The sequence below is a fragment of the Polynucleobacter sp. HIN7 genome (assembly GCF_030297595.1).
In the GTDB taxonomy this organism is placed as follows: Bacteria; Pseudomonadota; Gammaproteobacteria; order Burkholderiales; family Burkholderiaceae; genus Polynucleobacter.
Map to the genome: position 1 here is coordinate 113,878 of NZ_AP028138.1, position 114,249 is coordinate 228,126.

The window sequence follows — 114,249 nt, forward strand, 5'->3', positions numbered from 1 at the left end:
GAAGCTAGCATTGAGCAAGCTCAAGCTGGCATGCAAGACTGGGTAAATACCTTGGCTGCAAATGCACCCGCTGGTTCGGATGTGTTTGTATCTGCATTCAAAACCTCGATGAACTCGGTGATGCAAGGTATTGAGCAGTTCCGTGAAGCCAGCAAGGATGCATTGGCTACTGTTGAGAAATCAGCTGACCAAGCATTTGAAGCATTCCAAGGCCAATTGGCTCAAGTGAAAAAAGCCGCCGCTCCTGCAAAGGCTCGTAAGGTTGCTTAATTAGCAATTCGTTGTTCTTGAAGACCCGCTCCGAGTGAGCGGGTTTTTATTTATGCTGAGTCATCATCTTGCGCGAGTAGATTGCTCGCAATCATTTTATTGGGCTTCACACCCAATTCTTTCACTTTCTCAGCAGCTTTAATCAAATTGCCTTTGCCCGTTTTCAGTTTATTGAAGGCATCGTGATAACTCGATTGCGCTTGGTCTAGGCGTTTGCCAATTTGCTCAAGGTCTTCCACAAAGCCTACAAACTTGTCATAGAGGTTGGCGCACTGACGGGCAATCTCCATGGCATTTTTGTTCTGTTGATCCTGCCTCCATAAGTGGGCGACACTTCGCAAGGTGGCCATGAGGGTGCTGGGGCATACCAAGACGATATTTTTACTAAGCGCCTCTTGGTAGAGATTGGGGGCAGACTTGAGAGCACTTAAAAAAGCCGGCTCAATGGGAATAAACATCAATACAAAATCCACACTGGCGATATCCGCAATCCCAGCATAGTTCTTCCCAGACAAACCTTGAATATGTTGCCGAATTGATTGAATGTGGGCGAGTAGTTCCTTATCGGCTTCATCTGGACTGGCTGCCTCAGTATGTCTGGCATAGGCCGTAATTGATACTTTACTATCGATTACGAGGTGGCGACCCTCAGGTAACTTAATAATCACATCAGGCTGTAAGCGACTGCCATCCGCCTGCATATGGCTATCCTGAACCAGATACTCTTCTCCTTTGCGTAAGCCCGAGGACTCCAGGATGGATTCCAGAACGAGCTCTCCCCAGTTTCCTTGGGCCTTAGAGTCGCCCTTTAGCGCATTGGTAAGCGAGCGTGCCTCATCCGACATCTTGAGGTTGAGATTGGCTAGACGCTCAATTTCGTGCTTAAGTGCAAAGCGTTCCCTAGATTCTTTTTCGTAAGAGTTGCTCACTTGTTCCTTGAATTCAGTGAGCTTGGTTTGTAGCGGCTTTAGCAAAATATCGAGCTGCTGGGCATTTTGCTCCGTGAACTTCTTGGTTTTATCTTCCAAAATCTCATTGGCGAGATTCTTAAACTGGTTGGTGAGCGCCTCCTTGGCCTCGTTTAATGAATCAATCCGATGTTGAACTTGCTTACGCTCTGAATCCAACTCAGCCTCTAGGCGAATGGCGCGCTGGAGGACTTGGTCACGCTCAACCCTAATTTGCTCTAACTGGGCAGTTACCTCAGTAATAGTAGCCTGTTGTTGATTCTGATTGGATCGAAGAATGGCAACATACATTCCAAGCCCGATGGAAATGCCAAGGGCAACAATGGTAATCAGGGTAGGAAGGTCTGTCATGGGCTTAGTCTACTGCAGACCAAGCCCACCGAGTGAGCTTTTGAGGAGGGGGCTTGCGATCAAAGACCGAGGAGTTTTTTGAGTTCGCCGCTTTGGTACATCTCGGTCATGATGTCTGAACCACCAATGAACTCGCCATTGACATAAAGCTGAGGAATGGTTGGCCAGTTTGCATACTCTTTAATACCTTGGCGAATGGCTTCATCATCAAAGACATTGACGGTATGCAAGGTCTCTAGGCCACAGGCACGCAAGATATTCACGGCATTACCCGAGAAGCCGCATTGTGGGAACTGTGCGGTACCCTTCATAAATAGAACCACGGGATGGCTGGTCACAATTTCTTTGATCTTGGCTTGGGTATCACTCATGGTGATGAAATCCTTTCATAAACGAACTGGGTTTGCTTCAATTTTTACTTGATAGCTATTTTATGACCGATTAAAAAGTAGGGTCTTATTTTCTGGCCTGCGTGACTCGTAAATGCCCCGCTAGATCAGTAATGGTAGCAATTTCATGAAATGCACGCTTCTCTAGGAGCGTAGCAACTGCAGCCGCCTGATCATAGCCATGCTCGACGGCAATCAGTCCGCCAGGCTTTAAGTAATGCTGGGCGTGATTCACAATCTCCCGAATGCACGACAGGCCATCGCCATCATCAGTGAGCGCTGCTCTGGGCTCAAAGCGTAGATCGCCATCTTGCAAATGGGGATCATCCTTTTGGATATAAGGGGGGTTGCTGACAATTACATCAAATGTGTTTAGGTATCGATCGGGTATTGCTGCATACCAATTACTTTGCAAAAACTCGACCATATGGTTAAGCCCCAAGGCTTTAGCATTCTCGCAAGCAAGTTCAATCGCAGCAGTCGATTGATCAATCCCCAGAATGCTTAGATTGATCGGCGTTTTGCTGATAGCGCATTCATGGGCAATAGCAAGAGCAATCGCTCCAGAGCCGGTTCCCAAATCCAGAATCTGAATGGTTTGATTGGGGTAGTTCGCATCAATCCGCTTTATTTCTTCTAGCGCAAGATCGACCAAGAGCTCGGTCTCTGGGCGTGGGATCAATACCGCTTCATTGACCTTCAGCTCAATTCCATGAAAACTTTTCATTCCTGTGAGATAAGCCACGGGCACCCCAGACTCGCGCTGGGCCTCTAGCGATTTCCAGGCCGTTATGAGTTCATGGGGAAGCGGTTCTTGATCTTTGGCGATTAGGGCCGATCGTGACCAACCCAGATGCTTTTCAAGTAGATCCCCCAATAAGACCTTGGCATCCGTTTTATTGAGTGGGGTACTCTCGAGGAGAGTAGCAATCGTGTTGGCCATGATGCGGATTACGCATCGCCCATGGCGGCTAAGAGTTCAGCTTGATGTTCTGCTGCCAGGGCATTTAATAGATCGCCAATATCGCCATCCATCATGGCATCAATTTTGTAGAGGGTTAGGTTGATACGGTGATCGGTGATTCGGCCCTGGGGAAAGTTGTAGGTACGAATCCGGTCACTGCGATCGCCACTACCCACTAAGGATTTACGGGTTTGGGCTTGTTCTTGCTGCTGCGCATATCGTTGGGCATCCATGATGCGTGAGACTAAGACCTTCATGGCTTGATCTTTATTGCGATGTTGGCTGCGATCGTCTTGGCACTCCACCACTATTCCAGTAGGAAGGTGAGTGATCCGCACTGCAGAGTCGGTTTTATTGATGTGTTGTCCACCAGCACCCGAGGCCCGAAAGGTGTCGATGCGGATCTCTGCTGGATTAATTTTGACGCTCTCGATTTCATCGACTTCGGGCATCACTGCAACCGTACAAGCCGATGTATGAATCCGTCCTTGAGTCTCAGTTTGCGGGACGCGCTGTACCCGATGACCACCAGACTCAAACTTCATCTTGGCATAGACGTCATTGCCCGCTAAGCGCACGATCACCTCTTTATAGCCCCCAAGATCCGACTCGGCTTGACTAACAATCTCGGTTTTCCAGCCCTGACGCTCGGCGTAGCGGGTATACATGCGAAGAAGATCCGCTGCAAACAAAGCGCTTTCATCACCGCCAGTGCCCGCTCGGATCTCTAAAAAGATATTGCGCCCATCGTCTGCATCTTTGGGTAGCAAAAGGGTTTGTAGGCTTTTCTCAAGATCGGCCATCCGTGCTTGTGCATCTTTTTCTTCTTCGTCGGCAAAGTCCTTCATTTCTGGGTCAAGGCGCATTTCGCTCGCAGCCTTTGCATCCGCCTCCGCTTTTTTGTAAAGCCCAAACTGCTCCACCACCGTTGAGATATCAGCATGCTCACGCGTGAGTTTACGATAGACATCCATATCCTTCGCGGAGTCTTCTTGCATCAAAATGGTATTGAGTTCAGCCAAACGGGCATCCAGATGCTCCAGCTTGGCACGCATGCTGGATTTCATCTAATGGCTATCGGAGGGACTATTTTTATCGCTTGAGTGAGTGGCAAATAACTTGGGTAGTAATTTCAGTAAAGCATCACGCTCCGAACCACTAGCGTGTTGTAGGGCGTGTAAGGAGCCATGCAAGAACTTATTAGTAAGACCCTGGGCCATGGCATTGAGAACCTCTTGCGGGTCCTCGCCGCGAACTAAGCGTTTAAGGGCGCGCTCTAGCTCAATTTGTCGTAGGCGATCACCTTGTAGTTGAAGATCTTGGATTAACGGTACGGCATTACGGCCTTGTAGCCAGTGCATGAAATTACTCACACGCTCTTCAATAATGATCTCGGCCTGGCTTACTGCGGCTTGACGTAAATTGGCGCCGGCTTGGGCCATAGTGCCTAAGTCATCCACTGTATAGAGATACACATCATTTAATCGGGCGATCTCGGGCTCAAAGTCTCGTGGCACTGCCAGATCAATCATCACCATGGGCTTGCGACGCCTGAGCTTTAGGGCACTTTCCACCATCCCCAAGCCAATGATAGGTAGCGGGCTAGCGGTCGACGAGACAATAATGTCAAACTCATGAAGACGTGTGGGAAGGTCATTGAGACGAAAGGACTCTGCTTCGATATTTTGGGCTGAGATTGAGTCCGCCAGTTCTTGCCCACGCTCTACAGTACGATTTGCAATCGCTGCACCGCGGGGTTTACGAGCCACGAAGTGGGTGGCGCATAAGGTAATCATTTCACCGGCGCCGATAAATAGAATTTTCTGTTCACCAATCGATGCAAAGATGCGTTCGGCTAAGCGAACCGATGCAGCAGCCATCGAAATGGAATGGGCACCGATTTCAGTTGAGCCACGAACCTCCTTCGCAACGGAAAAGGTTTTCTGAAAGAGTTGATTGAGATAGGTTCCTAGGGCACCAGCCTCATTGGCGGTGCGAACCGCATCTTTCATTTGACCCAGGATTTGGGTCTCACCAATCACCATTGAATCCAAACCACAAGCTACCCGAAATGCATGACGTACGGCATCGGATTGTGGCAGGGTATAGATATGGGGTTGTAAAACGCTGGGTGCCAAATTTTGGCTTTTGGCTAACCAGTCAAACGTTGCCTCATGAAACTCACCCTCAGAGGCGGGATCATTAGCCGCGCAATAGAGTTCGGTACGATTGCAGGTCGACAGAATGGTTGCCTCAGGCATGCCGCCACGATTAACGCCACCCAAATGGGAGCGTAGGTCGGATAATGCGTCAAGCAGACCCTCGGGATCAAAAGCCACTTTTTCCCGAACGGCAACTGGCGCTGTGTGATGGTTAATACCCAAAGTCAACAGCTTCATATTGATAATTATAGGTTTCTTGGGGCTAATAGGGGCGTTTTGAATGGGGTTTTTGGCTTATTTACTACTCGGAAGCTTGATGGGCTGGGCTGCTGCCCATTATTTTCCTGGGTTTTCCCCTAGAAATAAGGGTGCTAAACGACCCAAGCGAACCAAGGCTACTTACCTCTGGAGCATGTCCCTGGGGATTCTTGGGACTGCCTTTGCAAGTTTTGGAGGCCAAGCTGCGGGGCTATTTACTGCTGGGCAAATGCTCGAGTGGGGCAGTGCGATTGTGGGGGGATTTTTGTTCAGTTTAATGTATTTATTATTCAAAAAATGATAAAAATTTCATATAGAATAAAGGGTATTTAAGACTTTTATTGACAAAACTTGCCAAAAATTTAAAATGAAGACAATGACAACAATGAATATTTCCCTACCTAACTCAATGAAAATATTTGTTGATCAGCAGGTTAGTAGTCGAGGGTATGGAACAAGTAGTGAGTACTTGAGAGAACTTATTCGCAAGGAGCAAGAAAGAAACGTCTTAAGAGAATTGCTGCTTGCAGGGGCCTCATCGAAACCGGTTCAAGAGATTAATTCTGGATATTTTGATGGGTTAAGAAAAAAAGCAAAGAAATTAGCTTCTAGTTGATCTCAAAAAAATTAATACTTCTAGATTTTGCGAATAGAGATGCTGACAAGATTATCAAAGACACTGTCTGCGATTATGGCCTGGCTGCCTCATTGAAATTAATTGATGAACTTGAAAAATCTTTAAGACGAATAGGCCGTTATCCAAAATTAGGCTCCTTAAGAATTGGTCAGGAAATTAGTTTTGATAACTTAAGGTCGTATGCACTCAAAAAAGCGCCATATATTATTTTTTATTTAGAACATGAAGAATACATTGGTGTGATACGAATACTTCACCAAAAACAAGATATTCCCTTTTGGCTTGAGAATTTGGCCTGAGCGGTAAAGCTAAACCCAATCGATCGTCTCCATATTTATAGAAGTTAAATACGCATTTGCCTTCGTAAAGTGCCCAGAACTTTTTTGATCACCTGGGTAGATAAATGGTTGTTTTGTTTTATAGACTCCAAGGCCTGAGGGGTGGGAGGATTTTAGGATGAGGTGTTGGTTGGGATTGTGAATGTATTCCTCCATAGACTGCGCATGGCCACCCCAAAGCATCCAAACGAGATTGGGTTGTTGCGAGAGTTTTTGAATGATCTCAATCACGAAAGGTTTCCACCCTAATTGCGCATGCGAGTTTGCTTCACTGAGACGAACTGAGAGGGCGGTGTTTAATAACAATACCCCTTGCTTTGCCCAGTGAGTTAAATCACCATTGCTGAGAGATCCCAATCCCTCAAGCATTAATGCTTTATTGATATTGCGCAGTGAGCTAGGAAATTGTTTGGATTGCAGCTGAATATCTTTGGGGACTGAGAATGCCAAGCCTTGTGCCAGCCCCGGAGAGTGATAGGGGTCTTGACCTAAGATTATGACCTTCACCTGGTTTACCGGTGTGAGATGCAAAGCATTGAAGATCCGCTCTCGATCGGGACGAATCGCATCGCCATGTTCTTGGTATTCGATAGCAAACTTTTTAGATAGGGAGTACCAATTACTTGATTGCAGATAGTCATTTAATAGCAGCCGCCAATCATCAGGGATGAAGTGCTTTAGATCCATGCTGATGGAGCAATACTATTTTTTAGGCTGCTTGAGCTCATATTGAGCTGGACAGTCGAGCTTTAAGGCAACGCTAGTTTGATGCTCTTGATCTTGTCGGAAGTAATGGAAAGCGATTTTCTTGCTGTTCACAAGACTTCCGAGCACTTGATCCATTCTCGCGCTGATGATGCGTTGCTGATTAATGCTACCGATCAGATCGTTTGGGGCCAGCCCTGCCTGCTGGGCAATGCCACCATCAAGCACATGCGTTACCTTGATCCAGCCGTTGCTATCGGTATAGCGCATCCCAAGGGCTAGTTTGATGGATTCAGTAAAGTTCGCTTGCTTTTGTGCCACTTCGATATTAGCAATCTGAGGTAACCAAATCTGCAAGGGTAGATCTTCTGTGCCATCAATGTAGTCGCGCTTAAAGCGTTGCCAAGTTTTATTAAAGCCAATCCCAATCGTTGAGCTAATGGCTAGATCTAGGGCATATTGATTAATTCCAATCCCAGTTTTGCCATGTTCTTTCCATAAAAAGCGCATGACATTATCCAGTGAGTGTTGATGGATTGAGTGCTGCCGAATTAAAAGATCCAGACCTAGGGCAATGAGTGATCCTTTGGCGTAGTAACTCACTACTGAATTAGGCGTATTCTCATCCATCTGGTAATACTTGGTCCAAGCATCAAAGGAGCTATCGGCAACGCTTTGTTTGGTTCTGCCAGGATTTCGCAATACCCCGTTCCAATTGTTAGCCACTAGCTCCAAGTAGCGCTCCATGTTGACGCACCCACTACGTATGAGTTGGAGATCGTCGTAGTAACTGGTAAATCCTTCAAAGAGCCACAACAGTCGGGTGTGGTTGCGTTCATTTAAGCGATAGGGTTGAAAGGCTTTCGCCTGAATTCGTTTGACGAGCCAGGCATGAAAATACTCATGACTACAGAGTCCTAAAAACTCTTCATACGATTTTTTAGGCCTTTGAGTGCTGTGATCACCGTAAGGTAATTGATCGCGTTTACACAATAGCGCCGTGCTGTCGCGATGCTCGAGCCCACCATAGCCATCGAGAGCAGCATTAACAATAAATAGATATTGTTTAAATGGTGCCTTGGGCTTGCGAGGCTCAAATAAACGAATCGTGGCATCACAGATTCCTTGGAGATCATTTGCAAGTTGATTTCGATCGAGTAATTGTGATTGCTCGCTCGTTAATCCCTGAATGACCATGCGGTGAGGAGTGCCGAAGGATTGCCACTCAATCGTCTCAAACTGTCCGAGCGCGACCGGATGATCAATCAAATCTGCATAATCTTTGGCCATATAAAAGCCAAAACTGCTTGCATCGGTCTTCACCTGGCGAAGCGTCGTTTGTACTTGCCATTGCTTGTTAGTCTGATTATGTGACGGGGCAATAGCCAGTGAACAGGGTAAATGGGCCTGACCTTCGACGGCGAGACAGAGACTGGTGGGATTAAAGAAGCCACGATCCTGATCTAAATAAGCCGTGCGTACCGATTGATCAAAGGCATATACCGTAGTGACAATCTCGCAAGACCCAGTTCCTTTGGGGATACGCCAGCGATCATTATCGAGACGCTCTAGGGCAATCTTTTTCTTTACTTCGGTCTGATTTCTGGGGAGAGTAAAGGCGGCAATCGACTCAATATGCTTACTAAAGTCCCGAATTAAATAACTACCTGGAATCCATGCAGGCATATGCACAACTTGCCCTTGAGGATTTGGATGGTGAATCACGAGCGAAACGGTAAAGCGATGACCATGTAGATCATCAGGCCATACCGTGTACTGAATTGCAGGGGTGGAATCCAAAGCCATCATGAATTATTTCAAAGAGGCGAGCTTCTTCTCGATATCAGAGAGCTGTACAGCTCCTGGAAAGCGACTGCCATCGGTAAAGAAAATGGTGGGCGTGCCATTGATTCCATAGGTCTTGGCAATGGCCATATTTTTATCAATTGGATTGGTGCAATCCGATTTGCCACTTGGGGTAATGTTGCTAAGCATCCAATCGTTCCAGGCTTTTTGCTGATCAGCGGCGCACCAAATTTGTTTTGATTTGAGTGCCGAGTCCGCCGAGAGAATTGGAATCAAATAGTTGTAGATAGTGACATTATCGAGTTGTTGCAAGCTTCGCTCTAGCCGTTTGCAGTAACCACAGTTGGGATCCGAGAACACGGCAATTTGACGGCTACCATTACCACGTACGATTTTGATCGCGTTAGCCTGGGGAAGCTCTGACCATTTGATTCGATTGATATCCTCTTGACGCTTGGCGGTTAAGTTGGCGCCCGATGCGAGCTCAATCATTTCCCCCTGAATCAAATACTTGGCACTGCTATCGGTATAGAAAATCTCTTGATTGATCTGGACCTCAAATAAACCTGGAATTGGCGATGGCGTAATGTTACGAACGTTTGCTGAGGTGCCTAAGCGTTTTTGCAACTCGGCACGAACTTGTCTTTCTGACATGGCATCGACTGAGCCAAAAAAGCCGACCAAGACGATCACTAGACCTAAATGCTGAATCAATTTACCCATGCAACTGTTCTCCTAGTGCGCGCTCAATCAGTTGGCGCTTGATGATATGACTTCGATTAACCATTCCTAAGCCCCAGTTTCGTAATCCCTTTTCGATTGAGCTTTGTGCTGCAAACAGTTTCTTTAAGCGATCCGTCAGCCATAAAAGTGAGGTGGTATCTCCTTCGCGCTCGCGCTCATAGCGACGCAGCAAAATGCGATCATCCACTTCGCGATAGGACTCTTTGTGCTTCATGATGTGAAGCAGGCTTGCCACATCCCGTAAGCCTAGATTGAGGCCTTGACCAGCCAATGGGTGCATGACGTGTGCAGAATCACCAACCAAGATTAATTTAGGATCGTAGTCTGGGCCAATCAGGCGATGCGCTTTGATGCAACGCAGAGGAAAGCTTGCTGGCGTAGATTGCAGTTGCAGCTCACCGAGTTGATCATGAACTTCCACACCAAATTGGTTTGACCATGTCTGGCTATCCAGTTGTAATAAATAGTCGGCATGCTCATTTTGTGTTGACCATACCATTGAAACCTGTTGCTGGGGTAATGGCAGCATGGCTAAGATGTCGCCACTAGGCAAGAACCATTGGTAGGCGGTCTCGCGATGGGCAATCGAGCAGGTAAAGTTGGCAACCACTGCGTGCTGATCATAGGAGTGTTGATCGATTTCAATTCCAACTGACTGGCGTAGAGGGGAGTTCGCACCATCGGCTGCGATCACCAGTTTGGCTTGGATGGTTCGACCATTGCTCAATGAAAGCGTTGGAGAAGTATTGGGCTCAAACCGAACCTCGTCAACACTGGCCTCAATGCTTTGTAGATTCTTACTGAACCGCATCGCTTGGGTTAGCGTGGCTTCAATCAAATCAGATTCAGCAATCCAGGCAAGTTCCGGTCGACCGGCTTCAAAGGCCGAGAAATGCAGTTGATCATGCTTTTGCCCACGATCGCCATAGATTCGCATATCGCGCACTGCTTGAATGCGATTCTGATCTAAGCCATCCCAAATGTTTAGTTCGGATAAAAGATGTTTGGTACTCGGTGAGAGCGCATAGATTCGCTGCCCAAAGGAAGGCTCAAGCGCAATTGTCTGATGCAAATCGGGTGCAATTTGAATCACCGAGTAGCCCAGTTGCGCCATGGCAAGTGCACTTGCCTTACCCACAATACCACCCCCAACGACCGCAAAGTCGGATTGGGTATTGGTGTGTTGGGCAGAATTGGATGTACTTTGGGAATGCATACCAAGATGATAGCGAATCAAGCGCATTTACAATGGGGGCATGTCACTCAAATGCGGAATCGTTGGCCTGCCGAATGTAGGCAAATCCACCCTGTTTAATGCCCTCACCAAGGCAGGTATTGCAGCCGAAAATTATCCCTTTTGTACGATTGAGCCCAATGTGGGCATGGTCGAGGTCCCGGATCCTCGTTTGGCTGCCTTAGCGCAGATTGTGAGTCCTGAGCGAATCGTGCCCGCCACGGTCGAGTTTGTCGATATTGCTGGATTGGTAGCCGGCGCCTCCAAAGGGGAGGGTCTTGGAAATCAATTTTTGGCCAATATTCGGGAGACCGATGCGATTACCCACGTTGTGCGTTGCTTTGAGGATGCCAATGTGGTTCATGTGAGTGGCAAAGTCGACCCGATTGCAGACATTGGAGTGATTGATACCGAATTAGCTCTGGCAGATTTGGGTACGGTTGAGAAAGCCCTGCAGCGTTACTCGAAGGCAGCTAAATCGGGTAACGATAAAGAGGCCGCAGCCTTGGTTGCGGTACTCACCAAAGTTCAGGCGCAACTGGATCAAGCCTTGCCGGTAAGGGCCATGAGCCTTAGTAAGGAAGAGTTAGTTCTTCTTAAACCTTTTTGCTTAATTACAGCAAAACCGGCGATGTATGTCGCGAATGTGAAAGAAGATGGGTTTGAGAGCAATCCCCATCTTGAGGCGGTTAAGGAGCATGCTGCTAAAGAGAATGCGCCGGTCGTTGCGGTATGCGCAGCCATTGAAGCTGAGATTGCTGATTTAGAGGATGCTGACAAGGCCGAGTTCTTGGCTGATCTGGGGATGAGCGAACCAGGTCTTAATCGAGTAATTCGGGCGGGCTATAGCTTATTGGGTTTACAAACTTACTTCACAGCGGGCGTGAAAGAGGTGCGTGCTTGGACCATACATATTGGCGATACGGCGCCTCAGGCTGCTGGCGTGATTCATACGGATTTCGAACGCGGCTTTATTCGAGCACAAACGATTGCGTATGACGATTACATTCAATACAAAGGTGAGCAGGGCGCAAAGGAAGCGGGTAAGATGCGCGCCGAAGGTAAGGAATACATCGTCAAGGATGGCGATGTCTTGAACTTTTTATTTAACGTCTAAGTCAAGCAAATAATGCTGCAAGTGCCTTGCCTGGATGCTCAGCGCGCATAAAGGCTTCGCCAATTAAAAATGCATTAACCCCGGCCCCTTGCATCCGCTTGACATCGTTGGCATTGAGAATCCCCGACTCTGTAATGACGAGCTTTTCTTTAGGAATAGCTGGCAATAGATCGAGGGTGGTTTGTAAGCTGACCTCAAAGGTTTTGAGATTACGGTTATTGATGCCCAGTAGCGGCGTTTGCAGTTCAAGAGCCACTTCTAATTCCACCCCATCATGAACTTCGACTAATACATCAAGCTGGTTCTCGATCGCACATGCTTCAAGCTCTTGCATTTGCGATAACTCAAGTGCCGCGACAATTAAAAGGATTGCATCAGCACCCATCGCCCGCGCCTCATAGACCTGATAAGGGTCAATGATGAAGTCCTTGCGAATCACTGGCAAAGAGCATGCAGCTCGGGCTTCTTTGAGATATTGTGGTGAACCCATGAAGTAATCCCGATCGGTGAGGACCGATAAGCAGGTCGCGCCATGCGCGGCATAACTTTGGGCAATGTCATGTGGCATAAAGTGCTCACGCAGCACTCCTTTGCTCGGACTTGCTTTTTTGATTTCTGCAATGATGCCGGGTTTGTGATTACTGACGGAGTCTATCAGTACTTGAGCAAAGCCACGCACCTTTCTATTTGGATCAGAATTAGCACTCAATGCCTCTTTTAAGATTTCACCACTAGAGATCAATCGTTGCGCAGCCACAATCTCATGTCGCTTAGTCTCCAGAATACGATTCAGAATATCGCTCATGAGGCAAGACTTTGCGTTAACGCAACAAACGCTTCGAGTTTCTGTTTAGCCTTACCCGAAGCAATTGTGCTGTGAGCCAGCTCGATACCATCGGCAATCGATGGAGAGACATTAGCAGCATAGAGGGTGGCGCCTGCATTGAGGCACACAATATTGCGTGCAGGCCCTGATTGATTGTTCATGATATTCAAAATGATGGCTTTGGATTCTTGCGCATCAGCAACCTTTAGAGTGTCCATTGAAGCGTGAGGGATTCCAAAATCACTGGGCTTAATTTCATACTGATTGATTTGCCCCTTGCGCAGTTCAGCGACCATGGTGGGGCCCGAGAGCGTGATCTCATCTAAGCCGTCATTGCCATGAACCACTAAAGCGTGCTCGGCCCCCATTAGCTGTAAGACTTTTGCTTGAGTAGCCACTAGCTCTGGATGAAATACGCCCATCACAATATTGGGCGCTTTTGCGGGATTGGTGAGGGGTCCCAAAATATTAAAGATGGTGCGTACCCCTAGGTCCTTGCGGACCGGAACCACGTTTTTCATGGCGGGGTGATGATTGGGGGCGAACATAAAGCCAATACCAAGTTGCTCAATGCATTGACTTACTGCAGCGGCGCTCAGGTTTAGTTTGACCCCGAGCGCTTCCAAAACATCAGCGCTGCCTGACTTGCTACTAACACTTCGGTTGCCATGCTTCGCAATCTTGGCCCCTGCCGCGGACGCAACAAACATGGATGCTGTCGAAATATTAAAGGTATGGGCACCATCGCCACCGGTACCCACTACATCGACTAGATGGGTCTTATCCTTAACATCCACAGCAGTAGCAAAGTCCCGCATCACGGTCGCCGCCGCAGCAATTTCGGTGGGCGTTTCTTTTTTGCTACGAAGGGCAACCAAAAGGGCGGCCACCATCGGGCCTGGCAGTTCACCACCCATAATGGCGCGCATGATCTGTACCATTTCGGCTTCGGGTAACTCTTTGCCGTCAATCAAGTGTTGCAGGGTTTGGGATGGGGTCATGGCCGTTTCTTACTTCATCGCTAGAAAGTTTTTCAGGAGAGCGTGACCGTGCTCAGAGAGAATCGACTCTGGATGAAATTGGACACCCTCCACGCATAACTCTTTATGACGCACGCCCATGATTTCGCCATCGTCAGTTTGTGCGGTGATGGTTAAGCAACTGGGTAAGTTCTCTCGATTAATAGCGAGCGAGTGATAGCGCGTCACCCGAAATGATTTTGGGAGATGTTTAAATACGCCTTCGTCGGTATGGTTGATCTCATCAGTTTTGCCGTGCATCACTTTCTTAGCGCGGATCACCTCGCCTCCAAAAGCCTCACCAATCGCTTGATGCCCAAGGCAGACGCCCAGAATCGGAATCTTACCCGCATAGGTCTTGATGGTATCAACTGAGATCCCTGCTTCCTTTGGGCTGCAAGGTCCCGGGGAGATACAAATCCGATCCGGATTGATTTTGGCAATATCCGCAACGCTGATTTCATCATTACGGACAACTTTCACGTCTTCGCCAAGCTCTGCAAAGTATTGCACCAAGTTATAAGTAAAGGAGTCGTAGTTATCGATCATTAAGAGCATCGTTATGCTCCTTTAGAGGATTCGGTTAATTCAGCAGCTGCTAATACTGCTTTCGCTTTCACTTCGGTCTCTTTCCATTCGGAGGTGGGATCCGAATCGGCCACGACACCTGCGCCCGCTTGCGAGTGCAGCATGCCGTCTTTAATCACACCGGTGCGGATCACAATCGCCACATCCATATCGCCTGAGAACGAGAGATAACCGGCAGCACCGCCATAGATACCACGTTTGGTAATTTCCATTTCATCAATAATTTCCATCGCCCGAATTTTGGGGGCACCAGATAGGGTGCCGGCAGGGAAGGTGGCGCGTAAGACATCCATATTGCTCATATTGTCCTTAAGCTCACCTTCGACGGAGCTAACGATATGTTGCACGTGGGAATACTTTTCAATTACCATCGAATCGGTGACCTTGACACTTCCGGTCTTAGCGATGCGCCCAACATCATTACGGGCTAGATCAATCAACATTACATGCTCAGCAATTTCTTTGGGATCTGCCAACAACTCTTTCGCGAGTTGCGCATCTTCCTCAGGAGTCGCACCGCGGCGACGAGTTCCGGCTAAGGGCCGAATCGTGACCATTTTGCGTCCCTCACGTTTTTCTTGGCGCACCAAGATCTCGGGGGATGAGCCCACAATTTGCAAATCCCCAAAGTCATAGAAATACATGTAAGGGGAGGGGTTGAGTGAGCGTAATGCGCGGTAGAGTTGCAATGGTGGTTCAGTGAAGGTTCGGCTGATGCGCTGGCCAATGACCACCTGCATACAATCGCCTGCGAGGATATAGTCCTTGGTGCGACGCACTGCATCTTCAAAATCGCTCGCTCTAAATTTACGGATAAGCTCAGGGTACGGCTTGGATGCTTGTTCTTCGGGTATCTGGATCGGGACTGTAAGCATGGCTTGCAAGTTTTGCAGCCGTTTAGTGCCGCTCTCATAAGCGTTAGAGTCATTGGGATCTACATACACAATGAAATAGATCTTGCCTGCGACATTGTCAACCACAGCCAATTCCTCGGTGAGCATCAGCTGAATATCAGGCACACCGATTTCATCGGGTAAGGAGTGAACCGCAAGTCGCTTTTCAATATAACGAACCGTGTCGTAGGCGAAGTAACCGGCTAAGCCACCACAAAAACGCGGCAGATTTGCCTGAGGGGCGACCTTAAAGCGTTTGAGATAGTGATCAATAAAGTCAAGCGGGTTCTCGTGATTGCGCTCAATGACCGTATCGTCGTGCACGATCTCATTGGTTGGGTTACTAGGGGTGCCAACGGTTCTAAAAATAGTTCGTGCCGGTAGGCCAATAATGGAATAGCGCCCAAAGCGCTCGCCGCCATAAACGGATTCCAACAAAAAGGTATTTTTTTGGCCAGACTTTTGGGTCAGCTTCAAGTAGAGCGATAGGGGGGTCTCGAGATCGGCAAGTGACTCCGCAACCAGCGCCACACGGTTATACCCTTGCTTCGCAAATTTGTGTAAGTCAATTGTATTCATCATGCCCAGGTCGTCTTTAATGATTTAAGACCCAATCGCGTTACGCATGGCATGAATGACCTCAGCATAATTTGGCTTACCAAAAATCGCCGAGCCTGCTACAAAGGTATCGGCTCCAGCCTCGGCAACACTAGCAATATTGTCAATTTTGATTCCCCCATCGACCTCAAGGCGAATGGCTCGACCACTGGTTTCTTGATAGCGATCGAGCATCTTACGTACCTGTTCGATCTTAATAAGAGTGCTGGGAATAAAAGATTGACCTCCAAAGCCTGGGTTGACTGACATCAGAAGTACCAGATCAATTTGATCTAAGGCGTGGTCTAGGTGATGGATCGGGGTAGCGGGATTAAGGACTAGCCCAGCTTGGCAGCCATGATCTTTAATGAGTGAGAGGGTGCGATGCACATGCGCACTGGCCTCGGGGTGAAAGCTGATCAGATTGGCTCCTGCTTTGGCAAAGTCAGGGACAATCCGATCAACCGGCTCAATCATGAGGTGGACATCGATCATCGCCGGTTTACCGTTTTTGATGGCATGGGGACGTATTGCCTCACAAACCAAGGGCCCAACCGTTAAATTGGGCACATAGTGGTTATCCATTACGTCAAAGTGAATCCAATCGGCTCCGGCATTCAAGACAGCCTTCACCTCTTCGCCCAGTTTGGCGAAGTCGGCTGACAGAATCGAGGGGGCAATGATGGCGGAATTAGGGCTCATTTGAGTGGTTTTTGTCATATATACCTAGATTCTATCTTGCGAACGGGGTTGGGATAGCGCAGAATGCAGGTCATGAATCCACCCGAAATTACCGTAAACGTCCGCCCCCAGTACCTTCCCGAGCAATCGGATCCCGATAATCAGCAATACGCGTTTGCTTATACCGTGACCATTCGCAATACCGGAACGGCCAGTGTTCAGCTAATTGCCCGCCATTGGTTGATTACCGATGGCGAAGGGGAGGTTCAGGAGGTGAAGGGTTTGGGGGTAGTTGGTCAACAGCCACTTTTACGCTCCGGCGAGCATTTTGAGTACACCAGTTGGGCTACTTTGCCCACACCAGCCGGCACGATGCGCGGGGAGTATTTTTGCGTCACCGAGGATGCTCAGTTTTTTCAGGCAACAATTCCAGAGTTTGCCCTGGTGATGCCAAGAACCTTGCACTGAATAGGGCTATTCGGGAGTTTTGGTTAGGATTCTCGTTAAGATGGAAATGCATTCACTAAATTAAACCTATTAATCAAAGGATTCAATATGAAGCAACTTTCGTGGTCCAGCGCATTAGGCAGCATCACTTTGCTTGCCAGTAGTTTATTGATTTCACCATTAGCAATCGCTCAGCAAAGCACCCTCGATAAGATGAAGTCTACCGGTGTAGTAACTATGGGTGTGCGTGAGTCATCTGGCGCCCTCTCCTATACCTTGGGTGATGGTAAATACGCAGGCTTTCATGTGGAAATCTGCAATACCGTATTGCGTGATATTCAAAAACAATTGAATTTAAAGACATTGGATATCAAATACACCCCAGTCACTTCACAGAATCGCATTCCGTTGTTACAGAATGGAACGGTTGACATTGAGTGTGGCTCAACGACCAATAATGCAACCCGGCAAAAGGATGTGGCTTTTGCTGTAACAACGTATGTTGAGGAAATTCGGATTGCGGTGAAGGCCAATTCCGGAATTACCTCCTTAAATCAGCTCAATGGTAAAAAGGTAGCAACCACTACAGGCACTACCTCAGTGCAGCTCTTGCGTAAGCATGAGAAGGCTACCGGAGTGAACTTTGAAGAAGTATTCGGTAAAGACCATGCCGATAGTTTCCTGTTGTTGGAATCGGGGCGCGCTGATGCGTTTGTGATGGATGGCTCCATTTTGGCCGGCAATATCGCGAATGCAAAAAATCCTGGCGATTACCGCATTGTGGGTGAAGTCATCGCAGTTGAGCCGATTGCCATCATGATGCGTAAAGATGACCCTGGCTTTAAGAAAGCAGTGGACGATAACCTCAAGCGCATGATGAAAGATGGCACCCTCACCAAGCTCTGGGATAAGTGGTTCTTACAACCCATTCCCCCTAAGAATGCACGAGTTGGTTTGGCTTTGTCTGAAAGTACCAAACAAGCATGGGCCAATCCAAACGATAAGCCTGCAGAGGATTATCAGAAGAAGTAATTTAGGCCCTTTCAGTTTGATATGAACTTAGATTGGAGTGTCTTTTGTAAAGACACTTTGACTGGAGAAGTAGCCCCACGCTGCTTCTCCTTTTTATTTGGGATGGATCCTAACGCTGATCCTACCTATTTGGATTGGCTAATCTCTGCATGGGGTTGGACCATAGCTGTCGCTGGGCTTAGTCTAGTGTTAGCAATGGTGATGGGGGTCGTCATTGGTACGATGCGCACCTTACCGTCTAAGCATCTTGTCAATCGACTATGCATCGCAGGGGCAACGGCGTGGGTTGAGCTCTTCCGAAATATCCCATTACTCGTTCAAGTTTTTCTTTGGTATCACGTAGTGCCGGCGTTTTTCCCCATCATGAAAGACTTCCCATCCTATTTATTGGTGAGTATTGCCTTGGGTTTATTTACATCGGCGCGGATTGCGGAACAGGTCCGCGCAGGGATTCAGTCGCTACCATCAGGACAGCGAAATGCAGCGATTGCCTTGGGTATGACCACCACACAAAGTTATCGCTACGTGCTCTTACCGATGGGTATGCGAATCATCATTCCGCCACTTACATCAGAGTGTATGAATATCGTGAAGAACTCATCCGTTGCGTTTGCGGTATCCGTACCGGAGCTCACCTTATTTGCTTTACAGGCTCAGGAGGAAACCTCCCGTGGTATTGAAATTTATTTAGCCGTTACGGGGCTATATATGGTGAGCGCATTTACAGTCAATCGAATCATGGTGTGGATTGAGAAAAAAACGCGCGTTCCTGGTTTTATTGCGGCCAATCCATCCTCAGCGCATTAAGGTAAGCGATAAATCATGAACCTGGATCTGAGCTTTTATAACTGGGAGCTATTCACTAGTTATATTCAAAAGGGATTGATCTTTAGTGTTCAGTTAACCATTATTGCGACGATTGGCGGGATTCTGTTGGGGACGGTACTGGCTTTAATGCGTCTTTCAGGAAAACCGTGGCTTGCGTTACCTGCAACTGCGTATGTCAATACGATGCGTTCCATTCCGCTGGTCATGGTCATTTTGTGGTTTTTCTTATTGATTCCGCTGATCATTGGCAAACCAATTGGCGTTAATTTATCGGCCATCATTACCTTTATTGCATTTGAGGCGGCTTACTTTTCGGAGATTGTGCGAGCCGGAATTCAGTCGATTCCGAAGGGGCAGGTTTATGCGGCTCAAGCCTTAGGAATGACCTACTCCCAAAATATGCGTTTGGTGGTTTTACCGCAAGCCTTTCGAAATATGATCCCTGTTTTTATGACCCAAACGATTATCCTGTTCCAGGATACCTCTTTGGTCTATGCGATTGGTGCTTATGATCTTTTAAAGGGATTTGAGATTGCCGGTAAAAATTTTGGACGACCGATTGAGACCTATTTGTTAGCAGCCGTGACGTATTTTCTAATTTGTTTTACGCTATCCCGAATTGTTAAGCGCATTCAGGAAAAGGTTGCAATTGTTCGCTAAGAAATGAGATTGCCATGATCGAGCTTCGACATATTTCAAAATGGTATGGCCAGTTTCAAGTGCTCACCAATTGCTCGACGGTGATTCACAAGGGTGAGGTGGTGGTCATTTGTGGGCCGTCGGGGTCAGGAAAGTCGACGCTGATTAAGACAATCAATGCGCTAGAGCCCTTTCAAGAGGGTGAGTTGATGGTTGATGGAATTAACTTACATGATCCCAATACGAATTTGCCGCAGCTGCGTGCACGCGTTGGTATGGTATTTCAGCACTTTGAGCTATTTCCCCATTTATCGGTTATGGAGAATTTAACTATTGCTCAGGTGAAAGTACTCAATCGCAGTCTAGATGAGGCTAAACAACAAGGTCTTAAATATTTAGAGCGCGTGGGTTTATTAGAGCAACAAGATAAGTTCCCGGGCCAGCTATCTGGTGGTCAGCAGCAGCGTGTAGCGATTGCCCGTGCCTTATGTATGGACCCAATTGTGATGTTGTTCGATGAACCTACCTCCGCTCTTGACCCTGAAATGGTGGGCGAGGTTTTGGATGTGATGGTCAAATTAGCGCAGGAAGGGATGACCATGTGCGTGGTCACCCATGAAATGGGCTTTGCCAAGAAGGTGAGTGATCGTGTGATCTTTATGGATCGGGGAAAAATCGTGGAGGATTGCACGCGCAATGAGTTTTTCGCTAATCCCGATGCACGCTCACCTCGGGCCAAAGAATTTCTCTCGAAAATATTAGCTGACTAATTTTTCTAGTCTCTACGGCCTTTGCCGGTCCAAAATACAATTGCTAATAGAATAGCCAAGGCTAGGAATGCTTCTAGCACGAATAAGAGCATGGGATATTCATCAAATAACTGAGCGAGCATGATGATCTTCTGGAATTCGAGTAACCCCATTGTAGTTTGTAAGTCTGCATTCTGCGTCGTCATGGCCAGTCTCTTTCTTGCATCTTGTGCGGCACCGCCAACTAAACCAATTTCTCAGGCGCCTAAAGCAAGTAGTTCAAGTAACTTGCCTCGTACCCCAAGAGTTACCGAAACCGTTATTACGGATGACAGTAGCTCATCGGCCGCATTAACGCCTGTGGCATTCTCTGAGATACCCGGCTGGGATGAGGATAATTTGAGTGAGGCGTGGCAAGCGTGGTTGCAAAGTTGCAATACCTTACGAAAGCGTAAACCGGGACCTGTTAATTGGGCTGCAGTCTGCGATCGGGCTAATGCTCAAAAGCCAAGAGACGCGAAGGCATTTTTTGAGAACAACTTTAGGGCCTATGCAGTTCGCAATCAAATCACTGGAAAGTCGGAAGGTTTGGTCACCGGCTACTACGAACCCATTATTGCGGGTTCGCGGGTTCGTACTGATCGGTACACCGTGCCTCTGTATGCCTATCCAAAAGCATGGGTTCGTGCGAAACCATCGCCTGCGCCAACACGAGCTGAGCTGATGAACTCAAACCTGCTTAAGGGTTCAGAAATTGCCTGGGTTGAAGATCCGGTAGCGGCTGCATCGATGCAGATTCAGGGATCTGGAAAAATCCGTTTGGACAATGGCCAAATCATGCGATTGGGGTTTGCGGGATCGAATGATTTACCGTTTAAATCGAGTGCCCAGTGGTTATTGGATCGTAAAGAAATTACCCGTGCGCAGGCAACCATGCAGGGGATTTCGGAGTGGGCTAAGCGCAATCCCAGCAAAGTGCAAGAGATGCTTAATGCCAATCCACGCTTTGTGTTCTTTCGAGAACTACCAGCTTCAGCGAACCAGGATCTTGGGCCGATTGGTGCTCTCGGAGTTCCACTAACACCTGAGCGCAGTGTTGCGATTGATCCGCGGGCGATTCCGCTCGGTGCCCCCGTGTTTTTAGAAACCACACGACCGCTCAGTAATCAGCCGATTCGACGCTTGGTGATGGCCCAAGATACGGGTAAGGCAATTGTGGGCCCAGTCCGAGTTGACTATTTTTGGGGCACTGGGGACGAAGCTGGAGAATTGGCCGGCAGAATGAAGCAAAATGGCCGTGTTTGGTTAATGCTACCGAAGAGGGACTGAAATGTCATACAACACGATATTGACCCAGACCGAGGGAAAGGTTGCCCTTATTACCTTAAATCGTCCACAAGTACTTAATGCTTTAAATGACGAGTTAATGGATGAGTTAGGCGATGCATTACTACGCTTCGATGCCGATGATGCAATTGCATGCATTGTGATTACTGGAAGTGAAAAAGCATTTGCAGCGGGTGCGGATATCAGCAAGATGGCGCAGTATGATTTTCAGGATACGTATCGCAATAATTTCATTACGCGTAATTGGGAAACCATTTGTAAGGTTCGTAAACCCGTGATTGCTGCGGTATCAGGCTTTGCCTTGGGCGGTGGCTGTGAGCTCGCCATGATGTGTGACATGATCATTGCGGCCGATAACGCTAAATTTGCGCAACCTGAAATCAAGTTGGGAATTATTCCGGGCTCGGGTGGTACGCAGCGGCTAACGCGTGCAGTATCCAAGTCAAAAGCGATGGATTTATGTTTGACTGGCCGGATGATGGATGCGGCTGAAGCCGAACGAAGCGGATTAGTTGCCCGGGTTTATCCCGTCGCGCAATTAATGAGCGAAACGATGGCAATTGCACAGACGATTGCCGCTATGCCACTCCTTACTCTCATGATGGTGAAGGAAAGCGTGAATGCTGCTTATGAAACCACGCTCACTGAGGGCGTTCGTTTTGAGCGCCGTTTATTTCATGCCTGCTTTGGCACCGAGGATCAAAAAGAGGGAATGTCTGCTTTTTTAGAAAAGCGGCCCGCGCAGTTTAAGAATCGTTAACGCAGAAAAGTTTGGGCTAAACGGACCCAGTAGTTCACTCCAACTGGAATGATTTGATCATTGAAATCATAGGAGGGGTTATGCAAATGGCAAGGTCCCATGCCATGGCCAGTTGCGCGGTGATCGCCATCCCCGTTACCTAAAAATACATAGCAGCCCGGTTTTTTTAAGAGCATGAAGGCAAAGTCCTCAGCGCCCATGGTTGGATCGATTCGGGTGTTTACCCGTTCGTTACCCACGAGCTCTTTCATGACCTGAGCGGCAAACTCAGTTTGCTGTTCATCGTTAATCAGGGGTGGGTAATTGCGTTTGAAGGTCAGATTGGCTTTGCAATCAAAGGCGCTGGCCACTTGATTGGCAATCTCATGCATACGCTGTTCGATTAAATCTAAAACTTCTAATGTAAACGTCCGAACTGTTCCGCCCAGCATCGCAGTATCGGGAATGACGTTGCTAGTTTCTCCGGCATGAAATTGCGTAATTGAAATTACCGCCGCATCAACCGGGCGCTTATTGCGAGTAATAATGGTTTGGAGAGCTTGCGCGATCTGAACGCCTGCCATGATGGGATCCGCACTGTTGTGTGGCAGGGCCGCATGCCCACCTTTGCCCTGAATGTCGATTACGAACTCATTACTCGATGCCATCATGGGGCCGCTCACAACACCAAAATGACCCTCTTCCAAACCTGGCCAATTGTGCATCCCGAATACTGCATCGCAAGGGAATTGTTCAAACAGACCATCTTCAATCATTTCTTGGGCGCCAGCACCACCTTCCTCAGCAGGTTGGAAGATAAAAATCACACTTCCTTTGAAATCGCGATGATTAGCCAGATATTGCGCCGCACCCAAGAGCATTGCTGTGTGACCATCATGACCGCAAGCATGCATCTTGCCTGGATTTTGCGAGGCGTGAGCAAAAGTATTTTTTTCTTGTAGGGGCAGGGCGTCCATATCGGCGCGCAAGCCAATCATCTTTCCTGGGCCCAACTCACCGTCTAAGCGACCCACTACTCCCGTTTTGCCCAGGCCTTGATAGACCGCAATACCCCAACTGGATAGTGCTTGGGCAACCAGCTCAGCGGTACGCTTTTCTTCAAAGCGTAGCTCCGGGTGTGCATGTATATTGCGCCGGATTTCAGCGATGCTAGGAGTTGCTTCCAGGATCTCAGGGAGAATTCGCATAGGTCAATATTAGCCCAAAGCGATACACTTGGCGTGGAGACAATGTGCAGCTTTAAAAAAGTGTAATAAATACCAATGATTACAACTAAACCTTGGTTTTCATCCTACCCAAAAGGCGTTCCCCACTATCTGAGTTATGACCGGTATGGTTCACTCTTGGATTTACTCGATGAGTCATTTAAAACGCATCAGGAGCGACCCGCGTATTGGTGTATGGGCAAGCACTTTTCCTATGAAGCCATTGATATGGCTTCTAAGCAATTAGCCAGTTATTTACAAAGCCTTGGTCTATCCAAGGGTGCACGGGTTGCAATCATGCTGCCCAATATTCCGCAATATCCGATGGCTTTGTATGGCGTACTGCGAGCAGGTTTTATTGTGGTGAGTATCAATCCCTTGTACACCCCGCGTGAGTTAGCAGCCCAACTAAGCGATAGCGGGGCGGAGGCTATTTTGCTTTTGGAGCATTTTGGAAAAACCCTTGAAGATGCCTTTGCAATTGAGGGTCAAGCAATAGCAATAAAACACGCAGTGATCACGAGTATTGCGCAGATGCTGGGTTGGAAGGGCCCCTGGTTAGATCGTTTTATACGAACCTTTAAGCGCAAAGTCATTCCTTATTCCTTGCCAACGCAAGTTAGCACGATTCAATTTTCCGCTGCCTTAGAGTTGGGTGCGCAACGAGTGTATGAACGTCCACATCGTTCTCACGATGACATTGCACTATTGCAATATACCGGTGGAACCACAGGAATTTCCAAGGGCGCGATATTGACCCATCGCAATTTAATTGCCAATGTATTGCAAATCGAAGCCTGGTTAAAACCGATTGAACAACGCAAAACGATTACCGCATGGCATTTTCTGTGTGCACTTCCCATGTATCACATCTTTGCACTTACAGGCTGTGGACTATTGGGCATGCGCCTTGGCGCACGAATTCTGTTGGTTCCAAATGCGCGGGATTTACAAAACTTAATTAGGATTTTGAAAGAGTTTCCGGAGATTAATATGTTTCCGGGGGTAAATACTCTATTTGCTGCTCTTTTGAACAATCCCAAATTTGCTCAATTAGATTTTTCTCAGTGGGCACTCACGATTGGCGGCGGCATGGCAGTACAACGCTCCGTTGCACAACGCTGGCAAGAATTAACCGGTACGGTTATTACCGAGGGGTATGGCCTTTCTGAAACCTCCCCAGTTGCATCGTGCAATACCCCATTGGCCACCGAGTTCACTGGTTCAATTGGCTTACCCTTGCCCGATACTGAGATGTGCATTCGGGATGAAGAGGGTAAGGATTTGGCTATTGGTGAGATTGGAGAGATTTATATTCGGGGCCCACAGGTTATGCGCGGTTATTGGCAGCAAGAAGCTGAAACACAGAACGTGCTGGGTGCTGATGGATTCTTTCGAACGGGTGATATCGGCGTGATGGATGAGGCTGGTTATTTCCGAATTGTGGATCGCAAGAAAGACATGATTTTGGTAGCTGGTTTTAATGTCTTTCCAAATGAGGTCGAAGATGTCGTTGCTTCTATTCCTGGGATCCTTGAATGTGCAGTGGTTGGCATTCGTCAAGGCGCGATGGGTGAGGCGGTTAAGTTATTCGTGGTACGAGAAGACCCTTCGATTACCGAAGAACAAATTATGGAAGTTTGCAATCGCCAGTTGACGCACTACAAACGCCCAACGCAAATTGAGTTTCGAGAGAGCCTGCCGAAGAATAATGTGGGCAAGATTCTGCGTCGTGTCTTACGCGATGAAAGTCAATCAGGGTAGTGCGATTGTATTGGCAGCAAATTCAATTGCCTCGATTGAATAGGGCGCATTCGCTTTTTTCTGTAAGTTCGGGGGGAAATGCGCAATGCTTCCCAATAGAGGCGCCTTGATTCGATTCTGAAGCGTCGTAATGTTTTCGTTTAAGTAGAGCATCTTAGGATCGATGCAATTGGCGACCCAACCGGCCAGCTTGAGGCCGCGTTGCTCAATGGCTTCTACCGTCAGTAATGTGTGATTAATGCAACCCAAACGAATCCCCACAGTAAGAATCACTGGTACTTGAATGCGTACAGCAAATGTAGATAGATCATAGCGATCATCAATAGGGGTTAAAAATCCCCCCGCACCCTCAGCAATGACATGGGCGATTTGTGTTTGTAGTGTTTGATAAGCTTGCACCATGCGATCGAGTTCTAAGTGCTTACCATGTTTGGCAGCGACCAGATGAGGTGCGGCTGGAGTATCTAGTACATAAGGACAAATCACATTTTGGGGAATTGCCGGATCTTGCACTAGTGCATAGGTTTCTAAATCCTCATTGCAAAGCATGCCCTCACTATTGCGGTAAGTTCCTGCAACCACTGGCTTATAGGCGCACGCTGAACCTGAATTGAGCACATTTAATTTATAAACCAATGCAGCGGTAACTAAGGTTTTGCCAATTTCAGTATCTGTGCCGGTGACAAAGTAGGAGTGGCTCATCATTTTGGCAAAGAAGTTTCGAGATCCGATAGCACCTTGCAAAGCTCCAGAATTTGTTCTTTAGTATGTGCGGCCGATAAGGTCATCCGTAGGCGCGCCATGTCCTTGGGAACGGTGGGCTGACGAATTGCAGGTATCCAATACCCCAATTGATCTAGGGCTCTTGCAAGCTGTAAGGCAGTCGCGTTGCTACCAACCACAATGGGCTGAATCGCGGTATCTGATTTCAATCGGTTCCAACGGATAAAAGTAGAACCTTCTTTCCAAAGCGCGATATTGCTATGTAAGCGAGCTCGTAATTCTTGCCCAAGCTCTCCTTCGATTAGAGAAACACTGCGCAGCACAGCAAAGGCTAATGCAGGTGAGCTGGCTGTGCTGTAGATATAGGGCCTTGCTTTCTGAATGAGCCATGCGATGATTTTTTCATGGGCGCAAACAAAGGCACCATTGAGACCAGCGGCTTTGCCCAGCGTACCAATATAGATAATGCGGTCCGAGCAAATCATTTGGTCTTCCAGGATTCCATATCCATGCTTGCCGAGCACGCCAAATCCATGTGCATCATCAATCATGAGGAGTGCATCGTATTGATTGGCTAGACGTAAGAGCTCTTGAACTGGAGCGAGATCACCATCCATACTGAAGACCCCATCGGTCACGATGAGTTTGTTTGGGGCAGTGTCATGACTTAAGACCTCTTCAAGCTCTGCAAGGTGATGGTGATTAAAGACATGCACTTCGATCGATGTCTGTGCTTTTGCTAAGCGAATACCATCAATCAGAGATGCGTGATTAAGGGCAGCAGAATAAATACTCGTTTTTGACTTCCCAATCAGACTGAGGGCAGTAATGGCGCTTATATTAGCCAGGTAGCCGGTGGAGAAAAATAAAGCGCGGGCATTTGGAATGGCGCCGGCCTGAGTCGATGCTAATTTTGCTTCGAGCTCATCATGAATCGCATGATGACCGCTAATTAAATGCGAGGCACCACTGCCCGTGCCAAAACGCCTTGCCCCCTCGGAGAGAGCTGCAATCAATTTAGGGTGATTGGCAAGCCCTAAATAATCATTGCTACAAAATGCCAGCAATAGTTTTCCTCCAATTTGAATCTCAGTACCACATGGTGTATCGACTGAGCGAATCGAGCGACGCAGTAATTCACGATCGATTGTTGCTAGTTCTGCATCAATTTGATTAAGAGCAAAGGGCATGTGCAATATGAAATTAGGATTTTTGCAAAACAGTATGCAAGCTTCGTTCAATTGCACGACTCATCTGTTGGATTTCATCGGCAGAGAGAATGTAGGGTGGCATCACATAGACCGTGCGACCGATGGGTCGAATCAACACCCCCTCTTGTAGGCCCTGCTGAAACATTTCTTTGGAGAATGAACCTGGCTTTGAAATCGCAGATGCTTTGATATCAAACGCAAAGATCATTCCTTGTTGACGAATATGTTCAATCGATGCGTGATCACGGGTCCATGCGAATGCTTCTTGGATCGACTGACTACGCACTTTATTTTTTTCTAGCACGGTATCTTCTTGAAAAATATCCAAGCCTGCTAAGGCGGCTCGACACGCTAATGGGTTGCCAGTGTATGAGTGGGAATGCAAAAAAGTAGCTGACATGTCGTCACTATAAAAGGCAGAGTAAATCGTATCAGTACTCAAACAAATGGAAAGGGGTAAATAGCCTGCGCTGATTCCTTTCGATAAGGTCATGAGATCCGGCCAAATACCGGCTTGTTCACAAGCAAAGAATGTGCCTGTTCGACCACAACCAACTGCAATTTCATCAGCAATTAAATGAACGTCATACTGCTCGCACAGTTGCTTCGCACCTTTTACATACCGCGGCGCATACATTGCCATTTGGCCTGCACATTGCACCAGGGGCTCAATAATCAAGGCCGCAATGGTTTGATGGTGTTGAGCTAAACACTCTTCGAGATTCTTCAGCGCCAAATCAATGATTTCCTCGCTCGAGACCTGGTCGGTTGTAGCCCGTGAATCGGGTGACATGACGATATGAACGGGATTGAGGAGTGATCCATAGGCATCACGAAATACCGATACATCGGTGACGCCAAGAGCGCCCAAGGTTTCTCCATGGTAGCTATTCGCTAAACAAATAAACTCTTTTTTATTGGGTTTCCCCTGAATCTTCCAAAAGTGATGACTCATCTTGAGCGCAATTTCAACGGCAGATGCACCGTCACTGGCATAAAACGCATGGCCTAATTGACCATTTGTTAATGCACTTAAACGTTCTGATAGTTCTACCACTGGCTGATGTGTAAATCCAGCAAGCATGACATGCTCAATGCGCTTGAGTTGCTCAGAGATTGCTTGATTGATACGCGGATTGGCGTGACCAAATAAATTAGTCCACCACGAACTAATTGCATCAATGAAGCGCCGTCCTTGATCGTCTTGTAGCCAGGCCCCCTGTCCCGAGGTAATCGCAATTAAGGGATAGGCCTCGTGATCTTTCATTTGGGTGCAGGGGTGCCAAACCGAAGCAAGGCTCCGACTGACCCAGTCTAAGGAATGACCTGGTTTATTCATTGGCGCAGGTGTGGATTATTTCAAAATCAAGCAGCATATCTGGTATGTTATTGGTTTTAGAGTCTAATCCCGATAAAACCATGTCAGCATCACCAACGATCTCTCCATTGGTTCAGGTTAAGCCAAGTGCACCCAATGCCTATCCAATCTGGACACTGGAGCAGGTTGCGGCATTGTTTGAGCTCCCATTTCATGAGTTGATGTTTCGGGCTCAGGAAACCCATCGTCAATATTTTCCTGAGGGTGATGTGGAATTGGCCACCTTGTTATCCATTAAGACCGGGGGTTGTCCGGAGGATTGTGGGTATTGCCCCCAAGCGGCCCGCTATCACACCGATGTGAAGGCAACTAAACTCCTAGATTTAGATGAAGTACTAGAGGCTGCCAAAGCAGCCAAAGCAGCTGGCTCCAACCGTTTTTGTATGGGCGCTGCATGGCGAGAGCCCAAGGATCGTGATGTTGAAAAAGTAGCCGCTATGATTCGGGGTGTTAAGGAGTTAGGGCTTGAGACTTGCGCTACGCTTGGAATGCTAGAAGCCAATCAGGCTAAGGCTTTGCGGGATGCGGGCCTGGATTTTTATAACCATAATTTAGATACCAGCGAGGATTTTTATCCGAATGTGATTCAGACCCGCAACTATCAGGATCGTTTGGATACTTTGCAGCACGTTCGTGATGCTGGAATGTCGGTATGTTGCGGCGGGATTGTGGGGATGGGGGAGTCGAGGGAGCAGCGCGTCGCATTCATTGCACGCTTGGCGAATCTAAATCCTTACCCAGAATCCGTGCCGATCAATCATCTAGTGCCGGTTGCTGGCACCCCGTTGGCCGATCAGCCCAGATTAGACCCCTTGGAATTTGTGCGAACCATTGCTGTTGCCCGGATTACCATGCCTCAGGCCCGAGTTCGATTATCAGCGGGTCGTCAAGAGCTTGGAAAAGCTGTGCAAGCCATGTGTTTTCAGGCGGGCGCAAACTCCATCTTCTATGGCGACCAGTTGCTCACCACCGGCAATCCAGAGGCACTGGCCGATCGCCAATTGCTCGCAGAGCTTGGTCTAAAAACCAAGGAAAGCTGCAAGGCTGAAGTGCAAGTATGAGTCGTTCAAACCCCATCAATTTGAGCCCAATCGATCATTTGATTGGTGAGTTTGATACTGCATTGCGCGCTATTGCTGGCGGTGCCAATTATAGTCGGCCAGTCCCTAAGGCCAATATTCAAGAAGGATTAAATGAAGAGCAAGTGCTCACTTCAGATCTTGATTTAAGCCCGAAAGACCGCACCCATGTGGCTGGTTTAATGCGTGTCAATCATGTTGGTGAGGTGTGTGCCCAGGCGCTCTACCAATCTCAAAAATTACTAGCTAAGACACCTGAAACCCGCGCCTTATTGGATCAGGCAGCCAAAGAAGAGATGGATCACATGGCATGGTGCGAGGAGCGCCTCAAAGAGCTGGACTCTCGCCCCAGTCTCTTGAATCCATTGTGGTATGCGGGGGCATTTGGAATCGGGTTGGTCGCGGGGTTAGCAGGTGATCGCTGGAGTTTAGGATTTGTAGCAGAAACGGAGAAGCAGGTGGAGCGGCATTTGAATGATCACCTTGAGAAGCTCCCTGAAGTTGACCTTCGCTCTCGAGCCATTGTGGAGCAGATGCGGATTGATGAAATTGAGCATGGTGCAAGCGCAATCGCTGCTGGTGGGCAAGAATTACCCCAGCCCATTCAGACGCTCATGGCGGGTATTTCAAAAATCATGACAACGACCGCTTACAAAATCTAGTATTACTGTTCTTTTATACAGGCTTTTCAGGGCACTCCCCCTATATACCTAAAGACGTATCTTAGCTATAGATTACAAGTACTTGTTTTAGGTCATAATTTTAATTTACGATTATTTTGCAAAGCTTCTCTAAGTATTTGTAATCACTAGAGAATTTGCTAAAAATTTACCCAAAAATACTTGACCCTGTAGGAAGCTTCCTCTAAAGTGGGAGGAAGTGTGAAAAAGTGGGGTAAATTTTGTTTCAAGGCGCTTCAGCTCTCAATATCGATGCAAAAGGTCGCATGTCGGTGCCAGCAAGGCATCGCGATGCCTTATTGCTGCAGGGCGAGGGTCGCGTCACCCTAACCAAGCACCCCGACGGATGTTTGTTGCTATTTCCCAGGCCCGAATGGGAAGCATTTCGGGCTCGGGTTGCGCAATTGCCAATGGACGCGCATTGGTGGCGCCGAATCTTCTTAGGTAACGCCGCGGAAATTGATTTAGATGGCGCTGGGCGAGTTCTGATTACACCTGAGTTACGCACCGCTGCAAACATTGAACGTGAAATTATGTTGTTGGGAATGGGTTCGCATCTAGAGATCTGGGATGCAAACACGTATGCAGCAAAAGAGCAGGCAGCAATTGCGCAGGGCATGCCAGACGCATTAAAACAATTTACCTTTTGATGATCGGGCGCCATGAACAATATCCATCGCCCAGTATTACTGGCCGAGGCAGTCACCGCCATGATCAGCGGACCATCTTTTCAGCCCAACTCTGCCGTATTCATCGATGGAACTTTTGGTCGAGGGGGTCATACGCAAGCGCTCTTGGATGTGATTGGCCAGGAGAGCAAGCTTATCGCATTCGACAAGGATCCAGAAGCCATTGCCAAAGCCCAATCGCTTTGCGATCCACGTCTGCAAATCATTCATTCCAGTTTTGCCAACATCGAGCAGCATATTCAGGGGGCATCAGTCGATGCGGTGTTACTCGACTTAGGCATCAGCTCACCACAAATCGATACACCGGAACGGGGATTCTCATTTCGGTTCGAGGGCCCGCTTGATATGCGCATGGATACGACACGCGGAATCTCAGCGCGGGAATGGCTCGCCAGCGCAGCAGTCAAAGAGATTACTCAGGTGATTAAAACCTTTGGTGAGGAGCGATTCGCAACGTCCATCGCGCGTGCCATAGTAAAGCAACGTGAAGAGGGGCATTCTGTTCAAACCACTAAAGCCTTGGCAGATTTGATTGCAAGCGTAGTGAAAACGCGTGAGCCAGGACAGGATCCAGCAACTCGAACATTTCAGGCGATTCGGATTTTTATTAATCAAGAATTAACCGATCTTGAGAAGGGTCTAGCAGCTGCACTTAAAGTATTAAAAGCCGGCGGTCGATTGGTAGTAATTAGTTTTCATTCACTCGAGGACCGCATTGTGAAGCAGTTCATGCAAGCGCATGCGCAAGTGAACATCCCTCGAGAATTGCCGATACGAGCAAAAGATTTACCGCAGAGCGATTTAGAAATCATTGCTCGGGTTAAGCCAAGCGATAGTGAGATTAATGAAAATCCTCGGGCCCGTTCGGCGGTGATGCGCGTTGCGCAGAAAAGAGGTGCTCTCGTATGAATCGCGCCACGCTAAGCCTACTTGTATTACTACTAATTTGTGCATTGTCGTTGGTTACTTCTCAACAAAAAACGAGAAAGTTATTTGTGTCCTTGGAGCGCGCCCAAGCACAAGAGCGTCGACTCAATCAAGAATGGTTACGGTTGGAGTTTGAGCAGCGTAATCTATCCAAATCAGCTCGTATTCGTGATGTGGCTCGTAATCAATTGCGGATGAGCCCGATTACTCCAGATCGCACTCTCTACTTTAAGGAAGGTCTATGAAGCCGGTAGGTTTCTCGACCTCTCCAAATGTTGTGTTGCGACTGCCAATGTGGCGTTCGCGACTGATGCTGTTCCTCTTGTTTATCGCATTCGCAGCCTTGGTCATTCGTGCATTTTGGATTCAGGGCCCAGGCAATGGATTTTATGAAGCCAAAGCGGTCAAGGGTGTGCAGCGCGAGATTGAGATGCGCGCTACGCGTGGAAAAATTTTGGATCGCAATGGTCAGTTAATTGCAACAAGCCTTGAAGCAAAGGCTGTGATTGCTTACACGGATAATATTCCAGCCGATCTTGCGCCTGAGAAAATTACGCAGCTTGCCAAGCTCTTGGAGATGAGTGAGGCAGAGATAAAGAAGCGTTTTGCCGATGAGCGCAATCAAGTATTTTTAAAGCGTCAGGTTGATCCTGAGGTTGCTCAACAAATCCGTCGTTTAGAAATTCCAGGAATTGGATTGAATAATGAGTATCGTCGCCATTACCCAGAAGGGGAGGCGATGGCTCACGTGGTTGGCTTTACGAATGTGGAGGACCGCGGTCAAGAAGGAATTGAGCTGGCGCGCGATAAAGACTTGGCGGCTCAGCCAGGGAAACGACGGGTTGTAGTCGATCGCTTGGGCCGGATAGTGAATGACATTGCGATCTTGCAATTTCCACAAGATGGCCAAGATCTCCAACTCTCGATCGATAGCAAGATTCAGTACATTGCATATAACGCGTTAAAGAGTGCCGTTGAAAAGCATCGTGCCAAGGCCGGTGGCGCGGTAGTGCTGGATGTGCGCACCGGAGAAATTTTGGCATTGGCTAATTGGCCAAGCTATAACCCCAACTCGCGTAAAGCACTGACTGGTGAGCAGCTACGTAATCGAGTATTGACCGATACCTTTGAGCCAGGCTCCACGATGAAGCCTTTCCCCGTTGCGCTTGCGCTTGAGCAAGGTAAGGTACAGCCTGAAACCAATATGACCATTGGTCAAAAGTTATTAGTAGGCCCCAAACCGATTACAGATACGCATCCCTATGGAATGTTGACGGTATCCCAAGTGATTCAGAAATCGAGCAATATCGGCACTGCAAAATTAGCGCTGCAGCTCGAACCTCGTGAGATGTGGGATTTATTTGCGGCCGTTGGTTTTGGCCAGGCCCCGAACATTGGATTCCCTGGCGCAGTGGCAGGGCGCTTGCATCCATATCAAAAATGGGGCCAAAGTGATCAAGCTCGTATGTCCTTTGGATATGGAATATCCACATCATTATTTCAATTGGCACGCGCTTACACGATTTTTGCTCGCGATGGCGAGTTGGTACCTACCACCATTTTGCGTAGCCCAGATTACAAACCGGGCACTCGAGTGATTACGGCTAAGTCCGCGATTGAGATGCGCAATATGTTAGAAACCGTTACCGAGCAAGGCGGCACAGCATTGACTGCGCGCGCAGAGGGATTTCGGGTTGGTGGAAAAACCGGTACCTCACATAAGGTTGAAGGTAAAGGCTACGCTTCCAATAAGTATCGAGCATTCTTTGTTGGCTTGGCACCGATTAGCGCCCCGCGCATTGTGGTTGCGGTGATGGTTGATGAACCCACCGTTGGTGGTTATTACGGTGGCCAGGTTGCTGCACCCGTGTTCTCAACGATTGTGAGCGAGACTTTGCGTAGCTTGAACGTCACTCCCGATATGAATGAGCGCACGGTGGTACAGGCGCCGGATGCACAACCGGTAACTAGTGCGTTACAAAAAGTGGCGCTGAAGCAATGATGGCCAATACTCAAATGACCCATCGAGATATATTGCCTTATTTAAGGCAAAGCCTTGCGCCCAGCGCCAAATTAGTTGCCGATACTCGCCTAATTACAAAAGGGGATGTGTTTCTGGCTTACTCGGTTGGGCACGGGAAGGCCCTCCGAGATGGACGAATCTACATCGCTCAGGCCCTCTCCCAAGGTGCTGCTTACGTGTTGTATCAACCGCAGACCGATGAAGGCCAAAGTGTCGCTTGGGAAACGGATTTAGATGAGCGTTGTATTGCAGTTCCCGAGCTTGCTCAATATGCTGGGTGGTTAAGCTCAGAGTGGTATGGCAAACCCAGCGAAGTGATGCCGGTGATTGGCGTGACTGGCACGAATGGTAAGACCAGTGTGACCCAATGGCTTGCACAATGTTTATCCGATAGAGCTGCCGTGATCGGTACACTCGGTAGTGGCTTTCCAAACCAATTACAAGGGCTGGGGTACACCACCCCAGATGCGCCCCGCTTACAAATGGAGCTTGCTAGCTTAAAAGCAAAAGGGGCTGAATATATTGCGCTCGAGGTATCTTCACATGCCCTAGAGCAAGGACGTGTGAATGGCACTCACTTTGCTTGCTCCGTCTTTACGAATCTTAGCCGTGATCACTTGGATTATCACGGCAGCATGGCAGAGTATGGTGCCGCAAAAGCCCGACTTTTTCTTGATTTTCATCCGAAGAATGTCGTTATCAATATTGATGATTCTTTTGGACGCGAGCTACTAATGAGTATGGCCACGCGCGAGGGTGTGGAGATTTGGGCATACGGTATGTCTCAAAGCTCATTTCAGGGATTAGAAAAATTACAAAGCCGCTTCAAAGCTATATATTTTCAGGAGCACATCTTTGGAACGAATGCCTATCAATGTCAGTTGAGTATTGATGGAGTCAATCATTTAGCCACTATTCCCGTATTGGGCATATTTAATTTAAGTAATGCCTTGGCCGTGATTTCAACCTTGATGGTTTTTGGAATTTCAGATGCCCTAAAACGTCTCTCTAACCTAAAACCTGTTTTAGGTCGTATGGAAGTGATTCATAGTGATCGCGCAGACACCCCATTGATGGTAGTTGATTACGCCCATACCCCCGACGCATTGCAAAAAGTTTTAGAAACATTAAAACCAATTGCACAAGGGCGCGGAGGAAAACTGGTATGCGTATTTGGCTGTGGTGGAGACCGGGATCAAGAAAAGCGCCCCATGATGGGAGCAGTTGCGCAATCGATTGCTGATCATGTGATCGTTACGAGTGACAATCCACGCTCTGAAGATCCTCAAGCCATTATGGACATGATTGTGGCTGGGATGGGTGACCATCACACCTCATCTGTTGAGCTCATTACAGATCGTGCTGCAGCGATCATGACTGCCGTTAGACAAGCCCAAGCTCAAGATGTTGTTCTGGTTGCCGGTAAGGGCCATGAGACTACCCAAGAAATTCAGGGGAAACGCTTTGACTTTTCAGATCAAGCGCATTTGCGTTTAGTGAGCGGAGGGTCGGTTTGATGCAAGCCATTCCAACCATGACCAATCTTGCTCATATCCATGCCTTACTTCCAAATAGTCAATTGCACAACATTGGCATAGTTGAAGCACGTGATCAACTAATTAGTCAGGTCGGAACCGATAGTCGTAACCTTTCCGCTGGAGAACTCTTTGTGGCACTTAAAGGCGATCGCTTTGATGCGCACAACTTTTTAAGTGCTGTGGCCGAGCAGGGTGCTTCTGCTGCCTTGATTAGTGAGAAAACAACGTGCCCAACAAGTTTGCCAGCAGTTTATGTAGAAGATACCCGCAAGGGGCTTGGTGAGCTAGCCGCCGCATGGAGAGCCCAGTTTGGATTGCCTCTAGCGGTAGTGACCGGAAGTAATGGCAAAACAACCGTAAAGGAAATGATTGCAGCAATCTTTAGAGAAGCGGTTGATCCTACTGAATTGCTTGTGACCGAAGGTAATCTCAATAACGATATTGGTTTGCCACTTACATTATTGAAACTACGCCCTTCGCATCGGTTAGCCGTGATAGAACTAGGCATGAATCATCCAGGAGAGACCGCCGAGCTAGCAGCGATCGCTCGGCCAACCATTGCATTAATTAATAATGCGCAGCGGGAACATCAAGAGTTCATGGAAACCGTTGATGCTGTGGCGCGTGAACATGCAGATGCTTTACGCGCACTCCGGTCTGATGGCGTGGGCGTATTTCCGGCAGATACCCTATATAGCGGGCTTTGGAAAGATGCTTGCGCCTCCAAACGGTATGTAGAGTTTCGCTGGTTAGATCAGATACCTAATGCAAATTTAGTATCAGCTTCCGTGGTTGATGGTTATTTACTTGCGGATGGTCAGATCGAAGTGCGAACATCGACTGGCTCAATTCAGGTGAAACTTAATACGCTGGGCGAGCATAACTACCGTAATGCCATAGCCGCCAGCGCAGTAGCGATTGCCGCACAAATTCCGTTAGTACAAATTAAAGCGGGCTTAGAGAAATTCATGCCTGTATCGGGTCGGATGCAGCGCATCACGATTTCCCAGAATATCGAACTCATCAACGATACCTATAACGCCAATCCAGATTCGGTCGTAGCCGCCGTTAAGTCATTGGCCGCTCTTCGTGGTGAGCGTTATTTGGTTTTGGGTGATATGGGAGAAGTGGGTTCGCAGGGTCCCGCTTTTCATCAGGAACTTGGGAAGTACGCTGCGCAATGCGGTATTGAGCATTTCATGTCGATTGGTTCTCTAACGAAAGAAAGTCATGCAGCATATTTACGTGAGAGACCTACTGGGGATTCACGTCATTTTGATGACATTGATTTATTGAATCGCGAGTTGCTTCAGAATCTGCGGCAATCTGACCAACGTAATGTTTGTATCTTAGTTAAAGGATCCCGATTTATGCGGATGGAGCGGGTAGTGCAAGCTCTCATTGAGGGAGTGAAACCATGCTCTTGATTTTGGCCCAATGGTTACAAGACGATTATGGATTTTTCCGGGTCTTCTCTTACATCACCTTTCGTGCCGTGATGGCAACCATGACCGCACTTCTGATTGGTCTTGTCTTTGGCCCTTGGGTGATTCGGAAGTTGACTTCGATGAAAGTGGATCAAGCAGTTCGTACCAATGGACCCCAAACGCATTTAGCCAAAGTAGGCACCCCCACGATGGGTGGCGTATTGATCCTCATTGGTATTTTTATCTCCTGCGTGTTGTGGGCCGATTTGAGTAATCGCTTTATTTGGATCGTCATGCTAGTGACCTTTGGTTTTGGTGCGATTGGTTGGGTCGATGACTATCGCAAGGTAGTTCACAAGGATCCCAAGGGAATGTCTTCAAGAGAAAAATTCTTTTGGCAAACCTTGATTGGTTTATTTGCAGCGATTTATTTAGCGTTCTCGGTTTCAGAAGTCAATAACCTGAAGGTTCTACAGTTATTCATGAGTTGGGTCGAGAGCGGCTTCTCCTTAGATCTGCCAGCCAAGTCAAACTTAACCGTCCCCTTCATGAAAGAAGTGAGTTATCCCTTGGGGGTCATGGGCTTCATCATTTTGAGTTACTTGGTCATTGTTGGTAGTAGTAATGCCGTGAACTTAACGGATGGTCTAGATGGATTAGTCATCATGCCCGTGATTTTGGTGGGCGCTGCACTAGGAGCCTTTGCCTATGTTATGGGTAACTCAATCTACGCGAAGTATTTGCTATTTCCTCATATTCCGGGTGCCGGTGAGTTATTGATCTTTTGTGGTGCGATGGGTGGCGCAGGCCTAGCGTTTCTTTGGTACAACGCGCATCCCGCCCAAGTTTTTATGGGTGACGTAGGCGCTCTCGCTCTGGGTGGCGCCCTAGGAACCATCGCAGTCATTGTTCGTCAAGAGATTGTTCTCTTTGTGATGGGTGGAATATTTGTTGCTGAAACGGTCTCTGTAATGATGCAAGTTATATGGTTCAAGTTCACCAAAAAATATTATGGTGAAGGACGACGTATTTTCCGGATGGCGCCTTTGCATCATCATTTTGAACTTGGCGGATGGCGCGAGACGCAAGTAGTTGTGCGTTTTTGGATCATTACGATTTTGTTGGTACTCGTTGGCTTGTCAAGCCTTAAGTTACGGTGAGAAACGATTAATACGATGAACCAGCGCTTACTTTACCCATTTAGTTCCAGCCATGGCGATGAGTTCGCCAGACTAACTTCACCACAAATCCTAATTGTGGGTTTAGGTGAATCTGGTTACGCCATGGCGAAGTGGTGCTTAAGCCAGGGCGCACAAGTACAACTTGCTGATACACGCCCTCTCTCGAAGCTAAATTCACAACAACAAACTTGGCTTAGTGAGCTTAAGGATGGGGGACTCAAGTCCTTTACCCCTGAAGTAAGCGATTGGAAGGGATTGCTCGAGCAAGCTGATATTTTAGGAGTCAGCCCTGGCTTATCGCCACTGCAAGAGCCGGCTAATTCATTTTTAGCCATCTGCGAGGAGCGCAAGATCCCTGTTTGGAGCGAAATCGAATTTTTTGCACGTGCACTAGCAGCTTTGAATCGGATGGCTTTAGAGACTCACGCAAAGTATCAGCCTAACATTCTGGCGATTACTGGCACTAATGGCAAAACAACCACGAGCGCATTAACGGCTCAGATTTGTGAACGAGCAGGTCGCCGTGTTGCTTTGGCTGGGAATATCAGTCCGGCCGCTCTTGAAAAATTGAGTACCGTATTGAATGAGGCGGAGAGTTTTGCTGATTTGCCTCACATCTGGGTATTGGAGTTGTCAAGTTTTCAGTTGCACTTTACCCATACACTCAATCCAACCGCAGCAACCGTTCTCAATCTCTCGCAAGATCACTTAGATTGGCATGGCGATATGCAAGCGTATGCAGCTGCGAAGGCCCGGATTTTGGGAAGGGATTCAGTCTTGGTTCTCAATCGCGACGATTCCTTGGTAAATGAAATATTTAGTGATGTCGTCGATCATAAGATCATTTCGTTTGGAAGTGATGTGCCAAGGGAGAGTGACTCATTTGGCATTGAGCGTGACTTAAATGGCGGTGGAATCGATTGGTTGGTTTGGGCAGAGCCTGATGAAGCGACCCAAGCGCTGGAGCAGGAGGAAGCGCAAGAGGGATTCATTAAGCGTCGCCGTCGCAGGAAAAATAATGCGTATGAGGAAGCTGAAAGCTTACGACTCAAGCGACTAATTCCGGCAGATGCGCTCCGTATTCGTGGTCGGCATAACGCTCTGAATGCACTCGCTGCACTTGCACTTGCTCGTGCCGCAGGCTTAGGTATCGGCTTGCTCTTACATGGCTTACGTGAGTATCAGGGCGAACCGCATCGGGTTCAAACCGTCGCCGTGATTCGGGATGTGGAATACATTGACGATAGCAAGGGTACTAATGTGGGGGCAACCGTTGCTGCATTAATGGGTTTAGGGACTGCTTCTAGCCAAAAAAATATATGGCTCATTGCAGGCGGTGATGGAAAAGGCCAAGACTTTACCCCCTTATCTGAACCGATCGATCGATTTGTAAAAGGCCTCATCCTGATAGGCCGTGATGGCCCAGCGATTAAGGCAGTGTGCTCAAGCCCAATCAGCCAAGGTAGTTTACAAGTGATAGAAGCAAAGGACTTGGAGTCGGCTGTTCAGTCGGCTGCCCAACATGCAGCAGCTGGTGACCTTGTTTTGTTATCCCCGGCTTGTGCGAGCTTTGATATGTTTAAAAACTATCAACACCGAGCACAGGTTTTTGTGGATGCTGTTCATGAGCTCACGAATCAATGGAGCGATAGTCCCAATGAACATCTAGGGGCGTCGGTATGAATATTCGTCAGAACCGTTTTTGGAATATCTCGCGCGAGGGCTTTGATGGATTTCGTTCGGGGCTGCGCGATGCGGTATCCGGTGTTGAGCAAACGCGTTCGCGCATGATGGAGTATGACCAATTGCTGGTTTGGGCGGTGTTGTCTTTAAGCCTAATTGGCCTTGTGATGGTTTATTCAGCTTCGATTACCTTGGCTGATGGCCCCAAATATGCCAACTACAGCAGTAATCACTTTTTGATTCGGCATTTGATCTCGCTCGGGATCGCGGTATTTGTTGGGTTTTGGGTCTTTAAGATTCCAGTGAAAACGTGGGATAAGTTAGCTCCCTATATTTTTGCGTTCACGATTTTGCTCCTAATTGCTGTATTGATTCCTGGAATCGGTAAGGGCGTGAATGGCGCACGGCGTTGGATTTCCTTAGGAGTGATGAATTTCCAACCATCCGAGCTGATGAAATTCGCTGTGATTATCTTTGCAGCCAGTTACACCGTCAAACGCCAGGAGCATCTGCATTCCTTTGTGAAGGGCTTTGTCCCCATGGGGCTAGCAGTTGCCTTAGTTGGACTATTGCTGATGCTTGAGCCCGATATGGGAGCCTTCATGGTGATCGCCATCATTGCCATGGGTATTTTGTTCTTAGGCGGAATCAATGCCAAATTGTTTGCTGGCTTAACGATTGTGGGTGTAGTGATTGTGGCAACCGTCATCGCCTTATCCGAGTTTAGACGTCAGCGAATTTTTGCATTTTTAGATCCTTGGCAAGCCGAGCATGCTGCACGCAAGGGCTATCAATTAGTTCACTCCTTGATGGCCTTTGGACGTGGCGAGTGGTTTGGTGTTGGTTTAGGTGGGAGTGTCGAGAAATTGCATTACTTACCGGAAGCGCACACCGACTTCATCTTGGCGGTGATTGGTGAAGAACTTGGTTTTGTGGGTGTATTTGTAGTGATCCTACTTTTTTATTGGATCGTACGTCGTGCATTTCTCATTGGTCGTACTGCCTTGCAATTGGATCGAAGTTTTGCGGGACTCTGCGCCAAAGGCATCGGTATTTGGGTCGGCTGGCAAGCCTTTATCAATATGGGTGTGAACCTAGGTCTTCTGCCGACGAAGGGCTTGACTCTGCCGCTCGTGAGTTACGGCGGCTCAGCTATTTTGATGAATATGGTGGCTTTCGCGGTCTTATTAAAGATTGATTATGAGAACCGAATCTTGATGCGCGGAGGCAAGCTATGACCATGGCTGGGCGCTCTATCTTGGTCATGGCTGGCGGTACTGGCGGTCATATCTTCCCAGGCTTGGCCGTTGCAGAATGTCTGCGCAAACAGGGTTGGTCTGTATGGTGGATGGGAAATCCCAGCGGCATGGAATATCGCTTAGTGCCGGCAAAAGGATTTATTTTTGAGGACGTGCAATTTGGTGGCTTACGGGGCAAGGGAATACTGACAAAGTTACTAATGCCATTTCGGTTAGTTCGCGCCATGATGCAAAGCTGGAAAATTTTGCGTCGTTTGAAGCCAAGCGTGGTGTTAGGTATGGGAGGTTACATCACCTTCCCAGGGGGCTTAGTGAGCTACCTCATGGGCCGGCCTTTGGTGCTACATGAGGCGAACTCGGTTGCTGGAAGTGCTAATCGAGTATTGGCGCGTTTTGCGACGCGAGTCCTTACTGGATTTCCGCACACACTCGAACATGGCCAGTGGGTGGGTAATCCCATTCGTGAGAGCGTTGAGGGGCTGGGCGATTGCAAGACACGCTATGCAATGCGTCAGGGCCCGCTGCATTTACTGGTAGTTGGTGGAAGTTTGGGGGCTGCTGCACTCAATGCAGTGGTTCCAGAGGCTTTAGCTCTATTACCAGCCGATCAGCGCCCAAACGTGATGCATCAGACTGGTGAGCAGCATTTGGAGGCAGTGACAAAAAAATATCAACAATTGGACGTTCATGCTGAGCTAAAGCCATTCATTGAGGACATGGCTGCAGCGTATGCTCATGCTGATTTAGTGATTTGCCGTGCTGGAGCAATGACCGTGTCTGAGATCTCGGCCGCTGGGGTTGCTGCTTGTTTTGTGCCATTTCCATACGCAATTGATGATCACCAGACCGCTAATGCGCGTTTTCTGTCCGATGCAAAGGCTGCAATATTGATGCCTCAAGCGGAGTTGGATGCAGCTGCGTTGGCAAACTTAATTTTAGGATTGCGGCGCGAGGATTTAGCCGAAATCGCTGTGAAAGCGCAGGCGCTTGCAAAGTTTCGTGCGACCGAGGAAGTTGCCTCAATTTGTAAAGAGTGCGCGCGATGAAGCATATCGTACAGCACATTCATTTTGTAGGAATTGGTGGCGCCGGCATGTGCGGCATTGCTGAAGTACTCCTCAATTTAGGCTATCGCGTTTCGGGATCAGATTTAGCGGAGTCTGCAGTTACGAAGCGACTAGTAGCCTTAGGGGCACAAATTGCAATTGGGCACGATGCAAAGAATATCGGTGATGCCGAAGCAGTGGTAATTTCGTCGGCGGTCACTGGAAATAATCCGGAAGTACTTGCTGCCAGAGCCAATCGAATTCCAGTGATCCAGCGTGCCGTCATGCTTGGTGAGTTAATGCGCTTAAAGCAGGGAATCGCAATTGCTGGCACGCACGGCAAAACGACGACGACAAGTTTAGTTGCCTCCGTGCTTGCAGAGGGTGGTTTGGATCCAACCTTCGTGATTGGTGGAAAGCTCAATTCAGCCGGTGTGAATGCACGCTTAGGGCAAGGCGAATTTATTGTGGTTGAGGCTGACGAATCGGATGCTTCGTTCTTGCAGCTCTATCCGGCCATGGAAGTAATCACCAATATTGATGCGGATCACATGGATACCTATCAGCATGATATGGCCCGCTTAAAGCAAACCTTTGTGCAATTTACGCAGCGCATGCCATTCTATGGAATTGCGGTTCTTTGTATTGAAGATAGCAATGTTCGGGATATTCTGCCGTTTGTTTCGCAACCAATCTTACGCTACGGATTTTCTGAAGATGCTGAGATTCGCGCAACCGATATCAAAGCTGTTGGCACGCAAATGCACTTTACGGTTCATCGTCGCGCAATTCGCCGGCATGGTCCTAGACCTGGCCCATTAAAAATCATTCTTAATTTACCTGGTCAGCACAATGTACTCAATGCATTAGCAGCGATTGGGATTGCAACTGAACTGGGCGTGAGCGATGCGGCAATTACAAATGCCTTAGAGAAATTTAGTGGTGTCGGACGTCGTTTCCAACACTATGGCGATATTGCCTTAGCGGGTGGTGGAACATTTACCTTGATTGATGATTATGGTCATCATCCCGTTGAAATGAATGCAACCTTAGCGGCTGCACGTGGCGCGTATCCAGATCGGCGTTTGGTTTTGGCATTCCAGCCCCACCGATTTACGCGTACTCGCGATTGCTTTGGTGAATTTGTCAATGTATTGCGCCAGTTTGATGCCGTAGTCCTCACTAATGTTTATCCGGCCGGTGAGGCGCGCATTGCAGGCGCCGATAGTAAAAGCTTGATGAAGGCACTAGGTAAATCGACCCCAGTCCAAGTGGTTGAGGATCTTCAGGAGATCCCTACCGCATTAAGTGGACTTCTCCAAGACGGTGATGTCTTGATTACGATGGGCGCTGGCTCTATTTCCAAGTTACCCCAGATGCTCGTGGAGAATAGCCATGGCTAATCTCCAAACGATCCATCCTTGGGGTCAGCAGGTTGCTGCGCAACTCGCTCAGTTGAGCCCCAAACAATTTGGGCGCGTTGGTGTATTAATGGGTGGACGTTCTGCCGAACGTGAGATCTCACTCTTGTCGGGTCAAGGAGTGCTGAGTGCGCTTTTAGAAAAGGGTATTGATGCACACGCCTTTGATCCAGGCGTGCGCAGTCCAGTTGAGATTGCTAAGGAACAATTTGATCGTGTATTTATTACACTGCATGGCCGCTATGGTGAAGATGGAACGATCCAAGGTCTTCTTGAGTTACTTAATATTCCGTATACGGGTAGTGGTGTTTTGGCCTCGGCCTTATCGATTGATAAGGTGGTGACCAAGCAAGTCTGGCAGAGTCATCACTTATCAACACCACGCTATGAGGTCTTAACGGACGATAGCAATTGGGATCGTATTGCACATCATTTAGGACTGCCTTTGGTTGTGAAGCCAGCACATGAAGGATCCTCATTGGGTTTAAGTAAGGTGCGACGCCTTGAGGAACTTCCAGCCGCTTATAAGTTGGCAGCCAAATTAGATCGACGGGTTTTGGCAGAAGCCTGCATCGTTGGTCCAGAGCTCACCTGTCCGATTGTAGGTCAGGGCGCTACTGCCCAAGCACTGCCACTCATCCAAATCATTCCTCCAGAAGCTGGTTATGACTTTCATCACAAATACTTTTCAGATGAGACTCAATATCGCTGTCCTCCAGGACTTGATCCAGAGCTTGAGCGCCAGATTCAGGAGCTTGCAGTATCAGCCTATCGAGCGCTGGGTTGCCGAATGTGGGGTCGCGCAGACGTCATGCTCGATGCGGCCAATCAGAATAAGCCCTATTTACTGGAGATGAACACATCGCCAGGAATGACCTCGCATTCATTGGTACCAATGGCTGCTAAAGCAGCCGGCGTCCCCTATGCTGATCTGGTGATGTGGATCCTAAGCCAGACCTTGGAAGGTACGTTTTCTTCACCAGAGGTTCACCAGTCATGACAGCGATACAACGGATCTCGGACGCAATCAATTTTGTGATCGCACCGGTTTGGAATCATGCGCAGCGCATGCAAGAAATTACGCGTTGGTTGATGCGTTTTTTTATTTTGGCTGTTGTCCTATCCATCTTTATTTGGCTCAGTCATCAGCCGGTATTTACCTTAAAGCATTTACAGATTGAGTCTGCTGGTCATCAGGACTTAAGGCATGTGCATCTTCCTGCAGTTCGAGCTCAGGTTTTGGATAAAGTTCAGGGTAATTTTTTCAGTGTTCGTTTGCAAGATGTGAAGGATGCCTTCGAAGCACTACCTTGGGTGCGCCATGCGAGTGTGCGTCGCGCCTGGCCCAATGGATTGATTGTGAGCATTGAAGAGCAAAAACCCCTAGGAGTTTGGGGCAAGGCTGATCAACAAAAGTTACTCAATGTTTATGGCGAAGTATTTGATGGCTCAGTTGCGGAGCTTGATGAAAACAGCCCCCTGATTGAATTTAGTGGACCAGATGGATCAAGCAAAGAAGTACTACGTCTTTATCAAAAAGCCAGTACTTGGTTTAAACCGTGGGATGCTGAGGTTAAATCACTCACGCTATCGGATCGTTATGCGTGGCACATCAAGTTGAGCAATGGTGTGCGTATTGAGTTTGGGCGCGAAGAGGAGCAGGCCAAAGGCGCTCTAGATCAACGCGTTGCACAGCTTTTGCAATATTGGCCACAGGTTCAACAAAAATGGCCCAATCGGGTTGACGCAGTCGATCTGCGCTATCCCAATGGGTTTGCTGTGCATATTGTGGGAGCGCCAACTAAACCAAGTGCACCCGCTATCAAAGTTGAAATACCGAAGGCGTATCAAATCGCTATTTTGAGTCATGACGAGCAACGCATCGAGGAATGGAAATGAGTAAAGACAGCCGCGATTTATTGGTTGGATTAGATATTGGTACATCAAAAGTGGTGGCTTTGGTCGCAGAGCTCAGCCCCGATGGCCAATTTAATGTCTTGGGTTTAGGGCAAACCTCCTCGAAAGGTTTAAAGAAAGGCGTAGTAGTCAATATTGAAGCCACTGTCCAGTCGATTCAGAAGGCGCTCGAGGAAGCCGAGTTAATGTCGGATCGTCGCATCGCTCAGGTTTACACCGGTATCGCTGGTAATCATATTGTGAGTTTTAACTCGAGCGGTATGGTGGCGATTCGGGACAAAGAGGTTGGCGCCGGAGATGTTGAGCGTGTTTTAGAAACGGCTAAAGCAATCAATATTCCCACCGATCAACAAATTCTTCATATTTTGATTCAGGAATTCATCATCGATGGTCAAGAGGATGTGCGTGAGCCGATTGGGATGAGTGGTATTCGTTTAGAGGTCAAGGTGCATATCGTGACTGGAGCAGTAAGTGCGGCACAAAATATTGTGAAGTGTGTCCGACGCTGTGGGCTAGAAGTGAATGATTTAATTTTGCAACCACTCGCTTCAAGTCTAGCGGTTCTAACTGAAGACGAGAGGGAGTTAGGCATTGTATTAATTGATATTGGTGGCGGCACAACCGATATTGCCATTTATAGCCAAGGATCGATTCGTCATACCGCAGTGATTCCGATTGCTGGTGATCAGATCACCAATGACATCGCGATGGCCTTACGAACCCCAACAGTTGAGGCAGAGGATTTGAAGATTCATCATGGGGTTGCCAAACAGGATATGGCCGACCCCAATGCCATGATCGATGTTCCTGGCGTGGGGGATCGTGAGCCCCGCCCAATGTCCAAACAAGCGCTTGCGGCAGTGATTGAGCCACGGGTTGAGGAACTCTTTACTTTAGTTCGCAACATTGTCCGTGAGTCGGGCTATGAAGACATGGTCTCTTCTGGAATCGTGTTGACTGGTGGCACCGCCATGATGCCGGGCATGGTTGAGTTGGCAGAGCAGGTTTTCTTAAAGCCTGCGCGCATTGGCACGCCTGAGTATCGCGGTCACTTACATGAAGTATTGAGAAGTCCACGGTACTCCACCGGTCTTGGTTTGCTCATGGAAGGGCAGGCACAAATGATGCGTGGTCGCAGAGCAATTCAGGGCGGCAGTTTACAAGGCGTGGTTGCACGCATGAAGGAATGGTTTACAGGAAATTTTTGATTTTTTTCGTCGTCGTCAATCGGTGATCCATGGTGGAAAGCCGATCTTATTAAGGAGGGTGTTATGGAATTTGAAATGGTAGAACAAGAAACAGCTGGCAAGACCATCATTAAGGTGGTTGGTGTCGGAGGCGCTGGCGGCAATGCTGTCCAGCACATGATTCGTCGCAATGTCAACGGCGTGGAGTTTATTTGCATGAATACCGATGCAGGTGCCTTGCAGCGGTCGCAAGCAAGCTTAAACCTACAACTGGGCGAAACTGGCTTGGGCGCTGGCGCGAAGCCAGAGGTGGGCGCGGCATCTGCCGAGCAAGCTCGCTCGCGTATTGCTGATGCATTGCAAGGCGCACATATGGTGTTCATTACCGCGGGGATGGGCGGCGGTACCGGAACTGGGGCGGCCCCAGTGGTTGCTCAAGTTGCTAAAGAAATGGGCATCTTAACGGTTGGCGTGATTAGTAAGCCGTTTGACTTTGAGGGTGTGAAGCGCTTAAAAGTGGCAGAGATGGGTGCGCAAGAGTTGGAAAAGCATGTTGACTCATTAATCGTCGTTTTAAATGAAAAGCTCTTTGAGGTGATGGGTGAAGATGCAGAATTTGATAAAGCCTTTGCTTGTGCAGACGATGTATTGCATAACGCGGTATCTGGTATTGCCGAAATCATTAATGAGCAGGGCTTAATCAACGTCGACTTTGAAGATGTCAAGACTGTCATGAGTGAGCAGGGTAAAGCCATGATGGGAACGGCGACAGTTTCTGGAATGGATCGGGCGCGTTTGGCGGCAGAGGCAGCCGTTGCATCGCCACTGCTGGAGGGCGTTGATTTATCTGGCGCACGCGGTGTATTGGTCAATATCACTGCCAGTCGTTCATTGAAGTTATCCGAGACCCGTGAGGTGATGGCTGCGATTCGTGGGTATGCCGCTGAAGATGCTACGGTCATTTTTGGAACGGTGTATGACGATAGCTTGGGCGATGCCCTACGAGTAACCGTAGTGGCCACTGGACTCAATGGTTCCCAATCCCTGCAAAAGGATCAACCCCAGTTAATCTGGCGAGCTGCAACCGGTACGAATGATGCAAGTCCAACCATGACCACCTTGGGTGATTTTGCTCCAACCAGTCCAGCTGCTGCGATGAGCCGCAATGTGACCCAAGCATCGAGTGCTATGGGCTCAGCCACGGCTGCCCCAGTGAATCCTGCGGTCGATTATGGTCAGTTTGATGTTCCAAAGGTATTTCGTAATTCTCGAGAGTCTGTACCTCCAAGCCTTGGTGCCGATAGTTCGCCACAAGCGAAGGCCATGCTCGAGAAAGGGGCGGATTACTATGAGATACCTGCCTTTTTAAGGAAGCAAGCAGACTAATAAATAAACCATACAATAGTGGGTTCGAGGATTGCTAATTCAGTCGCCCCTCCGGACGACGAATCCAGCGCCTGCGTTAGCACCCCAAACCACTATTGATATGGAGATCACATGATTGCTGTAGGACAAAAATTACCAAACGCTACCCTCTACGAGTTTTTTGATGAAGAGCGCGATGGCTGTTCCTTGGGCCCAAATGCATTTGAAGTTGACAAATTAACCGCTGGCAAAAAAATTGTTATTTTTGCTTTGCCTGGCGCATTTACACCAACCTGCTCAGCCAAGCATGTTCCAGGATTTGTGGAGCATTTTGATGCGATTAAAGCAAAAGGTGTTGATGAGATTTGGTGTGTTTCTGTCAATGACCCATTTGTGATGGGCGCATGGGGCCGGGATTTAAAGGTTGGCAAGAAAGTACGTATGTTGGGTGACGGTAGTGCTGAGTTCACCAAAAAGTTAGGCATGGAATTTGATCTAACCGCGCGTGGTCTTGGTGTTCGCTCACAACGCTATGCCATGATCGTGGATAACGGCGTTGTGAAGCATTTAGCACTCGAGGCACCTGGTAAGTTTGAAGTCAGTGATGCCGCAAATACCTTAAAGCATCTTTAATTGATATTGTGTAGGCCATGGTGCTCAAGCAAAAAACTTTAGCGCAGCCGATCAAAACGGTCGGCATTGGCCTGCATTCTGGTCGTAAATCAACGCTAACCATTAAACCCGCACCGATTGATTTTGGTATTCAGTTCGTGCGGGTTGATATGCCTAACGCAGTTCCTATCCCAGCTCATGCATTGGCTGTCTGTGATACCCGCTTAGCCTCGGTGATACAGAGTCAAGGGGTCAAGGTTTCTACGGTTGAGCATTTACTATCAGCCTGTTCGGGTTTGGGATTGGATAATTTATTGATTGAGGTCGATGCGGAAGAAGTGCCGATCATGGACGGTAGTGCGGCCTCTTTTCTTTTTCTGATTGAGTCAGCTGGTACCGTTGAACAAGAGGCCCCACGCAAATTTATGGTGATTCAAAAAGCGGTGGAAGTGCGTGAAGGCAATAAATTAGCACGCCTAGAGCCACATTTTGGATTCAAGTTGGATTTCACGATTGACTTTAAGCACCCAGCAGTTGATAAAACGGGGCAGCGTTTTGTGGTCGATTTTGCTGAGCATGCTTATCGTAGTGAGATTGGTCGTGCTCGCACCTTTGGATTTGCGCATGAGGTGGAAGCCTTGCGTGAGATTGGTTTAGCTCGTGGTGGCAGTTTAGATAATGCGATTGTGCTTGATGAGCATCGCATCTTAAATAACGAAGAGTTACGTTATGACGATGAGTTTGTGCGTCATAAAATTTTGGACGCGATCGGAGATCTTTATTTGGCCGGTCACCCTATTGTCGGAGCGTACACCGCAGAAAAGTCAGGCCATGCACTTAATAACGCACTATTACGAAAGCTCTTAGACGACCCAAGTTCGTATTCGATCGAAACCTTTGATAGGGCTAGTGCCCCTGCGGCCTATCTGCAAACCCCCGAAAGCATCAACGCCTAGATTTTCTGTTTCTCAATAATCGTTCGATTGATTGCCGCAGAGATGACTGTGGAGATAGTTGTTGATAAAGCCCTTCCCAAGCACTTTGAGCTGCTGGGGTAAATTCAGGTGGATTTTCATTTACTCGATTACTTCTTACCGTTAATGGTTTCGGTTTTACCTTCACCCGAACTTGATGAATCACCCATTGATATTGCCCAAGTTCTTTGGCAATACTGGGAGCAATTTGTTGTAAGCGGGTGCCAATCGTGGCATTTGGTACCACTAAAACTAGCTCACTAGGGCGATCAGGACGCCATTCAACCTGTAGGGATTGGCCAATAGATGCAAAACCCAGAGAATCCACGGCGCTTTGAGCGGCATGGGTTAGGGCATCATGCTTTTTAGCCCGCTCCAGAAGCGGTTTGAAGCCTTGCTCATGGGCTAGGCAATCCTGCCATGGCTGGGCTAACTTAACTAGAGGCTTATTCATCAAAGAGGGGCTCGCGGGTGATAAACTCAATAGCTAAAATTTTTTCTAGATTCCTATGGTACTTGGTCTTATTAAAACACTGGTTGGTAGCAGCAATGACCGCCTTCTCAAGCAATACCGCAAGGTCGTTTCTAAGGTAAATGCCCTTGAGGCCAATCTCCAGGCTTTCGACGATTTTGCCTTACAAGCGAAAACTGCCGAATTTAAGCAACGGATTGCCGCCGGTGAGGCTTTGGATGACCTTGCCGCTGAAGCGTTTGCAGTGGTCCGTGAGGCCAGCGTACGGGTCATGAAAATGCGTCATTTTGACGTTCAAATCATGGGAGCCTTGGCCCTTCATCAGGGAAAAATCGCTGAAATGGGTACTGGTGAAGGTAAAACCCTAACCGCAACCTTGGCGGTTTACTTAAATGCACTCTCAGGTAAGGGTGTTCATGTGGTGACTGTGAATGATTACTTGGCAGAACGGGATGCCGAGTGGATGTCTAAGCTCTACACTTTTTTGGGACTGACCGTTGGTATTAATTTGTCGCAAATGAATCATGAGGCCAAGCAAAAAGCCTATGCCGCTGATATCACGTATGGAACTAATAATGAGTTTGGCTTTGATTATTTGCGTGACAACATGGTTCAGGATGTGGCCCAGCGGGTACAGCGCGGCCTCTCCTATGCAATTGTTGACGAGGTTGATTCGATTCTGATTGACGAAGCTCGGACCCCACTTATTATTTCGGGGCAGGCTGAAGACCATACTGATTTATATATCAAGATGAATGCGTTGCCTGCGCATCTTGATCCGCAGGTGGGAGAAGAAAAATCCGATGGTTCGGGCGTGATTAAACCAGGCGATTACTGGGTCGATGAGAAATCCCATCAGGTCTATTTGACTGAGCGTGGCCATGAAAAAGCAGAACAAATCCTGACCCAAATTGGTTTATTGAAAGAGGGCGACTCCCTTTATGCCCCGCAGAATATTAATTTGATGCATCACCTCTACGCAGCCTTACGCGCACACTCTTTGTATCACCGCGATCAACACTACGTGGTTCAGGGTGGTGAGGTCATCATCGTGGATGAGTTCACGGGCCGCTTAATGCAGGGTAGACGTTGGTCGGACGGCTTGCATCAAGCGGTTGAGGCGAAAGAAAAGGTGGGGATTCAGAACGAGAACCAAACGCTTGCCACCATTACCTTCCAGAACTACTTCCGGATGTATCAAAAATTGGCTGGCATGACCGGAACGGCAGATACCGAAGCCTACGAGTTCAAAGAGATCTACGGACTTGAAACGGTGGTGATTCCCCCCAATCGACCTAGCCGTCGACTGGATCGGCAAGATCAAATTTATAAGACCTCGCCCGAGCGCTACGCAGCAGTCACTAAAGACATTAAAGAATGTTATGAACGAGGTCAGCCAGTTCTAGTAGGCACTACTTCCATTGAGAACTCGGAGCTGATTTCTAAATTACTCGATAAAGAAAAGCTTTCTCATCAGGTTCTCAATGCAAAGCAACATGCGCGTGAGGCAGAAATTATTGCTCAAGCGGGTCGACCCAAGATGATTACCATTGCCACCAATATGGCTGGTCGTGGAACCGATATTGTTTTAGGTGGAAATGTCGAGCGGCAATCACTCCTCATTGAAGCCGATGAGTCTCTTGGTGATGCTGAAAAAGCAAAACGGATTCAGCAGTTAAAGGACGAATGGCAGGGACTGCATGATGCAGTCGTCAATGCTGGTGGTCTGCATATTATTGGTACTGAACGACATGAAAGTCGCCGCATCGATAATCAGCTGCGTGGACGTGCCGGACGTCAAGGCGATCCTGGTTCATCGCGTTTCTATCTCTCGTTAGACGATCCTTTATTGCGTATTTTTGCAGGTGATCGTTTACGTGCTGTAATGGATCGCTTAAAGATGCCCGAAGGCGAGCCGATTGAGGCGGGAATGGTAACGCGCTCAATTGAATCTGCTCAGCGAAAAGTAGAAGGACGTAACTTTGATATTCGTAAACAACTGCTCGAATACGATGATGTCGCTAACGATCAACGCAAAGAGACCTATCGACTTCGCAATCAGATTCTTGAAAGTAAAGATATTGGTGACCTGATTGCCAATTTATGCGAAGACGTTTTTACAGCAATTGTCCGCAATTACGTCCCAGTGGAATCGATGGAAGAGCAGTGGGATATCCCCGCTCTTGAGCACCTCTTGGCAAATGAATGGGGAATTACCGTTGATCTTCAAGGGTGGATTGCCAATGCTGATACGGTCGATGACGAAGAAATCGTAACCCGGGTGATTGAAGCGGCAAAGAAGAATTACAAGGCTAAAGAGGAGCTCACGGGCCGTGAGTCGTTTGCTAGCTTTGAGCGTTCGGTGATGCTATATAGCTTAGATATTCACTGGCGTGAGCATTTGGCTGCCTTAGATCGACTGCGCCAAGGAATTCATTTGCGCGGCTATGCCCAAAAAGATCCAAAGCAAGAGTATCGCCGTGAGGCATTTGAGCTCTACGCAGAACTTTTGGATGTGGTGAAAAATGATGTGATTAAGACCGTGTTTACGGTTCAGATTAAAAATGCCTCAGAGCTTGATGAAGCTGCAGAAACCATCGCTGATGATAGCCAAGTAAAAGAGATGCAATTTAAGCATAACCAGTTTGCTGAGGGGGAAAGTATCCCTGTTGAGCAGGTTGAGCATGCAATTGCACCAGCCCCAGTTCGTGATGGCCCAAAAATTGGTCGAAATGATCCTTGCCATTGCGGTAGTGGTAAGAAATACAAGCACTGCCACGGAAAAATTGCTTAATTTGAGGTTTGCCGTTCTAATTTAACGATGGCTGTTAATTTTCCAATCCTTGATCCCAAATCCCTAAGCCCTATTTCTGGGCTGGCCCTTGGGTTTGCGCAGGCTGGTATTAAGCGGGCAAATCGCAAAGATGTTTTGGTAATGCGCCTAGTTCCCGGTTCGGCAGTAGCAGGCGTATTTACCCAAAATCGGTTTTGTGCCGCTCCCGTACAGTTATGTAAACAGCATCTATTGGAGGCTAATCCAATTGAGGCATTGATCGTGAACACCGGTAATGCCAATGCAGGGACTGGTGAAGAGGGACTGCGTCGAGCCTTTCAGACCTGTGAGGTGCTAGCAAAGTCGTTTGGGCTGAGTCCAGAGCAAGTATTGCCCTTTTCAACAGGGGTGATCATGGAGCAACTGCCAGCTGACAAAATTGTGGCTGCGATACCTCAAGCCGTGGCGCAATTATCTGAAGATAATTGGTTTGCAGCAGCCCAAGCGATCATGACCACCGATACCCTGCCGAAGGCGGCTTCGCAGACGATCAATACCGAGCAGGGACCTATTGTTATCACGGGTATTTCAAAAGGGGCCGGCATGATTCAGCCAAATATGGCGACTATGCTGGGTTTTGTGGGGACGAATGTTCAAGTTGATCGAGGCTTACTGCAAGAGCTCACCGCAGAGGCTGCGAACCTGTCATTTAACGCAATCACGATTGATGGCGATACATCAACTAATGATTCTTTCATCGTGATGGCCACCGGCCAATCCCTAATCCGCATTCAGAGTCGCTCTGATCCGCTCTATAGTTTATTTCGAAAGGGTTTAATTGCTATCTCTCAACAGTTAGCGCAGCTGATTGTGCGCGATGGCGAGGGTGCCACTAAATTTATAACAATTTGTGTAAAAGGCGGCAAGAATAGCCTTGAGTGCAAGCAGGTAGCCAAAGCAATTGCACATTCGCCTTTGGTTAAAACTGCGTTTTTTGCAAGCGATCCCAATTTAGGTCGGATCTTGGCTGCGGTGGGCTATGCTGGAATCGATGATCTTGATAGTGGCAAGGTCCAACTCTGGTTGGATGATGTTTGGGTTGCAAAGGATGGTGGTCGACATCCAAACTATCAAGAAGAGCAAGGTCAAGCCGTGATGAAACAATCAGAAATAACCGTCACGGTTGATTTAGGAAGAGGCGATGCGATGGAGACGGTTTGGACCTGCGATTTATCGCATGAGTATGTCTCAATTAACGCTGATTACCGCTCATAAGCAAGTTTTATCATTACGAGAACGTGAACTGTGAATGACAAACTCGATCGCCTTCTAGATCATCTCGAAACATTTTTACCGAAGCCATTGACCGATGCTGAGTGGCAAACCGCTAAGGCGTTTCGTTGGCAGCGTCGCGATAGTATTTTTGGACGAATTGGATTTCTAAAGCCAGTCAAACACATATCCCCAATCTCGTTTCAAGATTTAAAACATATTGATCGCCAGCGCGATGCGATTATTGATAATACCCGGCATTTTGTTGAAAAGAAGCCCGCCAATAATATTTTGTTAACAGGTGCGCGTGGTACTGGTAAGTCCTCATTGATCAAGGCCTGCCTCAATCAATTTGCTTCTCAGGGCTTGCGCTTAGTGGAGGTCGATAAGGATCACTTGGCTGATTTACCAGATATCACCGAGATTCTCGCGGCTCGTCCGGAGCGATTTATCGTGTTTTGTGATGATCTGTCCTTTGAGGATGGCGAGTCTGGATATAAGGCTATGAAGTCTGCCCTAGATGGCTCAATTTCTGCGCAAGTAGACAACATTTTGATTTATGCAACCTCCAATCGCCGTCATTTGTTACCCGAGTACATGAAGGATAACGAGTCTTATGTTCATACCGACGATGGTGAGATTCATCCAGGCGAGGTTGTTGAAGAGAAAATCTCTTTATCAGAACGTTTTGGTTTGTGGCTTTCTTTTTATCCACCAAGGCAAGAGGAATATCTTGCGATCGTTGCACATTGGTTAGCGCACTTTGGTCTATCGGATAAAGCGATTGAGGCTGCCCGGCCCGAAGCCTTAGTCTGGGCTCTAGAGCGTGGCTCACGTTCAGGACGTGTGGCTTGGCAGTTTGCCAAGCACTGGGCCGGATCCCAATCCGGCAAAAAGTAGTCCATGACAAATCAATCCCGGCCGATCGTTGAGGTCGCTGTCGGAATCCTTTTAAAAGATCAATCACTTGTTTTGATGGGCAAACGACCCAGTGGCAAACCCTATGCAGGCTATTGGGAGTTTCCGGGTGGCAAGCTGGAGGTCAATGAATCCATCACAACTGCCTTAGAGCGTGAGTTATATGAAGAGCTTGGCATTCGGATTGCTTTGGATAAAAACCATTGTCAGGAAATCATGATGCTCGAACATGATTACCCGCACGCCCATGTTCGTCTGCATGTGTGCTTGGTTGATCGCTGGGAGGGGGAGCCAGTTGGCCTAGAAAATCAAGAGCTATCTTGGCAAAATATATTTAATTCGGAGTTAACGATTAAACCATTATTGCCAGCTGCTTGGCCGATGATTGAAAAAGTTCGTTGGTATTTGAGAAGTACGTAAGCAGTAATCTGCCTAGGTCAAAATTGGCAGAACGTTAACTTAAAGGGAATGTCTTGATTGATGAGGGTAGGCTTAAGATCTTGCTCACACTTAAGCAGCCGAATTGATACCAAATATTTGTTGGCACTAATTTCAGCAAAGAGCGATGGATCCTCTAAGGTAATGCGCATTAATTGATAAACCTTGCCAGAGGGCGCTTGCTGAAACGAGCCCTGATGAGCTAAAACTTCTTTGCTTTCCCCCGACTCGCGTAGCAGTCGTAAAAATAAATGGCAGGCCTCTTGCCAAGGAAGCATAGGGTAAATGAACTTTTGTAAGAGCTCGCGTCTTGAAGAGGCGGGACTATGACGCCAAGCATAAAAACCTGGTAAATCAATTGGACTAGTGCCGCCCGGTGTATGTAAGCGTGTCCGAATTGCATTAAGCCATTCGTTCTCGCCAATGAGCGCATTGGGTTTAATTGCAGACGCATTCACTTGTGCGCTGGCATGCTCTAACTCGGCCATAGTAGATGCCAGCTTTTCTTGATCTACTTCTTTAGAATTCTTGAGTTGGTTGAGCGCAAACTTCTGGCGTTCTAATTCTTTAAGGAGTAGTGACTTGATATCACCCCGGGCGCTAATGTCGCCTAGCTCAAACAAAGTCGTTAAAGCATTATGGTGCAGTTCGGCGTCGTCCGAGCGTGCAAAGTGATTAAACCGGTCGAACAAATACTCCAGTCGGAGCATGCTTCGGACCAGTTCATTAAAGGGGTATTCGTAAATAATCACAGGGTTTTATTTTATGCTGACCCTTGGCAAAAAAACTACAAATCCAGCATTTTTTGATGAAGACGGTCGACTTCCACCTCAAGGCTAGCGAGATCCCCTTGGTTATGAATCACGGTATCCGCAATTGCCAAGCGCTCAGCCCGGCTTGCCTGATGAGCCATGATGCCCAGCACTTCCTGGCGGTCTAGCTGGCTACGCTCCATCACCCGCCGAATTTGGATCTCTTCCTCACAATCAACCACCGCAATATGATCTAGGCTCTCGGTCCAGGTGCCTGACTCTAGGAGCAGGGGGACTACAAATACCAAGTAGGGAGCATGATTTTCTAAGCCATTTTCAGCCTGGAGTATGGTTTCCTGGCGAATTAGGGGGTGTGTAATGGCTTCCAGTTTTCGTTTGGACTCGGTATCCTTAAATACGTACTCACGCATTTTTGCTCGGTTGAGCGATCCATCCGGAAGGATGAACTCAGGCCCAAATTGGCTTTTAATAGGATTCACTGCTATCCCCCCGGCGGCGCTTATTTGGTGGGCTATTTGATCGGTGTCGATCACCCAGGCCCCGCGCTTTGCCAAAAATGAGGCAACACTCGACTTGCCCGACCCAATACCCCCGGTCAGGCCTAAAAATGGAACTTTTCCTTTTAAATCAAGGAGTGAGCGAGTGGACTTATCCATAGTATTTCTATGATGCCAGCAAATGCTAGAAAGGGGCCAAAGGGAAAGGGGTGGGTAGACGGTAATTTTTGATACTTGAGCCAAAGGAGGCCCCCAATAATCCCGCAAAAGGCAGCTAGAACCAATATCCATAACGCACTATGGATTCCAAGCCAAGCTCCTAAGCCTGCTAAAAGTTTGGCGTCCCCCATGCCAAGACCATGGCGTGCGCGAACTTTTTTGTAGAGTTGATTAATGATCCACAGGAGTGAATACCCCAATATGGCACCGGTCCATGCTAAGTATGGCTCGCACCATGGGAATGGCGAGAGGGAATTAAAGACAAGACCTAAGGCAATCATTGGGTAAGTGAATCGATTGGGGATTAAAAACCGCTGAATATCAATCCATGCCACATAAACGAGGATTAGGATGAGACCGACTCGAAGGATGAAATCAAGCCACATCAGATGATTCTGCCTAATGAAAAAATAGGTAAGTAGAGCGTCATGAGTAATCCTGCTACCAGAAGACCAAGAAAAATAATAAACACGGGCTCTAGGCTTTGACTAAGAATGGCTAACCGATGCTCTAGCTGATTTTCAAACGAGCGAGACCGATTGATTAGCATGGTATTGAGCATACCGGTGCGAGCGCCTATTTCAAGCAATTGGACGGTTTCAGAATCAAAGAATCGACCATTAGGATCAATGCGCTTCATGGCAAGCCCAAGATCCCAACCTAAGGAAAGTTGCTTAAATAACTTAGCACTCAAATCATGACTGAGCCAATGATTGGATGATTGTGCACAAATACGGATCGACTCTAAGAGACTTAGGCCGGATTGCATTAAATGCGCAATGTTTTGGCACCACGTGATTTGATGTGATAGTCGGATCAAATCCCCAAATATCGGAATACGAAAGGAATGACGATCACACCACTTTTGAAACCAGGTTGATTTTCTCCAAAGAATTAGCACGGCGACGCCTGTCATAAACATTACACCCATAATCACTATCGCATGCTCATTCAAACCTCTCGAAAGACCAATCAACAACTGAGTACTCATGGGTAATTCAGCGTGAAAGTGATGAAAGATCTCTTCAAAGCTGGGTATAACCCATAACAACATGGTGATGACCATTAGCATTGCAGCAGCAAAGGTAATTGCAGGGTAGGTCAGCGCTTGCTTCATTTGCTGCACAAGTGATTCCTTAGCAAGCAATTGTTGATGAATTAAAAAAAGCGATTGCTCTAATGCCCCCGTTTTCTCACCAATTGATATTAAGCCAATACAAATCGGACTAAACCATTTACCCTTTGCAGAAAGGCTGGTCGCCAAACTGTGGCCACTTTTGAGTCCTTGGATCGTATGTGACAGAAATGCTCTCCAATGCTTGGGGGAGCACTGCTCTAGCAGATGGAGAGCTTCAAGGAGCGGCACCCCTGCTTGCAAAATACTATGAAGCCGGTATGTAAAGTTGATTTGATCGCGAAGAGAAAGAGAGCGTCCAATCATCATGGAAGTTCATGAAGTAAAACCGATTGGTCAATTAACCCTTGATGGAATAAGGCATCAGCTTGATGTCGCATTGAGCGAAACCCATCCGTAATAGCAACTTCTTCAAGTTCCGTTGCGGTCACTTCTAATTCGATCGCGGCAATGAGCTTGGGAGAGAAGGGCAGTACCTCATGAATTGCAAACCGCCCCTGCTGTGAGTTCCGATACCGAACTAAGCGCTGGGAACTTACAAATAATAGATTTTGTGCGATCGAGTGGGGCTCTACCCCAAAATTTCGTAGCCGTTCGATGCACGACAAAGCTTCGCGGGTATGAATGGTACTCAGTACCAAGTGACCCGTTTGCGCTGCACTCACAGCAAGTTTGGCTGTTTCTGAATCACGGATTTCACCAATCATCATGACATCAGGATCTTGTCGTAGGAGGGCGCGAATGATGGCGTCGAAATGGAGCCCAGCCTTTGGGTGATATGCAATTTGATTTACCCCTTGTAGGCGGATTTCAATTGGGTCCTCGACGCTACAAAGATTGAGATGGGGTTGATTTAGATAATGAAGAAAGCTATACAGCGTTCGTGTTTTGCCGCTACCCGTTGGGCCGCATACCAAAATCAAGCCGTGCCGCCGATTTAAGCATCGTTTGACAATATCCAGCTGGGAGTCAGTCAAGCCAATATGGTCAATATCTAATTCAGAATTAGTTGTTCTGAGAAGTCGAATGACCGCCTTTTCACCAAACAAAGTTGGCATTGTGGAGACCCGGCAATCAATTTCATGACTCATTACGTCGCCACTGCTAATTGTTAGTCGACCATCTTGCGGTAGGCGCTGTTCAGCAATATCCAGCTTCGCTAGAATTTTGATGCGCGTAATCAATCGAATATGATCTGTTTTTGGGTAAGACCTAAAAAGATATAAATCACCATGAATACGAAAGCGAACGACACACGCATTTTGCTGTGCTTCGATATGGATATCGCTCGCATCTTCATTAACAGCAGATAAAGCAATTTCTTGCCACAGACGAATGATATGGTGATCAGATTCTTCGAGTGGCTTGCGTGATGGATTCTGGGTATTTGAGACAGTTTGAATCAAGGCGCCGATAGACTTGGCTCTTCGGGCGACGGTTTGTGTAGTTTCACCGTCTTAATCCCTTGATCATCAAATTGAATTATTTCCATCACCACCCCCCCAACCTTGACACTGAGGTCATGATCCGGAATTTCTTCAAGCTCTTCCAGAATGAGTCCATTGAGTGTTCGGGGCCCATCGACGGGGAGCTGTAATCCTAATAAACGATTGAGGTCGCGCAAATTTGCGCTTCCATTGGCTAAATAAGAGCCATCATCAGACCATTCGTCTTGGGAAACCACTCCCGGAAAGGAGGTCGTGAACTCGCCGATGAGCTCCTCCACAATATCTTCAAATGTTAATAAGCCCTGAACACTGCCGTATTCATCCACCACCAGACTCAAGCGCTGCCGATTTTCTTGAAAAAACTGCATCTGTTGCATGACTGGGGTACCCTCGGGAATGAAGTAGGGTTCGCTTAAGAGTTCTCGAAAGTCGCTGTGGCTTAGCTCGTCGTTACCGAGTAAAGAAAGCGCTTTTTTAACCGAAAGGATACCGATAATTTTTTCGGGATCCCCCTCGCATACGGGTAATTTGTTGTGGTAACAGGTTTCCAGTTGTCCAATGACCTCGTCGATGGGTCGCGATAAATCCAATATCTCCATCTTGGCTCGGGGTGTCATTACATCATCGACCGAGATATTTTCAAGATTAAATAGATTGAGCAAGATACTGCGATGCTGATTTGAAATAAAGTGACTTGATTCCAGAACAAGACTTCTGAGTTCTTCAGTACTCATCGTTTGCAATGCTGCCTCTTTTCGGTTTAAACCCATGAGGCCCATTAACCCTGAAACAAAAGAGTTCACAACCCATAGCAGGGGTTTCAATAAGATTGTCAGAGGGTAAATTACCCAACCAATATTGGCCGATATCTTTTCTGCAAATGCGGCACCAATGACCTTGGGAGTAATTTCACTAAAGATGATGATTAAAAACGCGACGGTTAGAGTAGCGATTGAAATCACTAGTCCATTAGTGCCAAATAAATGCAGCGCAATACCAGTGACCAAAATTGGCAAAATGGTATTGATTAGATTGTTGACAATCAACAAAACAGACAAGAGGGTATCAATGCGCTTCAGTAGTTTTTGGGTTAAAGCAGCGCCAGCATGACCACTGTTTGCCATCGCGCGTAAGCGATGCCGGTTGCTTGCCACCATACTGGTCTCAGCCATCGAGAAAAATCCAGAGAGGGCGAGCAAAAAGACAACCAGCGCAGCTTGTGCCCAAAGGGGCCAAGAATCAAAAAACGAATCCATCTACACTTTCAAGAAAAGCACAGATAAGCAATATAGCAAATACTGAATATTTAGACTATCAAGTTCAATTGATTTTGATGTCAGAAAGGACCTTTTCTTGGTAAAGTCAAGCTTGACAGGGCATGTTCAGCACTGCGTGATGCGTGCCCCATTTGGCGGATTGCGAATTCGTACCGAAATCGTTGATTCATCCCTAATGATTAGCTACGTTCAATACCTCAGTCATTTAGACAAAGTTAGTCGACCCCTCAATGAGTTAGCAAGAGATGCCAAAGAGCAAATAGAGGCTTATTTCGACGATCCTTATTTTCTCTTTGATTTGCCAATCAAAACTCAGGGCAGCGTTTTTCAACAACGTGTTTGGTCCGCCATCCAATCTATTCCGAATGGACAAACTATGACTTATGGCGAACTCGCCACTCAGGTTAAATCAGGCCCTAGAGCAGTTGGTGGCGCTTGCGCCGCGAATTACTATCCGCTAATTATTCCCTGCCATCGCGTCCTATCAAAAGCAGGTATTGGTGGGTTTGTGGGTGAGGCTAACGGACCCTATTTAAGAATTAAAGAATGGCTATTAGGCCATGAAAATGCCATCAGGGATTAAGCCTTTAGGGACCTAGCTTGGATTCTGAAAAAGATGTCCATCAGCCAGTCACTGTGAACGGCAAGTTTGGTAAAGACATAAAAGCGACTCACTTGCGACCGAGTTAATTTTGCTTCGATTGATATATGGCCGTGATGACGCAGTGCAATTTGTTTAAGGGTTAGCACAGCTAGGCCAAAGGCAAGAAAGCAAAAGCGCCGAATTCCGAGCTCTGACTTTGGAATGCAATGAATGTAATGAAGAGCATCTTCAAGTTTTTGGTGAGCGATCACCAATAAATCCGTCTCACTGATCCCAATTGGCTTCCATGAAACACCGCGCGCTCGGTCTTCTGGAGAGTCTTTGAGAATATTGGTCATTTGCAGGGCTTGACCAAACGAAATTGCTAAGTGCTCGTTTTGTGAAATCGCTTTTGCAAAAGCTGGCGAATGTAAGGCAAATACGGTGGTTAGCATTTCACCAACGACCCCAGCAACCACATAACAATACTTTTCAAACTCAGATAAGCTCTCCAAGCCGCGAGGATTTTGACGGGTATGAAAATAGCTCATTCCATCTGACATGATTTGAATACAATGAGCAACCGCTTGGCGTTGTTGTATGTCGCAACTATCGAGTACCCGTAATACCCGAGGAATATTTTGAATTAGATCTTTTTCATCTAGATTGCTATGCTCTGCTAGAGCGATTGCGCATTGATCGGTAAATTGTTTAGGATTTTGTTCGCCCAGAACCGTTTTAACAAAACTGGCTGACAAATCTTGTTTGGTCATTGCATCCATGCAGGATGCATCTTCAATTGTATCGACAATGCGACAGAGTAAATAGGTATTACCAACCACCTTTTCTAGATTTGGGGGTAATAACGGAATGGTCAGCGCAAACGTTCTAGATACTGATTCAAGAATCGAGCGTTGGTAAAGTTCATCAGCAGATAAAGCGGACATGCGGGGTTTGGCTTTCGAATGGAAGTCGGTAATTAATGCTGAGCTTTATTTAGTTGATTTGTAGCGCTCGCTGGCGAACGTGGGGCAATTGAACTTCCTAGAATCATGCCAATCAGACTGGCTAGTAGGCCGATTAACTGGGGCTCAACCGGCTCCTCAATACCCATGATTTCCAGTAAGAGCCACATGCTCAAGCCAAAGGTAATCGCAAGCAAGGCACCGAGATCACTCGCTTTCTTCCAGAATAGGCCAGCAACCAGTGGTACAAATGCGCCCGCTAGCGTAATACGGTAAGCATTTTCAACCATGGTGTGGATTTTGGCCTCAGTCGCAATCGCGTAAAAGGTCACAATGCTCGCAAATACAAATACGGTCAAGCGCGTTGCCCAAAGGAATTGCTTATCCGTCATGTGATGATAAAAACCCTTAAGGATATTTTCTGTAAAGGTCACTGATGGTGCAAGTAAGGTTCCAGACGCGGTACTCATGATGACCGAGATCAGCGCCCCAAAGAAAACCACCTGCATAAAAAAAGGCATATGGCTGAGGATCAGCGTGGGTAAGATCATTTGAGAGTCGCTCGCTAGAAATTTCTCGACCATTTGTGGATCGATGATATTGGCGGTGTAAGCCAAGAAAAGTGGCACACTAGCAAAAAAGAAATAGGCCACACCGCCTAAGGTAGTAGCCCATACTGCGATTGACTCATTTTTGGCTGCATTGACTCGTTGAAAAACGTCTTGTTGTGGAATGGAGCCTAGTGCAATAGTTAGCAATGCCGCAATCCAGCCAAGCATATCGATTGGGTCCAGTGTCGGCAAGAAATTAAATTTACCCTCTGCGCTAGCCTTGGCAATCACAGTAGCAACTCCACCAGCTTGATCAGCAGCATTACTGGCAACCAATAAAAGCCCGATCACAATCACAATCATTTGAACAAAGGTTGTGAGTGCCACTGACCACATCCCACCAAACAAGGTATAGACCAAAACAACGCCAGCACCAATGAGCATGCCATCGCTGATTGAAATTAAATCGTTCGACAAAACATTAAAGGTTAGCCCTAAGGCCGAAATTTGAGCGGATACCCAGCCAAGATAGGAAACGATGATGCAAATGGAGATTAGCAACTCGGTCTGGCGGTTGTAGCGAAATCGAAAATAGTCGCCAAGGGTGATGAGATTTAGTCGATACAAGGGTTTTGCAAAGACCAGTCCGAACAGAATTAAGCAGAGCGAGGCCCCAAGAGGGTCGGAAATAAGTCCTCGAAATCCCTCTTCTAAAAAAGTTGCCGAAATGCCAAGAACGGTCTCGGCGCCAAACCAAGTAGCAAAGACCATCGCCAGAACAAAAGCCATGGGTAAATTTCGGCCAGCTGTGATGTAGTCTCTGGCATTGTGAACTTTGGTGGCGGCGTACAAACCAATCGCAATTGAAATGCCGAGATAAGCAATTACGAACCAAAGCAGCATCGCACCGTCCTCTTTCGACAAAATAGATTGATCATTGGATGGTCTTTAGACCACCCCATTAGGGCCTATTCACTAGCAAGCCCTGATTATAGGTGGGGATTATCTCGCCTTCCTGAATCAGGAAAATACGGCCTAAGGTATTGAAACCTATCAAGATCTGCGCTTATTTAAAGATCAAATTTGATTGGCGATTCATTAAAAGTACCAGTGGCGTCTAAGTCTTATAAAAGAGTTGATCTTTTTTGAGGATGGTCGCTACAAAGTGAGTGGTATTTTTGGATGAATTTGGCAAGAGGAGCATTAAAGGAAATCCTAATAGCCCTAAAAAATATCGTACTATTACCAATCATCATATTTAAATTGGAGTGTTCATGAAAATCTGTGTCATTGGTGGTGGCGGCGCAATTGGCGGCTATTTAGCAGTCATGTTGGCAAATTCTGGTAACGACGTAACGGTGATGGCGCGTGGCGCCACTTTGCGAGCGATTGAAGAACGAGGACTTGCCTTAATTACCGATGAGCATCCTGAACCAATCATTGCGAAGGTAAAGGCCGTTGAAAATCTACGTGGTTTACCAAAACAGGATGTCATTATTTTGGCAGTGAAAGCCCATCAAGTGGAACCAGTGATTGATGATCTAGTATCTGTTCTAGGGCCCGACACTATATTAATTCCAATGCAAAACGGAATTCCATGGTGGTATTTTCAGAAACTCAGTAGCAAGTATAAGGATCATCCCGTCGATACCGTTGATCCAGGCGGTGTTGTCATGCGGGCGATTAATCCCGACAATATTATTGGTTGCGTTGTATATCCTGCGACTATTACACAAGGTCCTGGTGTTATTCGACATGTCGAGGGTGTGCGTTTCCCGCTCGGCGAGTTGGATGGCCAGTCCACGGAACGTATTCAGAAAATTTCAGATGTGATGGGGGCTGCAGGGTTTAAATCACCCATCTTGGATGATATTCGTGCTGAAATTTGGTTAAAGCTTTGGGGTAACCTCACATTCAATCCAATTAGCGCTTTAACTCACGGTACTTTGGAAGGCATTTGCCGTTTCCCTCTGACGAAAGAGCTAGCGCGCAATATGATGGCCGAAGCGCAAGCGATTGCTGAAAAGCTTGGCGTTACGTTCCGTGTCGATATTGAGCGACGTATCGCTGGTGCTGAAAAAGTCGGCAAACACAAAACTTCGATGTTGCAAGATTTGGAGGCTGGTCGTTCATTGGAAATCGACGCTTTGTTGGGCTCCGTAATTGAGTTAGGTGAGATTACAGGAACCCCGACACCCTGCTTGAATACCGTTTATGCTCTGACGAAGTATCTAGATCAAAACGTGCAGGATGCCAAGGGAAATCTTGTATTACCAGTAGCCGCTGGATATTAATTATTCAAAGCGATTATCAAGGCGCCCAACGCCATCGATCACGATACTGACCTGACTGCCTGGCTTCATGGAGCCGACGCCTACGGAGGTTCCACAGGCAATCACGTCGCCTGGCATGAGGGTCATGTCTTGTGAAATAAGGCTGACCAATTGAGCGGGTGTAAAAACGATATCGCTCATTGGATAGTTCTGACGTTCTTGATCGTTAAGGATTGTTTTAATCGATAAGCCCATTGGATCCACATCGGTTGTGATGGTCGGTCCAAATACGCCAAAAGTATCAAAGCTCTTTGAGCGGCTCCATTGTGCGTAACCAGGGTTGCGATTCAAAATCTCGATGGCGGTGACATCATTGACACAGGTATAGCCAAAAATAAATTGAGCGGCATCGGCAACGCTCACCCCATGGCATTTTGTCCCAATCACAATCCCAAGTTCACCTTCATAAATAACCTTTCCTGCATAGGATTTCGGCACTTGGATGGTTTGTCCCGCCGCTAGAAAGGAATTACTTGCTTTTAAGAAATACAAAGGCTCATCCGGAACGGTGTGCTCAAGCTTCGTTACCAAGGCATGAAAGTTATCCACTAGGGCAATGAATTTACTTGGAACGCAGGGTATCTCAAGCGTGACATCCGCAATCTTGAGGAATTCACCAGTTGCTTTGGGGTTAGCAAATAAATCGCCGACATAAACAGCAATTTGATCGCCTTGTAACTGTCCAAATCCAACATTGCCTTGATGCGTGTAGCGTAACCACTGTGCCATAGTACCGTTCTCCTTTGTATATGATTACCATGATCTTATCAATTACCACCGAGTCACTCTAAAAAATGCCAGAACTGTTATTTGCACCTGAGTTCGACAGCGCAATTCCATATATTCAACGTACACGCTCGTACTATCTGGCACTTGGTTATGACAATCCCTATGTTTGGGCGCATTACAGCAATGTGCCATTTACCCCCTTAAAAAAGTCATTAAAAGCCTCGACATTGGCTTTAATTACAACCGCAGTTCCGTATGATCCTTCAAAGGGAGATCAGGGGCCTGGTGCTCCATACAACGCACAGGCAAAGTTTTATGAGCCCTATGCAATGCCAAGCACAGTCAACCCTGATTTACGGATTGCGCATGTGGGTATAGATCGAAAGCATGCGAATTTATCCGAGATGGCCTGCTGGTTTCCGTTGAATGCCGCTAGACAAGCAGTGGCTGAGCAACGAATTGGAAACTTAGCAGATCGATTCTATGGCCTGCCGACTAACCGAAGTCAACGTCACACTTTAGAAAGCGATGCACCCCGCATTCTGCAAATGTGCCAAGCCGATGGGGTGGACGTCGCTATCTTGGTTCCTAATTGCCCCATTTGTCATCAAAGTATTTCATTGTTAGCACGCTTTCTTGAGGAGGCAGGCATTCCAACGATCATTATTGGAGCTGCTAAAGATATTGTGGAGTTCTGTGGTGTCCCGCGCTTCGTGTTTAATGATTTTCCCTTGGGCAATGCAGCAGCAAGACCTCAAGACCCACAATCACAGCACATTATTTTTAATTTAGCCCTTGATTTACTTGAGGTTGCTCCAGGACCGCGAATCACTGTGCAAAGTGCCTTGCGCTGGAGTGAGGATCCTCGTTGGAAATTAGACTACATGAATATTGAGCGTTTAACAAAGCAGGAAATTGAATCATTGCGTTCTGAGGCCGAAGCAGCAAGGTTAGCGGCAAAAGAGATTCGGCAAAAGACAACTGGGCGATAGTGGTCGGAATGAGAGGATTCGAACCTCCGACCCCCTCGTCCCGAACGAGGTGCGCTACCAGACTGCGCTACATTCCGTATTGACTATTTTATCCCTGACGAATTAGCGAGTACTCGCATAAAGCGCGCAAGGATTCGCTGGCTGGATTTTGTGGGAAATCCTTAATCGTATTGAGGGCTAAATCAACCTCGCGCCTCGCAGCATCTTGGGTGTACTCTAAGGCGCCAGAGCTGTAGATGCCTTGCAGGATTTGATCAAACACATCATCTGGTAGCTCCTCGTTTTGTGAGATTGCTTCCCGAGCCAGTAGTTGTTGATCGGTGCTACCTTTTTCCATGAGATAAATCAGTGGGAGGGTTGGTTTACCTTCACGTAAATCATCGCCCACATTCTTACCCATTTCATTGGGATCTGCGGTGTAGTCCAGTAGATCATCCATCAGCTGGAAGGCGGTGCCAATATGGCGCCCAAATGCGGCTGCGAGTTCGCGCTCGATATCGCTTGCTTGTGCAATTAGAGCGCCGAGTTCAGCCGATGCCTCAAATAATTTTGCGGTCTTATAACGAATCACCTGAAGATAGCTAGACTCATCGACCTCAGGGTCATTCATATTGAGAAGCTGTAAGACTTCACCTTCGGCAATTGTGTTGGTAGCGTCCGAGAGAATTTGCATCACTCGAATGTCATTGGGGGCGACCATCATTTGGAAAGCTCGCGAGTATAGGAAATCACCCACCAGCACACTCGCAGCATTTCCGAAGGCGGCGTTAGCGGTTTGTTTACCGCGGCGCATGGTGGATTCATCCACAACGTCATCGTGGAGCAGGGTGGCGGTATGAATAAATTCAACCACCGCGGCTAGCTCCAAAGCATGGGGAATTTCCTTGCCGTTGGCTAGAGCTTTAGCAATTAATAAGAGAAGAGCGGGGCGGACCCGCTTTCCCCCCGATTGAATGATGTAAGACGAGATTTGATCAATTAGAACCACTTCCGAGGCAAGTCGACGGCGAATGACCTCGTCCAAAGCCTGTAAATCAGGGCTGATGGGGGCCAAAATTTGCCCTAAGTGATTGTTTTTGACAGTGTTATTCATCCAAGATATAATACTTGGCTCAGCTCAAAGTAGCAGATTTTCTGTAAGTCACCGACTTTTAAAGGAATCATGCTTCGAATTAAGTTGATTTGTAATTATTTGCAGTATTTTTTGAGAGGTTTAACCATGTACGCGGTCATAAAAACCGGTGGCAAACAGTATAAAGTTGCTGCTGGCGAAAAATTGAAAATAGAACAGATACCGGCGGACATCGGCAGCGACATTACTCTTGACCAAGTTCTCGCCGTAGGCGAGGGCTCATCGCTCAAAGTTGGCGATCCCTTGGTTAATGGTGCCGCTGTGATGGCTACTGTAGTCTCCCAGGGACGTCACGATAAAGTGAAAATCTTTAAGATGCGTCGTCGTAAGCATTATCAGAAACATCAGGGCCATCGTCAGAATTACACAGAGATTCTGATTAAGTCGATTAAGGCCTGAGTTAGGAGAGAAAGATGGCACAGAAAAAAGGCGGCGGCTCAACACGCAACGGTCGTGACTCAGAATCAAAACGCTTAGGCGTGAAAGTCTATGGCGGTCAAGCAATCAATGCTGGCGGAATTATTATTCGTCAGCGTGGCACCAAAGTTCATCCCGGCGTCAATGTTGGAATGGGCAAAGACCACACCTTATTTGCTTTGATTGATGGACAAGTAGAGTTTGGAGTTAAAGGCGCAATGAAGAAAGCGCAAGTTTCAGTATTGCCTCATTCATCAGCGGCCTGACTGAGATTTAATTAATCAACAGAAACAGGCCTCGCAGATTGCGAGGCCTTTTTATTTATGAAATTCATAGACGAAGCCAAAATTGAAGTGATTGCTGGTAATGGTGGTGCCGGCAGCGCCTCAATGCGCCGCGAGAAATTCATCGAGTTTGGTGGCCCAGATGGTGGCGATGGCGGTCGCGGGGGCAGTGTTTATGCGATTGCGGATCGTAACATCAATACCTTAATTGATTACCGGTATTCCAAAACGCATACGGCTAAAAATGGTGAGCCTGGGCGTGGAGCGGATTGCTATGGCCGTGCTGGTGACGATATTGAGTTACGAATGCCAGTTGGAACCATTATTTCGGATTCGGAAACCAACGAAGTAGTTGCTGACTTGACTAAACATGGGGAGCGAATTTGCCTTGCCCAAGGAGGTGTTGGTGGCTGGGGCAATATTCACTTTAAAAGTAGTACCAACCGTGCCCCACGTCAGAAGACTAATGGCAAACCAGGTGAGCGCCGCAAATTAAAGTTGGAATTAAAAGTGTTGGCCGATGTGGGTTTATTGGGGATGCCCAATGCTGGTAAATCTACTTTGATTACCGCTGTATCCAATGCGCGCCCCAAGATTGCAGATTACCCGTTCACTACTTTGCATCCTAATTTGGGAGTGGTGCGGGTTGGTAATGAACGCAGCTTTGTGATTGCGGATATTCCAGGACTCATCGAGGGTGCTGCTGAGGGCGCTGGTCTTGGTCACCGATTCTTAAGGCATCTACAGCGCACCGGTGTGCTCCTGCACCTGGTTGATATCGCCCCCTTTGATGAGAATGTCGACGTGGTCGCTGATGCCAAGGCGATTGTCAATGAGCTGCGCAAATACGATGAAGCCTTATATCAAAAGCCACGTTGGCTTGTATTGAATAAGGTCGATATGCTGCAGCCTGAGGATCGAGAGCAAACCATCGCAGATTTCTTAAAACGTTTTGAATGGCAGGGTCCCGTATTTGAGGTCTCTGCCCTTACTGGCGAAGGTTGCGATCGCCTTTGTTATGCGATTCAAGATTATTTGGACGGACTTCGCAAAGATCGTGACCTAGAGGAAGAGCGTGCTGAAGACCCCCGTTTTTTAGACGAGTAATAACGATGAAAAAAACGATTTCAGAAGCAAAACGAATTGTTGTGAAGGTTGGATCTACCTTGGTGACCAATAATGGCGAAGGGCTAGATCGAACTGCGATTGCTACTTGGGCTGAGCAAGTATCTAATTTACTCAAGCAGGGCTGCCAGGTGTTGATGGTGAGTTCAGGTGCCATTGCCGAGGGCATGCAGCGCTTATCCTGGGCTGTCCGCCCTCAAGAAATTCATCAGCTGCAAGCAGCTGCCGCAGTTGGGCAAATGGGTTTGGTGCAAGTTTACGAATCATGCTTTGCAAAATTTGGCGTACATACTGCACAGGTTCTATTAACGAATGCTGACTTGGCTAATGCGCAGCGTCATGCAAATGCAAAGGCAACCTTGCAAACACTACTGTCTTTAGGTGTTGTGCCGATCATTAATGAGAACGATACGGTAGTTACCGATGAAATTAAATTTGGTGATAACGATAGTTTGGCGGCACTCGTCGTTAATTTGGTACACGCCGACGCCCTAGTCATTTTGACGGATCAGGGTGGGCTATACACCGCCGATCCTCGTAAAGACGCCACTGCCACGATGGTTGATTTTGCAATCGCAGGCGACCCTTCATTAGAGCGGATGGCTGGAGGTGCTGGTAGTGATTTGGGTAAAGGCGGAATGCTTACAAAAGTGTTGGCAGCCAAAACAGCGGTAGAAACCGGGGCGAGTACGGTGATTGCCTCTGGCCGTGAGCCAAATGTATTAGTACGCCTGTATCAGGGCGAGTCGATTGGAACCTTGCTGAGTAAGGCCTAATTAGCGCAGAGTCGGTAGCTCTGCTTCGGATCCGACGGGAGCAGTGATCCCCAAAAAGTTATTGGGGTCGAGAGACTTCACAACCTTGGCGTAACTTTTTTCTTGGGTCGCTAGATTGCAAAAAGCACCCTGAGCCAAAGCTGCCTGATAGCGATTTGGAACATTGTCCTTAATGGCTAACCAGCTACCTAAAGGATTGGCACGCCATTGCTGATTGGCTTCAAGAGTGCCATATAACCGCCACTGAAACGTATCGCACCGTATTCCTTCAAAGTAAGCATTTTGACCACCACTGGGATTGGTAATCACCACAATGTAGCGGGTAACGCCGTCGTTTCCAATCTTGATGGATTCGGTATCAACGGCAAACTTGAAAATAGTGGTTTGCGATACTGAGAAAGGTATCAAATATTTTTTATTAGGCGGATTTAAGGGCATGGGTGTTTCCCCTTCCTTAAATACTGTTGGTGCAAACGGATCAGTCCCGTCGGCCAAGGGATCCGAAAAACAGGCACTCAGTACCGTAACTGATGATGCAAGCAAGAGAAACTGAAGTTTATTCATGAAGGGTGCGAGGCGTGTAATGGTGCCCCCCAGACTAATTGTTGCATTTGGTTGGTGGTGACAATAAACCGGGCGAGTTCAGAGAGTGCAAGTTGATAGACCTCGCGCTTGAAATCAATCACAGTGTCGAGCTCAATCCAATATGGATGCCAGCGCCAGGCATCAAACTCAGGATGCCCTGTGGCTCGTAGTTGAATCTCATGGTCTTGGCCTAGCATTCGCAGTAAGAACCAAATTTGTTTTTGACCCTTATAAGCGACACGCTGATGACGGTGATTCATTTGGCGGCGTAAGAACTCCTCGGGCACATCGTAGCGAATCCAATCACGGGTGCGCCCAATGATCTCGACATGGTGAGGAAAAAGACCCACCTCTTCGTGGAGTTCGCGATACATTGCTTCTTCTGGACTTTCTCCGTGCGCAATTCCTCCTTGTGGAAATTGCCAAGAATGTTGTCCAATTCGTTTACCCCAAAATACTTCGTTACGAGCATTGAGAAGCACAATGCCAACATTAGGTCGATAGCCTTCACGGTCAAGCATAATCGTACCTTTTAGTCCCTAATCTTTAATCCTTTAAAATCAACGATTTGATTATAGTCACTCATGAAAGCTTCACAAACCTTTCTTGCAACCCTAAAAGAGGCTCCAGCAGATGCGGAGATTGTGTCTCACCAACTGATGGTGCGCGCTGGGCTAATCCGTAAATTAAGTGCTGGAATTTATAACTATCTCCCTCTCGGGCTCAAGGTAATTCGGAAGGTCGAGAACATCATTCGGGAAGAAATGAATCGCGCCGGAGCCATCGAGCTTCTGATGCCGATCGTTCAACCCGCTGAGTTATGGCAAGAGACGGGTCGTTGGGAAAAAATGGGTCCCGAGTTGTTGCGCATTCAAGATCGCCATGAGCGCGATTATCTGATTCAGCCAACCTCCGAAGAGGTGATCACTGATCTTGCGCGCTCGGAGATTAGGAGCTACAAGCAGTTGCCCGTTAACTTTTATCAAATCCAGACGAAGTTTCGTGATGAGCGTCGCCCCCGTTTTGGGATCATGCGGGGTCGTGAGTTCAGCATGAAGGATGCTTATTCATTTGATCGTGATCAGGCAGGCTTGAAAAAGTCTTACGCGCTCATGTTTGATGCCTACGTCCGAATCTTTCAACGCATGGGTTTACAGTTTCGAGCCGTCGCTGCTGATAATGGTGCGATCGGAGGGTCGGGCAGCCAAGAATTTCATGTGATTGCCGATACAGGCGAAGATGCGATTGTTTATTGCCCTAATTCAGATTACGCTGCCAATTTAGAAGCTGCTGAATCGGTTGCTCTTATTGCACACCGATCCGCTCCAAAAGAAAGTATGCAAAAAGTGGCAACGCCAGATCAAAAGCGTTGCGAAGATGTTGCGCAGTTTCTCAAGATCGATCTGTCTAATACTATTAAATCCTTAGTGTTGGCAGTTGATCAAGACGCTGGACCCGCCAAATTATTCATGGTGTTGCTCAGGGGTGATCATGAGCTCAATGAAATCAAGGTTAATAAGGTCCCTGGTTTAAGTGCCTTCCGGTTTGCCACCGATGCTGAAATCCTGGCGGCATACGGTTCTCCAGTGGGTTACTTAGGTCCGGTTGGTCTGCCAGCTTCAGTTCAAGTGATTGCTGATCGCACTGTGGCAAATATGAGCGACTTTGTCTGTGGTGCCAATGCCGAAGGCTATCACTTGACTGGTGTCAATTGGGGGCGCGACGTTCCTGAGCCTTTGGTAGCCGATGTGCGTAATGCAGTGGCCGGAGATCCTTCGCCAGATGGAAAAGGAACTCTTGAGATTTGTCGTGGCATTGAAGTGGGCCATGTCTTTCAATTGGGTACCCGATATTCCGAAGCGATGAAGTGCACCTATCTTGATGAAAATGGTAAAGCTCAGCCAATGGTGATGGGCTGTTACGGAATAGGCGTAACCCGTTTATTAGGCGCTGCGATTGAGCAGGGTCACGACGAGCGTGGAATTGTTTGGCCGATTTCCATGGCCCCATTTGAGGTTGTGATTTGTCCTGTGGGCTACGATAAATCCGATGCAGTGCGTGAAGCTGCTAATCATCTTCATCAAGAGCTTCTTGCTGCTGGCGTGGATGTTGTTTTAGATGATCGCGGTGAACGTCCAGGTGCGATGTTTGCAGACTGGGAGTTGATTGGTGTGCCTTATCGTGTCGTGATTGGCGAGCGCGGCCTGAAAGAGGGTCAAGTGGAGTTTCAGGGGCGACGTGAAAGTGCCACTCAATTAATACCGTTCCAGTCGATTGCGCAAACGATTATTGCTGCGATCAATACCGCAAAAAATAATTTGATTTAAGCTCTATTTTTTGAACAGCCCGCCGAGTCCTTTGGCGGCGCCACGGGCAGCAAGCGAGCTCATCATCTTGGCCATCTTGCCGCCTTTCATTTGCTTCATCATGCCTTGCATTTGTTCAAATTGCGCCAAGAGGCGATTGACCTCTTGAACTTGAACTCCTGCGCCGGCGGCAATGCGACGCTTACGACTCGCCTTGAGTAGCTCCGGTTTGGCACGCTCTTGCGGGGTCATGCTATCAATGATCCCTTGCATATGCTTCATTTGCTTATCAGCCATTCCTAAGTTCGCTTTACTAGCCTGTTGCGCAATTTGGCTGGGTAGTTTATCGAGCAGATTGGCCATGCCCCCCATGTTTTGCATTTGCTTAATTTGCTCTCGGAAGTCACTAAGATCAAAACCACCTTTTTGTATTTTGTTAGCAATCTTTTGGGCTTGCGCAACATCAACAGTTTGCTGGGCTTGCTCGACCAAGGCCAAGATATCGCCCATACCAAGGATGCGGTTGGTCATGCGCTGCGCATCAAAGGCCTCCAGCCCATCCATTTTTTCTGCAACGCCAATAAATTTGATGGGCACGCCGGTAATATGACGAACCGATAGCGCTGCACCCCCGCGGGAATCACCATCCAGTTTGGTCAGAATGACGCCGCTCAGGGGTAATGCCTCATGAAAAGCTCGCGCGGTATTAACAGCGTCTTGACCAAGCATGGCATCGACCACAAAAAGAGTTTCAATCGGTTTGAGACTCGCATGCAAAGACTTAATCTCTTGCATCATTTGTTCGTCAATTCCTAAACGACCTGCCGTGTCAACAATTAAAACATCGTGATAATGGCGTTTAGCCCAATCGAGCGCCGCATTGGCAATCTCAATGGGCTTTTGGTCAGGTGAGCTTGGAAAGAAATCCGCTCCAACTTGAGCGCTAACCGTTTTTAACTGCTCGATCGCGGCCGGACGATACACGTCGCACGAAACAGTCAAAACCTTTTTCTTTAACTTTTCTTGCAAGAACTTAGCAAGTTTGGCTGCCGAGGTTGTTTTACCAGCACCTTGCAAACCAGCCATCAAGATGACCGCAGGAGGTTGGGTGGCTAGATTTAATTTCCCAGACTCTTCTTCAGTCCCACCCATGATGAGAGCTAGCTCGCGTTGCACAACCCCCACCAAGGCTTGACCAGGGGTGAGACTGCCCACCACATCCTCACCAAGTGCCTTGAACTTGATTTGCTCCATGAGACTCTTTACCACCGGCAGGGCAACGTCAGCCTCTAGTAAGGCGAGACGAATCTCGCGCAACATGTCGGCCGTATTGTTTTCTGTCAGGCGAGCTTGACCCCGCATGGTTTTAACCACACGACTTAGGCGGTCGGTCAGATTCTCAAGCATTTATCGATTAGACTTTCGAAATGACTATTTTAGGTTACTCAGGATTTGGCTGGTTGCCATCCTTACTTTATCTCTTGCTGATTATTGTTTTGGGTTATCGCGACCAAAGGCGCCCTGAGACCCCATTTTTTATTGGCTTGGTCCAAATTTTGATTCTGATCGTGTTGATCATTCACGGAATCCTGTTGTACGAGTCGATTTTTAATGGTGAGCGCTTTGTATTTGGCTTTGCGCAAGATCTCTCCCTGATGGCTTGGGTGGGACTCAGTTTTTACTGGATTCAGAGCTTTTTCTTGCCCATTTCCAGCTTGCGGCTGATGACCATCAGCATGGCGATGTTTTGTGCGATCCTGCCCGATCTCTTTCCAGGGTCGGTCATTTCTCAGCGTGCCGTCGCTGATCCTTGGTTTAAGGCGCACTTTATCGTTGCAACCTTTGCGGTAGGATTTTTTAGCCTATCAGCGATGCTTGCGGTATTAATGAACTTACAAGATCGGGCTTTGCGCAAGGGTATGGCCAATGGTATGGGCGGTGCGCCGACCTGGATTGAAAGTCTGCCGCCATTATTGACGATGGAGAGTTTCTTGTTCCGTTTGCTCTACGTCGGTTATGCGCTATTAAGTATGACCGTCTTCTCTGGTTTATTTTTCTCACAAGAGCTGTTTGGTAAACCACTAGTCTTTGACCATAAAACGGTATTTGCACTCTTATCGTGGCTCTTGTTTAGCGGTTTAGTGGTTGCGCGCCTACGGGTTGGTTTACGAGGTCCAACAGCAGTGCGCTGGGTTTTAGGTGGATTTGTGGCCCTGTTGTTGACCTATGTAGGCACTCGCTTTGTTGCCGAAGTGATTTTGCAGAGAACTTAATTTTGCTGAAATGGATTTTGCTTGGCTTGGGCTTGGCCTTTGCCTATTGGTGGTTGGTGCTTAAGAAAAAGCACGATCAAGAAAAGGCTTTGGAGCCGAGGTCAGCACCGCCCTCTCAGTTAAAGCCCAAGCGTATGGTTTCTTGTTCGTATTGCGACCTTCACTTGCCTGAAGATGATGCGATTGCATGGGATGGGCGCTATTACTGTTGCGCCGATCATCGCGATAGCTTAAGTCAAAAGGGTTGGTGGGGTAGGGCGCAGTGGCGAGCTTCTCCTAACTTTGATGAACGACCCGCTTCAATTAAACCGGATTTGGTGGTCATTCATCATATTAGTTTGCCCCCCGGTCAATTTGGTCGTGATCGCATTATTGATTTTTTTCAAAACAAGTTAGATGCGCGCACCCATCCTTATTTTGAGCAAATTGCGCATCAGAAGGTTTCAAGCCATTTCTTGATTGATCGTGATGGACAGGTCATTCAGCTGGTATCGGTTCATAAACGGGCTTGGCATGCAGGCGCGTCTCAATTTTTTGAGCGGGAGCGTTGCAACGACTTTTCTATTGGTATTGAGTTAATAGGGGATGGCGAATCAGCCTTTACCAATGAACAATACACAGCCCTTGCCCAGCTGATTGACTTCTTAGCAAAGAATTTTTCCAACTTGCAGTTTGCGGGACATAGCGATATTGCGCCCGACCGCAAGACCGACCCAGGCAAATCATTTGATTGGGTGCGAATACAACGATTGGCAAACCTAAGTAAGGAACAATTGCCCTTCGGGGTTGAAGTCCGCTAGCTATTTCTCCATCAGGTAAGCGGTCGCTTACATCGCTTTTTTGAAGATTTCATTTCTATCAAAAATAGGGAAATTACTAATAAATTCTGAAAAAAAGAGCTTACCTAATTTAAAATATTTACCTATACTTAGTATCCAGAACGATTCAAAACCACTATATCTAGTGTTTTTGTTACAAATTTGTCTTTTTTCCAATAAATACATATATATAGCAGGAGCAATATGACCTTCGCCGATCCTCAAGCAGCTGGCCAAGCAGGTACCACGAGTCATGGAGGCGTTAGCCCCGTCGGTAATTTGACTCAAACCCCATCCGCCAACTATGTGGCCGGTGGTGTAGGTCTTGCTCAAACCACCCAGCTTTCAGACTACAAAATCATTCGTCGTAATGGTTCGGTAGTTGCTTTTGAGCCCTCGAAAATTGCCATTGCTGTGACCAAAGCATTTTTGGCGGTCAATGGTGGTCAGGGCGCAGCTTCAGCACGGATTCGTGAGCAAGTTGAGCAATTGACCCAAAACGTGGTTCGTGCGCTATTGCGCAGCCGTCCCAATGGCGGAACCTTTCATATTGAAGATATTCAGGATCAGGTTGAATTGGCCTTGATGCGTAGTGGTGAGCATAACGTTGCTCGGGCTTACGTGCTTTATCGCGAAAAGCGCAACCAGGAACGTGCTGCGCAGCAAAGCGCGGCCCAAGAGCAGGTTGCCGACCCAAGTCTGCCTTCTGTTCAAGTGAACGATAACGGTGTTACTAAGCCCCTAAACGTGGCTGCTTTGCGCAGTGTGATTGAGGCGGCATGCGAGGGATTGGGTAACCACATTGATGCTAACCCCATCATGACCGAGACCATCAAGAATCTCTATGACGGTGTTCCCATGGCTCAAGTCTATGACTCGGCTATTTTGGCATCGCGTACCCTGATCGAAAAAGACCCTGCGTATAGCCAGGTGACCGCTCGTATTTTGATGCATGTGATTCGGAAAGAAATTCTGGGGCGTGAGGTCTTGCAAGGCGATATGCAGTCTGAGTATCCGAATTATTTCCCCCAATTTATTCGTAAGGGAATTGAGGCGGAGCTACTGGACCCCCGCCTTTTAGAGTTTGACCTGAGCAAAATCTCGGCAGCACTCAATGCCGATCGGGATTTGCAATTCAATTATTTGGGTCTCCAAACCCTCTATGACCGTTACTTCTTGCATATTGAAGACCATCGGATTGAGATGCCGCAGGCATTTTTCATGCGCGTGGCAATGGGCTTGGCTTTAAATGAGCCAGAGCGTGAGCGTCGTGCGATTGAGTTTTATGAGGTTCTTTCGACTTTTGACTTCATGTCGAGCACCCCAACCCTGTTTAACTCAGCAACTCTGCGCTCGCAGCTATCGAGTTGCTACCTCACCACGGTCGATGATGACTTGGATGGCATTTACGAGGCCTTGAAAGAGAATGCCTTGTTATCGAAGTTTGCTGGTGGTTTGGGTAATGACTGGACCAATGTGCGCGCCTTGGGCAGCCACATTAAGGGCACCAATGGTAAGTCGCAGGGTGTTGTTCCATTCCTAAAAGTTGTGAACGATACCGCTGTAGCCGTAAACCAAGGCGGCAAGCGCAAGGGTGCGGTTTGCGCCTACTTGGAGACCTGGCACTTGGATATCGAGGAGTTTTTGGAGCTTCGTAAGAATACCGGTGACGATCGCCGCCGCACCCACGATATGAATACTTCCAACTGGATCCCAGATTTATTTATGAAGCGGGTGATGGAAAACGGTGAGTGGACTTTATTTTCTCCATCAAGCACCCCCGATTTGCACGACAAGTATGGCAAAGCCTTTGAGCAGGCTTATATCGCCTATGAAAAGCGTGCTGAGGCCGGCGAAATTAAGCCATCGAAGAAGATCCCTGCAGTTCAGTTATGGCGCAAGATGTTGGCCATGCTATTTGAGACCGGCCATCCTTGGATTACCTACAAAGATCCTTGCAATATTCGTAGCCCTCAACAGCATGTAGGCGTGGTGCATTCATCCAATTTGTGCACTGAAATCACCCTCAACACCAATGAGACTGAAATTGCCGTCTGTAATCTAGGCTCAGTCAATCTCACCGCTCATATGACCACTGATGCCGACGGTCAAATGGTGCTTGACCATGCCAAACTCAAGAAGACCATCCAGACCGCGATGCGCATGCTCGATAACGTGATCGATATCAATTACTATGCGGTTGCGAAGGCCCGTAACTCCAATATGAAGCATCGACCAGTTGGTCTTGGGATTATGGGCTTCCAAGATTGCTTGCACATGCAACGCATCCCCTACGCGAGTGAGGCGGCGGTCAAGTTTGCTGATACCTCGATGGAAGCGGTTTGCTATTACGCCTATCAGGCATCGAGTGAGCTTGCTAAGGAGCGTGGCACCTACAGCAGTTATCAAGGATCGCTGTGGGATCGCGGCATTTTGCCCCAAGATACCCTTAAGATGCTCCAAGAGGAGCGCGGTGGTTATGTTGAGGTAGATCAGTCAAGCACCATGGATTGGAATGCACTCCGTGCTCAAATTAAGCAATACGGTATGCGTAACTCCAATTGCGTCGCAATTGCCCCAACTGCAACGATCTCGAATATTATTGGTGTCTCGGCCTGCATTGAGCCCACATTCCAGAATTTGTTTGTGAAATCCAATCTTTCTGGTGAGTTCACCGTGGTGAATGATTACTTGGTGCGGGATTTGAAAGATCGCGGTCTATGGGATGAGGTCATGATTGCCGATTTGAAGTATTTTGACGGTACTCTGTCTAAAATTGATCGCGTTCCCCAAGATCTGCGCGATTTGTATGCGACTGCCTTTGAGGTTGAGCCAAGCTGGTTGGTTGAGGCTGCTTCACGTCGCCAAAAGTGGATCGATCAAGCTCAATCGCTCAATATCTATATGGCCGGCGCATCCGGTAAGAAGTTGGACGACACCTATAAGTTGGCCTGGATTCGGGGATTAAAAACCACCTATTACTTGCGGACCATGGCAGCGACCCATGTTGAGAAATCAACGGTCGCCACAGGTCAACTCAATGCAGTCTCTAGTGGGGCAGTGAGTACCGCAGGGGCAGTTCCTGCGGATGGCCCGGTTTGCACGATGCGTCCTGGCGATCCAGGATTTGAGGAATGCGAAGCCTGCCAATAAGACCGATTAAAACGATAAAACAAGTACGAATTAGGAGAATAGTATGTTGAACTGGGATGAAGAAGTCGCTCCAGCCCTTGCTAAGGCAGGGTTTGTGCCGCCACCCTCGCCAATGGCCGTTCCGCCAGTGCAAGTTGCCCCTGTAGCCGACCAGGTTGCGGTTGCTCCTCCGGTGCAAGCGGCAGCAAAACCAGTAGCCGATGCCACTGAGCGTCGGGTTAATGTGGCAGATAAGCGAGTCATTAACGGTACGACAGACGTTAATCAGCTAGTTCCCTTCAAGTACAAATGGGCTTGGGAGAAGTACCTAGCCGGCTGCGCTAACCACTGGATGCCCCAAGAAATCAATATGAATCGCGATATTGCGCTTTGGAAAGACCCTAATGGCCTGACCGAAGATGAGCGTCGCATTATTAAGCGTAATTTAGGTTTCTTTGTAACCGCGGATTCCTTGGCAGCGAATAACATCGTATTGGGAACCTATCGCCAGATTACGGCTCCAGAGTGCCGTCAGTATTTATTGCGCCAGGCTTTTGAAGAGGCTATCCACACCCATGCCTACCAGTACATTGTTGAGTCCTTGGGTCTGGATCAAGCCGAAATCTTCAATGCTTACCATGAGGTCCCCTCGATTCGGGACAAAGACGAGTTCTTGATTCCGTTTATTGATGTGCTCACCGATCCCGCTTTTAAGACCGGTACTCTTGAAAACGATCAAAAGCTATTGCGCTCCCTGATTGTTTTTGCCTGCGTGATGGAAGGTTTATTCTTTTATGTTGGTTTTACGCAAATCCTTGCGATGGGCCGTCAAAACAAAATGATGGGGGCAGCGGAGCAGTATCAATACATCTTGCGTGATGAGTCGATGCATTGCAATTTTGGTATCGATTTGATCAACCAAATCAAGCTGGAGAACCCGCAGTTATGGACTTCCGCGTTCAAAGAAGAGATTCGCGGCATCTTCGAAAAAGCGGTTGAATTAGAGTATCGCTACGCTGAAGATACGATGCCAAGAGGGGTGCTTGGATTGAATGCTCCCATGTTCAAAAGCTACCTGCGCTTCATCTGCAATCGTCGTTGTATGCAAATAGGACTTGACGCGATGTATCCAAATGAAGAGAATCCATTTCCATGGATGTCAGAAATGATAGATCTGAAAAAAGAGAGAAACTTTTTTGAGACCAGAGTGATTGAGTATCAAACCGGTGGTGCGCTGAGTTGGGAGTAACAAAAAGCTAGACCAGCGCTTCCTCCGGCAATATAGGAGATAGTTCGGTTGATTAGTATTAGTAGTCGCTTGAAACTGGCAAAAATGCGAAAACCCTTGAAACAGGGTGACCGGGCTTTCTTCCCAATTTTTTCTACCCTCTTTGAAAAGCTGCTTCCCGCAAGGGCTGCAGCTTTTTTTCCAGGATTCATTAGCGTGCAGCACCATGCAGTAAGCCGCGCGCCGATGAATAGCTCGCTCGTTTCCCATGGTGCACCGCAAGGCGTAACGTGGAGTCATGGTCGGGTTTTCTTAATCAGTAGTTTGTTCTAATCCTCACACGTGAAGGAGAATCACTATGGCAATCGCCAAAAAGAAGTCTGCTGCAAAGAAACCAGCTGCTAAGAAAAAAGTAGCTGCTAAGAAACCAGCTGCTAAGAAAGCTGCTGCGAAGAAGCGCCCAGCTGCTAAGAAAGCTGCCGCTAAGAAGCCAGCTGCTAAAAAAGCAGCGAAGAAGCCTGCCGCTAAAAAAGCTGCTAAGAAAAAAGTAGCTAAAAAGCGTCCTGCTGCTAAAAAGAAAAAAGCTGCCAAGAAAAAGCCTGCTAAAAAAGCAGCCAAGAAAAGGCCTGCTGCCAAGAAAGGTGCTTCTGTAAAAAAGCCCGCGGCTAAGCCCGCCGTTGCTGCTCCAGCGCAAACTGCGCTGAATCCGGCTGCGGCTTGGCCATTTCCTACAGGCAGCCGTCCCTAAGCCTAGGCTTAGTGGATAGTTGAAGTAGTCTGGATGGGGTCCTTCGGGACCCCATTTTTATTTAGAGAGCGATAGCAGTACCAAAAGCTGCTTTGAAGCGATCGCTAATTTCCTTGCGAGTGGGTTGATGGTTTTGAGGCCCTTGATGCGCAATTTTGATCGATCCCATGAGGCTGGCTAAGCGTCCGGTTGTCTCCCAATCCAAACCTTTTTCAAGGCCATACAGCAGACCTCCCCGGAATGCATCACCACAACCGGTTGGATCCGCAATCTTCTCAGCGGGAACTGCGGGGATATCAATGACTTTGCCTTGTGCATGAATCTGCGCTCCTTGAGCTCCTTTCGTCACGATTAAGGCGTCGAGGCGACTTGCCAGCTCGTTTAGGGATAAGCCGGTACGCTGGCACAGCATTTCACCCTCATAGTCGTTTACAGCCACATAGGCGGCTAAATCGACGAGCTCAAGCAGTTCTTGGCCGTTAAACATTGGCAACCCTTGGCCTGGATCAAAAATAAATGGAATCTTCGCCTCCGCAAATTGATGGCAATGCTCCCACATGCCAATTCGGCCATCGGGGGCAACGATACCGATGTGTTGATCCTTTTGATCTAGACTAGCCACACAGTCATCGACACGATTTAAGTGGGAGTCATTCATGGCTCCAGGATGAAAGGCGGTGATCTGGTTATTGGCAAGATCGGTAGTAATCATCGCTTGAGCCGTAAAGGCTTGATCGAGTTTTTTAATGAACTGGCGGCTCATCCCAATTCTCTCGAGATGGGTGAGGTAGGGATCTGCATCTGCCCCCACGGTCGCCATGATCATTGGTTTGCCGCCAAGCAGTTGGAGGTTATAGCCAATATTGCCAGCGCATCCGCCAAATTCTCGGCGCATGCTAGGAACTAAGAAGGCGACGTTCAGAATATGGATTTGTTCTGGAAGAATTTGATCCTGGAAGCGACCCTCAAAGGTCATGATGGTGTCATACGCAATGGAACCACAAATAATACTTGCCATAAAGTTCTCTATAGGGATGGGGGTTGGGTGGAGGATGGATATGCTACACGTAAGCGATAACCCGCAGCATTCGCTGGAAGCTGCAAGGGTAGCGATAGGTTAAATAGTTCTTTAGGTGGCGCTCCCGTTAGTAAAAAGCTGGGATGGGCGCTTTGCCAGGTTTTGGGGAGCCACTCCTCAGGGCTCATCAGAATACGAGCAATAGTTTTTTCATCGGCGTCGCTAAGCGTTAGCTCCAAATGGGGGATTGCAACTGGGACCAATAAACGATTTTGTAGCTCGATTTGCAAAATGGATTGAACCTCAATGCCGCGCTTACTGTCATCCATTCCGAGATTGGCAAGTAGAAAGCGCCAGGCCGTGAAATCAATTACAGCCCTCTGGTCACAGGGCAAGACTTCGCAAATTCCCCGATCAACAGTTTGTAGCAATTCAAAGCTACGTAAGGCAATTAGGTTGGGGTTTTTATCTAGGTTGGGTGCAAAAAAATGCAAAATTGGCACACGCCAAAGGCTCATTGCGACTAGGAAGCCGATCATCATTAATATGCCAACAGTGATCAAAAGTTTGCGTAGATGAAACCCCCCATGTTTTGTCATGGGAGCGCTAACAATTGAGCGATTGGGCTTTGAGACATCCTCAATCGAACGCAGATTCGGAACCCGATCTTGCTTAGAGACCGGCTTTTGGCCATGTAGGCAAACCCAGCCCTCCGTGGACCTCCAGATCGACAGCGGAATATGGAGCTGATAGCAATCGATGACCTCTTGCGCTTGGCGCTCTAGGATGCCCGAAAGGATTAATTGCCCACCATCCTTTACGCGTGCGATGAGAGCAGGCGCTAAAACTTGTAAGGGGTTGGCTAAAATATTGGCAATCACGACATCAAAAGGGCGGGACCCAATCGTGGCATCAATATCGTCGGGTAACTGAAACTCAATAGAGGTTTCGTTTTGTTGCGCATTCGTACGCGCCGATTCAATGGCCTGTGGGTCAATATCGGTTCCAAATACGGTCTGAAAGCCCAGTTTTTTGGCAGCGATGGCCAAGATGCCAGAGCCACAGCCATAATCCAGCACACTTTGACTTTTGCAAACAGGGTTCTTGCTGTATTGCTCAAGCCATTCAAGGCATAGTCGAGTGGTGGGGTGACTGCCGGTACCGAATGCAAGGCCAGGGTCAACTGCCAGGCAGATTGCGTCTGGTTCAGACGGTTTTTGATGCCACGAAGGGACAATCCAAATACGTTTACCAATATGAATCGGGTCGAATTGATTTTGTGTCATCGACACCCAATCTTGGTCAGCCACAAGCGATTCAATAGGTGTTTGAACCGCAAATCCAGCCTCTAAAAGAATGCTGGCTAATTCTTCCTTGCTGGTTTCGAAGCCTTGATCAAAGAGTGCTTTAACAACGGATAAATCCCAAGCTTGCACTTCGGGCGATAGTCCTGGCTCGCCATACAGGGGGTTTTCGTCATAGCCGCCCGCTGTAGCATCCTCGACCGAAACCGAGAGCGCCCCAAGTTCCATGAGCGCATCGCCCAAGGGTTCAGCAATTTCAGCAACGACCGTAAATTGGAACTCGCGGTACGACATTGGCTTAAGAAAGCCTACTTTTCACCACGAGTCGCAGATTGCTCCTCAAGGCGTTGTTCAAGGTAATGAATGCTCGTGCCGCCCTCTACAAATTTTGAGTCGAGCATCAGCTCGCGATGCAGGGGCACGTTAGTGAGAATGCCATCGATCACCATTTCGGAGAGGGCAATCCGCATGCGACGAATTGCTTGCTCACGTGTAGCCCCATAGGCAATTAACTTACCGATCATCGAATCATAGTTCGGGGGCACCAGATACCCGCTATAGGCATGCGAGTCAACGCGAATACCCGGGCCGCCAGGCATATGCCATGATTGAATTCGACCTGGGCTGGGAGTGAACTTAAAGGGATCCTCCGCATTTAAGCGACATTCAATCGCATGGCCCTTAAAGACGATATCGCGTTGCCGAAAGCCTAGTTTTTGACCGGCTGCAATCTTGATTTGCTCTTGAACAATATCAATCCCAGTGATCATTTCGGTTACCGGGTGCTCCACTTGCACGCGGGTGTTCATCTCAATGAAAAAGAACTCACCCTTTTCATAGAGAAATTCAAAGGTGCCAGCACCGCGATAGCCTATCTTTTTACAGGCATCAGCACAGCGTTCTCCAATCTTGGCAATTAGTTTGCGATCGATTCCTGGAGCCGGTGCCTCTTCAATCACTTTTTGGTGGCGACGCTGCATCGAGCAGTCTCGCTCACCCAGCCAAACCGCATTCCCATGGGTATCTGCTAAGACTTGAATTTCCACGTGCCTTGGGCGCTCTAAAAACTTCTCCATATAGACTTCGGGATTACCAAAGGCGCGTCCCGCTTCCTCACGGGTCATGTTCACGGCACTAATCAGGGCTGCTTCGGTGTGAACCACACGCATACCGCGCCCTCCGCCACCACCAGCCGCTTTGATAATGACGGGGTAGCCTACACGCTTGGCGGTCGCCAGAATTTCTTTTGGATTGTCAGTGGGTAAAGCGCCGGCTGATCCGGGAACGCAGGGAACCCCTGCCTTAATCATGGCATTTTTCGCTGAGACCTTGTCGCCCATCAAGCGGATCGACTCCGGTCTCGGGCCGATAAACGCAAACCCAGACTTTTCAACCCGCTCAGCAAAATCCGCATTCTCTGAGAGAAATCCATAGCCTGGATGAATGGCTTCGGCATCGGTGACTTCAGCGGCAGAAATAATTGCTGGCATGTTCAGATAGCTTTGGGTCGAGGGTGCCGGTCCAATGCAAACTGCCTCATCAGCAAGCTTTACGTATTTCGCATCTTTATCTGCCGTGGAATACACCACGACCGTTTTAATGCCCAATTCTCGGCAGGCTCGTTGAATTCGCAGCGCAATTTCGCCACGATTGGCGATCAGTATTTTGTCAAACATGGCGATTAGGCGATGACGAATAGCGGTTGGTCAAATTCAACGCCTTGACCGTTCTCGCACAGGATTTGTTTGATTACCCCTGCTTTCTCCGATTCAATTTCATTGAGAAGCTTCATGGCTTCAATAATGCATAAGGTTTGACCAACAGTTACGGTATCGCCCACATTCACGAAAGCAGGTGCCTCAGGATTGGGGGAGCGATAAAAGGTTCCTACCATCGGGGACTTCTGTACGAACCCCTCTGGTGCGGCACTTGCTTGTGGGGTAGCAACAACCGAGGCAGTTGGAACTTCGGGTTGGATCGGTGCTGGTACGACCATGGTACCCATGGGCGTCGCTGCGGGAGCATTTGCAACGGAGCCAGAATGGCGAGCATTCACAATCTTGACTTTGTCTTCACCTTCGCTCACCTCTAGTTCGGAGATTCCAGATTCAGAAACTAAGTCGATCAGGGTTTTGAGTTTTCGTAAGTCCATGCCAAACCTCGTTGTAATGATTTTTAATGAGAAGCCAGTTTGTTCTGAATTGCTGCCAATGCCAGTTCATAACCCTGGGCGCCTAGACCGCAAATCACGCCCATGGCTAGGTCTGAAAAATAAGAATGTTTGCGAAATTCTTCACGCTGGTGAATATTCGAGAGGTGCACTTCAATAAAAGGGATCGCTACACCAGCTAAAGCATCGCGCAGGGCAACGCTGGTGTGAGTAAATCCACCTGGATTAATGATGATGAAACCAATACCATCCTTTTTTGCCTTCTGAACTCGATCGATTAGTTCACCCTCATGATTGCTTTGAAAGCTTTCCAGCGAAATTCCGGCATTTTTAGCAAGCTCGGCCATGCGCTTCGTAATGTCTTCAAGGGTTGTTTTGCCATAAACCTCAGGCTCTCTAGTGCCGAGAAGGTTTAAATTGGGACCATTTAGAAGCAAAACAGAGGAATTTGAATGGTTAGTAGGCATAGATCGCTACAGTTATTGAAAAATATCGATTAATTTGGCGATAAATCCAGAAAATTAACGTAAGAAGCAGTATACCCCCAAGAGCTTGGAATACCTAGAAATTGACCGTTTTTTTAAGAATTGAACGAAAAATGGCCGTCTAAGCCATTTTCAATATTGGTCTAAAAGTAGCTAATTTTAATTAAATTGCGTCTTTAATGAGCTTTCTAAGCTCATCTTCGCTGATCTTGCCTAATTTTCTACCTGTGATATCCCCTTTGGCATTGATCACTACCGTGAAGGGTAGGGCTCCCGATGGGTTTCCTAGCATTTTGTTGATGTCGTTGCCACCAAGTCCACCTAAAACAATGGGATAAGAAATAATGGTAGTTTCAATAAATTGACGAATATTCGAGGGTGAATCGATACCGATACCGACAATTAGCATCTTTTTAGGATCATATTCCCCTTGAACTTTGTCTAAGGCGGGCATTTCTTCAACGCATGGCGGGCACCAGGAGGCCCAAAAATTGATGACCAAAACCTTATTTCTCCAATCTTGGGTTGAAATGGGCTTTTGGTCTGGAGAGAACCATTCGCGTTCAAAAAGAGCTTTGACTGCCTCTTGGGAGGCAGATTGGAGGGCAGTTCTGCGATTGGCAATAAAAGCACCTGCCACTGCGGCAACAATTGCGACCACACTTCCAATTAGAAAATGACGACGGTTCATGACTCTCCTTAGCTAAAATCCACGCATGCATATTCATATCTTGGGCATTTGTGGCACCTTCATGGGTGGAATCGCGGCAATTGCCAGGCAGGCCGGTCATGAGGTAACCGGATGTGATGCAAATGTTTATCCACCAATGAGTACCCAGCTCGAAGCCCAAGGTATTCAATTAATCGAAGGATACTCCCCCGATCAACTACGTGAATTTAAATCGAAACCCGATTTATTTCTAATTGGGAACGTGGTCTCCAGGGGAAACCCCCTGCTCGAGGAAATTTTGAATCAGGGCTTGCCATATACCTCGGCCCCTCAGTGGCTTGGCGAGCAAGTTTTATCAGGTAGGCATGTCTTGGCTGTTGCTGGAACGCATGGCAAAACCACTACGACGGCCATGCTCACCTGGATTTTGGAGCGTAATCACCGTAAACCCGGATATTTAATTGGTGGTGTGCCATTGAACTTTTCAGTATCAGCGCGCTTAGGTGATGGGAACTATTTTGTGATCGAGGCGGATGAGTACGACACCGCTTTTTTTGATAAGCGCAGTAAGTTTGTGCACTATCGGCCCCGAACTGCGATTCTCAATAACCTCGAGTTTGATCATGCGGATATCTTTAGCGATTTGGCTGCGATTGAAACCCAATTTCATCATTTAGTCCGAACCATTCCGCAAACCGGTTTGGTGCTTGCCAATGGTTCACAACAGTCATTGGATCGCGTACTCGAACGTGGTGTGTGGTCTCCCGTCGAACGGTTTGGTTACGGTGACTGCGATTGGGCGTTAGAAGATATTGAGAATGCGGCTGGTAAACGCGGCGCTGATTTTGCAGTCTTTTATCAGGGCAAGAAATGCACAGAGGTTCATTGGGCCGAAGGCTCTGGAGTGATGGGCGTTCATAATCAACTCAATGCACTAGCAGCGATTGCGGCCGCCCATCATATCGGCATCACCCCAGAAGAATCTGCTTTTGCTTTGGCAGAGTTCAAAAATGTCAAACGACGCCTAGAGCTCATTGGTGAGCAACATCAGATTCGTGTATACGATGATTTTGCCCATCATCCAACGGCAATTGCTACCACCATTGACGGATTGCGTAAACAAGTGGGTGAGGCACGAATTCTGGCGGTGCTTGAGCCGCGCTCCAACACCATGAAGCTTGGAGTTATGAAGTCTCAGCTTCCGGATAGCTTGAGAGAAGCCGATTTGGTATTTGCCTATGGAGCAATTAGTGGCAAAGATGCCCTAGGTTGGGATTTGCAAGAATCGATCTCGCAATTGGGGTCTAAGGCGAAAAGCTTTCATGATCTTGGGCGCTTAGTTGAAGCGGTATGTGGTGAAGCTAAACCCCATGATCATATTTTGGTGATGAGCAATGGTGGCTTTGGCGGTGTTCATCAAAAAATTCTGGCTCGCTTAGAGCGCCTGAATCCCTAATTAGAGGAATTGGTATGCGTTTACGAAACAAAGTGGCACTCATTACTGGAGCAGCCAAAGGAATTGGTTTTGCAACTGCTAAACGGTTTGCCGAGGAGGGAGCCAAGGTCATGTTGGCCGATCTAAATGAAGCTGCGGTAATGGACGCCGTCGGCCAACTCAAGCATGCGGAGCCCTATGTGTTGGATGTCACCGATCGAGCCAGTATTCAGCGTGCGGTTGACGACATCATCGCCAAACATCATCGCATTGATATATTGATTAACAACGCAGGAATTACTCAAGATGCCCGCTTGGTGAAAATGACCGAAGAGCAATTTGATGCAGTGATCGATGTTAATCTCAAAGGCGTTTTTAATTGCACCCAATTGGTGGTTCCCCATATGCTAGAAGCAAAAAAGGGTGCGATCGTCAATGCCTCGAGTGTGGTCGGTATCTACGGTAATTTTGGTCAAACCAATTACTCAGCAACTAAATTTGGCGTGATTGGATTTACCAAAACCTGGGCCCGTGAGTTCGGGCAAAAAGGGATTCGGGTGAATGCTGTGTGTCCTGGATTTATTGCAACCGAGATGGTCAAGGCGATGCCCGAGAACATTTTGCAAAGTATTGAGCAGCGTTCGTGGATGGCGCGCTTAGGCACTCCCGAGGAAATGGCGAATGTGTATCTATTTCTAGCGAGCGATGAAGCCAGTTATGTCAATGGTGTAACCATCGAGGCTAGTGGCGGGATTTCGCTTTAATGCATTTGCTATATGAAGAAGGCGGTGAGCTGCGAATCGCGACCGTCTTGTCATCCTCAGGGTCTGGAGAGACTCAGTCATGGCAGGCAAGCGCTTTATCAGGCAAGCATCTCAAGCTAAAGGCTAAAGAGGTATGGCTGCAATTTGATCTTGCGAATCCTCAAGAAGTTCTTGAAGAAGCGCATGGTATTGCTGCAACAATTGATTTACAACTTCTATGGGATTGCGCGCCCGACCAAGAATTTTTTTTCCAGACAATTGCCAAAGAGTATTTTGGGGACACCATAAGTACTCCCCAATTAATTGGTTTAGCGATTGCATTGCAAGGAGCCCCTGTTTACTTTCGACGCAAGGGGCGAGGCGTCTTTATGCGGGCACTACTCGAGCAACTGCAGGCGGGATTAGCGGCAATTGAGCGCAGGCAAAGAGAGCTTCTACAACAACAAGCATGGCAGGAAGAACTGATTGAAGGAAGGCTGCCAGATGCTTTGCATTCGCAGGTAAATAGCTTGCTGTTCCGTCCAGATAAAAATAGCTTGGCATACAAAGCTTTTCATGGGGCTTGTGAACAGACAGGAGAACATCCGGCGCGTTTGCTGATGCGCTGTGGTGCTTTGGATTCCCCGCAGTCTTACCATCATGGCCAATTTGTGCAAGCGCATTTTCCGAAAGGGACAGGCTTCGCAAGCGATTTTCAATTTACACCAGAAGAATTTGAAAAGGCCATTGCCGGCTTGCCGACTGCCCAAGTGAAAGCCTTTTCAATTGATGATGCAAGCACAACAGAAATCGATGATGCCTTGTCATTAACGCCTATCGGTAATGGTCTATATCGATTGGGTATTCACATTGCAGCGCCGGGCTTACTGATTCAGAAAGGTGATCGATTTGATCAAATCGCGCGCCAACGAATGTCAACGGTTTATTTCCCGGGTGACAAAATTACCATGTTGCCAGAGCAGTTTGTGGAGTACTTTTCTCTCGATGCTGGTTCTGCTCGTCCTGCTATTTCTTTATATCTTGAGATAAATGCTTCTGGCCAACGAACTCAGACACCTCCCCACAGTGCTTTAGAGCTAGTACCGATTGAAACCAATTTGCGCTTGGACGATTGGGAGCCTCTGGTTGATGAGGCCTTCTTGGCCCAAGAAAATTCATCATTGCCGCATCACGTAGCGCTGACTCGATTGTGGGCTTTGGCTCAAAATGAGCATCAAAAACGTCAAGAGCAGCGTGTCAAAGACGGCTTGCGAGCCGAGGTCTTGGGTCAAGCTGATCCAAATGCTTTAATCCGTGATTTCAATTTCAAGATCACTTCGTCAACCAATGAAATCGTGATTGAGCCTCGTGTTCGAGGTTCGATTTTGGATACCATCGTGGCCGAATGCATGATCTTATGTAATCAGATTTGGGGACAAGCGCTAGCTGAGCATGGTTTACCGGCGCTATTCCGCACCCAGAAAGGTTGGGGTCCTCAGCGTACACGGATGCAAACCACCCCTGGCCCTCATGAGGGCTTGGGTGTTGATTGTTATGCGTGGTGTACCTCGCCATTACGTCGGTATGCAGATCTTGTAAATCAATGGCAATTGATTGCCATGATTCGAAATGGCGTAACAGCGAAGATGACAGCTCCCTTTCCGCCAAAAGACTCGGAGATCATGGGAATTGCCGCTGATTTCGATACGGTATATCTTCAGTACGGGGAATATCAGTCACGCATGGAGCGCTATTGGTGCTTGCGTTGGTTGGCGCAGGCTGGATTGCCCCATTCAATCTACGCACGTCATCTGAAAGAGGGTATGTCGCGGCTTGAGCCTATTCCACTGCATTTACCCATCCCTGAATTGGCGAGTCATCCTCGTCTCACCCGCGCTAAGATCGAAGTTATGGATATAGATCTTTTAGACCTATCTGCTAAGGCCCGTGTGCTTGAGCTGGAAACCAGCCCGAGTGAAGTTAGTGCTGAGGTAGAAGGGGATTTACCAGAATGAGACTGGCTCTGTATTCATTTGAGGTGAGTCGGTCTATTAAGCCGCTATGGATCGCATTAGCCATATCTCTGCTGGTTCACCTTGCCCTATTGAGTCAGCGCTGGTTCAATCCGCCAGAAACCGAGAGGCGTTTCAATACACCATTGAGTATTGTGCTCGTGAATGCATCAAGCCCCGCGCCTCCTCAAAAAGCACAGAAATTAGCACAGGCTAATTTGGATGGTGGGGGCCTAACTATTCGGGAGGATGCGAGTGCATTGCACCGCGCCCACTTGGGTGCCGATGCTAAGTTAGAGGCACTTGAGAAGCGCCAAAAGCAATTGTTATCCAAATTAGATACCGATAAAAAACAGGCCAGTGGAATGCGATCGGGCGAAGAATCTAAACAGCTCTCTCAGACCAATGCGTTGGAAGCCGAGCTTGCTAGACGACTTAGCCCTGAGGGTCGTCTTCCACGTCGCGCGGTCCTTAGTGCAAGCAGTACCAAAACGGTTGCGTTTGCATATTACTATGATGGTATGCGTCAAAAGATTGAAGCCTATGGCAATACTTTTTTTCCTCGCGTCCAGGGTCGGCCGTTGTATGGTAGCTTGGTGTTAACTGTTAGTGTTGATGCAGAGGGTCGAATTACTAATAACGTCAAAGGGCGTGAGGGTATTGAAGTAAGTCGCTCATCCGGTATTCCAGAGCTTGATCGTCAAGCAGTGGCGATTGTGCGCGCCGCCGCTCCGTTCGGAGCTTTTCCAAGTGAGATGCGTCAGCAGATCGATGTTTTGGATTGGGTTTCAACGTTTGAGTTCACACGCGATTTGAAAGATCAATCTGGTAATCGACTGGAATTAAGGGGTGCCAAACCATGAGTCACTATCCCTTTTTGACTGAGCTGAAGCCAAATCGTTTTGTTAGCAAAAATATTTATGCGGTATTTGGTAATCCGATTGGGCATAGCAAGTCCCCCTTAATTCATGAGCGGTTTGCGATACAAACCCAGCAAGAAATGGATTATTTAAGGATTCAGCCGTCAGTGGATGGATTTGCAGCAATGCTCACCCAATTTTTTGTCCTTGGTGGTAAGGGTGCGAGCGTCACCATTCCGTTTAAATTGGAAGCCTATCAGTTATGCAAACAATTGACTACCCGTGCTCGCTTAGCAGGTGCTGTGAATACCGTCTGGCAAAAAGACGGAGTACTCTGGGGCGATAACACCGATGGTGCTGGGTTAGTGGCTGATCTGCTTTCTCAAGGGGTTGCCATTTGTGAAGCAGATGTCCTGATTGTGGGGGCCGGTGGTGCAAGTCGCGGGATCGTTGAGCCACTGCTAAACCAAAAGCCCAAACGGATTTGGATTGCCAATCGCACAGCTCAAAAAGCTCATGAGCTCGTGTCGATATTTCAGTCTTTAGCAACAGAGCTTGACGTGGAGTTAATGGCAAGCAGCATCGCTCAATTGGAGGATCAAACGACCCCTGCATTCTCACTTGTGATTAATTCGAGCTCAGCTGGACTCGAGGACCAAAGTCCTTTAAGCACATTAGCGGCAGATCACGTGTTTTGCCCTGGTTGCTTTGCGTATGATTTGGTATACGGCAAAACCACGGTATTTATGGAGCAAGCCTTGCAGCGCGGCTGTCGGATCAGTGACGGCTTGGGAATGTTGGTAGAGCAAGCTGCCGTTGCCTTTAGTCAGTGGCATCAAGTGGACATCAAATGTTTAGATACTCGGGCTGTTATTGCACAGCTTCGGTACGCTTAAATCATGTCATGGGTCATATATTTCCTCAAATGCATGGCTTGGGGACTGATCGGTTTGCAGTTTTACTTTGTGATCCAAATTGGTCTATGGGCATTCATGAATCCAAGCAGTACAGCATTTCAGAGGGCGGAACGTTGGCGTCTTTGTCACTGGAATCTGAGCTGCCCAATCCAGCATCGTTGGGTTTCGTACGAGCAGATCAGCAATGATTTAAAGCGGGCGATTCTGGTAAGCGAAGATGATATCTTTTTTAAACACAGCGGGGTTCGTGTTGAGGATATGCAAAAAGCCTGGGAGCGAAACCAAAAAGGCGGCAGCAAGGTGGTGCGCGGCGGCTCCACAATCACACAGCAATTGGCCAAGAATTTATTTCTTTCCTCCGAAAAAAACTACCTACGTAAAGTACAGGAGCTAGTCATTACCGGACTTTTAGAGTTGATGCTTTCCAAACAGCGGATGTTTGAGATTTATATGAATTCCGTCGAATGGGGTGAGGGGATTTTTGGGATTGGTGCAGCGACTTCTCACTACTATGTGACTAATCCAAAAAATATTAGTCGCGAACAGGCAGTCGCATTAGCATCTGCTTTACCAGCGCCAAAGTGCTTCGATAAGAGTAAATATTGCAAACGCGGCAGTATTGATTTTGGGGCGCGTCAGCAGTTTATTTTAGAGAATATGGATCGTGTAGCTTTGCCTAAAAACCGCTAGTAATACCTAGCATCTTTTTATTTGGCCTGCGCAGATCGAATCGCATCACGGGTTGCTATTGCTACTTTTCTGGCAGCTTCTGCAAAGTCCTTTCCGTTGCTCGCATACAAAATGGCGCGCGATGAGTTAATCATCATTCCCGTTCCGGGTTTATTCGCCACTTGCCCCGCAGCAACCGTCGCTTCAATATCCCCGCCTTGCGCCCCGATTCCAGGGATGAGTAAGGGCATGGCGCCGACGATGGCTCGAACTCGGGCGATTTCTTGGGGAAAGGTGGCTCCCACCACAAGTGCAATTTGACCCGCTTGATCCCACTCTTTGGCAAGGTGTGCAACGCGTTCAAACACTGCTTGGTTGCTGTTGATGGGAAGGTTTTGTATATCGGACCCGCCTGGATTGGAGGTACGGCACAAGATGATGACCCCTTTGCCCGAGTGCTGAAGATAGGGTTCGATCGAGTCTTTACCCATGTATGGATTGACCGTCACGGCATCGGCCCCATAACGCTCAAACGCTTCTAATGCGTAATGTTCGGCGGTACTCCCAATATCACCCCGTTTGGCATCCAAAATAATGGGGATCTGTGGGTAGGATCTTTTGAGGTGGGCGATCAGGTCTTCCAGTTGGTCCTCTGCTCGTTGGGAGGCAAAGTACGCAAACTGTGGTTTAAATGCACACACCAGGTCAGCACATGAATCCGCAATTTCTTTACAAAAATTGAGGATGGCTTTGGGGCCTTTGCCTATGCTGGGCGGGAAGCGCTGGGGATCGGGGTCTAGACCTAGGCAGAGCATGCTGCCCTGAGATGCCCAGGCAGCCTCGATCTGATCCCGAAAGGACCCCGAATTTTTTACCAAATGTAATGAACGATTCATAGTGCATAGGATAAACTAGCGCATTCGTCGGGAGTTCACCATGATCAACTTGTTCGTCCTACAAAACGGCCGTCTATCGCAAGAGCAAGTCGAAGATCGCAATGAACTGCTCCAACACCACAATCCAATTTGGATTGATGTGATTGACCCTGAAGAGGAAGAGCTGCTTTGGATTAAAGAGGCTTTTGCCGTTCAACTCCCTGAGTTGGACGATCTTGGGGACCTGGAGGCGTCTGCACGCTATTTTGAGGCAGACGATGGGCATCTGCATATTCGCACCGACTTTTTGCTTGACGAAGAAGATACATCACGCAACGTGAGGGTGGCGTTCGTCCTGACCAATCAGGTGTTGTTCTCGATCCACGATGAAGATTTACCAGTGTTCCGTTTGGTACGCTTGCGGGCGCGTTTGCGTCCGGGTTCGGTCAGTAATGCGAAGGATGTGCTCCTTGATCTGTACTCCACCGATGCCGAGTACTCCGCCGATGCACTTGAGGAGGTTTATGAAAATCTTGAGCGCGCGGGTAAACGTGTTTTGTCGGAAACGATCACCGACGCCGACGCAGCAGAAGTTCTTGAGACGATTGCCACTGAAGAAGATACCAACGGCCGAATTCGTCGCAATGTCATGGATACGCGGCGCGCACTGTCATTTCTGATGCGAAGCAAATTATTGTCCGACGAACAGCAAGAAGAAGCGCGTCAAATTTTGCGAGACATTGATTCTCTAGAGAATCACACAGCATTCTTATTTGACAAGATTAACTTCTTGATGGATGCGACGGTTGGCTTTATTAGTCTGAACCAAAGCAAAATCATTAAGATCTTCTCGGTGGTCTCGGTCGCCTTAATGCCCCCAACCTTATTGGCAAGCATTTGGGGTATGAACTTTGAGTACATGCCTGAACTCAAAGAGACTTGGGGCTACCCACTGGCAATCATTACCATGATCATCTCGGCAATGATTCCTTTGGGCTACTTCCGCCACAAAGGCTGGTTGAAGTCAAATTAGTGGGACTCGCTTGCAGTGAGTTCCCCAAGGAGTGACTCGATCGCGTAAACGCAGGCCTGCTCCCGAATACTTTGACGATCACCGCTAAAGTGTTTTGTTTGTGCACGGGTTTGGATTTGATCATCCACTCGCACTCCCCAGGCAAAGCAAATCATTCCGACGGGTTTATTCGCACCCCCTCCACCTGGCCCAGCAATTCCAGTAATAGCAACACTAACTTGGGCTAGGCTATGGTTGAGAGCGCCTTTGGCCATAGCCTTTGCAACCTCTTCACTCACGGCCCCATATTGTTCGATCAACTCCTTTGATACGCCAATACTCTCTTCTTTCGCTTGATTGCTGTAGGTGATAAAGCCCCGCTCAAACCAGTCGCTGGATCCAGCAAGGCTGGTGAGGTGTGCAGCCAATAAGCCCCCAGTACATGACTCGGCTAAGGCAATCTTGAGACCTTTAGCTAACAAAGTTTGAGCTAATTGTTGAACCAGTGGGGTGATGGATGAGTTCATATTAGCCAGTGTATTCCAAGCATCACGATCAAAATAGTAAAGAAAGCGGCAATGAGATCGTCAATCATGATTCCAAAACCATGTTTGATGATCTGCGATGGGTTGATACGTTCTTGATGGACCCAGTTTTTCTTAAAGTATTGATCGACGCGATTGATGGGCCAAGGTTTGGCGGCATCAAAAAATCGAAAGATTAAAAATGCGATTACTTGTACCCATAGATTATTGGATCCAATCAACAATAGGATCCAAGCAAAGGCGATGATTTCATCCCAAACAATCGAGCCATCATCGGGGCGGCCTAGATCGTGACCACATTGCCCGCAAGCCCATAGTCCGTAGAGCGTTCCAATGCTAAGCAGAACAAACATGGACGTTGTTGAAAGAACTGCGTTTAGGATCAAAAACAAAGCCCAGGCAAGCAGGGTGCCAGCCGTGCCTGGAGCAATTGGAGCAAGGCCGCTCCCAAAGCCAATACCAAATACCCGATGCACGGATCCCAGCATCCAATTTAATGATGGGCGGCGAGTAGCTTTCATCAATCTCTAATCTCGAAAGTGATCAAAGGATCTCAGCAGCGCTTGGGATTTCTCGGGGCTTAGTGGCATGCCCTCACTATCCTCGAGTATCAGCAAACTTTCATTCTGGACTTCGGTAATTTGGCCGATACAAGTCAGAGGGAGTCCGAGTTCTCTTGAGAGACTCGCAATCTTGTCATGTTGATCTGGGTTTGCAGTAAAGCAAAGCTCATAGTCATCGCCACCAGAGGCTGCGCATTGATACTGAATTGCCTGATCTTGCCGACGCAACACCGGTGAGCGAGGCAAGGCGTCCACGTTAATTTTGGCGCTCACATGGGATGATTCCAAAATGTGTCGCAAATCGCCTAATAATCCATCTGACACATCTAAGGCTGCCGTTGCGATTTCACGCAGAGCAATTCCGAGTGCCACTCGGGGTAGCGGCGAATGAAGGCGTTGATTGATCTGATTGAGTTCTTCGGCGCCTAGATCCAAAGACCATTCTTTACGAATGCATCCGAGTGCTAGACGAGCATCGCCCAGTGCACCAGAGACCCAAATAGAGTCGCCCACCTGAGCGCCCGATCGTTTAATCGCTTGTCCATTTGGAACCACACCAAAAGCTGTGATGCTAATCGTTAATGGCCCTTGACAGGTATCGCCGCCAATTAGGTGGCAATCAAATAGATCGGCTAAGTCAAAAAGACCATTCGCAAATCCATGTAACCATGCTTGCTTTTGTTTTGGTAAGGCGAGCGCCAGAGTAAATCCGGTCGGCTTAGCACCCATTGCGGCAAGATCCGATAAGTTCACTGCTAGGGATTTTTTCCCGACGAGGTAAGGGTCGGTATCCGCAAAGAAGTGCCGATCAGCTACCAACATATCGGTTGTGATGACCACTTCCTCGTTTGGATGACAGACAATCAATGCCCCATCATCACCAATCCCAAGAAGCGGAGCATGTTGCGGTTTAGCCCTCATCATTTGCAAAGCGCGCGTCTTGAAAATATCGCGAATTAACTCAAATTCCCCGAGTTGGAGAGTATCGAATGATGGGTTTTGAAGGAATTGCTTCGTCATCCTTATATTGTAGGCGGGCTTTAAAGCCCCATTCTTACAAGACCTGCCATTCAAGAGGGCATTCAAAGGGACAGTCTTCAGAGGAATAGAATAGAGCTTTTAGCATTCCTGTTTAAGGCTCCAAGCCCTTTTATTTCATTACCCGTGGAACCCTATGAGTCAATCTGGCAATAAACCTAATCAAAATAAAGAAGAGCAAATTAAGGCTTTGCGTGAAGCTGCCCTTAAGTACCACGAGTTTCCGGTCCCCGGCAAAATATCAATTGCCCCCACCAAGCAATTAACCAATCAACGTGACCTTTCTTTGGCTTACACGCCAGGTGTAGCAGCGGCTTGTGAAGAAATCAAACGAGACCCTGCCACTGCATTTCGCTATACCGCTCGTGGTAATTTAGTTGGGGTGGTCACCAACGGTACGGCTGTGTTAGGTTTGGGTGATATTGGCGCACTCGCCAGTAAGCCGGTGATGGAAGGTAAGGCAGTACTTTTTAAAAAGTTTGCTGGGATTGATGTGTTTGATATCGAGGTCAACGAAAGCGATCCCGATAAATTAGTTGAAGTAATTGCTGCCCTGGAGCCGACCTTTGGCGGAATTAACCTCGAGGATATTAAGGCCCCGGATTGCTTCTTGGTCGAGCGCAAACTCCGTGAGCGCATGAAGATTCCAGTCTTTCATGATGATCAACATGGCACAGCCATTGTGGTGGCAGCAGCGATTCTCAATGGTCTAAAAGTTGTTGGTAAAGATATTACGAAGGTTAAGTTAGTGACATCCGGTGCCGGCGCGGCCGCGCTGGCCTGTTTGGAGTTATTGGTTCATCTTGGCTTACCTAAGAGCAATATCTGGGTAACCGATATTGTCGGTGTGGTTTATGAGGGCCGCACTGAGCTCATGGATCCGCAGAAAACACCATTTGCGCAAAAGACCGACAAGCGCACCTTAGGCGATGTGATTGAAGGGGCTGATGTATTTTTGGGCTTATCGGCTGGTGGAGTTTTAAAGTCCGAGATGGTTGCCAAAATGGCAGATAAGCCACTTGTGTTTGCCTTAGCAAATCCAACCCCTGAGATCTTGCCGGAGGAGGTCAAGCTGGTTCGTCCCGATGCCGTAATGGCAACTGGGCGAACGGATTACCCCAATCAAGTGAACAATGTCCTGTGCTTCCCATTCATCTTTCGCGGGGCTTTGGATGTTGGGGCAACCACCATTACCACCGAGATGGAAATCGCGGCAGTGAAGGCAATTGCTGAATTAGCTCAAGCAGAACAAAGTGATGTGGTGGCGGCGGTTTACAGTAGCGAGAACTTGGCTTTTGGCCCTGATTATTTAATTCCGAAACCGTTTGATCCGCGCCTAATTACGGTAATTGCACCAGCCGTTGCGAAGGCCGCCATGGACTGCGGAGTTGCAAGTCGACCCATCAAAGATTTTGCTCTTTACAAAGATCAATTGCAGCAGTTTGTGTATCACTCGGGCACAGTCATGAAACCCTTGTTTGGGATTGCGAAGAAGATTCCGATGGAGCAAAAACGGATTGTCTTTTGTGAGGGTGAGGATGAACGTGTGATGCGTGCCGTGCAAATCATGCTCGACGAAAGTTTGGTGAACCCCATCCTCATTGGGCGTCCATCGGTGATTGAGCATCGCATCGAGAAATACGGCCTGCGCATGAAATCAGGCGTGGATATCGAGATCGTCAATCCGGAAAGTGATGTGCGCTATCGTGATTTTTGGCAAACTTATTTGCAACTCACTGAGCGCAAGGGGGTGACCGAGTCCTTCGCGAAGCTCGAGATGCGCCGCCGCAATACTTTAATTGGCTCTATTCTCCTCAAAAAAGGGCAGGCCGATGGCATGATTTGCGGCACGATCAGCAACACTGCCATGCACTTGAAATACATTGATGAGGTCATTGGTCATGAATCGGGTGCGACAGTTTATGGAGCAATGTCGGGGCTGATACTGCCGAATCGCCAAGTCTTCTTGGTAGATACCCATGTCAATATTGATCCAAGCGCTGCCGAGTTAGCTGAAATCACACTCTTAGCTGCGAGCGAGATGCGCAAGTTGGGTATGACCCCGAAAGTTGCCTTACTTTCACATTCGAACTTTGGTTCCAGTGATGCGCCATCGGCTGCAAAAATGCGTGCGGTATTGGCGATTTTGCAAAAAGCTGCTCCTGAGCTTGAGGTGGATGGTGAAATGCACGGTGATTGTGCGCTGGACCCGGAAATTCGGGCTGGTGCGATTACAAACTCAAGCTTGCGTGGAGAGGCCAATTTATTGGTCTTGCCCAATATTGATGCCGCCAATATTTCTTATAACTTATTGAAAACTGCCGCTGGAAATGGTGTTGCAATCGGACCACTTTTGCTCGGGGTTGCAAAACCGATTCATATTTTGACTCCGGCGGCCACGGTGCGTCGGATTGTCAATGTGAGCACACTTGCGGTTGTAGAGGCCGCCACTCAATCCAAGGGCTTATTTTAAAAGGGAAATATACTTAGTAAGTAGTCGCTCACTTTTAAATTATTGATAAAAATCAATAACTTATCAAATTAGTTCTTGGATTAGGCTTGATTTAGGGGCGGGATAAGGGTAATCTACTATCCATCATGAATATTCTTCCTGAAAACATTACTTCAGCAAGCGTCGAAGATCACAGCCGCGCAGAAAATTGGGACAGAAATGATCAAGCCGATCGCGAGATCTCGGCGGCGAGCATTTATGCCCAAGGTGGTCTGTCGCGTCTTCAGACCTATGCTGCCAATCAAGACCTAGGAAAAAAAGTGACAGCTTCTTGGCGTGCTGCTTTGGCTATGAGGGATGCCGGTCCCCCAGCAATGTTGCGCAGTGTGCGCCCCAATATCGTGCAATCGATTCGTGCATTCAGAACTAGTGACCTAGCTGAGGCTGCCACTGAACTTGGACAGCACTTTGTGTATGCGAGTTGCACCAATGCCAATACCAAGGGTGAGGTGCTCGAAGCAATCGCGAACGCCTATATGTTTACCAAGCAGCAGGCTAAAAACTTTGATCCCCTGTTAGATGCTCTGACAACCTTGGTTGACAAAGCTGGTCCTCAGCCAGGTTTTGTGGTGGTCCTCGAAGGTTTGCCTTGCACTCAAAAGTTTGACAAAGAAGCCAGGGAGACTCTCCTAGATGTGTTCCGCGATGCCGTTGAGTTTTGGTCAGAGCGCCGCGTCCCATATCGAGTCTTTTACTCGTTCGCTTAACTCGTCTTTAAGCTCCAAATACTCTCTACGGCTGAGATCGTAACGATCCCAGCCGTTTCTGTTCGTAGAATGCGTGGACCAAGTGATAAGGCGGTAAAACCAGCCTGTTTGGCATATTCCTCTTCCTCAGGGCAAAACCCTCCCTCTGGACCAATCGCAAGTGCAATGCTTTGGGGTGGATGCCGATTTAGAAATTGATGCAGCGAATCGGTGGTCGTTGTGCTCAAAAGGATTTTTAACCCAGCCACACTTTGTTTGAATGCATCCCGAGGATGTTGGATTGCGTTAACTTCTGGAATGACGCTGCGATCGCATTGCTCACACGCCGCTTGCGCGATTGCCTGCCAATGAAGCAGACGTTTTTCTAGTCGCTTTGAGTCATGTTTGAGTTTGACCACCGAGCGTTCACACTCAATGGGGGTGATGCTTGTCGCCCCCGTTTCAACAGCTTTCTCGATGACCCAATCCATTTTGTCACCGCTGGCAAGTCCCTGAATTAGGTCTATGCGATAAGGGAGCTCGCGCTGGCGATCTTCTTGGATTTGTTCAATTTCAATCTGGGAATAGGTTTCGTTCGTTCTGGAGACTCTTCCTACCGCGGTATGGCCTTTACCATCAAACACAGTGAATACATCATTTGCTCCGATACGACGAACGCGCAAGTGATGGGCTAAATCATTATCAACTGTTAGAAGTTGTTTTGGTAGATTAGATTGGGCCCAATCACCCGCTAGGTAGAACTGTGGCATACAAGCTCAGTGAGTAATTGGATCAATTACTTTTTCTTATTGCGACAGTTCTTTTTCTGGCAATGACCGTACATCGCCAGAGAATGCTCTTGGAGCTTAAACCCGAGGGATTTGGCAATTTCGTTTTGGCGTTTTTCAATGGCCGAATCCACAAACTCCTCGACATGACCACAGTCAAGGCACACAAGATGGTCGTGATGATTTCCTTCATTAAGCTCATAAATGGCTCGGCTATCCCCCTTACTCGACTCAAAATGGCTTCTTAGCAGGATTCCGGCTTGCTCAAATTGGGTTAAAACGCGATAGACCGTGGCTAAGCCGATATCGGAGTTATCCTTCACAAGTGCCATGTAGACCTCTTCGGCACTAAAGTGCGAATCCGCGTTTTCCTGAAAAAACTCAAGGACTTTCATCCGTGGCGCCGTGACTTTTAGACCGATTTCACGGAGGTCGGTGGGGGTGGCGTTTTGGCTCATACGATTTGGCTCGATTGGCAGGTTTGGGCGCTAAAATCAGATACTTAATGATACGTTGAACTGTTGACCCATGCAGATTAGCATTTTTACTTGCCGCAAGCCAAATCGAGCTTTTGCATCACGGATGTTGATCGTGTTGTGCGCCTGTCTTGGTTTGGGTGCGTGTACCTCGGCGGTTGACAATACTCAGCGAGCTTGGATGAATACTATTTTCCAGCCGTATGTCCCCGATGTGGTTCAAGGCAACTTTATTTCCAGTGAGCAATATGCTCAATTAAAAGTAGGTATGAGTCGAGAGCAGGTGCGCCAAATTATGGGTACCCCATTATTAGCGAGTTATTTTCATGCCAATCGCTGGGACTATGTATTTGAATTTAAGCGCGAGGGTCAGACCATCGGTAAGGAGAGACGCGTCACATTATTTTTTGAAGGCGATAAGCTCGTGAAGTTTGATGGCGATGCCTTACCTACTGAAGTAGAGCTTGTGGCCGAGATTGACAACTATGCGCGGGAGAAGCGCAGTTTTTGGGAAGTGCTAACGGGTAAAAATAAACCACCCAAGCCAGTAAAGAGGCCACCCCCTGAAGTGATGGTGATTAGCCAGCCTAATAATTTGCCGGTCCCAACACCGCAGCCTGATGTGGTGATCACCCCTGTTAAAAATTAATTAGAGAGCTAGCGATGCCAATGAAATTTGCAGTTGCGGGCGCAACCGGAAAAATGGGCAAAATGCTCATCGACACGATTTTGAGATCATCCAATGCGCAATTAACCGGTGCCCTTGAGCATCCTAGTTGCCCCTTATTAGGAACGGATGCGGGAGCATTTTTAGGTCAACAAACCAATGTCTTGATTACGTCTGATTTAGCCAAAGGATTAGCGGGTGCCGAGTATTTAATTGATTTCACAAGGCCCGAAGGAACTCTATTGCATGTTGAGGCTGCGAAGCGGGCAGGCGTCAAAATGATTATTGGCACAACTGGTTTTACTGCTGAGCAATTGCAACAGCTTCGCGGTGCGACCGACACTATTGCCATCGTATTTGCGCCTAATATGAGCGTGGGGGTGAATGCTACCCTCAAAATTTTGCAAGTCGCCGCCCAGTTGCTTAACCAGGGGTATGACATCGAAATTGTGGAAGCGCATCATCGGCACAAAGTGGATGCACCTTCAGGAACGGCCATCAAAATGGGTGAGGTGATTGCCAAGGCCCAAGGTCATTCCCTAGCTGATCTGGCGGTGTATGCCCGTGAGGGTCACACTGGTGGGCGTAAGCCAGGCACCATTGGTTTTGCAACGATACGGGGTGGTGATATCGTGGGTGATCACACCGTGATCTTTGCCGGTGAGGGTGAGCGCATCGAAATTAGCCATCGCTCCACAAGCCGTCAATCGTATGCCGAGGGCGCCTTACGAGCCGCTGCTTTTTTGCAAAACCAACCTAAGGGCTGGTTTGATATGCAAGACGTCTTAGGCCTCAAATAATTTAATCCCTAACAACAAGAACAATTAATGGATAAACATCAGGCTAAAGATTACGATTTTCGGAGTATTGAAGCGCGTGCACATCATGAGTGGCAAGCTCAGGATGTCTATCGTGTTAGTGAAGATGCAAAGACATCCACCGGTCAATTAAAGCCGAAGTTCTATGCCTGTTCGATGCTGCCTTATCCCTCCGGTAAGTTGCATATGGGTCATGTGCGCAACTACACCATCAATGATGTGATGGCGCGCCAACTGCGCATGCAAGGCTACAACGTCTTAATGCCGATGGGTTGGGACGCATTTGGGATGCCGGCCGAGAATGCCGCACTTCAGAATAATGTGCCACCTGCACAATGGACCTATCAAAATATTGATTACATGCGCGGTCAGATGGCAGCGATGGGGTTAGCAATTGATTGGTCACGGGAGATTGCAACGTGCAAGCCTGATTACTACCGTTGGAACCAGTGGCTATTTTTGAAGATGCTTGAAAAAGGCATTGCTTATCGTAAAACCCAAACCGTCAACTGGGATCCAGTAGATCAAACCGTTTTAGCGAATGAGCAAGTGATCGATGGCCGTGGTTGGCGCTCGGGCGCCTTGGTTGAAAAGCGGGAGATCCCTGGGTACTACCTCAATATTACTGCGTATGCTGAAGAATTATTAACGGGACTCGATGATCTAGCATGGCCTGAGCGCGTCAAGATCATGCAACAAAACTGGATTGGTAAAAGCCATGGAGTACGCTTTGCATTTACTCATCAAGTTCAGGATGATGCCGGCCGTTTCATTAACGATGGCAAGATGTATGTGTTCACCACACGCGCTGATACCATCATGGGCGTCACGTTTTGTGCGGTTGCTGCCGAGCATCCCTTGGCTGCCAAGGCGGCACAAACCAATCCAGCATTAGCGCAATTTATTGAACGTTGCAAAACTGGCAGTGTGATCGAAGCCGATTTGGCGACCCAAGAAAAAGAGGGCATGCCAACCGGTTTGTATGTGACCCATCCCTTAACCAATGAGCCAATTCCGCTGTGGGTTGGTAATTACGTACTGATGTCGTATGGCGATGGTGCAGTGATGGGAGTTCCCGCCCATGATGAGCGTGACTTTGCCTTTGCTAATAAATACCATTTGCCTATTAAGCAGGTAATCGCGGTTAAAGGGGTAACCGATCTTTTTAATACCTCGCACTGGCAAGAGTGGTATGCACAAAAAGAGAACACCGAGTGTATTTACAGCGGGCCCTATGACGGCTTATCACACCCAGATGCTGTGCAGGCCGTTGCCAAGGATCTGAAAGAGCTGGGTCTTGGTGAGCTAAAAACGACCTATCGCTTGCGAGATTGGGGTATCTCTCGACAGCGCTATTGGGGGACTCCAATCCCCATGATCCACTGCACTGATTGTGGCGAAGTGCCAGTTCCTGAGTCGGATTTACCTGTGGTCTTGCCCGAAGACTGCGTGCCAGATGGTTCTGGTAATCCTCTCAATAAACGCGAAGATTTTTTAAAAGTCGATTGTCCGAAGTGCGGTAAGCCTGCACGGCGTGAGACCGACACCATGGATACCTTTGTAGATTCCTCATGGTATTTCATGCGCTATACCGGTCCCGATGCAAAAAGTATGGTGGACTCTCGTAATGACTATTGGATGCCAATGGATCAATACATTGGCGGAATTGAGCATGCGATCTTGCATCTGCTGTACGCTCGGTTTTGGACCAAGGTAATGCGCGATTTAGGTTTGGTGCGTTTTGATGAGCCTTTTCTAAATCTCCTCACGCAGGGGATGGTTCTTAACGAAACCTTCTATAAAGAAGATTCGAGTGGCAAAAAGCAATGGGTTAATCCTGCTGATGTCGAGCTTGATCTTGATGAGAAGGGACGACCCATTGCAGCTAAGCTCATCAAGGATGGCTCACCAGTCAATATCGGTGGTGTCGAGAAGATGGCCAAAAGCAAAAATAATGGCGTTGATCCGCAAGCCCTGATTGATCAGTATGGCGCTGATACGGCACGGCTATTTACGATGTTTGCCGCTCCACCTGAGCAGCAACTCGAGTGGTCGGGTGCTGGTGTAGAGGGTGCTTCTCGGTTCCTGAGACGTCTTTGGATGTATGCAAGCTCGCAAGCTGAGTATCTTCAATCAGCGCATTCATCTTTTCCAAATGATCTCAATGCTCTTGAGAAAGATCTACGCTTTGAAGTGCATACGATTTTGAAGCAGGCTAATTTTGACTATCAACGTCGCCAGTACAACACCGTGGTCTCGGCTGCCATGAAGATGTTGAATGTGTTGGAGCCTTTTAAGTTAAATCAGGATGTAAATTCGATTCGTCCTGAAGTGCTTTCGGAATCACTCGGAATTTTGCTACGCATTTTGTATCCCGTTGTTCCACACTGCACCTATGCGTTGTGGGAAGACCTTGGATTTGCCAAGCACTTTGGCTCTTTATTGGATGCACCTTGGCCGCAAGTGGATGAGTCTGCTTTGATTCGGTCGGAGATTGAGTTGGTGTTGCAAATTAATGGCAAACACCGAGGCCAAATCAAGGTACCAGCCGATGCCTCAAAAGATACGATTGAGGCTATTAGCTTACAGTCAGAGCCTGTTTTGCGACTCTTAAACGGTGCGGCGCCCAAGAAGATCGTTGTGGTTCCGGGCCGCTTAGTGAATGTGGTTGCATAAGCAGATGAGCGTACCTCATAATTTCAATCGTCGCCTGCTGCTAAGAAGTAGCCTTTTTGGCTTCATAACAGTTTTTGGATTGTCTGCATGTGGTTTTCGTTTACGTGGCTCCGTCACTATTCCCTATAAATCGATTTTGATTTCAGGGCGACCATCGCCCCAATTACGTTTTGACCTCGAGCGCATTATTTCGACGGGAACAAATGCAAAGGTAGTCACCTCGGGCAAGGATGCCGATTTGATTCTGGATATTGTGAGCGAAGATAGTACTCGGCAAATTTTGACCTATACCTCGACGGGTCAGATTTCTGCGTATCGACTCAATAATCGGGTCGTGTTCCGCGCTTTTGATAATACGGGTGCCGAAGTCATTCCAGAATCCGATATCTATGTGATACGGGATCTCGATTTCACTGTGGCAACTGTATTGTCTGCCGATATCCAGCAACAACAATTTTTAGAGAGCATGCGTTCTGATTTGGCGCTGCAGATCTTGCGTCGCATTGCCACCCTAGGTCGGGTGAGTAAATAAATTTTCTATTTGATCGATTTCAATGATCAAAAGTGATGCCTTTCAGATTCATTTGGCTGGTTTAGCGAAGGGTTCCCAGAGCCTTCATCCCTTATATGTTTTTTCGGGGGATGAGCCACTTCTGATGATGGAGGCTGTGGACAGCCTCAGGGCATTTGCCAAAACCCAAGGATTTACTGAGCGCGATGTGATGGTTCAGGATCGCTACTTTGATTGGCCATCGTTATTAAGTGTCGGGCAATCCATGTCCCTGTTTGGCGATAAGCGCTTTGTGGAACTGCGTATGCCCACTGGCAAACCTGGTCGCGAGGGGGCGGATGTACTGAGAAACTTTGCCACATCTTTAGGATCAGCCGGCTCAGTGCCTGACGTGATTGTGTGCATTCAGCTTCCGCGTCTTGATCTGAAAACCAAGGGCTCTGCTTGGTTTGTGGCGTTAGATGAGGCCGGGATGGCGGTCCAGATTGATTCGATTGAACGAAGTCAATTACCCCAATGGATTGCTAAGCGAATGTCACTGCAGTCGCAATCCGTTGAACCTGGGGAAGCGGGGCTGCCCAGTTTGCAATGGATGGCCGATCAGGTTGAAGGTAACTTGATCGCTGCCCATCAAGAAATTCAGAAGCTGGGACTTTTGTATCCCAGCGGAGTGATTACCGATGAGCAAATTCGTGCTGCGGTTCTCAAAGTTGCTCGCTATGATCTATTTGAGCTGACAGAGGCACTACTGTCTGGTGATGCGGCACGTCTGAATCGAATGGTAGATGGCCTACAAGGTGAGGGTGAGCCCTTGCCTCTAATTCTGTGGGGAATTAGCGATGAGCTAAGAACGCTTAATCGGGCCCAGACTGCGCTTACTGCAGGAGAGAGTTTGCCAACCATCATGCGCAATTACCGCATCTGGGGAAAGCGTGAGAAGCTTTACCCTATGGCCCTCAAGCGCATTCAACCTAAGAAATTAAAGCAAGCTCTCGTACTCGCTGCCAACTTGGATAAGCAGGCAAAGGGTCTATGGGTTCGAGATCTTCCAGCCAATCCTTGGGATGGTTTGCGACTTGTTGGGAGTTTATTGCGTTAGAGTATCAACTATGGCAAATGAGATGAACCAAACGATTGAGCAAATGATGCTGACCATTGGTCAGCAAGCTCGCCTCGCTTCAAGGGCGATGGCCAGAGCCAGTTCTGAGCAAAAGAATCAGGCATTAAGCAATATTGCGAAGGCTATTCGTAGGGATGTCGCAAAGATTCTGGCGGCCAATGCCCGTGATGTGGAGCGGGCTAAGGCCGCTGGTCATGACGCTGCATTTGTGGATCGTTTGACCATGACCGAGAAATCGATTGAGACCATGGCCATGGGGTTAGAGCAAATCGTCACCCTGGAGGATCCAATCGGTCAGATCACTCCGTTTAAACAGCAACCCTCAGGTATTTTGATTGGGCAAATGCGTGTACCCCTTGGTGTGATTGGTATTATTTATGAATCACGTCCGAATGTGACGATTGATGCGGCAGCACTGTGTTTAAAGTCAGGAAATGCTGTCATTTTGCGAGGTGGATCGGAGGCAATTGACTCCAATACATTTTTAGCTGGATTAATTCAGGAGGGCCTGGCTGCCGCTCAGTTGCCAGCCAATGCCGTGCAAGTGATCCAAACAACTGATAGGGCTGCCGTCGGAAAAATGATCACCATGACCGAGTACATTGATGTGATTGTGCCTCGCGGCGGCAAGAGTTTAATTGCGCGGCTAATGCAAGATGGTCGAGTGCCTATGATCAAACATCTCGATGGTATTTGCCATACCTTTGTAGATGAGGCTGCCGATGTTGATTTAGCGATTAAAGTATGTGATAACGCCAAGACCCAGCGCTATGCTCCTTGCAATGCGATGGAGACTCTACTCGTTCATGGCAAGATCGCACCTCAGGTTTTACCCAAGCTTTGCCGAATTTATCAAGACAAAGGCGTGGAATTGCGTGTGGATCCAAAGACCCGCTCCTTGCTTGAATCGAATCAATTTGCTAACTTGGTCGATGCGACTGAGGAAGATTGGCGCACAGAGTATCTGGCGCCGATCTTATCGATTAAGACTGTTGAGAGTCTTGATGAGGCAATGGATCATATTGAGCATTATGGTAGTAAGCACACGGATGCGATCATTACGCAAAATCAAGAGCATGCCAATCGTTTCTTGCGAGAAGTCGATAGTGCGAGTGTGATGGTCAATACCAGCACCCGATTTGCAGATGGCTTTGAGTATGGCTTGGGTGCCGAGATTGGGATCTCCAACGATAAGTTGCATGCGCGTGGCCCCGTTGGTCTTGAGGGGCTGACCTCGTTGAAGTACGTGGTTATGGGCCACGGTGAAATACGTCAGTAATTTTGATAAAGAGACTCTATGTTTGATGGTTACCTTTGGGCTAAAACCCTGCACATCGTTTTAATTGCCTCATGGTTTGCTGGGCTTTTTTATTTACCCCGTATCTTTGTGAATCTGGCACAAGAAACCAATGATATCGCTTATGAACGTTTAATCGGTATGGCACAACGACTCTACCGTTTTATGACCATCCTGATGATGCCAGCGGTCGCTTTGGGACTCATTTTGTGGCTGTATTACGGAGTTGGCCGCGGCTCGATCTGGATGCATGTGAAGGTGTTATTGGTGCTGATTGTGATTGGCTACCATTTGCAATGTAAGCGTCTCCTTAAGCAATTTGTTCAAAAGCAAAATACCAAAAGCCACGTGTGGTTTAGATGGTTTAATGAGGCTCCAGTTTTGCTGATGTTGGTAGTCACTGCTCTCGTAGTCATTAAGCCGAGCTGATCCCCATTGTGAAATTTTTTATTGTTTGTCCGGGCGGACTTGAGGCAGTTTTAGCCCAAGAGCTCGAGGAGATTGTTGCTCGACCTGAGATAAAAGCATTGGGGCGATCATCGGTTGACCCAGCCCCGTCAAGCTTAACCGGCGGAATGGGGGTTGAGGGACCGCTTGCCTTAGCAATGGCAATGAATCTGCATTCACGAATTGCCAGTCGTGTTTTACTAAAGATGACCGACGGACCCTATAAATCCGAGGATGATCTTTATCGTCAAGCAAAAGCGATTGGTTGGGAAGATTGGTTTTCCTCGAATCAAACGCTTCGGGTCGATATCACCGCACAACGATCGCCTCTAAAGAGTTTGAACTTTGCTACTTTGCGAATCAAAGATGCGATTGTTGATCGTTTGCGCGAGCAAACGGGTGGGCGCCCGAATATTGATACAGTGAATCCCGATGTGCGGATTCAGGTTCATTTGACGCAACAACATGCCACCATCTATTTGGATACCTCGGGTGAGCCTTTGTTCAAACGCGGCTGGCGGGAGGAAAAGGGTGAAGCGCCTCTTAAAGAGAATCTCGCTGCTGGGATTTTGCGATTGACCAACTGGCAAGCTGCAATGCCGCTTTATGACCCCATGTGCGGAAGCGGCACCTTTTTGATTGAGGCTGCCCAGATAGCCTTTCATATTCCAGCGGGGGCGCTGCGAGCGCGCATACTTGGCTCATCCGATCAAAATATAGCCGTATCGTGGAAGCCATCGGTTATGCAAAGTGGCTTTGGCTTTTTGCGACTCAAGCCCTTTTTGAGCTCCCTGGAAAAAAAGAACTGGCAAACACTTTGCGATGCTGCGAAGACGGAAATGCATCGGCATCAGAAAGACACCATTGCAATTAGTGGCAGCGATATCAACGAGAAAATGATTGCCATGTGTAAGGCCAATTGGCAACGCGCGCAGTTGCCTGGATTGCCTGTGGTTCGACAATTGGATGCAATCGCGATTAGGCCCAACCTTGATTTAACCGAAGGGCAAATGGGAGTGATGGTATTTAATCCACCTTATGGAGAGCGCCTAGCTATGAAGGGTGGCGACTCTGATCGAACCCATGTCTTTGGTGATAGCAAGGCTGCATACATGCAAAAACGACGTACGAGCCGAGAGCCTTTAGTGAAAGAGCCGATCGATCCGAAGTTTGCAATGCTACTCGATCAGTTTAGTAAGCAACTGAAAGACCATTTTGCAGGTTGGGAGATCTTTGTTCTCACTGCAGATATGGGCTTACCGGGCCATTTACGCATGAAAGAGTCCAAACGCACCCCATTATTTAATGGCCCCTTGGAATGCAGACTCTTCAAGTTTGAGATTCGGGGGCGAAGCGATGCCCAGAAATCGTAAAATAAGATTTCAATCTGAAAGAAATAACAAATGGAATATAAAACTTATATGTGCCTGATCTGCGGCTGGATCTACGATGAAGCCAAAGGTTGTCCGGATGATGGCATTGCGCCTGGAACCTTGTGGAAAGATGTTCCCATGAACTGGTCGTGCCCCGAGTGTGGTGCGCGCAAAGATGATTTTGAGATGTGCGTCATCTAATGAATTAGACTTTTTAATGAATGCCATGAGCCAAAACGATCAACTCTTCACACGCGCCCAGAAAACGATTCCAGGTGGCGTGAACTCTCCAGTGAGGGCATTTCGGCAAGTGGGGGGTACCCCGCGATTTATTAAGCGTGCAGAAGGCCCTTATTTTTGGGACGCCGACGATAAGCGCTATGTTGATCTCATCATGTCATGGGGGCCCATGATTGTTGGGCATGCGAACCCAGAAGTAGTGGAAGCAGTGCAGCGTGCCGCAACTCAGAGTTTTAGCTATGGTGCCCCGACCGCAGGGGAGATTGATCTTGCTGAGCGTATTTGTGAGTTAATGCCAGCAATCGAGCAAATTCGTTTAGTGTCGAGCGGTACCGAAGCGACCATGAGTGCCTTGCGTTTAGCCCGCGGTTATACCAATCGTGATTTGATTATTAAGTTTGAGGGCTGTTACCACGGCCATGCGGATAGCCTGTTGGTCAAAGCCGGTTCTGGTTTGCTCACTTTTGCCGATTCCACAAAGAATGCACCTTCATCGGGTGGTGTGCCACAGGATTTAGTGAAGCATACCTTAGTGCTGCCCTATAACGACGTTGGTGCTCTAGAAGAGGCCTTCAAGCGCCATGGTGATCAGGTCGCTGCATTAATTTTGGAACCGATTGCTGGCAATATGAACTTAATTCGTGCGACTCCCGAGTTTGTTAAGGCGGTTCGTTCGCTCACCCAGCAGTATGGCGCCGTATTGATTTACGACGAGGTGATGACGGGATTTCGGGTAGCCTTGGGCGGCACCCAATCCTTGCATGGCATTCAGCCGGATTTAACTTGTCTGGGCAAAGTCATGGGTGGCGGTATGCCCATGGCAGCATTTGGAGGTAAGCGGGAGATTATGGCGAAGCTCGCTCCCTTAGGTAATGTTTATCAGGCAGGCACCTTATCTGGCAACCCTGTTGCGGTAGCTGCGGGAGCGAAGACCCTGGAGATCATCACGCGACCCGGGTTTTTTGAATGCTTGACCGAACAAACAAAAAAATTAATGGCGGGATTGCAGCAAGAAGCCAATCGAGCTAAGATTCCATTCTCGGTCGACAGTGTTGGTGGAATGTTTGGGTTCTATTTTTCACAGACGGTACCAGCTTCATACGAAGCAGTGACCAAAACCGATATTGAAGCCTTCAAACGCTTCTTTCATGCGATGTTGGACGAAGGTGTTTACCTTGCTCCATCCGCCTATGAGGCTGGATTTACATCGATTGCACACGATAACGCAGTGGTTGATGAGATTATTCGAGCAGCTCAGCAATCGTTTCAGAAGATTTAATACGCTCACATCCGCAGCGGGTGATCATAGCCCGCCACACTGACTGTCTTAATCGTAAGCGATTTGGAATCCTCAGCTAAAGCCTTGGGGTTCATTCTTTCCAAGTGGTCAAGATCGATTGCAGTTAAAGTACCGCCCCATACGCAGCCAGTATCAATTCCGATCACCCCTTGGCGATTGAGTAAGCCAAGCGTTGACCAGTGACCAAAGACAATAGGGATCGATTTTGTTTTACGATCAGGCGCTTCAAACCATGGGATATATCCAGCTGGACCACTTTCTAATCCCTCTTTGCTTTTGAACTCCATTTCGCCCTGAGGAGTACAAAACCGAATCCGGGTTAGGGTATTGGTGATTAAACGTAAACGATCAAATCCAGATAATTTTGGATCCCAGCGATTCGGGGTATTGCCATACATTTGGGATAAAAAATCTCGATAGTTTTTATGGCGTAGTGCAATCTCCACCTCATGAGCCAAAGATAAAGTTTTCTTAATGCTCCATTGGGGTAGCACGCCTGCATGCACCAGTAAGACTTTGCCATTACTCAGTACCATGGGTCGGCATCTCAACCAGTCGATGAGCTCACGACGATCAGGTGCAGCCAAAATATCATCAATCGTATCAAGCGGTTTGGTGTTACGCAGTCCTGCATCACACGCTAATAAGTTCAGATCATGGTTACCCAAAATACATTCAGCTACCCCATCCTCTTGAAGTTGCTTGAGGCGCCGTAGGGTACCCAGCGAATCTGGGCCACGGTTGACGAGATCCCCCAGAAAAATGAATTTAGAGCCACGAGGGAGTTTCTTGATGAGTTGATTCAGGGGCTTTAAGCAACCCTGTACATCACCAATCGCAAAGACGCGCGTCATTACTCAAGCCACTTTTTTCACAACGTTGTAGCGAATCAAGGTCGCCTTGCGGGCTTCATCATGATCGACGATGGGGCGAGGGTAGTCTTTACCCAATACGATGCCAGCAGCCTCGAGCTCAAGTTGCCCTGCAAGCCAGGGCGCATGAATTGATTTATTGGATAGCTTTTCAAGAGCAGGAATGTAGCGGCGGATAAATTTTCCTTCAGCATCAAAGCGCTCAGACTGGGTGATGGGGTTAAAGATCCGGAAGTAGGGCTGAGCATCACATCCAGAAGACGAGGCCCATTGCCAACCACCATTATTAGAGGCAAACTCAAAATCGTTCAGA

Annotated in this window: 112 protein-coding genes, 1 tRNA gene and 4 pseudogenes (2 of these 117 cut by a window edge); 68 read left to right on the plus strand and 49 right to left on the minus strand. The window is 47.9% G+C overall.

Annotated features, from left to right (window positions below; genetic code table 11):
• Positions 1–270, plus strand: the end of a protein-coding gene (locus QUE64_RS00650; RefSeq protein WP_286225477.1) for a phasin family protein. The gene continues 312 nt to the left of window position 1, outside the view; 270 of the gene's 582 nt are visible here — the last part of the coding sequence; the start codon falls outside the window, past its left edge; it ends in the stop codon at positions 268–270.
• 50 nt (positions 271–320) lie between these two features.
• On the opposite strand, the gene QUE64_RS00655 is transcribed toward QUE64_RS00650, so the two are convergent.
• The 5 genes from QUE64_RS00655 to hemA all read right to left on the minus strand — a co-directional run bounded on the left by QUE64_RS00655 (position 321) and on the right by hemA (position 5,341).
• Positions 321–1,589 (minus strand): DNA recombination protein RmuC, encoded by a 1,269-nt coding sequence (locus QUE64_RS00655; protein ID WP_286225478.1) that lies wholly within the window; start codon positions 1,587–1,589, stop codon positions 321–323.
• Positions 1,590–1,648: 59 nt separating this feature from the next.
• Entirely contained in the window at positions 1,649–1,960 is a 312-nt protein-coding gene (gene grxD, locus QUE64_RS00660; protein ID WP_108507666.1) for a Grx4 family monothiol glutaredoxin, read from the minus strand.
• An 85-nt stretch (positions 1,961–2,045) separates the two neighbouring features.
• Complete coding sequence (gene prmC / locus QUE64_RS00665; RefSeq protein ID WP_286225479.1) at positions 2,046–2,921, minus strand: peptide chain release factor N(5)-glutamine methyltransferase; 876 nt, start codon at positions 2,919–2,921, stop codon at positions 2,046–2,048.
• 8 nt (positions 2,922–2,929) lie between these two features.
• A complete protein-coding gene (prfA, locus tag QUE64_RS00670; protein ID WP_286225480.1) occupies positions 2,930–4,009 on the minus strand; it encodes a peptide chain release factor 1 in 1,080 nt (359 codons plus the stop codon).
• Complete coding sequence (gene hemA / locus QUE64_RS00675) at positions 4,010–5,341, minus strand: glutamyl-tRNA reductase (RefSeq protein ID WP_286225481.1); 1,332 nt, start codon at positions 5,339–5,341, stop codon at positions 4,010–4,012.
• 43 nt (positions 5,342–5,384) lie between these two features.
• Here hemA and QUE64_RS00680 point away from each other — a divergent pair, with 43 nt between their 5' ends.
• From QUE64_RS00680 to QUE64_RS00690, 3 genes are all read left to right on the plus strand, one after another.
• On the plus strand, positions 5,385–5,663 hold the full coding sequence (locus QUE64_RS00680; RefSeq protein ID WP_286225482.1) for a hypothetical protein: 279 nt from the start codon (positions 5,385–5,387) through the stop codon (positions 5,661–5,663).
• A gap of 75 nt (positions 5,664–5,738) precedes the next feature.
• The gene (locus tag QUE64_RS00685) at positions 5,739–5,978 is read left to right on the plus strand and encodes a ribbon-helix-helix domain-containing protein (RefSeq protein ID WP_108507671.1); all 240 of its coding nucleotides are present in this window, start codon (positions 5,739–5,741) and stop codon (positions 5,976–5,978) included.
• Positions 5,975–6,298, plus strand: a complete 324-nt coding sequence (locus QUE64_RS00690; RefSeq protein ID WP_286225483.1) for a type II toxin-antitoxin system RelE/ParE family toxin — start codon at positions 5,975–5,977, stop codon at positions 6,296–6,298. The genes QUE64_RS00685 and QUE64_RS00690 overlap by 4 nt, the downstream gene beginning before the upstream one ends.
• 9 nt (positions 6,299–6,307) lie before the next feature.
• Here QUE64_RS00690 and QUE64_RS00695 read toward each other — a convergent pair whose 3' ends face one another.
• The 4 genes from QUE64_RS00695 to QUE64_RS00710 are packed head-to-tail and all read right to left on the minus strand — an operon-like array spanning position 6,308 to position 10,808.
• Positions 6,308–7,024, minus strand: a complete 717-nt coding sequence (locus QUE64_RS00695; RefSeq protein ID WP_286225484.1) for a uracil-DNA glycosylase — start codon at positions 7,022–7,024, stop codon at positions 6,308–6,310.
• Between the two features lie 15 nt (positions 7,025–7,039).
• Positions 7,040–8,851, minus strand: coding sequence for a M61 family metallopeptidase (locus tag QUE64_RS00700; protein ID WP_286225485.1), 1,812 nt, complete (start codon positions 8,849–8,851; stop codon positions 7,040–7,042).
• A 3-nt stretch (positions 8,852–8,854) separates the two neighbouring features.
• Positions 8,855–9,571, minus strand: a complete 717-nt coding sequence (locus tag QUE64_RS00705) for a DsbC family protein (protein ID WP_286225486.1) — start codon at positions 9,569–9,571, stop codon at positions 8,855–8,857.
• Positions 9,564–10,808, minus strand: coding sequence for an FAD-dependent monooxygenase (locus QUE64_RS00710; protein WP_286225487.1), 1,245 nt, complete (start codon positions 10,806–10,808; stop codon positions 9,564–9,566). Before QUE64_RS00710 ends, QUE64_RS00705 begins: the two co-directional genes overlap by 8 nt.
• Positions 10,809–10,848: 40 nt before the next feature.
• Between QUE64_RS00710 and ychF the strand changes: the two genes are divergently transcribed.
• Positions 10,849–11,943, plus strand: a complete 1,095-nt coding sequence (gene ychF / locus QUE64_RS00715) for a redox-regulated ATPase YchF (RefSeq protein ID WP_286225488.1) — start codon at positions 10,849–10,851, stop codon at positions 11,941–11,943.
• 1 nt (position 11,944) lies between these two features.
• Here ychF and trpC read toward each other — a convergent pair whose 3' ends face one another.
• From trpC to rpe, 5 genes are read right to left on the minus strand one after another with little or no spacing between them, the layout of a single operon-like run.
• A complete protein-coding gene (trpC, locus tag QUE64_RS00720) occupies positions 11,945–12,748 on the minus strand; it encodes an indole-3-glycerol phosphate synthase TrpC (RefSeq protein WP_286225489.1) in 804 nt (267 codons plus the stop codon).
• Entirely contained in the window at positions 12,745–13,770 is a 1,026-nt protein-coding gene (gene trpD / locus QUE64_RS00725) for an anthranilate phosphoribosyltransferase (protein ID WP_286225490.1), read from the minus strand. The genes trpC and trpD overlap by 4 nt, the downstream gene beginning before the upstream one ends.
• A 9-nt stretch (positions 13,771–13,779) precedes the next feature.
• Entirely contained in the window at positions 13,780–14,346 is a 567-nt protein-coding gene (locus QUE64_RS00730; RefSeq protein ID WP_286225491.1) for an anthranilate synthase component II, read from the minus strand.
• Positions 14,347–14,348: 2 nt separating this feature from the next.
• On the minus strand, positions 14,349–15,848 hold the full coding sequence (trpE, locus tag QUE64_RS00735) for an anthranilate synthase component I (protein ID WP_286226124.1): 1,500 nt from the start codon (positions 15,846–15,848) through the stop codon (positions 14,349–14,351).
• A 24-nt stretch (positions 15,849–15,872) separates the two neighbouring features.
• Complete coding sequence (rpe, locus tag QUE64_RS00740; protein WP_286225492.1) at positions 15,873–16,586, minus strand: ribulose-phosphate 3-epimerase; 714 nt, start codon at positions 16,584–16,586, stop codon at positions 15,873–15,875.
• 54 nt (positions 16,587–16,640) lie between these two features.
• On the opposite strand from rpe, the gene apaG reads away from it, so the two are divergent.
• From apaG to QUE64_RS00765, 5 genes are all read left to right on the plus strand, one after another.
• Positions 16,641–17,015 (plus strand): Co2+/Mg2+ efflux protein ApaG, encoded by a 375-nt coding sequence (gene apaG / locus QUE64_RS00745; RefSeq protein WP_108509272.1) that lies wholly within the window; start codon positions 16,641–16,643, stop codon positions 17,013–17,015.
• Between the two features lie 87 nt (positions 17,016–17,102).
• Positions 17,103–18,026, plus strand: a complete 924-nt coding sequence (locus QUE64_RS00750) for an amino acid ABC transporter substrate-binding protein (RefSeq protein WP_286225493.1) — start codon at positions 17,103–17,105, stop codon at positions 18,024–18,026.
• 21 nt (positions 18,027–18,047) lie between these two features.
• Positions 18,048–18,833, plus strand: coding sequence for an amino acid ABC transporter permease (locus QUE64_RS00755; RefSeq protein ID WP_286225494.1), 786 nt, complete (start codon positions 18,048–18,050; stop codon positions 18,831–18,833).
• 15 nt (positions 18,834–18,848) lie between these two features.
• Entirely contained in the window at positions 18,849–19,514 is a 666-nt protein-coding gene (locus QUE64_RS00760; RefSeq protein WP_286225495.1) for an amino acid ABC transporter permease, read from the plus strand.
• 14 nt (positions 19,515–19,528) lie between these two features.
• Positions 19,529–20,263: an amino acid ABC transporter ATP-binding protein gene (locus tag QUE64_RS00765; protein ID WP_286225496.1), complete on the plus strand. Its 735-nt coding sequence runs from the start codon at positions 19,529–19,531 to the stop codon at positions 20,261–20,263.
• A gap of 5 nt (positions 20,264–20,268) precedes the next feature.
• On the opposite strand, the gene QUE64_RS00770 is transcribed toward QUE64_RS00765, so the two are convergent.
• Positions 20,269–20,448: a hypothetical protein gene (locus QUE64_RS00770; RefSeq protein WP_286224777.1), complete on the minus strand. Its 180-nt coding sequence runs from the start codon at positions 20,446–20,448 to the stop codon at positions 20,269–20,271.
• Between QUE64_RS00770 and mltA the strand changes: the two genes are divergently transcribed.
• Positions 20,447–21,571: a murein transglycosylase A gene (gene mltA, locus QUE64_RS00775; RefSeq protein ID WP_286225497.1), complete on the plus strand. Its 1,125-nt coding sequence runs from the start codon at positions 20,447–20,449 to the stop codon at positions 21,569–21,571. The two genes, QUE64_RS00770 and mltA, sit on opposite strands and share 2 nt — an antisense overlap.
• Position 21,572: 1 nt before the next feature.
• Entirely contained in the window at positions 21,573–22,349 is a 777-nt protein-coding gene (locus QUE64_RS00780; RefSeq protein WP_286225498.1) for an enoyl-CoA hydratase, read from the plus strand.
• Here the strand turns inward: QUE64_RS00780 and QUE64_RS00785 are convergent.
• Positions 22,346–23,536, minus strand: a complete 1,191-nt coding sequence (locus QUE64_RS00785; protein WP_286223849.1) for a M20 aminoacylase family protein — start codon at positions 23,534–23,536, stop codon at positions 22,346–22,348. The genes QUE64_RS00780 and QUE64_RS00785 overlap by 4 nt on opposite strands.
• A gap of 75 nt (positions 23,537–23,611) precedes the next feature.
• Between QUE64_RS00785 and QUE64_RS00790 the strand changes: the two genes are divergently transcribed.
• Positions 23,612–25,318 (plus strand): AMP-binding protein, encoded by a 1,707-nt coding sequence (locus QUE64_RS00790; RefSeq protein ID WP_286225499.1) that lies wholly within the window; start codon positions 23,612–23,614, stop codon positions 25,316–25,318.
• On the opposite strand, the gene bioD is transcribed toward QUE64_RS00790, so the two are convergent.
• Genes bioD through bioA form a run of 3 tightly spaced genes read right to left on the minus strand, consistent with a single transcriptional unit; the run spans position 25,310 to position 28,591 of the window.
• Positions 25,310–26,023, minus strand: a complete 714-nt coding sequence (gene bioD / locus QUE64_RS00795; protein ID WP_286225500.1) for a dethiobiotin synthase — start codon at positions 26,021–26,023, stop codon at positions 25,310–25,312. The genes QUE64_RS00790 and bioD overlap by 9 nt on opposite strands.
• Positions 26,020–27,231: an aminotransferase class I/II-fold pyridoxal phosphate-dependent enzyme gene (locus tag QUE64_RS00800; RefSeq protein ID WP_286225501.1), complete on the minus strand. Its 1,212-nt coding sequence runs from the start codon at positions 27,229–27,231 to the stop codon at positions 26,020–26,022. Before QUE64_RS00800 ends, bioD begins: the two co-directional genes overlap by 4 nt.
• 13 nt (positions 27,232–27,244) lie before the next feature.
• Positions 27,245–28,591 (minus strand): adenosylmethionine--8-amino-7-oxononanoate transaminase, encoded by a 1,347-nt coding sequence (bioA, locus tag QUE64_RS00805; protein ID WP_286225502.1) that lies wholly within the window; start codon positions 28,589–28,591, stop codon positions 27,245–27,247.
• Positions 28,592–28,671: 80 nt separating this feature from the next.
• Between bioA and bioB the strand changes: the two genes are divergently transcribed.
• The 19 genes from bioB (at position 28,672) to lpxC (ending at position 49,620) form a co-directional block, all read left to right on the plus strand.
• Positions 28,672–29,691: a biotin synthase BioB gene (bioB, locus tag QUE64_RS00810; protein ID WP_286223854.1), complete on the plus strand. Its 1,020-nt coding sequence runs from the start codon at positions 28,672–28,674 to the stop codon at positions 29,689–29,691.
• Positions 29,688–30,371, plus strand: coding sequence for a 2-polyprenyl-3-methyl-6-methoxy-1,4-benzoquinone monooxygenase (gene coq7, locus QUE64_RS00815; protein ID WP_458574687.1), 684 nt, complete (start codon positions 29,688–29,690; stop codon positions 30,369–30,371). Before bioB ends, coq7 begins: the two co-directional genes overlap by 4 nt.
• A 239-nt stretch (positions 30,372–30,610) precedes the next feature.
• Positions 30,611–31,039 carry a division/cell wall cluster transcriptional repressor MraZ gene (gene mraZ / locus QUE64_RS00820; protein ID WP_286223855.1) on the plus strand — a complete coding sequence of 143 codons (429 nt, stop codon included), beginning with the start codon at positions 30,611–30,613 and terminating at the stop codon, positions 31,037–31,039.
• Between the two features lie 12 nt (positions 31,040–31,051).
• On the plus strand, positions 31,052–31,987 hold the full coding sequence (gene rsmH / locus QUE64_RS00825; protein ID WP_286225503.1) for a 16S rRNA (cytosine(1402)-N(4))-methyltransferase RsmH: 936 nt from the start codon (positions 31,052–31,054) through the stop codon (positions 31,985–31,987).
• On the plus strand, positions 31,984–32,250 hold the full coding sequence (ftsL, locus tag QUE64_RS00830; protein WP_108507694.1) for a cell division protein FtsL: 267 nt from the start codon (positions 31,984–31,986) through the stop codon (positions 32,248–32,250). Before rsmH ends, ftsL begins: the two co-directional genes overlap by 4 nt.
• A complete protein-coding gene (locus tag QUE64_RS00835; RefSeq protein ID WP_286223857.1) occupies positions 32,247–34,007 on the plus strand; it encodes a peptidoglycan D,D-transpeptidase FtsI family protein in 1,761 nt (586 codons plus the stop codon). The genes ftsL and QUE64_RS00835 overlap by 4 nt, the downstream gene beginning before the upstream one ends.
• The gene (locus QUE64_RS00840) at positions 34,004–35,545 is read left to right on the plus strand and encodes a UDP-N-acetylmuramoyl-L-alanyl-D-glutamate--2,6-diaminopimelate ligase (protein WP_286225504.1); all 1,542 of its coding nucleotides are present in this window, start codon (positions 34,004–34,006) and stop codon (positions 35,543–35,545) included. The genes QUE64_RS00835 and QUE64_RS00840 overlap by 4 nt, the downstream gene beginning before the upstream one ends.
• A complete protein-coding gene (locus QUE64_RS00845; protein WP_286225505.1) occupies positions 35,545–36,993 on the plus strand; it encodes a UDP-N-acetylmuramoyl-tripeptide--D-alanyl-D-alanine ligase in 1,449 nt (482 codons plus the stop codon). The genes QUE64_RS00840 and QUE64_RS00845 overlap by 1 nt, the downstream gene beginning before the upstream one ends.
• A complete protein-coding gene (gene mraY / locus QUE64_RS00850; RefSeq protein ID WP_286225506.1) occupies positions 36,984–38,153 on the plus strand; it encodes a phospho-N-acetylmuramoyl-pentapeptide-transferase in 1,170 nt (389 codons plus the stop codon). Before QUE64_RS00845 ends, mraY begins: the two co-directional genes overlap by 10 nt.
• A gap of 15 nt (positions 38,154–38,168) precedes the next feature.
• Positions 38,169–39,857 carry a Mur ligase family protein gene (locus QUE64_RS00855; RefSeq protein WP_353506767.1) on the plus strand — a complete coding sequence of 563 codons (1,689 nt, stop codon included), beginning with the start codon at positions 38,169–38,171 and terminating at the stop codon, positions 39,855–39,857.
• Entirely contained in the window at positions 39,854–41,095 is a 1,242-nt protein-coding gene (ftsW, locus tag QUE64_RS00860; RefSeq protein WP_286223861.1) for a putative lipid II flippase FtsW, read from the plus strand. Before QUE64_RS00855 ends, ftsW begins: the two co-directional genes overlap by 4 nt.
• Before the next feature lie 2 nt (positions 41,096–41,097).
• Positions 41,098–42,162: an undecaprenyldiphospho-muramoylpentapeptide beta-N-acetylglucosaminyltransferase gene (gene murG / locus QUE64_RS00865; protein WP_458574696.1), complete on the plus strand. Its 1,065-nt coding sequence runs from the start codon at positions 41,098–41,100 to the stop codon at positions 42,160–42,162.
• Positions 42,159–43,565, plus strand: coding sequence for a UDP-N-acetylmuramate--L-alanine ligase (murC, locus tag QUE64_RS00870; protein ID WP_286225509.1), 1,407 nt, complete (start codon positions 42,159–42,161; stop codon positions 43,563–43,565). Before murG ends, murC begins: the two co-directional genes overlap by 4 nt.
• Positions 43,558–44,583: a D-alanine--D-alanine ligase gene (locus QUE64_RS00875; protein WP_286225510.1), complete on the plus strand. Its 1,026-nt coding sequence runs from the start codon at positions 43,558–43,560 to the stop codon at positions 44,581–44,583. Before murC ends, QUE64_RS00875 begins: the two co-directional genes overlap by 8 nt.
• A complete protein-coding gene (locus QUE64_RS00880) occupies positions 44,580–45,482 on the plus strand; it encodes a cell division protein FtsQ/DivIB (protein ID WP_286225511.1) in 903 nt (300 codons plus the stop codon). The genes QUE64_RS00875 and QUE64_RS00880 overlap by 4 nt, the downstream gene beginning before the upstream one ends.
• Complete coding sequence (gene ftsA, locus QUE64_RS00885) at positions 45,479–46,708, plus strand: cell division protein FtsA (RefSeq protein WP_286225512.1); 1,230 nt, start codon at positions 45,479–45,481, stop codon at positions 46,706–46,708. Before QUE64_RS00880 ends, ftsA begins: the two co-directional genes overlap by 4 nt.
• Positions 46,709–46,771: 63 nt before the next feature.
• Positions 46,772–48,073: a cell division protein FtsZ gene (gene ftsZ / locus QUE64_RS00890; RefSeq protein WP_286225513.1), complete on the plus strand. Its 1,302-nt coding sequence runs from the start codon at positions 46,772–46,774 to the stop codon at positions 48,071–48,073.
• Positions 48,074–48,184: 111 nt separating this feature from the next.
• Positions 48,185–48,685 (plus strand): peroxiredoxin, encoded by a 501-nt coding sequence (locus QUE64_RS00895; RefSeq protein ID WP_286225515.1) that lies wholly within the window; start codon positions 48,185–48,187, stop codon positions 48,683–48,685.
• Positions 48,686–48,705: 20 nt separating this feature from the next.
• Complete coding sequence (gene lpxC / locus QUE64_RS00900) at positions 48,706–49,620, plus strand: UDP-3-O-acyl-N-acetylglucosamine deacetylase (RefSeq protein ID WP_286226127.1); 915 nt, start codon at positions 48,706–48,708, stop codon at positions 49,618–49,620.
• Here the strand turns inward: lpxC and QUE64_RS00905 are convergent.
• Entirely contained in the window at positions 49,610–50,092 is a 483-nt protein-coding gene (locus QUE64_RS00905; RefSeq protein ID WP_286225516.1) for a hypothetical protein, read from the minus strand. The genes lpxC and QUE64_RS00905 overlap by 11 nt on opposite strands.
• A gap of 55 nt (positions 50,093–50,147) precedes the next feature.
• Between QUE64_RS00905 and secA the strand changes: the two genes are divergently transcribed.
• From secA to QUE64_RS00925, 4 genes are read left to right on the plus strand one after another with little or no spacing between them, the layout of a single operon-like run.
• A complete protein-coding gene (gene secA, locus QUE64_RS00910) occupies positions 50,148–52,904 on the plus strand; it encodes a preprotein translocase subunit SecA (protein WP_286225517.1) in 2,757 nt (918 codons plus the stop codon).
• A 27-nt stretch (positions 52,905–52,931) separates the two neighbouring features.
• Entirely contained in the window at positions 52,932–54,158 is a 1,227-nt protein-coding gene (argJ, locus tag QUE64_RS00915; protein ID WP_286225519.1) for a bifunctional glutamate N-acetyltransferase/amino-acid acetyltransferase ArgJ, read from the plus strand.
• Between the two features lie 30 nt (positions 54,159–54,188).
• Entirely contained in the window at positions 54,189–55,055 is an 867-nt protein-coding gene (locus QUE64_RS00920; protein WP_286225520.1) for an ATP-binding protein, read from the plus strand.
• Between the two features lie 3 nt (positions 55,056–55,058).
• Entirely contained in the window at positions 55,059–55,493 is a 435-nt protein-coding gene (locus QUE64_RS00925; protein WP_286225521.1) for an NUDIX domain-containing protein, read from the plus strand.
• Between the two features lie 17 nt (positions 55,494–55,510).
• Here the strand turns inward: QUE64_RS00925 and zapD are convergent, their stop codons facing one another.
• From zapD to QUE64_RS00955, 6 genes are read right to left on the minus strand one after another with little or no spacing between them, the layout of a single operon-like run.
• The gene (zapD, locus tag QUE64_RS00930; protein ID WP_286223874.1) at positions 55,511–56,263 is read right to left on the minus strand and encodes a cell division protein ZapD; all 753 of its coding nucleotides are present in this window, start codon (positions 56,261–56,263) and stop codon (positions 55,511–55,513) included.
• Between the two features lie 35 nt (positions 56,264–56,298).
• Positions 56,299–56,940: a dephospho-CoA kinase gene (gene coaE / locus QUE64_RS00935; RefSeq protein WP_286225522.1), complete on the minus strand. Its 642-nt coding sequence runs from the start codon at positions 56,938–56,940 to the stop codon at positions 56,299–56,301.
• Positions 56,907–57,386 carry a prepilin peptidase gene (locus QUE64_RS00940; protein ID WP_286223876.1) on the minus strand — a complete coding sequence of 160 codons (480 nt, stop codon included), beginning with the start codon at positions 57,384–57,386 and terminating at the stop codon, positions 56,907–56,909. Before QUE64_RS00940 ends, coaE begins: the two co-directional genes overlap by 34 nt.
• Entirely contained in the window at positions 57,386–58,444 is a 1,059-nt protein-coding gene (locus tag QUE64_RS00945; protein ID WP_286225523.1) for a type II secretion system F family protein, read from the minus strand. The genes QUE64_RS00940 and QUE64_RS00945 overlap by 1 nt, the downstream gene beginning before the upstream one ends.
• Entirely contained in the window at positions 58,441–59,541 is a 1,101-nt protein-coding gene (locus tag QUE64_RS00950; protein ID WP_286225524.1) for a GspE/PulE family protein, read from the minus strand. The genes QUE64_RS00945 and QUE64_RS00950 overlap by 4 nt, the downstream gene beginning before the upstream one ends.
• Entirely contained in the window at positions 59,538–60,839 is a 1,302-nt protein-coding gene (locus QUE64_RS00955; protein WP_286223879.1) for an HlyC/CorC family transporter, read from the minus strand. Before QUE64_RS00955 ends, QUE64_RS00950 begins: the two co-directional genes overlap by 4 nt.
• 97 nt (positions 60,840–60,936) lie before the next feature.
• Between QUE64_RS00955 and QUE64_RS00960 the strand changes: the two genes are divergently transcribed.
• Positions 60,937–61,443 (plus strand): methylated-DNA--[protein]-cysteine S-methyltransferase, encoded by a 507-nt coding sequence (locus QUE64_RS00960; RefSeq protein WP_286225525.1) that lies wholly within the window; start codon positions 60,937–60,939, stop codon positions 61,441–61,443.
• Here the strand turns inward: QUE64_RS00960 and QUE64_RS00965 are convergent.
• Positions 61,440–62,390 (minus strand): phytoene/squalene synthase family protein, encoded by a 951-nt coding sequence (locus QUE64_RS00965; RefSeq protein ID WP_286225526.1) that lies wholly within the window; start codon positions 62,388–62,390, stop codon positions 61,440–61,442. The two genes, QUE64_RS00960 and QUE64_RS00965, sit on opposite strands and share 4 nt — an antisense overlap.
• A 32-nt stretch (positions 62,391–62,422) precedes the next feature.
• Positions 62,423–63,862, minus strand: coding sequence for a high affinity choline transporter 1 (locus tag QUE64_RS00970; protein ID WP_286225527.1), 1,440 nt, complete (start codon positions 63,860–63,862; stop codon positions 62,423–62,425).
• Between the two features lie 371 nt (positions 63,863–64,233).
• Between QUE64_RS00970 and QUE64_RS00975 the strand changes: the two genes are divergently transcribed.
• A complete protein-coding gene (locus QUE64_RS00975; protein WP_286225528.1) occupies positions 64,234–65,253 on the plus strand; it encodes a 2-dehydropantoate 2-reductase in 1,020 nt (339 codons plus the stop codon).
• Here QUE64_RS00975 and QUE64_RS00980 read toward each other — a convergent pair whose 3' ends face one another.
• On the minus strand, positions 65,254–66,021 hold the full coding sequence (locus tag QUE64_RS00980; RefSeq protein WP_286225529.1) for a fumarylacetoacetate hydrolase family protein: 768 nt from the start codon (positions 66,019–66,021) through the stop codon (positions 65,254–65,256).
• Positions 66,022–66,086: 65 nt separating this feature from the next.
• Between QUE64_RS00980 and QUE64_RS00985 the strand changes: the two genes are divergently transcribed.
• Complete coding sequence (locus QUE64_RS00985; RefSeq protein ID WP_286225530.1) at positions 66,087–67,013, plus strand: glycine/sarcosine/betaine reductase selenoprotein B family protein; 927 nt, start codon at positions 66,087–66,089, stop codon at positions 67,011–67,013.
• On the opposite strand, the gene QUE64_RS00990 is transcribed toward QUE64_RS00985, so the two are convergent.
• Both QUE64_RS00990 and QUE64_RS00995 read right to left on the minus strand, forming a co-directional pair.
• A tRNA-Pro gene (locus QUE64_RS00990) sits at positions 67,014–67,090 on the minus strand.
• 11 nt (positions 67,091–67,101) lie between these two features.
• Entirely contained in the window at positions 67,102–68,106 is a 1,005-nt protein-coding gene (locus QUE64_RS00995; protein WP_286225531.1) for a polyprenyl synthetase family protein, read from the minus strand.
• A gap of 126 nt (positions 68,107–68,232) precedes the next feature.
• Between QUE64_RS00995 and rplU the strand changes: the two genes are divergently transcribed.
• The 4 genes and pseudogenes from rplU to proB form a co-directional block, all read left to right on the plus strand.
• The gene (rplU, locus tag QUE64_RS01000) at positions 68,233–68,544 is read left to right on the plus strand and encodes a 50S ribosomal protein L21 (protein WP_286223887.1); all 312 of its coding nucleotides are present in this window, start codon (positions 68,233–68,235) and stop codon (positions 68,542–68,544) included.
• 14 nt (positions 68,545–68,558) lie between these two features.
• On the plus strand, positions 68,559–68,828 hold the full coding sequence (rpmA, locus tag QUE64_RS01005) for a 50S ribosomal protein L27 (RefSeq protein WP_286225532.1): 270 nt from the start codon (positions 68,559–68,561) through the stop codon (positions 68,826–68,828).
• A gap of 57 nt (positions 68,829–68,885) precedes the next feature.
• Positions 68,886–69,953, plus strand: a complete 1,068-nt coding sequence (cgtA, locus tag QUE64_RS01010; RefSeq protein WP_286225533.1) for an Obg family GTPase CgtA — start codon at positions 68,886–68,888, stop codon at positions 69,951–69,953.
• Positions 69,954–69,958: 5 nt separating this feature from the next.
• Positions 69,959–70,735 (plus strand): annotated as a pseudogene (gene proB, locus QUE64_RS01015) (glutamate 5-kinase); the annotation flags it as partial.
• Between the two features lie 12 nt (positions 70,736–70,747).
• Here proB and QUE64_RS01020 read toward each other — a convergent pair.
• Both QUE64_RS01020 and QUE64_RS01025 read right to left on the minus strand, forming a co-directional pair.
• Positions 70,748–71,311 (minus strand): CNP1-like family protein, encoded by a 564-nt coding sequence (locus QUE64_RS01020; RefSeq protein ID WP_286223890.1) that lies wholly within the window; start codon positions 71,309–71,311, stop codon positions 70,748–70,750.
• Positions 71,312–71,328: 17 nt separating this feature from the next.
• Positions 71,329–71,853 (minus strand): annotated as a pseudogene (locus QUE64_RS01025) (RNA pyrophosphohydrolase); the annotation flags it as partial.
• A gap of 63 nt (positions 71,854–71,916) precedes the next feature.
• Between QUE64_RS01025 and QUE64_RS01030 the strand changes: the two are divergent.
• Positions 71,917–73,659, plus strand: coding sequence for a proline--tRNA ligase (locus QUE64_RS01030; RefSeq protein ID WP_286225534.1), 1,743 nt, complete (start codon positions 71,917–71,919; stop codon positions 73,657–73,659).
• A gap of 3 nt (positions 73,660–73,662) precedes the next feature.
• On the opposite strand, the gene ffh is transcribed toward QUE64_RS01030, so the two are convergent.
• Positions 73,663–75,045 (minus strand): signal recognition particle protein, encoded by a 1,383-nt coding sequence (ffh, locus tag QUE64_RS01035; RefSeq protein ID WP_286225535.1) that lies wholly within the window; start codon positions 75,043–75,045, stop codon positions 73,663–73,665.
• 20 nt (positions 75,046–75,065) lie between these two features.
• Here ffh and QUE64_RS01040 point away from each other — a divergent pair, with 20 nt between their 5' ends.
• The 5 genes and pseudogenes from QUE64_RS01040 to QUE64_RS01060 all read left to right on the plus strand — a co-directional run.
• Complete coding sequence (locus QUE64_RS01040) at positions 75,066–75,911, plus strand: cytochrome C assembly family protein (RefSeq protein ID WP_286225536.1); 846 nt, start codon at positions 75,066–75,068, stop codon at positions 75,909–75,911.
• A 2-nt stretch (positions 75,912–75,913) separates the two neighbouring features.
• Positions 75,914–76,711, plus strand: a complete 798-nt coding sequence (gene ampD / locus QUE64_RS01045; RefSeq protein WP_286225537.1) for a 1,6-anhydro-N-acetylmuramyl-L-alanine amidase AmpD — start codon at positions 75,914–75,916, stop codon at positions 76,709–76,711.
• 222 nt (positions 76,712–76,933) lie between these two features.
• Positions 76,934–79,882 carry a ribonucleoside-diphosphate reductase subunit alpha gene (locus QUE64_RS01050; protein WP_286225538.1) on the plus strand — a complete coding sequence of 983 codons (2,949 nt, stop codon included), beginning with the start codon at positions 76,934–76,936 and terminating at the stop codon, positions 79,880–79,882.
• Positions 79,883–79,925: 43 nt separating this feature from the next.
• Positions 79,926–81,110, plus strand: coding sequence for a ribonucleotide-diphosphate reductase subunit beta (locus tag QUE64_RS01055; RefSeq protein WP_286223896.1), 1,185 nt, complete (start codon positions 79,926–79,928; stop codon positions 81,108–81,110).
• 343 nt (positions 81,111–81,453) lie between these two features.
• A pseudogene (locus tag QUE64_RS01060) lies at positions 81,454–81,837 on the plus strand (histone); the annotation flags it as partial.
• Positions 81,838–81,898: 61 nt separating this feature from the next.
• Here the strand turns inward: QUE64_RS01060 and QUE64_RS01065 are convergent.
• The 7 genes and pseudogenes from QUE64_RS01065 to QUE64_RS01095 form a co-directional block, all read right to left on the minus strand.
• Positions 81,899–82,855, minus strand: a complete 957-nt coding sequence (locus tag QUE64_RS01065; RefSeq protein WP_286225539.1) for a carbohydrate kinase family protein — start codon at positions 82,853–82,855, stop codon at positions 81,899–81,901.
• An 8-nt stretch (positions 82,856–82,863) separates the two neighbouring features.
• Positions 82,864–83,454 (minus strand): DUF3426 domain-containing protein, encoded by a 591-nt coding sequence (locus QUE64_RS01070; protein WP_353506048.1) that lies wholly within the window; start codon positions 83,452–83,454, stop codon positions 82,864–82,866.
• A gap of 72 nt (positions 83,455–83,526) precedes the next feature.
• A pseudogene (gene prmA / locus QUE64_RS01075) lies at positions 83,527–84,453 on the minus strand (50S ribosomal protein L11 methyltransferase); the annotation flags it as partial.
• Positions 84,454–84,467: 14 nt separating this feature from the next.
• Positions 84,468–85,835: an acetyl-CoA carboxylase biotin carboxylase subunit gene (gene accC / locus QUE64_RS01080; protein ID WP_286223898.1), complete on the minus strand. Its 1,368-nt coding sequence runs from the start codon at positions 85,833–85,835 to the stop codon at positions 84,468–84,470.
• A gap of 5 nt (positions 85,836–85,840) precedes the next feature.
• Entirely contained in the window at positions 85,841–86,311 is a 471-nt protein-coding gene (gene accB, locus QUE64_RS01085) for an acetyl-CoA carboxylase biotin carboxyl carrier protein (RefSeq protein WP_286225540.1), read from the minus strand.
• Positions 86,312–86,334: 23 nt separating this feature from the next.
• Positions 86,335–86,796 (minus strand): type II 3-dehydroquinate dehydratase, encoded by a 462-nt coding sequence (aroQ, locus tag QUE64_RS01090; protein WP_286225541.1) that lies wholly within the window; start codon positions 86,794–86,796, stop codon positions 86,335–86,337.
• Between the two features lie 181 nt (positions 86,797–86,977).
• The gene (locus QUE64_RS01095) at positions 86,978–87,505 is read right to left on the minus strand and encodes a TlpA family protein disulfide reductase (protein ID WP_286225542.1); all 528 of its coding nucleotides are present in this window, start codon (positions 87,503–87,505) and stop codon (positions 86,978–86,980) included.
• 25 nt (positions 87,506–87,530) lie between these two features.
• Between QUE64_RS01095 and mpl the strand changes: the two genes are divergently transcribed.
• From mpl to mtgA, 6 genes are read left to right on the plus strand one after another with little or no spacing between them, the layout of a single operon-like run.
• A complete protein-coding gene (mpl, locus tag QUE64_RS01100) occupies positions 87,531–88,940 on the plus strand; it encodes a UDP-N-acetylmuramate:L-alanyl-gamma-D-glutamyl-meso-diaminopimelate ligase (protein ID WP_286225543.1) in 1,410 nt (469 codons plus the stop codon).
• 14 nt (positions 88,941–88,954) lie between these two features.
• Positions 88,955–89,683 carry a 3-oxoacyl-ACP reductase FabG gene (gene fabG, locus QUE64_RS01105; protein WP_286225544.1) on the plus strand — a complete coding sequence of 243 codons (729 nt, stop codon included), beginning with the start codon at positions 88,955–88,957 and terminating at the stop codon, positions 89,681–89,683.
• A complete protein-coding gene (locus tag QUE64_RS01110) occupies positions 89,683–91,677 on the plus strand; it encodes a ribonuclease catalytic domain-containing protein (RefSeq protein WP_286225545.1) in 1,995 nt (664 codons plus the stop codon). Before fabG ends, QUE64_RS01110 begins: the two co-directional genes overlap by 1 nt.
• Positions 91,674–92,537 carry an energy transducer TonB family protein gene (locus tag QUE64_RS01115; protein WP_286225546.1) on the plus strand — a complete coding sequence of 288 codons (864 nt, stop codon included), beginning with the start codon at positions 91,674–91,676 and terminating at the stop codon, positions 92,535–92,537. Before QUE64_RS01110 ends, QUE64_RS01115 begins: the two co-directional genes overlap by 4 nt.
• Complete coding sequence (gene aroE, locus QUE64_RS01120) at positions 92,534–93,430, plus strand: shikimate dehydrogenase (protein WP_286225547.1); 897 nt, start codon at positions 92,534–92,536, stop codon at positions 93,428–93,430. The genes QUE64_RS01115 and aroE overlap by 4 nt, the downstream gene beginning before the upstream one ends.
• A 3-nt stretch (positions 93,431–93,433) precedes the next feature.
• A complete protein-coding gene (gene mtgA / locus QUE64_RS01125; protein WP_286223907.1) occupies positions 93,434–94,141 on the plus strand; it encodes a monofunctional biosynthetic peptidoglycan transglycosylase in 708 nt (235 codons plus the stop codon).
• A 17-nt stretch (positions 94,142–94,158) separates the two neighbouring features.
• Here mtgA and pyrF read toward each other — a convergent pair whose 3' ends face one another.
• Complete coding sequence (gene pyrF / locus QUE64_RS01130) at positions 94,159–95,016, minus strand: orotidine-5'-phosphate decarboxylase (protein WP_286225548.1); 858 nt, start codon at positions 95,014–95,016, stop codon at positions 94,159–94,161.
• Positions 95,017–95,056: 40 nt separating this feature from the next.
• On the opposite strand from pyrF, the gene corA reads away from it, so the two are divergent.
• Positions 95,057–96,028: a magnesium/cobalt transporter CorA gene (gene corA / locus QUE64_RS01135; RefSeq protein WP_286223909.1), complete on the plus strand. Its 972-nt coding sequence runs from the start codon at positions 95,057–95,059 to the stop codon at positions 96,026–96,028.
• On the opposite strand, the gene QUE64_RS01140 is transcribed toward corA, so the two are convergent.
• Genes QUE64_RS01140 through thiL form a run of 3 tightly spaced genes read right to left on the minus strand, consistent with a single transcriptional unit; the run spans position 96,025 to position 98,135 of the window.
• Positions 96,025–96,534, minus strand: coding sequence for a CinA family protein (locus QUE64_RS01140; RefSeq protein ID WP_286225549.1), 510 nt, complete (start codon positions 96,532–96,534; stop codon positions 96,025–96,027). The two genes, corA and QUE64_RS01140, sit on opposite strands and share 4 nt — an antisense overlap.
• Entirely contained in the window at positions 96,531–97,073 is a 543-nt protein-coding gene (locus QUE64_RS01145) for a phosphatidylglycerophosphatase A family protein (RefSeq protein WP_286225550.1), read from the minus strand. Before QUE64_RS01145 ends, QUE64_RS01140 begins: the two co-directional genes overlap by 4 nt.
• 6 nt (positions 97,074–97,079) lie before the next feature.
• Complete coding sequence (thiL, locus tag QUE64_RS01150; protein ID WP_286225551.1) at positions 97,080–98,135, minus strand: thiamine-phosphate kinase; 1,056 nt, start codon at positions 98,133–98,135, stop codon at positions 97,080–97,082.
• A 154-nt stretch (positions 98,136–98,289) separates the two neighbouring features.
• Here thiL and QUE64_RS01155 point away from each other — a divergent pair, with 154 nt between their 5' ends.
• Positions 98,290–100,626 carry an NADP-dependent malic enzyme gene (locus QUE64_RS01155; RefSeq protein WP_286225552.1) on the plus strand — a complete coding sequence of 779 codons (2,337 nt, stop codon included), beginning with the start codon at positions 98,290–98,292 and terminating at the stop codon, positions 100,624–100,626.
• A gap of 125 nt (positions 100,627–100,751) precedes the next feature.
• Positions 100,752–101,372, plus strand: a complete 621-nt coding sequence (locus QUE64_RS01160) for a barstar family protein (RefSeq protein ID WP_108509280.1) — start codon at positions 100,752–100,754, stop codon at positions 101,370–101,372.
• Here the strand turns inward: QUE64_RS01160 and QUE64_RS01165 are convergent.
• On the minus strand, positions 101,369–102,121 hold the full coding sequence (locus tag QUE64_RS01165; protein ID WP_286225553.1) for a 16S rRNA (uracil(1498)-N(3))-methyltransferase: 753 nt from the start codon (positions 102,119–102,121) through the stop codon (positions 101,369–101,371). The two genes, QUE64_RS01160 and QUE64_RS01165, sit on opposite strands and share 4 nt — an antisense overlap.
• Before the next feature lie 26 nt (positions 102,122–102,147).
• Positions 102,148–102,597, minus strand: a complete 450-nt coding sequence (gene fur, locus QUE64_RS01170) for a ferric iron uptake transcriptional regulator (RefSeq protein ID WP_286225554.1) — start codon at positions 102,595–102,597, stop codon at positions 102,148–102,150.
• A gap of 70 nt (positions 102,598–102,667) precedes the next feature.
• Here fur and QUE64_RS01175 point away from each other — a divergent pair, with 70 nt between their 5' ends.
• Genes QUE64_RS01175 through hemL form a run of 10 tightly spaced genes read left to right on the plus strand, consistent with a single transcriptional unit; the run spans position 102,668 to position 113,043 of the window.
• Positions 102,668–103,264 (plus strand): outer membrane protein assembly factor BamE, encoded by a 597-nt coding sequence (locus QUE64_RS01175; protein WP_286225556.1) that lies wholly within the window; start codon positions 102,668–102,670, stop codon positions 103,262–103,264.
• Positions 103,265–103,284: 20 nt separating this feature from the next.
• Positions 103,285–104,082 carry a 4-hydroxy-tetrahydrodipicolinate reductase gene (dapB, locus tag QUE64_RS01180; protein ID WP_286226134.1) on the plus strand — a complete coding sequence of 266 codons (798 nt, stop codon included), beginning with the start codon at positions 103,285–103,287 and terminating at the stop codon, positions 104,080–104,082.
• Between the two features lie 27 nt (positions 104,083–104,109).
• The gene (gene leuS / locus QUE64_RS01185; RefSeq protein WP_286225557.1) at positions 104,110–106,776 is read left to right on the plus strand and encodes a leucine--tRNA ligase; all 2,667 of its coding nucleotides are present in this window, start codon (positions 104,110–104,112) and stop codon (positions 106,774–106,776) included.
• 4 nt (positions 106,777–106,780) lie between these two features.
• The gene (locus tag QUE64_RS01190; protein ID WP_286225558.1) at positions 106,781–107,308 is read left to right on the plus strand and encodes an LPS-assembly lipoprotein LptE; all 528 of its coding nucleotides are present in this window, start codon (positions 106,781–106,783) and stop codon (positions 107,306–107,308) included.
• Positions 107,309–107,330: 22 nt separating this feature from the next.
• Positions 107,331–108,386 (plus strand): DNA polymerase III subunit delta, encoded by a 1,056-nt coding sequence (gene holA / locus QUE64_RS01195; protein ID WP_286225559.1) that lies wholly within the window; start codon positions 107,331–107,333, stop codon positions 108,384–108,386.
• Between the two features lie 22 nt (positions 108,387–108,408).
• Positions 108,409–109,686, plus strand: a complete 1,278-nt coding sequence (locus tag QUE64_RS01200; RefSeq protein WP_286226135.1) for a glutamate-5-semialdehyde dehydrogenase — start codon at positions 108,409–108,411, stop codon at positions 109,684–109,686.
• An 18-nt stretch (positions 109,687–109,704) separates the two neighbouring features.
• A complete protein-coding gene (locus QUE64_RS01205; protein ID WP_286223921.1) occupies positions 109,705–110,133 on the plus strand; it encodes a CopD family protein in 429 nt (142 codons plus the stop codon).
• Positions 110,134–110,141: 8 nt separating this feature from the next.
• Positions 110,142–111,524, plus strand: a complete 1,383-nt coding sequence (locus QUE64_RS01210; protein ID WP_286225560.1) for a THUMP domain-containing class I SAM-dependent RNA methyltransferase — start codon at positions 110,142–110,144, stop codon at positions 111,522–111,524.
• Between the two features lie 30 nt (positions 111,525–111,554).
• A complete protein-coding gene (locus tag QUE64_RS01215; RefSeq protein ID WP_108507762.1) occupies positions 111,555–111,725 on the plus strand; it encodes a rubredoxin in 171 nt (56 codons plus the stop codon).
• A 25-nt stretch (positions 111,726–111,750) separates the two neighbouring features.
• Entirely contained in the window at positions 111,751–113,043 is a 1,293-nt protein-coding gene (gene hemL, locus QUE64_RS01220; protein WP_286225561.1) for a glutamate-1-semialdehyde 2,1-aminomutase, read from the plus strand.
• A 5-nt stretch (positions 113,044–113,048) separates the two neighbouring features.
• Here hemL and QUE64_RS01225 read toward each other — a convergent pair whose 3' ends face one another.
• Together QUE64_RS01225 and QUE64_RS01230 are read right to left on the minus strand one after the other, a co-directional pair.
• Positions 113,049–113,918: a symmetrical bis(5'-nucleosyl)-tetraphosphatase gene (locus QUE64_RS01225; RefSeq protein WP_286225562.1), complete on the minus strand. Its 870-nt coding sequence runs from the start codon at positions 113,916–113,918 to the stop codon at positions 113,049–113,051.
• A gap of 3 nt (positions 113,919–113,921) precedes the next feature.
• On the minus strand, positions 113,922–114,249 hold the 3' end of the coding sequence (locus QUE64_RS01230) for a cryptochrome/photolyase family protein (RefSeq protein ID WP_286225563.1). Its footprint extends 1,142 nt past the window's final position; only the last 328 of its 1,470 coding nucleotides appear in the window; its start codon lies off the right edge, out of view — the gene reads right to left on this strand; it ends in the stop codon at positions 113,922–113,924.

Excerpts from the sequence above, each read along its gene's own strand:
- QUE64_RS01070 (WP_353506048.1), bottom strand. The coding sequence starts at position 83,454 with ATGACAAAACATGGGGGGTTTCATCTACGCAAACTTTTGATCACTGTT.
- QUE64_RS00685 (WP_108507671.1), top strand. The coding sequence starts at position 5,739 with ATGACAACAATGAATATTTCCCTACCTAACTCAATGAAAATATTTGTT.
- apaG (WP_108509272.1), top strand. The coding sequence starts at position 16,641 with ATGAATCCACCCGAAATTACCGTAAACGTCCGCCCCCAGTACCTTCCC.
- QUE64_RS00940 (WP_286223876.1), bottom strand. The coding sequence starts at position 57,386 with ATGTGGCTTGATTTCATCCTTCGAGTCGGTCTCATCCTAATCCTCGTT.
- prmC (WP_286225479.1), bottom strand. The coding sequence starts at position 2,921 with ATGGCCAACACGATTGCTACTCTCCTCGAGAGTACCCCACTCAATAAA.
- aroQ (WP_286225541.1), bottom strand. The coding sequence starts at position 86,796 with ATGCCTACTAACCATTCAAATTCCTCTGTTTTGCTTCTAAATGGTCCC.
- accB (WP_286225540.1), bottom strand. The coding sequence starts at position 86,311 with ATGGACTTACGAAAACTCAAAACCCTGATCGACTTAGTTTCTGAATCT.
- QUE64_RS00980 (WP_286225529.1), bottom strand. The coding sequence starts at position 66,021 with ATGGCACAGTGGTTACGCTACACGCATCAAGGCAATGTTGGATTTGGA.
- murC (WP_286225509.1), top strand. The coding sequence starts at position 42,159 with ATGAAGCATATCGTACAGCACATTCATTTTGTAGGAATTGGTGGCGCC.
- QUE64_RS00765 (WP_286225496.1), top strand. The coding sequence starts at position 19,529 with ATGATCGAGCTTCGACATATTTCAAAATGGTATGGCCAGTTTCAAGTG.
- QUE64_RS01165 (WP_286225553.1), bottom strand. The coding sequence starts at position 102,121 with ATGCCACAGTTCTACCTAGCGGGTGATTGGGCCCAATCTAATCTACCA.
- QUE64_RS01050 (WP_286225538.1), top strand. The coding sequence starts at position 76,934 with ATGACCTTCGCCGATCCTCAAGCAGCTGGCCAAGCAGGTACCACGAGT.
- grxD (WP_108507666.1), bottom strand. The coding sequence starts at position 1,960 with ATGAGTGATACCCAAGCCAAGATCAAAGAAATTGTGACCAGCCATCCC.
- ftsL (WP_108507694.1), top strand. The coding sequence starts at position 31,984 with ATGAATCGCGCCACGCTAAGCCTACTTGTATTACTACTAATTTGTGCA.
- QUE64_RS01115 (WP_286225546.1), top strand. The coding sequence starts at position 91,674 with ATGAGACTGGCTCTGTATTCATTTGAGGTGAGTCGGTCTATTAAGCCG.
- QUE64_RS01215 (WP_108507762.1), top strand. The coding sequence starts at position 111,555 with ATGGAATATAAAACTTATATGTGCCTGATCTGCGGCTGGATCTACGAT.
- QUE64_RS01155 (WP_286225552.1), top strand. The coding sequence starts at position 98,290 with ATGAGTCAATCTGGCAATAAACCTAATCAAAATAAAGAAGAGCAAATT.
- corA (WP_286223909.1), top strand. The coding sequence starts at position 95,057 with ATGATCAACTTGTTCGTCCTACAAAACGGCCGTCTATCGCAAGAGCAA.
- QUE64_RS00975 (WP_286225528.1), top strand. The coding sequence starts at position 64,234 with ATGAAAATCTGTGTCATTGGTGGTGGCGGCGCAATTGGCGGCTATTTA.
- QUE64_RS00895 (WP_286225515.1), top strand. The coding sequence starts at position 48,185 with ATGATTGCTGTAGGACAAAAATTACCAAACGCTACCCTCTACGAGTTT.
- QUE64_RS01030 (WP_286225534.1), top strand. The coding sequence starts at position 71,917 with ATGAAAGCTTCACAAACCTTTCTTGCAACCCTAAAAGAGGCTCCAGCA.
- QUE64_RS00780 (WP_286225498.1), top strand. The coding sequence starts at position 21,573 with ATGTCATACAACACGATATTGACCCAGACCGAGGGAAAGGTTGCCCTT.
- dapB (WP_286226134.1), top strand. The coding sequence starts at position 103,285 with ATGAAATTTGCAGTTGCGGGCGCAACCGGAAAAATGGGCAAAATGCTC.
- argJ (WP_286225519.1), top strand. The coding sequence starts at position 52,932 with ATGGCTGTTAATTTTCCAATCCTTGATCCCAAATCCCTAAGCCCTATT.
- ftsW (WP_286223861.1), top strand. The coding sequence starts at position 39,854 with ATGAATATTCGTCAGAACCGTTTTTGGAATATCTCGCGCGAGGGCTTT.
- QUE64_RS01110 (WP_286225545.1), top strand. The coding sequence starts at position 89,683 with ATGCATTTGCTATATGAAGAAGGCGGTGAGCTGCGAATCGCGACCGTC.
- prfA (WP_286225480.1), bottom strand. The coding sequence starts at position 4,009 with ATGAAATCCAGCATGCGTGCCAAGCTGGAGCATCTGGATGCCCGTTTG.
- rsmH (WP_286225503.1), top strand. The coding sequence starts at position 31,052 with ATGAACAATATCCATCGCCCAGTATTACTGGCCGAGGCAGTCACCGCC.
- fabG (WP_286225544.1), top strand. The coding sequence starts at position 88,955 with ATGCGTTTACGAAACAAAGTGGCACTCATTACTGGAGCAGCCAAAGGA.
- QUE64_RS00760 (WP_286225495.1), top strand. The coding sequence starts at position 18,849 with ATGAACCTGGATCTGAGCTTTTATAACTGGGAGCTATTCACTAGTTAT.
- QUE64_RS00840 (WP_286225504.1), top strand. The coding sequence starts at position 34,004 with ATGATGGCCAATACTCAAATGACCCATCGAGATATATTGCCTTATTTA.
- leuS (WP_286225557.1), top strand. The coding sequence starts at position 104,110 with ATGGATAAACATCAGGCTAAAGATTACGATTTTCGGAGTATTGAAGCG.
- QUE64_RS00785 (WP_286223849.1), bottom strand. The coding sequence starts at position 23,536 with ATGCGAATTCTCCCTGAGATCCTGGAAGCAACTCCTAGCATCGCTGAA.
- bioD (WP_286225500.1), bottom strand. The coding sequence starts at position 26,023 with ATGATGAGCCACTCCTACTTTGTCACCGGCACAGATACTGAAATTGGC.
- cgtA (WP_286225533.1), top strand. The coding sequence starts at position 68,886 with ATGAAATTCATAGACGAAGCCAAAATTGAAGTGATTGCTGGTAATGGT.
- QUE64_RS00710 (WP_286225487.1), bottom strand. The coding sequence starts at position 10,808 with ATGCATTCCCAAAGTACATCCAATTCTGCCCAACACACCAATACCCAA.
- QUE64_RS00845 (WP_286225505.1), top strand. The coding sequence starts at position 35,545 with ATGCAAGCCATTCCAACCATGACCAATCTTGCTCATATCCATGCCTTA.
- pyrF (WP_286225548.1), bottom strand. The coding sequence starts at position 95,016 with ATGAATCGTTCATTACATTTGGTAAAAAATTCGGGGTCCTTTCGGGAT.
- QUE64_RS01205 (WP_286223921.1), top strand. The coding sequence starts at position 109,705 with ATGTTTGATGGTTACCTTTGGGCTAAAACCCTGCACATCGTTTTAATT.
- QUE64_RS00945 (WP_286225523.1), bottom strand. The coding sequence starts at position 58,444 with ATGATGATTGGACGCTCTCTTTCTCTTCGCGATCAAATCAACTTTACA.
- QUE64_RS00995 (WP_286225531.1), bottom strand. The coding sequence starts at position 68,106 with ATGAATAACACTGTCAAAAACAATCACTTAGGGCAAATTTTGGCCCCC.
- QUE64_RS01065 (WP_286225539.1), bottom strand. The coding sequence starts at position 82,855 with ATGGCAAGTATTATTTGTGGTTCCATTGCGTATGACACCATCATGACC.
- QUE64_RS00855 (WP_353506767.1), top strand. The coding sequence starts at position 38,169 with ATGAACCAGCGCTTACTTTACCCATTTAGTTCCAGCCATGGCGATGAG.
- bioA (WP_286225502.1), bottom strand. The coding sequence starts at position 28,591 with ATGAATAAACCAGGTCATTCCTTAGACTGGGTCAGTCGGAGCCTTGCT.
- QUE64_RS00800 (WP_286225501.1), bottom strand. The coding sequence starts at position 27,231 with ATGCCCTTTGCTCTTAATCAAATTGATGCAGAACTAGCAACAATCGAT.
- QUE64_RS00835 (WP_286223857.1), top strand. The coding sequence starts at position 32,247 with ATGAAGCCGGTAGGTTTCTCGACCTCTCCAAATGTTGTGTTGCGACTG.
- rplU (WP_286223887.1), top strand. The coding sequence starts at position 68,233 with ATGTACGCGGTCATAAAAACCGGTGGCAAACAGTATAAAGTTGCTGCT.
- QUE64_RS00965 (WP_286225526.1), bottom strand. The coding sequence starts at position 62,390 with ATGTCCGCTTTATCTGCTGATGAACTTTACCAACGCTCGATTCTTGAA.
- QUE64_RS01160 (WP_108509280.1), top strand. The coding sequence starts at position 100,752 with ATGAATATTCTTCCTGAAAACATTACTTCAGCAAGCGTCGAAGATCAC.
- QUE64_RS00700 (WP_286225485.1), bottom strand. The coding sequence starts at position 8,851 with ATGATGGCTTTGGATTCCACCCCTGCAATTCAGTACACGGTATGGCCT.
- coaE (WP_286225522.1), bottom strand. The coding sequence starts at position 56,940 with ATGGATAAGTCCACTCGCTCACTCCTTGATTTAAAAGGAAAAGTTCCA.
- QUE64_RS00695 (WP_286225484.1), bottom strand. The coding sequence starts at position 7,024 with ATGGATCTAAAGCACTTCATCCCTGATGATTGGCGGCTGCTATTAAAT.
- rpmA (WP_286225532.1), top strand. The coding sequence starts at position 68,559 with ATGGCACAGAAAAAAGGCGGCGGCTCAACACGCAACGGTCGTGACTCA.
- QUE64_RS00875 (WP_286225510.1), top strand. The coding sequence starts at position 43,558 with ATGGCTAATCTCCAAACGATCCATCCTTGGGGTCAGCAGGTTGCTGCG.
- QUE64_RS00680 (WP_286225482.1), top strand. The coding sequence starts at position 5,385 with ATGGGGTTTTTGGCTTATTTACTACTCGGAAGCTTGATGGGCTGGGCT.
- QUE64_RS00880 (WP_286225511.1), top strand. The coding sequence starts at position 44,580 with ATGACAGCGATACAACGGATCTCGGACGCAATCAATTTTGTGATCGCA.
- QUE64_RS01140 (WP_286225549.1), bottom strand. The coding sequence starts at position 96,534 with ATGAACTCATCCATCACCCCACTGGTTCAACAATTAGCTCAAACTTTG.
- ychF (WP_286225488.1), top strand. The coding sequence starts at position 10,849 with ATGTCACTCAAATGCGGAATCGTTGGCCTGCCGAATGTAGGCAAATCC.
- thiL (WP_286225551.1), bottom strand. The coding sequence starts at position 98,135 with ATGACGAAGCAATTCCTTCAAAACCCATCATTCGATACTCTCCAACTC.
- mpl (WP_286225543.1), top strand. The coding sequence starts at position 87,531 with ATGCATATTCATATCTTGGGCATTTGTGGCACCTTCATGGGTGGAATC.
- mtgA (WP_286223907.1), top strand. The coding sequence starts at position 93,434 with ATGTCATGGGTCATATATTTCCTCAAATGCATGGCTTGGGGACTGATC.
- ftsZ (WP_286225513.1), top strand. The coding sequence starts at position 46,772 with ATGGAATTTGAAATGGTAGAACAAGAAACAGCTGGCAAGACCATCATT.
- trpE (WP_286226124.1), bottom strand. The coding sequence starts at position 15,848 with ATGAATACAATTGACTTACACAAATTTGCGAAGCAAGGGTATAACCGT.
- murG (WP_458574696.1), top strand. The coding sequence starts at position 41,098 with ATGGCTGGGCGCTCTATCTTGGTCATGGCTGGCGGTACTGGCGGTCAT.
- aroE (WP_286225547.1), top strand. The coding sequence starts at position 92,534 with ATGAGTCACTATCCCTTTTTGACTGAGCTGAAGCCAAATCGTTTTGTT.
- fur (WP_286225554.1), bottom strand. The coding sequence starts at position 102,597 with ATGAGCCAAAACGCCACCCCCACCGACCTCCGTGAAATCGGTCTAAAA.
- QUE64_RS01055 (WP_286223896.1), top strand. The coding sequence starts at position 79,926 with ATGTTGAACTGGGATGAAGAAGTCGCTCCAGCCCTTGCTAAGGCAGGG.
- mraY (WP_286225506.1), top strand. The coding sequence starts at position 36,984 with ATGCTCTTGATTTTGGCCCAATGGTTACAAGACGATTATGGATTTTTC.
- QUE64_RS01020 (WP_286223890.1), bottom strand. The coding sequence starts at position 71,311 with ATGAATAAACTTCAGTTTCTCTTGCTTGCATCATCAGTTACGGTACTG.
- hemA (WP_286225481.1), bottom strand. The coding sequence starts at position 5,341 with ATGAAGCTGTTGACTTTGGGTATTAACCATCACACAGCGCCAGTTGCC.
- secA (WP_286225517.1), top strand. The coding sequence starts at position 50,148 with ATGGTACTTGGTCTTATTAAAACACTGGTTGGTAGCAGCAATGACCGC.
- coq7 (WP_458574687.1), top strand. The coding sequence starts at position 29,688 with ATGAGTCGTTCAAACCCCATCAATTTGAGCCCAATCGATCATTTGATT.
- QUE64_RS01095 (WP_286225542.1), bottom strand. The coding sequence starts at position 87,505 with ATGAACCGTCGTCATTTTCTAATTGGAAGTGTGGTCGCAATTGTTGCC.
- hemL (WP_286225561.1), top strand. The coding sequence starts at position 111,751 with ATGAGCCAAAACGATCAACTCTTCACACGCGCCCAGAAAACGATTCCA.
- QUE64_RS01225 (WP_286225562.1), bottom strand. The coding sequence starts at position 113,918 with ATGACGCGCGTCTTTGCGATTGGTGATGTACAGGGTTGCTTAAAGCCC.
- QUE64_RS00985 (WP_286225530.1), top strand. The coding sequence starts at position 66,087 with ATGCCAGAACTGTTATTTGCACCTGAGTTCGACAGCGCAATTCCATAT.
- QUE64_RS00730 (WP_286225491.1), bottom strand. The coding sequence starts at position 14,346 with ATGCTCTTAATGATCGATAACTACGACTCCTTTACTTATAACTTGGTG.
- rpe (WP_286225492.1), bottom strand. The coding sequence starts at position 16,586 with ATGACAAAAACCACTCAAATGAGCCCTAATTCCGCCATCATTGCCCCC.
- QUE64_RS01190 (WP_286225558.1), top strand. The coding sequence starts at position 106,781 with ATGAGCGTACCTCATAATTTCAATCGTCGCCTGCTGCTAAGAAGTAGC.
- QUE64_RS00905 (WP_286225516.1), bottom strand. The coding sequence starts at position 50,092 with ATGAATAAGCCTCTAGTTAAGTTAGCCCAGCCATGGCAGGATTGCCTA.
- QUE64_RS00750 (WP_286225493.1), top strand. The coding sequence starts at position 17,103 with ATGAAGCAACTTTCGTGGTCCAGCGCATTAGGCAGCATCACTTTGCTT.
- QUE64_RS00770 (WP_286224777.1), bottom strand. The coding sequence starts at position 20,448 with ATGACGACGCAGAATGCAGACTTACAAACTACAATGGGGTTACTCGAA.
- trpD (WP_286225490.1), bottom strand. The coding sequence starts at position 13,770 with ATGACCCCATCCCAAACCCTGCAACACTTGATTGACGGCAAAGAGTTA.
- accC (WP_286223898.1), bottom strand. The coding sequence starts at position 85,835 with ATGTTTGACAAAATACTGATCGCCAATCGTGGCGAAATTGCGCTGCGA.
- ffh (WP_286225535.1), bottom strand. The coding sequence starts at position 75,045 with ATGCTTGAGAATCTGACCGACCGCCTAAGTCGTGTGGTTAAAACCATG.
- QUE64_RS01145 (WP_286225550.1), bottom strand. The coding sequence starts at position 97,073 with ATGAAAGCTACTCGCCGCCCATCATTAAATTGGATGCTGGGATCCGTG.
- QUE64_RS01200 (WP_286226135.1), top strand. The coding sequence starts at position 108,409 with ATGAACCAAACGATTGAGCAAATGATGCTGACCATTGGTCAGCAAGCT.
- bioB (WP_286223854.1), top strand. The coding sequence starts at position 28,672 with ATGTCAGCATCACCAACGATCTCTCCATTGGTTCAGGTTAAGCCAAGT.
- QUE64_RS01175 (WP_286225556.1), top strand. The coding sequence starts at position 102,668 with ATGCAGATTAGCATTTTTACTTGCCGCAAGCCAAATCGAGCTTTTGCA.
- QUE64_RS00955 (WP_286223879.1), bottom strand. The coding sequence starts at position 60,839 with ATGGATTCGTTTTTTGATTCTTGGCCCCTTTGGGCACAAGCTGCGCTG.
- QUE64_RS00970 (WP_286225527.1), bottom strand. The coding sequence starts at position 63,862 with ATGCTGCTTTGGTTCGTAATTGCTTATCTCGGCATTTCAATTGCGATT.
- holA (WP_286225559.1), top strand. The coding sequence starts at position 107,331 with ATGATCAAAAGTGATGCCTTTCAGATTCATTTGGCTGGTTTAGCGAAG.
- mltA (WP_286225497.1), top strand. The coding sequence starts at position 20,447 with ATGGCCAGTCTCTTTCTTGCATCTTGTGCGGCACCGCCAACTAAACCA.
- QUE64_RS00925 (WP_286225521.1), top strand. The coding sequence starts at position 55,059 with ATGACAAATCAATCCCGGCCGATCGTTGAGGTCGCTGTCGGAATCCTT.
- QUE64_RS00755 (WP_286225494.1), top strand. The coding sequence starts at position 18,048 with ATGAACTTAGATTGGAGTGTCTTTTGTAAAGACACTTTGACTGGAGAA.
- ftsA (WP_286225512.1), top strand. The coding sequence starts at position 45,479 with ATGAGTAAAGACAGCCGCGATTTATTGGTTGGATTAGATATTGGTACA.
- QUE64_RS00655 (WP_286225478.1), bottom strand. The coding sequence starts at position 1,589 with ATGACAGACCTTCCTACCCTGATTACCATTGTTGCCCTTGGCATTTCC.
- trpC (WP_286225489.1), bottom strand. The coding sequence starts at position 12,748 with ATGAGCGATATTCTGAATCGTATTCTGGAGACTAAGCGACATGAGATT.
- QUE64_RS00705 (WP_286225486.1), bottom strand. The coding sequence starts at position 9,571 with ATGGGTAAATTGATTCAGCATTTAGGTCTAGTGATCGTCTTGGTCGGC.
- QUE64_RS00790 (WP_286225499.1), top strand. The coding sequence starts at position 23,612 with ATGATTACAACTAAACCTTGGTTTTCATCCTACCCAAAAGGCGTTCCC.
- QUE64_RS01040 (WP_286225536.1), top strand. The coding sequence starts at position 75,066 with ATGACTATTTTAGGTTACTCAGGATTTGGCTGGTTGCCATCCTTACTT.